Origin of the sequence: Undibacterium sp. GrIS 1.2, from assembly GCF_040544435.1 — a bacterium.
Lineage (GTDB): Bacteria > Pseudomonadota > Gammaproteobacteria > Burkholderiales > Burkholderiaceae_D > Undibacterium.
In genome coordinates this window covers 1-90950 of record NZ_JBEONP010000019.1, presented here as the reverse complement: position 1 = coordinate 90950, position 90950 = coordinate 1, and the positions used below count along the sequence as shown (strand labels likewise).

71 protein-coding genes are annotated in these 90950 nt (G+C 47.1%); 31 read left to right on the top strand and 40 right to left on the bottom strand.

Annotated features, from left to right (window positions below):
* The first annotated feature begins 462 nt into the window (after positions 1-462).
* Positions 463-813, top strand: a complete 351-nt coding sequence (locus AAKU61_RS10535) for a hypothetical protein (protein ID WP_354332000.1) — start codon at positions 463-465, stop codon at positions 811-813.
* Positions 814-1118: 305 nt separating this feature from the next.
* Positions 1119-3089: a protease pro-enzyme activation domain-containing protein gene (locus tag AAKU61_RS10530; RefSeq protein ID WP_354331998.1), complete on the top strand. Its 1971-nt coding sequence runs from the start codon at positions 1119-1121 to the stop codon at positions 3087-3089.
* Between the two features lie 422 nt (positions 3090-3511).
* On the opposite strand, the gene AAKU61_RS10525 is transcribed toward AAKU61_RS10530, so the two are convergent.
* Both AAKU61_RS10525 and AAKU61_RS10520 read right to left on the bottom strand, forming a co-directional pair.
* Positions 3512-4966 (bottom strand): FAD-binding oxidoreductase, encoded by a 1455-nt coding sequence (locus AAKU61_RS10525; protein WP_354331997.1) that lies wholly within the window; start codon positions 4964-4966, stop codon positions 3512-3514.
* A complete protein-coding gene (locus AAKU61_RS10520; protein ID WP_354331995.1) occupies positions 4959-5978 on the bottom strand; it encodes a DUF1338 domain-containing protein in 1020 nt (339 codons plus the stop codon). The genes AAKU61_RS10525 and AAKU61_RS10520 overlap by 8 nt, the downstream gene beginning before the upstream one ends.
* A 107-nt stretch (positions 5979-6085) precedes the next feature.
* On the opposite strand from AAKU61_RS10520, the gene AAKU61_RS10515 reads away from it, so the two are divergent.
* The 4 genes from AAKU61_RS10515 (at position 6086) to AAKU61_RS10500 (ending at position 8648) form a co-directional block, all read left to right on the top strand.
* Positions 6086-7015 (top strand): LysR substrate-binding domain-containing protein, encoded by a 930-nt coding sequence (locus AAKU61_RS10515; protein WP_354331993.1) that lies wholly within the window; start codon positions 6086-6088, stop codon positions 7013-7015.
* Positions 7016-7303: 288 nt separating this feature from the next.
* Positions 7304-7672 (top strand): glyoxalase superfamily protein, encoded by a 369-nt coding sequence (locus tag AAKU61_RS10510; RefSeq protein WP_354331991.1) that lies wholly within the window; start codon positions 7304-7306, stop codon positions 7670-7672.
* Positions 7673-7705: 33 nt separating this feature from the next.
* The gene (locus AAKU61_RS10505) at positions 7706-8032 is read left to right on the top strand and encodes a DUF6968 family protein (protein ID WP_354331989.1); all 327 of its coding nucleotides are present in this window, start codon (positions 7706-7708) and stop codon (positions 8030-8032) included.
* 421 nt (positions 8033-8453) lie between these two features.
* Positions 8454-8648, top strand: coding sequence for a hypothetical protein (locus tag AAKU61_RS10500; RefSeq protein WP_322117872.1), 195 nt, complete (start codon positions 8454-8456; stop codon positions 8646-8648).
* 47 nt (positions 8649-8695) lie between these two features.
* Here the strand turns inward: AAKU61_RS10500 and AAKU61_RS10495 are convergent, their stop codons facing one another.
* Complete coding sequence (locus AAKU61_RS10495; RefSeq protein ID WP_354331987.1) at positions 8696-9559, bottom strand: HDOD domain-containing protein; 864 nt, start codon at positions 9557-9559, stop codon at positions 8696-8698.
* A gap of 206 nt (positions 9560-9765) precedes the next feature.
* Here AAKU61_RS10495 and AAKU61_RS10490 point away from each other — a divergent pair, with 206 nt between their 5' ends.
* The gene (locus AAKU61_RS10490; RefSeq protein WP_354331985.1) at positions 9766-10557 is read left to right on the top strand and encodes a YdcF family protein; all 792 of its coding nucleotides are present in this window, start codon (positions 9766-9768) and stop codon (positions 10555-10557) included.
* Positions 10558-10661: 104 nt separating this feature from the next.
* On the top strand, positions 10662-12194 hold the full coding sequence (locus AAKU61_RS10485) for a right-handed parallel beta-helix repeat-containing protein (RefSeq protein WP_354331983.1): 1533 nt from the start codon (positions 10662-10664) through the stop codon (positions 12192-12194).
* 141 nt (positions 12195-12335) lie between these two features.
* On the opposite strand, the gene AAKU61_RS10480 is transcribed toward AAKU61_RS10485, so the two are convergent.
* From AAKU61_RS10480 to AAKU61_RS10470, 3 genes are all read right to left on the bottom strand, one after another.
* Positions 12336-12773, bottom strand: a complete 438-nt coding sequence (locus AAKU61_RS10480) for a CreA family protein (RefSeq protein WP_354332002.1) — start codon at positions 12771-12773, stop codon at positions 12336-12338.
* Between the two features lie 192 nt (positions 12774-12965).
* The gene (locus tag AAKU61_RS10475) at positions 12966-14450 is read right to left on the bottom strand and encodes an APC family permease (RefSeq protein ID WP_354331981.1); all 1485 of its coding nucleotides are present in this window, start codon (positions 14448-14450) and stop codon (positions 12966-12968) included.
* A gap of 375 nt (positions 14451-14825) precedes the next feature.
* A complete protein-coding gene (locus tag AAKU61_RS10470) occupies positions 14826-16226 on the bottom strand; it encodes a Xaa-Pro dipeptidase (protein ID WP_354331979.1) in 1401 nt (466 codons plus the stop codon).
* A 157-nt stretch (positions 16227-16383) separates the two neighbouring features.
* Here AAKU61_RS10470 and AAKU61_RS10465 point away from each other — a divergent pair, with 157 nt between their 5' ends.
* From AAKU61_RS10465 to AAKU61_RS10450, 4 genes are all read left to right on the top strand, one after another.
* Complete coding sequence (locus AAKU61_RS10465) at positions 16384-16578, top strand: hypothetical protein (protein WP_354331977.1); 195 nt, start codon at positions 16384-16386, stop codon at positions 16576-16578.
* Between the two features lie 15 nt (positions 16579-16593).
* Positions 16594-16986, top strand: coding sequence for a DUF2946 family protein (locus tag AAKU61_RS10460; RefSeq protein WP_354331975.1), 393 nt, complete (start codon positions 16594-16596; stop codon positions 16984-16986).
* Positions 16987-17101: 115 nt separating this feature from the next.
* Positions 17102-19483: a TonB-dependent receptor gene (locus AAKU61_RS10455; protein WP_354331973.1), complete on the top strand. Its 2382-nt coding sequence runs from the start codon at positions 17102-17104 to the stop codon at positions 19481-19483.
* Positions 19484-19668: 185 nt separating this feature from the next.
* Positions 19669-20352 carry a MarC family protein gene (locus tag AAKU61_RS10450; protein ID WP_354331971.1) on the top strand — a complete coding sequence of 228 codons (684 nt, stop codon included), beginning with the start codon at positions 19669-19671 and terminating at the stop codon, positions 20350-20352.
* A 99-nt stretch (positions 20353-20451) separates the two neighbouring features.
* Here the strand turns inward: AAKU61_RS10450 and AAKU61_RS10445 are convergent, their stop codons facing one another.
* From AAKU61_RS10445 to AAKU61_RS10430, 4 genes are all read right to left on the bottom strand, one after another.
* Positions 20452-20763 (bottom strand): hypothetical protein, encoded by a 312-nt coding sequence (locus tag AAKU61_RS10445; RefSeq protein WP_322117863.1) that lies wholly within the window; start codon positions 20761-20763, stop codon positions 20452-20454.
* Between the two features lie 224 nt (positions 20764-20987).
* Positions 20988-22643 (bottom strand): SpoVR family protein, encoded by a 1656-nt coding sequence (locus tag AAKU61_RS10440; protein WP_354331969.1) that lies wholly within the window; start codon positions 22641-22643, stop codon positions 20988-20990.
* Between the two features lie 8 nt (positions 22644-22651).
* On the bottom strand, positions 22652-23920 hold the full coding sequence (locus tag AAKU61_RS10435; protein ID WP_354331967.1) for a YeaH/YhbH family protein: 1269 nt from the start codon (positions 23918-23920) through the stop codon (positions 22652-22654).
* A 73-nt stretch (positions 23921-23993) separates the two neighbouring features.
* A complete protein-coding gene (locus tag AAKU61_RS10430; RefSeq protein WP_322117860.1) occupies positions 23994-25916 on the bottom strand; it encodes a PrkA family serine protein kinase in 1923 nt (640 codons plus the stop codon).
* A gap of 383 nt (positions 25917-26299) precedes the next feature.
* Between AAKU61_RS10430 and AAKU61_RS10425 the strand changes: the two genes are divergently transcribed.
* Complete coding sequence (locus AAKU61_RS10425; protein WP_354331965.1) at positions 26300-27052, top strand: DUF2846 domain-containing protein; 753 nt, start codon at positions 26300-26302, stop codon at positions 27050-27052.
* 374 nt (positions 27053-27426) lie between these two features.
* Here the strand turns inward: AAKU61_RS10425 and AAKU61_RS10420 are convergent, their stop codons facing one another.
* Complete coding sequence (locus AAKU61_RS10420; protein WP_354331963.1) at positions 27427-27690, bottom strand: hypothetical protein; 264 nt, start codon at positions 27688-27690, stop codon at positions 27427-27429.
* 73 nt (positions 27691-27763) lie between these two features.
* Between AAKU61_RS10420 and AAKU61_RS10415 the strand changes: the two genes are divergently transcribed.
* From AAKU61_RS10415 to AAKU61_RS10400, 4 genes are all read left to right on the top strand, one after another.
* The gene (locus tag AAKU61_RS10415) at positions 27764-29149 is read left to right on the top strand and encodes a TolC family protein (protein ID WP_354331961.1); all 1386 of its coding nucleotides are present in this window, start codon (positions 27764-27766) and stop codon (positions 29147-29149) included.
* The gene (locus tag AAKU61_RS10410; protein WP_322117857.1) at positions 29146-30330 is read left to right on the top strand and encodes an efflux RND transporter periplasmic adaptor subunit; all 1185 of its coding nucleotides are present in this window, start codon (positions 29146-29148) and stop codon (positions 30328-30330) included. The genes AAKU61_RS10415 and AAKU61_RS10410 overlap by 4 nt, the downstream gene beginning before the upstream one ends.
* The gene (locus AAKU61_RS10405; RefSeq protein ID WP_354331959.1) at positions 30320-33415 is read left to right on the top strand and encodes an efflux RND transporter permease subunit; all 3096 of its coding nucleotides are present in this window, start codon (positions 30320-30322) and stop codon (positions 33413-33415) included. Before AAKU61_RS10410 ends, AAKU61_RS10405 begins: the two co-directional genes overlap by 11 nt.
* 181 nt (positions 33416-33596) lie before the next feature.
* Positions 33597-33992 (top strand): hypothetical protein, encoded by a 396-nt coding sequence (locus AAKU61_RS10400; protein WP_354331957.1) that lies wholly within the window; start codon positions 33597-33599, stop codon positions 33990-33992.
* A gap of 68 nt (positions 33993-34060) precedes the next feature.
* Here AAKU61_RS10400 and AAKU61_RS10395 read toward each other — a convergent pair whose 3' ends face one another.
* The 7 genes from AAKU61_RS10395 to AAKU61_RS10365 form a co-directional block, all read right to left on the bottom strand.
* Complete coding sequence (locus AAKU61_RS10395; RefSeq protein WP_354331955.1) at positions 34061-34444, bottom strand: RidA family protein; 384 nt, start codon at positions 34442-34444, stop codon at positions 34061-34063.
* A gap of 87 nt (positions 34445-34531) precedes the next feature.
* Entirely contained in the window at positions 34532-36223 is a 1692-nt protein-coding gene (locus AAKU61_RS10390) for an efflux transporter outer membrane subunit (protein ID WP_354331953.1), read from the bottom strand.
* Positions 36223-39318, bottom strand: coding sequence for an efflux RND transporter permease subunit (locus AAKU61_RS10385; protein WP_354331951.1), 3096 nt, complete (start codon positions 39316-39318; stop codon positions 36223-36225). Before AAKU61_RS10385 ends, AAKU61_RS10390 begins: the two co-directional genes overlap by 1 nt.
* The gene (locus AAKU61_RS10380; RefSeq protein WP_354331949.1) at positions 39311-40648 is read right to left on the bottom strand and encodes an efflux RND transporter periplasmic adaptor subunit; all 1338 of its coding nucleotides are present in this window, start codon (positions 40646-40648) and stop codon (positions 39311-39313) included. The genes AAKU61_RS10385 and AAKU61_RS10380 overlap by 8 nt, the downstream gene beginning before the upstream one ends.
* A 655-nt stretch (positions 40649-41303) precedes the next feature.
* On the bottom strand, positions 41304-41879 hold the full coding sequence (locus AAKU61_RS10375) for a hypothetical protein (RefSeq protein WP_354331947.1): 576 nt from the start codon (positions 41877-41879) through the stop codon (positions 41304-41306).
* Complete coding sequence (locus AAKU61_RS10370) at positions 41879-42229, bottom strand: autorepressor SdpR family transcription factor (RefSeq protein WP_354331945.1); 351 nt, start codon at positions 42227-42229, stop codon at positions 41879-41881. Before AAKU61_RS10370 ends, AAKU61_RS10375 begins: the two co-directional genes overlap by 1 nt.
* A 185-nt stretch (positions 42230-42414) precedes the next feature.
* Positions 42415-44793 carry a putative bifunctional diguanylate cyclase/phosphodiesterase gene (locus tag AAKU61_RS10365; RefSeq protein WP_354331943.1) on the bottom strand — a complete coding sequence of 793 codons (2379 nt, stop codon included), beginning with the start codon at positions 44791-44793 and terminating at the stop codon, positions 42415-42417.
* Between the two features lie 213 nt (positions 44794-45006).
* Here AAKU61_RS10365 and AAKU61_RS10360 point away from each other — a divergent pair, with 213 nt between their 5' ends.
* Entirely contained in the window at positions 45007-45621 is a 615-nt protein-coding gene (locus AAKU61_RS10360) for a TetR/AcrR family transcriptional regulator (protein WP_354331941.1), read from the top strand.
* A gap of 131 nt (positions 45622-45752) precedes the next feature.
* Entirely contained in the window at positions 45753-46868 is a 1116-nt protein-coding gene (locus tag AAKU61_RS10355) for an alkene reductase (RefSeq protein WP_354331939.1), read from the top strand.
* A 345-nt stretch (positions 46869-47213) separates the two neighbouring features.
* On the opposite strand, the gene AAKU61_RS10350 is transcribed toward AAKU61_RS10355, so the two are convergent.
* From AAKU61_RS10350 to AAKU61_RS10315, 8 genes are all read right to left on the bottom strand, one after another.
* On the bottom strand, positions 47214-48497 hold the full coding sequence (locus tag AAKU61_RS10350; RefSeq protein ID WP_354331937.1) for a sensor histidine kinase: 1284 nt from the start codon (positions 48495-48497) through the stop codon (positions 47214-47216).
* Between the two features lie 86 nt (positions 48498-48583).
* Complete coding sequence (locus AAKU61_RS10345) at positions 48584-49954, bottom strand: sigma-54-dependent transcriptional regulator (protein ID WP_354331935.1); 1371 nt, start codon at positions 49952-49954, stop codon at positions 48584-48586.
* A gap of 109 nt (positions 49955-50063) precedes the next feature.
* Positions 50064-51299, bottom strand: a complete 1236-nt coding sequence (locus AAKU61_RS10340; RefSeq protein ID WP_354331933.1) for an ABC transporter permease — start codon at positions 51297-51299, stop codon at positions 50064-50066.
* Positions 51300-51316: 17 nt separating this feature from the next.
* Positions 51317-52633: an ABC transporter permease gene (locus AAKU61_RS10335; protein WP_354331931.1), complete on the bottom strand. Its 1317-nt coding sequence runs from the start codon at positions 52631-52633 to the stop codon at positions 51317-51319.
* Positions 52634-52641: 8 nt separating this feature from the next.
* A complete protein-coding gene (locus tag AAKU61_RS10330; RefSeq protein ID WP_354331929.1) occupies positions 52642-53370 on the bottom strand; it encodes an ABC transporter ATP-binding protein in 729 nt (242 codons plus the stop codon).
* Between the two features lie 122 nt (positions 53371-53492).
* Positions 53493-54761 (bottom strand): efflux RND transporter periplasmic adaptor subunit, encoded by a 1269-nt coding sequence (locus AAKU61_RS10325; protein WP_354331927.1) that lies wholly within the window; start codon positions 54759-54761, stop codon positions 53493-53495.
* An 85-nt stretch (positions 54762-54846) separates the two neighbouring features.
* The gene (locus AAKU61_RS10320) at positions 54847-55296 is read right to left on the bottom strand and encodes a hypothetical protein (RefSeq protein WP_354331925.1); all 450 of its coding nucleotides are present in this window, start codon (positions 55294-55296) and stop codon (positions 54847-54849) included.
* A gap of 174 nt (positions 55297-55470) precedes the next feature.
* A complete protein-coding gene (locus AAKU61_RS10315) occupies positions 55471-55896 on the bottom strand; it encodes a MerR family transcriptional regulator (protein WP_354331923.1) in 426 nt (141 codons plus the stop codon).
* Between the two features lie 131 nt (positions 55897-56027).
* Here AAKU61_RS10315 and AAKU61_RS10310 point away from each other — a divergent pair, with 131 nt between their 5' ends.
* From AAKU61_RS10310 to AAKU61_RS10300, 3 genes are all read left to right on the top strand, one after another.
* Complete coding sequence (locus tag AAKU61_RS10310; protein WP_354331921.1) at positions 56028-58766, top strand: heavy metal translocating P-type ATPase; 2739 nt, start codon at positions 56028-56030, stop codon at positions 58764-58766.
* Positions 58767-58917: 151 nt separating this feature from the next.
* A complete protein-coding gene (locus AAKU61_RS10305) occupies positions 58918-59931 on the top strand; it encodes a metallophosphoesterase family protein (protein ID WP_354331919.1) in 1014 nt (337 codons plus the stop codon).
* 233 nt (positions 59932-60164) lie between these two features.
* On the top strand, positions 60165-61205 hold the full coding sequence (locus AAKU61_RS10300; protein ID WP_354331917.1) for a GMP reductase: 1041 nt from the start codon (positions 60165-60167) through the stop codon (positions 61203-61205).
* 372 nt (positions 61206-61577) lie between these two features.
* On the opposite strand, the gene AAKU61_RS10295 is transcribed toward AAKU61_RS10300, so the two are convergent.
* Entirely contained in the window at positions 61578-62414 is an 837-nt protein-coding gene (locus AAKU61_RS10295) for a tRNA threonylcarbamoyladenosine dehydratase (RefSeq protein WP_354331915.1), read from the bottom strand.
* A 154-nt stretch (positions 62415-62568) separates the two neighbouring features.
* Between AAKU61_RS10295 and pdxH the strand changes: the two genes are divergently transcribed.
* The gene (gene pdxH, locus AAKU61_RS10290; RefSeq protein ID WP_354331913.1) at positions 62569-63204 is read left to right on the top strand and encodes a pyridoxamine 5'-phosphate oxidase; all 636 of its coding nucleotides are present in this window, start codon (positions 62569-62571) and stop codon (positions 63202-63204) included.
* Between the two features lie 84 nt (positions 63205-63288).
* On the opposite strand, the gene msrA (AAKU61_RS10285) is transcribed toward pdxH, so the two are convergent.
* The gene (gene msrA / locus AAKU61_RS10285; protein ID WP_354331911.1) at positions 63289-63828 is read right to left on the bottom strand and encodes a peptide-methionine (S)-S-oxide reductase MsrA; all 540 of its coding nucleotides are present in this window, start codon (positions 63826-63828) and stop codon (positions 63289-63291) included.
* A gap of 194 nt (positions 63829-64022) precedes the next feature.
* Here msrA (AAKU61_RS10285) and AAKU61_RS10280 point away from each other — a divergent pair, with 194 nt between their 5' ends.
* Positions 64023-64799 (top strand): helix-turn-helix domain-containing protein, encoded by a 777-nt coding sequence (locus AAKU61_RS10280; protein ID WP_354331909.1) that lies wholly within the window; start codon positions 64023-64025, stop codon positions 64797-64799.
* A gap of 119 nt (positions 64800-64918) precedes the next feature.
* On the opposite strand, the gene msrA (AAKU61_RS10275) is transcribed toward AAKU61_RS10280, so the two are convergent.
* On the bottom strand, positions 64919-65467 hold the full coding sequence (gene msrA, locus AAKU61_RS10275; protein WP_354331907.1) for a peptide-methionine (S)-S-oxide reductase MsrA: 549 nt from the start codon (positions 65465-65467) through the stop codon (positions 64919-64921).
* Positions 65468-65943: 476 nt separating this feature from the next.
* On the opposite strand from msrA (AAKU61_RS10275), the gene AAKU61_RS10270 reads away from it, so the two are divergent.
* The 3 genes from AAKU61_RS10270 to AAKU61_RS10260 are packed head-to-tail and all read left to right on the top strand — an operon-like array spanning position 65944 to position 70954.
* Positions 65944-67386, top strand: a complete 1443-nt coding sequence (locus AAKU61_RS10270; RefSeq protein ID WP_354331906.1) for a hypothetical protein — start codon at positions 65944-65946, stop codon at positions 67384-67386.
* A complete protein-coding gene (locus AAKU61_RS10265) occupies positions 67383-68108 on the top strand; it encodes a hypothetical protein (RefSeq protein WP_354331904.1) in 726 nt (241 codons plus the stop codon). Before AAKU61_RS10270 ends, AAKU61_RS10265 begins: the two co-directional genes overlap by 4 nt.
* A 5-nt stretch (positions 68109-68113) precedes the next feature.
* Positions 68114-70954 carry an ATP-binding protein gene (locus AAKU61_RS10260; protein WP_354331902.1) on the top strand — a complete coding sequence of 947 codons (2841 nt, stop codon included), beginning with the start codon at positions 68114-68116 and terminating at the stop codon, positions 70952-70954.
* Positions 70955-70994: 40 nt separating this feature from the next.
* Here the strand turns inward: AAKU61_RS10260 and AAKU61_RS10255 are convergent, their stop codons facing one another.
* Positions 70995-71858: an arylamine N-acetyltransferase family protein gene (locus tag AAKU61_RS10255; protein WP_354331900.1), complete on the bottom strand. Its 864-nt coding sequence runs from the start codon at positions 71856-71858 to the stop codon at positions 70995-70997.
* Between the two features lie 10 nt (positions 71859-71868).
* Positions 71869-73407 (bottom strand): M48 family metallopeptidase, encoded by a 1539-nt coding sequence (locus tag AAKU61_RS10250; RefSeq protein ID WP_354331898.1) that lies wholly within the window; start codon positions 73405-73407, stop codon positions 71869-71871.
* A 105-nt stretch (positions 73408-73512) separates the two neighbouring features.
* Here AAKU61_RS10250 and moaC point away from each other — a divergent pair, with 105 nt between their 5' ends.
* The 4 genes from moaC to AAKU61_RS10230 all read left to right on the top strand — a co-directional run bounded on the left by moaC (position 73513) and on the right by AAKU61_RS10230 (position 78362).
* Positions 73513-74055 carry a cyclic pyranopterin monophosphate synthase MoaC gene (gene moaC / locus AAKU61_RS10245; RefSeq protein ID WP_354331896.1) on the top strand — a complete coding sequence of 181 codons (543 nt, stop codon included), beginning with the start codon at positions 73513-73515 and terminating at the stop codon, positions 74053-74055.
* A 582-nt stretch (positions 74056-74637) separates the two neighbouring features.
* A complete protein-coding gene (locus tag AAKU61_RS10240) occupies positions 74638-76791 on the top strand; it encodes a TonB-dependent siderophore receptor (protein ID WP_354331895.1) in 2154 nt (717 codons plus the stop codon).
* A 9-nt stretch (positions 76792-76800) separates the two neighbouring features.
* Positions 76801-77175 carry a hypothetical protein gene (locus AAKU61_RS10235; RefSeq protein WP_354331893.1) on the top strand — a complete coding sequence of 125 codons (375 nt, stop codon included), beginning with the start codon at positions 76801-76803 and terminating at the stop codon, positions 77173-77175.
* 20 nt (positions 77176-77195) lie between these two features.
* Complete coding sequence (locus AAKU61_RS10230) at positions 77196-78362, top strand: histidine-type phosphatase (protein ID WP_354331891.1); 1167 nt, start codon at positions 77196-77198, stop codon at positions 78360-78362.
* Positions 78363-78848: 486 nt separating this feature from the next.
* On the opposite strand, the gene AAKU61_RS10225 is transcribed toward AAKU61_RS10230, so the two are convergent.
* The 9 genes from AAKU61_RS10225 to AAKU61_RS10185 all read right to left on the bottom strand — a co-directional run bounded on the left by AAKU61_RS10225 (position 78849) and on the right by AAKU61_RS10185 (position 90473).
* Positions 78849-80570 (bottom strand): PglL family O-oligosaccharyltransferase, encoded by a 1722-nt coding sequence (locus AAKU61_RS10225; protein WP_354331889.1) that lies wholly within the window; start codon positions 80568-80570, stop codon positions 78849-78851.
* A gap of 282 nt (positions 80571-80852) precedes the next feature.
* Entirely contained in the window at positions 80853-84503 is a 3651-nt protein-coding gene (locus AAKU61_RS10220; protein ID WP_354331887.1) for a fused MFS/spermidine synthase, read from the bottom strand.
* A gap of 107 nt (positions 84504-84610) precedes the next feature.
* Positions 84611-85339: a TfpX/TfpZ family type IV pilin accessory protein gene (tfpZ, locus tag AAKU61_RS10215; protein ID WP_354331885.1), complete on the bottom strand. Its 729-nt coding sequence runs from the start codon at positions 85337-85339 to the stop codon at positions 84611-84613.
* A 95-nt stretch (positions 85340-85434) separates the two neighbouring features.
* Positions 85435-85908 carry a pilin gene (locus tag AAKU61_RS10210; protein ID WP_354331883.1) on the bottom strand — a complete coding sequence of 158 codons (474 nt, stop codon included), beginning with the start codon at positions 85906-85908 and terminating at the stop codon, positions 85435-85437.
* A gap of 158 nt (positions 85909-86066) precedes the next feature.
* Positions 86067-86672, bottom strand: coding sequence for an FHA domain-containing protein (locus AAKU61_RS10205; RefSeq protein ID WP_354331881.1), 606 nt, complete (start codon positions 86670-86672; stop codon positions 86067-86069).
* A 35-nt stretch (positions 86673-86707) separates the two neighbouring features.
* Positions 86708-87514: a Stp1/IreP family PP2C-type Ser/Thr phosphatase gene (locus AAKU61_RS10200; RefSeq protein WP_354331879.1), complete on the bottom strand. Its 807-nt coding sequence runs from the start codon at positions 87512-87514 to the stop codon at positions 86708-86710.
* Positions 87515-87731: 217 nt separating this feature from the next.
* Entirely contained in the window at positions 87732-88613 is an 882-nt protein-coding gene (gene sucD, locus AAKU61_RS10195) for a succinate--CoA ligase subunit alpha (protein ID WP_322119753.1), read from the bottom strand.
* Positions 88614-88631: 18 nt separating this feature from the next.
* Complete coding sequence (sucC, locus tag AAKU61_RS10190; protein ID WP_322121623.1) at positions 88632-89816, bottom strand: ADP-forming succinate--CoA ligase subunit beta; 1185 nt, start codon at positions 89814-89816, stop codon at positions 88632-88634.
* A gap of 66 nt (positions 89817-89882) precedes the next feature.
* Entirely contained in the window at positions 89883-90473 is a 591-nt protein-coding gene (locus tag AAKU61_RS10185) for a DUF2889 domain-containing protein (protein WP_354331877.1), read from the bottom strand.
* Positions 90474-90950 lie beyond the last annotated feature (477 nt).

The window sequence follows — 90950 nt, the reverse complement described above, 5'->3', positions numbered from 1 at the left end:
ATGTCACATGTGCCGCTTCAAACAAGAAAACCAATCGCAACAGTGGCCACACCCATGCTCGACTTTACTGGTTTGGGTATTTTGCAAGAAGCTCGCATGTAAAAAAAATATAAAAATGACGAGCTCCTCATCCCCCAATCCTACACATTGTTACTGATGGTTACACATTAATCAATTTAGCTTAACTTTTTGGAATATTTCTTCTGCTAGGATAAGTTTTCTTTCAGTCAATTCTTTAGCTCAGGTTCGACAGATTTAAACGCTAACGTAACCGTAAAAACGAACGTAAAAGCGAACGCAAAATTAAGCGTAAGACAGCGAGTCGATAGCTAAATAAATTAACCGGGAAGATTAAAAAAAGGCGCTGATTGCCGCTGTTAAAAGCCTGCGATGCATCAGTATAAAACTGCTTAAAATTGGTTGTAATTGTTTGTGTCACCCATCCATTGGAGTGCATTAAAGATGATCCAGCATTATCAACAGATTGCCCAAAGCCTTAATTGGGATGCAGATTATATAGACAAAAATAGTCCCTTTAATGATGGCGAACTGATCGCCGCACAGCAGCCAACATTTACCGATTCTACTGATCTGAGATTGTCGATAACAGAAGAAAAAATGTCCCGCTTTGCGGTGATTGCTTCTAGCCTTGTTGATCCTCAGCTCCGTCACTTCAATTCTCTCGTTCCTGCATTAGTTCCAACTTTGGCTCCAACATTAGTTCCAAAATCTAATAGCAGCGCCAACACTCAAATTGGCCAGCATGATTTTGAAACCAAGCGCTTCAAACCCAACCATTTTTTCCTCAGTTAAAAATTCCACGCTGTAAAAATATTGCTTCAAAAGTCTAGTTTTAAAAATCTAGTTTTCAAAAGTCGTTTTTAGATTTACGTATCACTGCTTTACCAAGAATATTTCAAGACCGACCAACTTACTATGTAACGTAGAGTCGATCTTGCAATAGGCATTTTTTCTGGACCGCGTTTAAAAAGACGGTAAATTGAATTTGCCAAGCCTGTAGAAAACAAGATTTTCTTCCAGGTTGCTGTGACTGAACCGATCTATTCAAAATCCTTTGAACTGGTCACTTTCTTCGTATTACCATTTGGAGATAAGTAATGAAACTCAGTTGTAAATTTAAAATGCTGCCTGTAGCAGCAATGGTGTTAGCAACAATTGGTGGCGCAGCACAAGCAGCCGAACAATGGGTCTCTACCGCGACCAAAGCGCCGCGTTTGTTGAGCACTGCATCGCCACTGGCATTAATGCAAGCTGGGACACAAACTCATGTTGTGGTCTCATTGAAAGTACGCAACAAAGCGGACCTCGATGCGCTGACAACTAACCTCATCACTGGTGGTGGCGCCAAGCCAATCACTAGCGCTGAGTTCATGAGCCACTACGCACCAACAGCAGCCCAAGTAAAATCGGTAGTCGATCATTTGACCAAAAGTGGTTTCGTCAATATCGTCGTCTCTGACAACCACCTGCTAGTCAGCGCAGATGGTGCAGCATCCTCCGTTAAAACTGCATTCAATACTGATCTGCATACATACAACATCAATGGCCGTACAGCACATGCCAACTTGAGTGATGTCACTGTACCGCAATCGCTGGGCGATATCGTATTGGCGGTTCATGGTTTGCAAACTGTCCATCTGCATCACACAATGGCAATGCGTCCAGACGCTAAAACACTGTCGACTGTTGGCCACAATCCAACCGACTTCCCTTTGATCTATAACGCATCTAGCTTGCCAAGTGCAACCAACGCAACCATCGGTATTATTACCCAAGGTAGCATGACGCAAACGATCAAAGATCTGAACACATTTACTACCAATGCTGGCTATCCAAAAACCAATGTCAGCACAGTGACAGTTGGTTCTGCCAGCACAGATACGTCTGGTGTGGATGAATGGAATATGGATACTCAAGATGCCTTGGCAGCAGCAGGCGGTACGATCAAACAAATGATTTTGTACACGGCTAATACTTTGAGCGATGCTGACCTGACTAATACGTACAATAAAGCTGTCAGCGACAACGTAGCCAAAACGATCAACGTGTCTTTAGGTGAATGCGAAACTGATGCGCAAAGCTCCGGCATCATGGCAAGTAACGATCAGATCTTCCAGACTGCGGTAGCACAAGGGCAGACTTTCTCGGTTTCTTCCGGCGATTCAGGTGCGTATGAATGCGGTGGTTCCAGCACATCACAAAGTTACCCTTCTGTATCCCCTTATGTCATCTCAGTTGGCGGTACTTTGCTGAACACATCAGGCACCACATGGACGTCTGAAACAGTATGGGCTTGCACCAGCTCTGCTAATTGCCAGCAAAGTTCCAGCGGTGGCGCAGGCGGCGGACCAAGCCTGACAGAAGCAGCGCCAAGCTGGCAAACTGCCGCAGGCGTATTGGGAAGCTCCACCAAACGTGGCGCACCTGACGTCGCATTTGATGCATCACCTAACAGCGGCGCATTGGTAATCGTCAACGGTACTAGCTCGCAAATCGGTGGTACTAGTCTGGCAGCACCGTTGTTCACTGGTTTCTGGGCTCGCGTTCAGTCTATGAACAACAATACACTGGCCTTCCCAGCTTCTGCCATTTATCAAAAAGCAGCGGCTAATCCAACAATGTTCCATGACGTAACTTCTGGCAGCAACGGTGGTTACACTGCAAAAACTGGTTGGGATTATGCAAGTGGTTACGGCAGTTTGAACGTTGCTAATTTTGCGACTGTCATGGGATCGGGCGGCGGTACAACACCTCCACCATCCAATGTATTGAGCAATGGCGTAGCAAAAACTGGCCTCGCTCTGACGACTGGCAACTCCACGGTGTACACTTTTGTGGTTCCATCAGGCCGTACTACATTGACCTTTAAAACATCGGGCGGTACTGGCGATGCAGATATCTACGTCAAACTAGGTTCTGCACCGACAACATCATCTTATTTGAAAAAATCTGATGGTTCTACCACGACTGAAACGATCACTATTAGCTCACCAGCCGCAGGTACTTACTACCTGTTGCTCAACTCTTACGCTAGCTTCAGCGGTGTGAGCTTGGTTGCTTCTGACTAATAGGTATTGTTAGCGATTAGTCGCTAATGAGTTTGGCTGGCTGCAACAAGTTTGCGGTCAGTCAAATAAACTATAAAGAATTTCGCCCTCATTCTGACGAGAATGAGGGCGAAATCGTTTCAGCGCTGATGTTGATCTGGTGCGACTAAGCATTGGTAAAAGACACTGCTGGATTAGCTTAACAAGGTAGCGTGGAGGCAATTAGATTCCATAATAATCAATATACTCCCCTTTATTTTTATTCAAATCGGCTTATTGACCATTAAATATATGGACAACTAAAATATACCTACTACGAGTATATATTTAATGACAAATCGATTCAGACATTCTCAATGAGGTTTCGCCCACTTATTTTCCTTGCCTCGTCATTCAGCGGTCGCTCAAAAGTTACTCTCAAACGTATCAACGAGCGTATTACTTTATTCAGCCAGTTCACCAAACCAGGTCAGTCCAAACAAGCGATCAGGGTCGAGCAGCCTTTGCATTTTTCCCGCCAGTTGCTGCGCTGCTTGTGACGTAAATCGATGGTAGTAGGTCTGATTATATGGGCCGACTCCGTGTTCGGCACTAAAGCTGCCTTGATACTCACGCACCACCATATCGTAGATCGCATCGCGCACTGCGCTGACCGTTGTCGCATCGTAAGCGATAGCCGCTACATGCGGCCACACCAGATTAAAGTGGCAACCGCCATCCGCCCAATGACCAAAATCCATGATCTGCAAAAACGGATAATGGGTTTCGATCAAGCCAATCGCCTGCTGCCGAAAATCAACCAAAGAGGAACGCGGCATAGAAATATCAAACGCAATAATCTTACCTTCGCTACGCAAAGACTCACTGATCGCATGCCGTATACGCCACAAATCTTTACCGCGACCAATCACTGCATTGGTGATAATGTCGTCATCGCTTCCAGTCAATAAGGTGGCCAGCGAATTGCTTAATAAATCCTCCAAACACAAGCCTGAATGCTGCTGGGCGATGCTGGTATCCAGCTCAATCAGGACGCAATAATCGGGGATATCAGCCAGACTGCCAAAGGGATTACTGATCGCCGGAACATGTCGCAATACCGAAGCCAATGCTTGTCCAGAAATCCCCTCAAAGGCGCTCAGCAATTCTCCGCAATCGCGCTCCAGCCTTTGCAACAATTCTAAAACTGCAGCCTGATCACGCGGCACAACTAATGCAGTAGCCGTTTGTTTTGGCAAGCGATGCACTTGTAAAACGGCTTTGCTGATAATCCCGTAGGCGCCACTGGTGCCGACAAACAATTGCTTTAGATCAGGGCCGGTATTATTTTTGCGAAGCGCCGATTGCAGATCCAGCACCCTGCCTGGCGGATTCAGCAATACGACTTCCAGCCCCAACAAATTTTGCCGCACGTCGCCATACTTAATCAGTCTTGCACCTCCAGTATTGGCGGCGATCATGCCGCCAATAGTCGGGTTGGCACCGAGGTCAATCGGGAAGCATAAATCGTGTTCTTTCAACGCCTCATTCAAATCGTGCAAGGTCACACCAGCATCGACGGTGACTGAGCGATTGACCGTATCAATCTCTATGCAACGACTAAGGCGTTCCGTGCTCAAGACCAGATACTGTCCGCTCTGATCTGGCGTGCTGGCGGCGACCAAACCCGTATTGGCACCCTGCACCACCAGCTTCAACTGATGCGCTGCACACAGACTGACCAGTTGCGACAATTGCACGGCGCTATTGGGACGCGCGACCGCCATTGCTTGCCCGACGCCATAGCGCGCTCCGGTTACGTAACGGGCGCAGTCCTCTAGCGTGGTCAGCAAGCCGGCATCACCCAATAAATCTTGCAGCGACTCCAGCACAGCTAAGCGATTGACAGGCTCAAGCATTGGCGGTCATCTTAAAAATACCTTGCGCATTGCCTGTGTCAAACTGCAGATCAAGTTTCGACAATCCGGTGACGGGATCAAGCATCGTGTCTCGCGAGATAAATTCATAAAATGATCCCGGCACTTCGCGTGTCACTAGCACTGCCTCTGCATCATAAAATTCCCGCACAACATTGTCGGCCTTAAACGCGGTCTGTCTTACGCGACCAGAGCCAGAGACTTCGACCTGCGCTTTGATGGAGCGCCCCAAGGCTTTTTGCTCCTCCGCAGTCTGGAACACATCGGCTACGCGGTCCGTTGCGTGGTTAAACACATTCCCCTCAGTAGCGATCCATGCCATTTCGGCAGATTCTTTGATCAGTAGCTCATAGTCGCTTAATTGCGGAGTGCCATGCTGACGATCAAAACAGGCGACCAGCACGGGCAATAATTCCAGCGCCTGCTGCACGCTCAGACTGCCGTCGCGCTCCAGTTCATTGAGCAGACTAAACGCCGCTGGCGTCAAAGGATCTTTGGAGTCGCCCAAAACCCGGCTGACCGCTTGCTGAAAAGCCGGACTAAAACGTTCTGTATGTAGTTCGCTGACAAAAAACTGCGAGATATTTTCAGGATCATCAACCTGTGCATAAGAACGCCCGGTCATGTTTAAGCGATCCAGCGGATATTTGCCATTCAGGCGATACCCTAATGGTTTGAGAATTCGCGTCACAGCGGCTTCGCCCGGAGGCAAAGCACCGATGCCAAACCAGCGCACCGTGCGCAAAGCACCATGATCCAGCGTGACTTTGCCGCCATGGGCAACGAGTTCATCGGTGTAAGTCTTCCCGCTGGGAACCCGCTGCAAAATTCCGTAAAACAGCAACATATTCAAGGCCTGCGCGATCTCGGCACGTGTTACCTGCCCCGGTTGTACGTGGTCAAATTTGGCAGATATATGCAATAAATTCACTAAGTTGCTTGTTTGCTGCTCGCCTATACTGGCAACAAGCAGGGTTTGAATATGTGGATTCATGGAAGGTATTTTAATTGTTAGCTAGTGCAGCATTTTCACTTAACTGGACAATCGGGACAAACGATATAAAATCACAAGTTAGTGAATAAAAAGAACAATCTATATCAATGAGAAAAAAAATCCCCAGCTTAAATGCGCTCATGATCTTTGAGGCTGCAGCACGCCTGCAAAGTTTTACCCGTACCGCGGATGAACTGGCGCTGACCCAAGGCGCGGTCTGCAAACAAATTGCGGGGTTAGAGAGCTGGTTAGGTGTACCACTATTTGCCCGCATCAAACAACGCGTCGTATTAACGCCTGCCGGGCAAGAGTATGCCGGACGTATACGTCTGCATCTGAGGCGAATAGAGCGCGACACCCTGGAGTTGATGGCGAGCCAGGAGGGTTCCGGCGTGCTGGAATTGGCAGTCGTACCGACTTTTGCGACCCAATGGCTGATCCCGCGTCTGGCACAATTCCACGCACTGCGACCCGACATTACGATTAATCTCAGTACCAGAACCGATGCGTTTATTTTTTCCGAATCGCATTTCCATGCGGCGATTCATTCAGGACAAGCGCCTTGGCCCGGCACCATTGGGGATTTTTTAATCGGTGAAGATGACACGACACCAGTTTGCAGCCCTGCCTTATTGGCAAAATATCAAACTACGGATGCGACCAAAGCCAACGAGAACATCATAGGCATCACAGATATCAGCAAAATGCCTTTGCTGCACCTGACCAGCCGTTTAGACGATTGGCGACGCTGGTTTGATTTACATGATTGCCGCAATGACATATCCGCTGTCAAAGGTGCTCGCTATGAATTGTTCACCATGCTGATCAGTGCCGCCGCCGCCGGTTTAGGTGTGGCGCTGATCCCGCGTTTTATGGTGCAGGCAGAATTGGATGCTGGCACGCTAACCATTCCACTGCAATTAAGCCTACCCCGCTCGGCTGCGTATTATCTAGTGTATCCGGAACAAAACGCGAGTCTGGGACCTTTGCTAGCGTTTAAGAACTGGTTGTTAGATAGTGCCAAACAGGCGGGTTAAACCTAGAAATTTTTATATACTCCCCATTATTTTTATAAAATACCGCCTATCCTCCAAATATTACATGGACAACTTAAATATACTAATAGGCAGTATATTTAAATTGAGAATATTAGGACTGTCGCAAAACTGTCCCAGCAAGGCGTAGCGACGACGACAGTACTTTAGTACGGCTAGGCGCTACAACGCAGCTGGGGCATTTTTACGTCAGTCCTAAATATAAATTATTATTCTGATTGACATTAACTCAACACACTGTCGCAACTGGCATAGGAATAAGGAGCAATGATGGACTTCCAGAGCATTCCCGTTTTACGCATCTTTGATGAAGAAAAAGCGAAACAGTTTTATGTTGAGTTTCTCGGCATGAGTGTCGATTGGGAACATCGGTTTAAGGACGATTTTCCTATCTATATGCAAGTATCGAAAGACAATCTAGTTTTTCACCTGAGCGAACATTCCGGTGACTGCACACCGGGAAGCAAGGTGTTTGTAAACACGCCAGACATCGATGAGCTGTACCAAGAGTTATCTCAGAAGACCTACAAATACAATAAACCTGGCATTGAAATCGCCGTATGGGGCGATAGAATCTTGAGCCTGACAGACCCTTTTTCCAACAAGATTCTGTTCAATGAAGTAAAAACCACAAGCTAAACAGAAATCCGTGTCAAAGAAAGAGGCTCGGTCATGAACAATTTTTTGATAGAACGACGCTGGTATGCCGTGTCACCAGACGGTGTCGGCGCAGACCTGAGCTTAAGTATTGCTGCCCCGATCAAGGATCATATTGACTGGGGTTGCGCCGTATCGCTGGGAATACTCGACTCGCACCCATCAAGGATTTATGGGATCGATAGCTGGCATGCTGTACAAATGGCAATGTCATTCATTGCACTGAGAGTCAGGCATTTTTCTGAAACTGGCTGGTTATTTTATTGGGACAAAGACGGCAATCCGGCAACGCCAGACGATCTGATTACTTCAGGATTAAGCAAATCCATCTGCTCAGATTGAACAATAACCATAACGCTATATGCTCAAATGTGGAGTTTTTTAAAATCTCCCATACACCATTGATCCTCCAATTCAGATCGATAAAGCCTGCCAAATTACAGTTCGTCAGACCGCCCTAGCGGGATTGACCGACACTGACTATATTGGAGTTAGCTTCTAAAAAAACTAAGACTGTGATGCGTATTTGGATCAATACTTAAGCGCATATTCTGCTTGATCCAGTTTGCCAGTCAGGCAAGCTAGCCGCACCAGGGATACGGATTTTTATAAGCTAACAAAAACCAACCCAAGAATTTGAAAGGATATTGTATGAACCTCAAAGCAGACATGGATGGCGTTGTTATCCTGAGCATCGCCATCCTGATTATCAGCAGTGTGATACACCAACTTTTTGTCTAAAACCTCAAGTCTAGGAAACCCAATGCTGACGTTTATTTTGTGGATTGTGCTGTTAGTAATGTGCTGGCCGCTGGCCTTGTTCGCACTGGTACTTTATCCGCTGGTATGGCTGATCTGCTTGCCATTCCGGTTGATGGGGATTGCGGTGGAAGGCGTGTTTGAATTATTGCGTGCAATCGTTTTGTTGCCAGCACGTTTACTGCGGGGGAAAGCTTAAAGTTTGGTGATGCTCACGGTAATAGTCGTTGCAAGAAAATACCGTGATCACTCCAAACTATTAAACATTTCATGTAATTCATCAAATTTATCGGCAGCTTCGTCTTGGGATAAACCTAGAAAATGGCAAGCCTGCGCTCCGCCTTTTTCCCATTCGGCAGAGACATCTTGCCCATGATATTTTTGTATGGCGTATTCCGACATCAAGGCCATTGCTACCAGTGCACGAACCATTTCTGGCGTAGCGCTATCTTCTAAAACCGCGTAGTCATGGTGCAATAAAATCGCGGTAAAAACATCTTCAGGCAAACCCCAGGTACGCGCCATCAAAGACCCGACTGCGGCGTGATTGCACTGATGCGCCTCATCTTCGATCTCGGTAAATTTTTTAGTAAATTCTTGATTAGCTTTAGTCAGCGTTGCTGCATAGTGAGGAAAACGCTCCAGCATAATTGGAATGCCGATATCGCAAAACAAGCCAAACGTATGCGCAATATCTGAGGGATAAATATGCATATTACGCGCCAGATAAATCATCGCCTGCGCCCGCTTGGTAGAAAAATCCCAAAACTTCACCAATGATTGCCCTTGCACCACGACTGACTGACGGGCAATGATGCCCGTCATTAATGTGCCGCACTGCGCCATGCCTAACAGATCAACCGCATGATCGACAGAACTCGCCTTTAAGCGTAATCCAAAAAAAGAGGAGTTGGTCAACTTCATCAAAGAACCTGCCAGGCCGACATCATTAGCGATAATTTTTGCGAGGCGACGCGGATCGGGCTCTTTAGACGACAGTTCTTGCTGAACCTCTGCTAACAAACTAGGGCGCGGCGGGATTCTGATCGTTTTAAGCAGAGCATCAACTGATTGCTCAGTGGTTCTGGCTGGGGCAGTAGAGGTTTTCATTGATTTGATTTAGGACAAATATTGCCAGCACATTTTTTCGTGTAATCCCAGATTTTAAAGCGCAATCGTTGCCGTGCTGCATTTATTTTCTATGATTCATCAAGATAAACAAAGAGTTTATCCCCAGAGTGTATTTTCTGTTGTCATTAAAATCAAATTGCGGTGACAATTTGATTTCATTACATCAATTCATCTGTCTAAAAAATATGACTCTTGCTGGAACAATCGCGCTCGTTGTAAAAATTTTTTTATTGCCGCCACTGGGCTTGTTTATTCTATATCTAGTGGGATGGCTTATTTCAAAACGACATGTCAGAGCCGGTAATACGATACGCTTTAGCGCGATTTTCATTTTGTTTTTTTTATGCACTGGTGTGGGATCGTCGTTATTAGGACGACCATTAGAAGCATTAGAGACACCACTTAGCTCACCCGCCATGGCAAGAGCAGCAAAAGCAAATGCGATCGTGATTTTGACTGCTGGCAGAATAGCCCGCAGTCCAGAATATCAACATCATGATATCCCCGACTATATCGCCTTAGCCCGACTCCAATATGGTGCCTATTTATATAGGGCGACAGGCTTGCCGATTTTAGTCACTGGCGGATTTGGCCAACCTAACGGTTATGAGACTTCGCTTGCAGGCAATATGAAACGCACCCTGGAGCAAGATTATTTAATCCCGGTTAAGTGGGTCGAAGATAAAGCGACCAATACCGATGAGAACGCCCAATACTCTGCAAAAATTCTGAAACAAGCAGGAGTTCAACGGGTTTTATTGGTCACCGATGCGATGCACATGCACAGAGCAAGGATCGCATTTGAGCATGCTGGTCTACAAGTAGTCGCGGCGCCGACCATGTTCCTCTCGGAATCAGAATTTGATATTTTCAATCTATTTACTTCAGCCGAAAATATGCGGCGGTCTCATTACGCTTTATATGAATGGTTAGGACTATTGTGGTATCGCATGGAATTGTCGACCAATAAAACCTGATCGTCATTAGAGAGCAAGACAGACAAATTAGAAAATACAAATTCGATTTTTTTCTACCTGTTTAAGCATTTACTTATTCTTGATAGTCACTAATAGGCGTCAATATGCCCCACAAAATTCGATCATCCCGACCTTTCAGGCGCTATGTAATCTGCTTATTGTTTTTTATCGCAGTGCTGTTGGCGATTGGTGCTTCGGTCGCTTTTTTTCTACAAAATATGGGAGTAACGCCTCGGGCGCTCTCCCCTTATATTGAACGCCGGACATCAGATCACAATCCGACCATCGTCAGTATCGGTGAATGGATGAGCAAGACTTTGATGGTATTGGATCGTGGCACTCCACAATTACATACGAAAGAACGGACCAAGATTGGAGCGCAAACCAATCTCAATGTGAATGACGTAGCGCCAAAAAATACCCATGCTTCAATCATCGTAGCATCAAATAACCAGATAATAGCCGCACTTAGCAACGCCAACCCAGGGGATGTAATCACGCTTCTGCCGGGTACATATCGCTTTGTAGGAACGCCGCTACTGGTCAATAAAGCGGGTTCAAAAAACGACCGGATTACCCTAAGGGCAGCGTACCCGGGAACAGTATTTTTAGAATTTAATCTTGGTGAGGGATTTCAGGTTTCTGCTCCTTACTGGACGTTTGAAAATTTGTCTATACGCGGTGTTTGTCAGTACCACGAGAATTGTGAACATGCATTCCATGTGACCGGAGATGCCCGATATTTTATGGCTCGCAATAATACGATTATCGATTTCAACGCGCATTTTAAAATCAATGGCAGCGATGGACACTTCCCAGATCATGGTCTGATTGAGGGCAACACACTGACAAATACCAGTGCCAGAAAAACTAGCAATCCCGTGACACTGATCGATCTGGTCGCTGCCAGTGACTGGGTTATCCGTAAAAATTGGATAGGTGATTTTATTAAAGATCAGGGAGACAGAATCAGCTACGGCGCATTCGCCAAAGGTGCCGGATCACGCAATGTATTTGAACAAAATATGGTGATTTGCGAACATCTTTTACAAGGCACAACAGGCCAGCGTGTTGGACTATCTTTAGGTGGTGGCGGTACCGGCAAAGAGTATTGTCGAGATACTCGCTGCATTACCGAACAAGACAACGGAGTAATTCAATCCAACCTGATTGCCTCCTGTTCTGATGACGGGATTTATATCAATCACGCAGCAGGCAGCAAAATTATTCACAATACGATTGTAGATACTGCCGGAGTGACTGTGCGTTTTCCAGATAGCAGCGCCAATCTGGAAGGCAATTTGGTAGATGGCGCAATCCGCAGCCGCGACCAAGGAATATTACACAGCAAAGATAATCTCGAAACACCAATTGCGTATTTATATTTTGGCTATCATCCGGTGCGCCGTTTATTTTCAGATTCAAATGCAATGGATTTTGTCTGGAAAAACAGTCCGCCGCATCGGTCTGCTTCAAGTATCACAAATGCGGTCACAAGTGAAATACCGGCTGACTTATGTGACCCCTTGTCTAACGCGACAACACCCTCGGCAGCATCATTGACAGCACCCCAGGTGGCGCGGCGAACGACACCTAGTTATGGTGCGTTTGAAGATTTTTCAGCTTGCCTTTATTAAGCTTGAATTTAGTCTGGATCTAAGTGTGAATCTAAGCCTAAATCTAAGCCTGCATATCAGCATCAAACCAATTTAAATACTATCAGTTTGATGCTCAGCGCCGGTAAGCCGCCTGATTATTAAGTGCATCACTCATCGAGTTCACTTCACAGGAATCGGCGTGCCCTTATCTACAGCGACAGCCGTGACACTATTCTGTGGCGAACCGTTGATCAGGCGATCAGAATAAGTCAGATAAACCAGAGCATTGCGTTTGACATCCACGACACGAACTACTCTGAGTTTTTTAAATAAAACGGATAGCCGTTCATTGAACACTTCTTCCTGTTGCGGCATCGGCTTTTTAAAGCCAATCACACCAACCTGACGGCAAGCGATGGATGCCTCTGCCTTATCTTCTGCCAAACCAACGGCGCCTTTAATACCGCCAGTTTTAGCGCGGGAGATATAGCAAGTGACACCATCTACTTTTGGATCGTCATAGGCCTCGACCAAAATTTTATGATCAGGACCGATCAAGATAAAAGCGGTATCAACGCTACCAATGACCTCAGCTTTTGCGCTGCATAACGGCGTCATCAAAGCGAAGACAGCCAGACTACTTGCAGCGACTACTCCATTGCAGATTTTTTTCAATTTCGATTTCATATATCACCGTCTTGAGAAATAATAAGTACGATCAATCGCTAACCGTATGCCTGTCTGATACGCCATAAAGCCATCATGGAAAATTTGGTCTATGGCGCAATGCTATTGCGTCTACACCAATATTTATTTTTCGTCGTTTTGGCTCAGACGTGAATGTCCCCTGCCATATAAAAAATACATACTGATAGCGACTGCCATCCAAATGAAAAATACATAATATGTAGTCGCAGATAGCCCGAACAACAGATATAGGCACGCCAGAATACTAAGCCCAGGCAAAAAATACGGGCCAAACGGAACACGGAACCCCCCACTACCGGCGCCAATCCGTTTTGCGCGCATAACAGGTACAGATGTGGATACGACGATAAACGCGACCAGTGTCCCCATACTAACCATATCCCACAAGAAGGTAGCATCTACCAGACCCGCGACTAAGCCGACGACCAAGCACACAATAATCGTGTTACTCGTTGGTGTTTGAGTACGAGAATGCAAACGCTGGAATGAGGGCGAAATCAGTCCATCTTTACTGATCGCAAACAAGATCCGAGTCTGGCCATAAATCGTCACCAATGTCACACTGAATACCGAAATTACAGCACCTGCGGATAAGATCAATGCAGGCCATGCTTTACCAGTGACGTTTTGTAAGATCACGGCAAGACCTGCCTCTTGTCCGGCAAACATACTTGCAGGCTGAGCACCGACCGCAGCGACCGCTACCAACAAATAAAATACGGTGACAATCACTAATGCCGACAAGATCGCCAGTGGCACATTCCGTTTAGGATTTTTAACTTCCTCACCCGCTGTTGCCACTGTGTCTAAGCCAATAAAAGAAAAGAATACAGTTGCCGCCGCAGCAGCAACTCCAGCCATACCGCCGGGGCCATGCGCATCTGCTGCTTTAAAAAATGGCGTAAAGTGTTCAGCATTAAAACCTGAGAATGCGATCACCGCAAAAAAAGTGAGTATCACTAATTTGATCATCACCATAATCGCGTTGACTGTCGCAGATTCTTTGGTGCCGCGTAATAATAAAAAACCGCAAACAACTACCAGAATAATCGGTGGCAAATTAAATTGTCCCGGGTGAATCTCGACCCCGTTAACACCTGACACGATCATCGCTGAACGCAGCATTTGGGGAATATGCCAGCCGAATGAATTTGGATTACTTAAAAAATTATTTAAATAATCCGACCAACCCACCGCCGTAGCGCTGGCAGCCAACCCATATTCCAATAATAAACAAGCAGCGACGATATACGCAGGAAACTCGCCGACGGTAGCGTAAGCATATGAATATGAAGAGCCTGATGCGGGGATGCGGGATGACAATTCGGCATAGCATAGTGCAGTCAGACCTGCCGTCACTGCCGCCAGAATAAAGGACAAAATCACCGAAGGGCCTGCCTTCGGGACTGCCTCTACCATGGTAAAAAAGATACCGGTCCCAATCGTGGCACCGACGCCAATCATGGTTAAAGAAAACAAGCCTAGCGAGCGATGTAAACCATTGCTGCTACCTGCCTCAACCTCACTGCCGCTGGCATCAACTGGCTTGGTACGTATCAGTTGCTGCCCAAATGTTTGCTGTCCCAAAAGAATTCCTTTTTTTAAATTTTTGAATCAGGATTTAATTGTAATGCTGTATTAAATATTTATTGTCTACGTTGGCTTTGGCTGTAACAGCGACTTTAGCATCTGCTGTAACTCCTTCTCCCGCTAGCGGGAGAAGACAGGGATGAGGGGGAAGTTCAAGTTTCCGAAAGCTCGCCATACCAAAAGACTAGAATCCCGAGGTTGAAGCACTCCGGCTTATTCGTACTTTAAGCACGCGACGCCTCTTATCCAGAAAATATACTCCACCCATGTATATTTTAATGTCCATACAATACTTGGACGTTAAGACATATTTACCAATATACTCCCCTTTTTTATAAAATTTACTAAGGAGAAATATGTAGCAAACAATCCTTATTGCGTTAAAGATGATTTCACAACTTCGCCATCTTTCATCACAAAATCAACCTTGGTCAGTACCGTCACATCACTCATAGGGTCACCTGTTACGGCGATAATGTCCGCGAATTTTCCCGCCTTGATGCTACCGACTTTATTTTTCCAGCCGAGTAAATCAGCAGCGCTAATTGTCGCTGCCTGGATTGCCTGCATCGGCGTCATGCCATATTTGACCATGTAGAAAAACTGCTTAGCGTTGTCGCCATGCGGATACACGCCGGCATCAGTACCGAACGCCATTTTGTCGCCGAACTCAAATGCTTTGCGGAAGTTGTCGCGTTGCAGCTGACCGATCTCTTTTTCCTTGGCGAGGGACTCTGGTAAAAATCCTGCCTTCTCGCCTTCACTCAAAATATAGTCATCGTCATAAATATCCATGACCAGATAAGTACCTTTTTCTTTCGCCATGCGCATGCCTTCTGCATCAATCAAACTGGCATGCTCTACCGAATCGACACCGGCGCGGATAGCATCATTGATACCGCTGGTGCCGTGCGCATGCGCTGCGACTTTGCGTCCGAGTTTGTGGGCTTCAGACACAATAGCTTGCATTTCCTCCAGCGTATATTGTTGCGCACCGGCAGCATCGCCTTTGGATAACACCCCGCCGGTCGCACAAATTTTAATCAAGTCGGCACCATACTTCGCCATCTCGCGCACCTTGGCGCGGGCGGCCCAAGGTCCGTCGGCCACACCTTTACCGACATCGTTATATTCAGGCGGCAATAAATTATTATCGCAATGACCGCCGGTAATCCCCAGCGCATAGCCAGAAACCAGCATGCGCGGGCCAGGTACATCTCCGTCATTGATCGCATCGCGCAAGGCCACATCGCCAAAACCATCTGCACCGACATTACGCACTGTCGTAAAACCGGCCTGCAAAGTGTCGCGTGCAGCACGTACACCATACAAAGCAGCACGGATATTAGAAGTGCCAATACTGGCATAGCCATGCTGATGTGCATTGCCAGTCAGATGCGTGTGCGAATCGATCAAGCCTGGCAACACCGTAGATTTAGATAAATCGAGGATTTGCGCACCTGCCGGGATCGCCATAGTTTTGCTAGAACCGACAGAGAGAATATGCTGGTTTTGTACCAAAATAATTTGATCGAGCAATACCTTACCGGCCTCTACATCAATCAATTTACCTGCCTTGATTGCAAGCACAGGCGCTGGTTTATTTGTAGACTGGGTCGCTGGAGTCGCAACCGAAGTAGCGGCATCCGCAGCATGCGCAAGATTAGCAACCGCAATGCAATTAAGCATTAATAAACTGGCTGCCAGCGGGGACAAAATACGAGGTAAAACGCGGGACATAGCGAGTGACAAAACAGGGCGACGCTTTTGCATGTAATCCTCTGAGAGCAAGATCAATAAAAGAACCAAAAAAATAACGGAAAAGCGAATAGCAGGGCAAGACAATCAAGTTTTGATGGCTCGCCTACAGTGTCGAACATTCTATCTGTGTTGCAAAAAGAAGTCCGTTGTATTTTGTAGAACAATTTAGATGATTTTTACTCCTACCCGGCGCGTCACGCCGCTTTTTCACCTATTGCCAGATGCAGCTTTACGGCGATCGCGGCTGATATCATTGGACATGTCGCTGGGGATGTCGCTGGATATCACTACGCCAAACAAACCTGATCAGAAATTCGCCACGACAGAAGCCAATTTGTATCCAGTTGTTACAGCGCTGTTATAATCCGCCTCCATGAACATGCCCCGCCTCTCCCGCCAACTGGTTGCCCTCGTACTTTTTTTGTACGTTACGGCATTGGGCGTGGCAATTGCGGCTCCGGTGTTCAATCCGCAGGCAATGAATGTGATTTGTACCAGCACGGGCATCAAGATAATCAGCCAGACTAGCGGCGATTTCTCTGGCACTGACTTATCCGCTGATGGCAAATCCAGCAAAACTGGCCAATCTATGTCGCATTTGCTGGATTGCTCGTTCTGCCTGGCAACCGGCATCACTAATGCGTTTCCTCAACAAGACATCGTAGAACCACCACATACTTTGTCTTATGCCCTGCGCGCTATTCCAGCGGCACGGCTTGCCTCTATGGTTTCTGCGCCTTTACCGGCGCGTGGGCCACCTGCTTTAGATTAAAACAATCTGTTTGCTCAACGTCTGATCATCTAATCATTTGATCAGGTTTTGTCCTGCGCTCACCAGCGAATGCGGTGCTGCGTGCGTTTCTTTTTTTCTAAAGTTTGCCCACATCATGAATCCTTTTATAACCCTCACGCTTTATAAGAATCCCTCCCAAAATCCGTCGCCTCAGCGTAGCGATCGTTTTATCCGACACACACTCAGCATCGCCATTGCCGCCGCATTGCCTTTGCTGTCTGCCAGCGTACTGGCGGCTAATAGTAATAATGACGCCGCTAGCGGTATCGTCGTTGGCAGCAATGATATTGCCGATCGCGTTCTGATTACTGCCGGACGTCCCTCCTCATTGCCGACCGAAATCCCGACTACGATCGAAGGTATCAATGCTAAAACGCTAGCACAAACCATCAATGCGACGGATGCAGAAGACGCACTCAAATATCTGCCTAGCTTGCTAGTGCGCAAGCGCTACATTGGTGACTACAACCATGCCGTGCTCGCAACGCGCGCATCTGGCACAGGCAATAGCGCCCGCTCGCTGGTGTATGCCGACGGCATATTACTGTCGAACTTAATGGGTAATGGCGCAAGTTATACGCCGCGCTGGGGACTGGTGACGCCAGAGGAGATCGAGCGTGTCGACGTCCTCTACGGTCCGTTTTCAGCAGCATATTCTGGTAACTCGGTCGGTGCGGTGGTGGACTACATCACAAGGATGCCCAGCCAATTTGAAGCCCATGCGAAAGTCATGGCCTTTAGTGAGAGTTTTCAGCAATATGGCACCGATAAAAGTTATAGCGGTCATCAGCTCAGCGCCTCGCTAGGCGACAAACAAGGTGACTGGTCATGGTGGGCGAATGTCAACCGGCTCGATAGCGATGGTCACCCTATTGTCTTCGTGAATAAATTATTATCCGCAGGCGTGACCAGCAATTTGGGTACGCCAGTGAGCGGTGCGATATTGGATAAAAATCCGAAAAATCAAGATTGGCTCATCCTTGGTGCAACGGGTCAATACAATACGGTGCAAGACCACGCCAAATTCAAAGTCGCTTACGACATTACACCCACGCTACGAGCCAGCTATACCTTGGGCTACTGGCGCAATAATATGACCAGCACAGTAGAAAGCTATCTGCGCGATGCTGCTGGCAATCCGGTGTTTAACGGCGACATCAATGTCAACGGCAAAAAATATACCCTGGCTCCGACCGATTTTTCCAACAGTACCAATAGCCTGGAGCATGTCACCCACGGGCTTAACCTGAAGAGCAATACCAAAGGCGTGTGGGACTGGGAAATCGCTGCCAGCCTTTACGATTACAGCAAAGATATCGCACGCGCACCTATCGTTGCAATCCCGCAAGCCAACAGCGGCGGCGCAGGTCGCATCACCGATATGAACGGTACTGGCTGGAACACGCTGGCACTCAAAGGCATCTGGCGTCCAGAAGCGGCCAAAGATCATACGGTTGAATTCGGCTATCAGCGCGAAGCTTACAAACTACGCACCTTGGTTTCCAATACCAGCGATTGGATTAACGGTGCAGCCAGCACGGTATTCTCCGGCTTCCGGGGTAATACCGAATTACAAAGCGTATATGCGCAAGATGCGTGGCGTATCAATCCGCAATGGAAAACCATACTCGGCGGCCGTATAGAGCAGTGGACTGCCAATAATGGTGTCATCTCTACCGCCACCAGCAGCTTGCCATTTATTCCACGGAAAGAAACCGCCTTCTCGCCCAAAGCCGCCCTGGCATACAAAGCCGATAGCGACTGGACGATCAAAGCATCCGTCGGTCGCGCTGTACGTATGCCGACTGTGTCCGAGTTATATCAGGGATCGGTCAGCGTCAACACCATCGTCAATAACGATCCGAACTTAAAGCCAGAAAAATCCTGGACCTCAGAATGGAGCGTAGAGAGAAGCTTAGAAACTGGCATGGTGCGCGCCACGCTATTCCATGAGCGTACGCAGGATGCGCTGTATTCGCAAACCAATGTCAGCGTCACACCTAACATCACCAATATCCAAAATATTGATGACATCCACACCACCGGATTGGAATTGGCGTACATGGCAAATGACGTCATTACACGCGGCTTAGACCTGACTGCCAGCCTGACATACACCGATTCAAAAATCGTAAAAAACGATAAATTCCCCTCCAGCGTCGGCATGTGGCAACCACGTGTACCTAACTGGCGCGCCAACTTTGTCAGCAGCTACAAAGTCAACGACAAACTCGCCACCACCTTCGGCGCACGTTATAGCGGCAAGCAATACGGCACCTTAGACAACAGCGATCCTAACGGCAAAACCTACACCGGATTCTCCAGTTTTTTTGTAATGGACTTGCGCCTGCAATACCAAGTCGCCAAGCAATGGACTGCATCGTTCGGCATCGACAATCTTAACAATGCCAAATACTGGGCTTTTCATCCTTACACACAGCGCACTATGGTGGGTGAGTTGAAGTTTGATTTTTAAAATTTAGAATCTGACTCTTAAAAAATTAAAAAACATCGTCCAATCATTCTGCGGCTTGCGTGCCATTTTCGTGCCAGAAGACGCAGAATGATTGGGCTACCATTTGGAAGTCTATAAATAAAGCAAATTCGCTCTAAACCCCAATACAACTTTATAATCAAGTATCAGATTTTTCAGGAGTTTTTATGAGCATTTCGGTGATTGTTTTTTTTAAGGCCTTGATCGTAGTTCCGATCACGCTGCTGCCCATCTTAAATCCGATAGCGATTGCGCCGATTTTTCTCTCTATGACGGGGCCGATTGAGACGATGGTTGCTCGTCGTCTGGCAAAGCGTATTGCGCTGAATTGTTTTTTCTTGTTGATGGGGGCGATTTTTATCGGCTCTTATGTTCTGGATTTTTTCGGTATATCACTCCCTATCGTGCGAGTAGCGGGTGGGATTGTTGTAGCAATGGCAGGCTGGAAGCTATTGAATGACCAAGAGCAAGATAAGTTGCGGACTTCGGTTGCCGAGTCACAAATAGGTATATGGAGCAAAGAAGAATTGCGCCGTCGTAGTTTTTATCCTTTTAGTTTTCCGTTAACGGTCGGTCCCGGAACAATTGCAGCATCGGTCACACTGGGTACACAAATGCCAAACAAGCCGGTGGATTTTCTGATCACCAGTATTGCTTCTGCTATTGGGGTTTTGTTGACGACTTTGGTAATCTATCTGTGCTACCGTTTTGCACGCAATATGGAGCGGTTTTTAGGTGATATCGGAGCGATCGTTTTGCTACGTTTATCTGCTTTTATTTTGCTTTGTATTGGTATTGAAATTGGCTGGACGGGAATTTCTGATTTGCTAGTGGATTTGAAATTGCATTAAAAATTTGGACTTACGAAAAAGCGCCATGCAATTAAGATTGCATGGCGTTTTTTTTAAAATCTATAAAGAAATAAGCTCAGCTATTCGGCCTAAAACCAATCAAGCTGCGACCGCTGTTATCGGCGTCTCAGCCAACATCAATGCGTGTTCTACTTGTGAGGATTCATCACCTACTTTACTTTGCCAGGCGCGGACAAAATACTGCTTTTCTTTTTCGGTCGGTGCAACATGCCAGATCACCATCAGCGTACCTTTGTGATCATGGACTTTGGCTAACTTGGTAATGCAAGTGGTGTTGCCATCGACATCCGCTAGACCAATTGCGTAGCCATATACTCGGTATAAACGCTCCAGCCTGTCCGGCTCTGTCTCGCTGTGGGTTGCAGAAATTTTTGGATGGTCGAGGTACATCTTGCACACTCCGTCGAATGGTTTAGCTGAGAGAATTCTGATGTTTTTCTTAACGATGCTTGCTGCATCGCACAGTGGATACGCATCAGTGCTGCGCTTATTCTATCCGATAGACCGACATTAATTGAGGGCTGTTGCAAATTTAATCTAAGTTAATCTAAGGTATTTGCATTTTATGGCGCTTATTAAGAACGCCGTAATTGCTTAAGGCGATTCAACCGGACTTAACGCATGCGACTGCGTTTCTCCCATTTACATTCTTGTGTATTCAATATCTTATTTTGCGTATCGACGGTCTCCAGATACACATCAAATCCCCACAAGCGCGCTACGTGTTTGAGCATTTCATCGGTTTGCTTGTTTAATGGACGCCGTTGATATTCGGTATGCCTCAGCGTCAGCGCCCTGTCGCCTTGCAAATCAACGGACCAGACCTGGATATTAGGTTCGCGATTACCCAGATTATATTGTCCTGCCAATTGCTGGCGTAGGTATTGGTAACCGTTTTCATCATGGATGGCAGAGATATTTAATTTATCCTGGCTATCATCATCCAATACCGCAAAGAAGTGAAAGTCACGTATCAATTTAGGTGATAAAAATTGGGCGATGAAACTTTCATCCTTAAAATTACGCATCGCAAAATCTAACGTCTTTTGCCAATCGCTGCCAGCAATATCTGGGAACCAATGTTTATCTTCCTCAGTTGGATTTTCACAAATACGCCGGATATCACGCATCATCGCAAAACCGAGCGCGTAGGGATTAATTCCACTGAAGTGACGACTGGTCACAGGCGGCTGATAAACGACGTTTGTATGACTTTGTAAAAACTCAATCATAAAGCCATCACCAACGATACCCTCGTCATATAGCTGATGCAAAATCGTGTAGTGCCAAAAGGTTGCCCATCCCTCGTTCATTACCTGGGTTTGGCGTTGGGGGTAAAAATACTGAGAAATCTTACGCGTAATACGCACTAATTCACGCTGCCACGGCTCTAGCAACGGTGAATATTTTTCAATAAAGTAAAGTAGATTTTCTTGCGGTTCGTGAGGAAAGCGTAGCACTTCCTCACTCGCTACTGTCTCATCGCGGCGTGGCAAAGTGCGCCATAAGTCGTTAACTTGCGATTGCAAATATCGCTCGCGTTCTTCTTGTTTTTCTCGCTCTTCTGCCAGAGATAATTTAGCGGGACGTTTATAGCGATCAACCCCGTAATTTTGTAAAGCATGGCAAGAATCTAGCAATAACTCCACCGCTTCTACACCATAACGCTGCTCACAATCACTAACATAATTTCGGGCGAATACCATGTAGTCAATGATCGCATCGGCATCCGTCCAGGTCCGGAATAAATAATTCCCTTTAAAAAAAGAATTATGTCCATACGCAGCATGGGCAATTACCAAAGCCTGCATGGTCAAACTATTTTCTTCCATTAAGTAGGAGATGCAAGGATCAGAATTAATCACGATCTCATACGCTAAGCCCATCTGGCCACGTTTGTAATTTCTCTCAGTCGATACAAAATGCTTACCGAAAGACCAGTGATGGTAAGAGACCGGCATACCAACGGATGCATAAGCATCCATCATTTGCTCTGCGGTGATGATTTCTAGTTGATTAGGATAAGTATCGAGATGAAAATATTGCGCAACGCGACGGATCTCATCATGTACTTGTTCGATTAACTCAAACGTCCATTCGGACTGTTCCGGCAAACGTTGAGGATTTTTAGGACGCGCTCCGTCAGTCGGTATAGCGGCGCCGTTTAGATTGGCAAGCTTGGTACTGTTGGCATTGATATTACTGGTTTCATCCACTTCACCAGTGCTTTCTGTCTTACTAATTGCAGTATGGTTTTTGTCGCTGTCCATGGACGACCTCATTTGCTTTGTTTCTTGAACAACTCTCTGAACACTGGGTAAATATCTGCAGGTGTCCGAATTTTTTGCATCGCAAAGTGCGCATGATGATCTGTTACCTGGGCATATTCTTCCCATAAATTTTGGGGATCGCCTTCGGTGATTTCTACGTATGCATAGTATTGCACCAGCGGCATAATTGTATTGATCAATAACTGGCGGCATGCGATAGAATCGTTATCCCAATTATCGCCATCAGAGGCTTGCGCTACATAGGCGTTCCAATCACCACTGGGATAACGTTCTTTGATGATCTTGGTCAGCAAATGCAAAGCAGAAGATACGATGGTACCGCCTGATTCGCGAGAATGAAAAAACTCATTCTCATCCACTTCTAATGCCGCTGTGTGATGACGGATAAACACCACGTCAATCTTTTCATACGCTCTGGTCAAAAACAGATACAGCAAAATAAAGAAACGTTTAGCGATTTCTTTCTTTTGTTCGTCCATAGACCCCGATACATCTAACAAACAAAACATAACTGCTTGCGTAGAGGGTTTCGGTACTTTGATGCGATTGCTGTAGCGCAGATCAAACGGATCAATAAATGGGATTGCCAGCAAACGCGTACGCAGATGATGTATCTCTTGTTTTAGCAAGACGATACGCTCATCCGCCATGTCAGAGACAGTACGTAACAAATCCGCCATTTCGGCTTCTGCTTGTTTTAATCGTCGCGCAGATCTGCCGCCGACCGCAATACGCCTCCCTAAAGCGCCGCGTAAAGAACGGAGTACATGCAAGCTGGAAGTAGTGCCCGAGGTTTTGTAACCAGCGCGCTGGCTTTTGAAATCAGTAGTAGATGCCAGCTGAGTTTTAACCAGATTTGGCAGCTCCAGATCTTCAAAAAAGTAATTCATGAATTCTTCACGGCTAAGCTGAAAAACAAAATCATCCTCGCTTAACTCGTCGCTATTACCTGCTTGCCCTTTGCCTGATCCGGCACCGCCTTTGGGCCGGGCAACCTGATCACCTTTCAGATATTCTTGGTTACCAGGTTGCACTGTCTCCCACACACCACCTCGGTCATGACCAAAGGTAGGTTCACTTACATCCTTAACTGGAATGCGAATATTTTCGCCATTTTCAAAATCAGTAATTGAACGCCCTTTGATCGCGCGTGCGACCGCCTCTTTAATCTGCCCTTTATAACGCCGCAAAAACCGCTCACGATTTGGGGCAGATTTATTTTTTCCCTGAACTCGTCTATCGATCAGATGAACCAAAGCGGTCTCCTGTAAAGATACTGTTTTAAAACCTCACCTAGATTGAGTCAACCCAATCATCGCGGCTTTAAGCTTAAGAAGACTTTCTCACTCGCAAATACCATTCGCATAACAAGCGTACCTGTTTTGCCGTGTAGCCTTTGGCAACCATGCGCGACACAAACTCCTGATGCTTATTAGCGTCGTCGGCGCTCGCCTTGGCATTGAATGAAATGACTGGCAATAACTCTTCGGTATTAGAGAACATTTTTTTCTCTATGACCGTGCGTAATTTTTCGTAACTTGTCCAGGTAGGATTTTTACCGGCATTCTGTGCTCTGGCACGCAACACAAAATTGACGATCTCATTTCTAAAGTCTTTGGGATTGGAAATGCCAGCTGGCTTTTCAATTTTTTCCAATTCATTATTCAGTGCATCACGATCAAAACTTTCGCCGGTATCAGGGTCGCGGAACTCTTGATCTTGTATCCAAAAATCGGCAAAGGTCACATAACGATCAAAAATATTCTGTCCGTATTCGGAATAACTTTCTAAATAAGCAGTTTGAATTTCTTTACCAATAAACTCTGCATAACGTTGTGCTAAATATTCTTTAATGTAGGAAAAATATTTTTGCTCCGTTTCTGGGGCAAATTGTTCACGCTCAATTTGCTGCTCCAGTACGTACAAGAGATGAACGGGATTTGCAGCTACTTCTGTATTATCAAAATTAAATACTTTCGATAAAATCTTGAAAGCGAAACGGGTAGAAAGCCCATTCATTCCCTCATCAACGCCGGCATAATCCGCGTATTCTTGGCGCGATTTTGCTTTGGGGTCAGTGTCTTTTAAGTTCTCACCGTCATAGACTTGCATCTTGCTAAAGATGCTGGAATTTTCCGGCTCTTTTAGTCGTGATAACACCGCAAACTGCGCCATCATTTTTAGTGTGCCCGGAGCACAAGGTGCTTCGGACAATGAAGATGTACGTACCAGCTTGTCGTAAATTTTTACCTCATCGCTGACACGCAGGCAGTACGGTACTTTGACAATATAAATACGATCTAAAAAAGCCTCATTATTTTTATTGTTCTTAAAAGTTTTCCATTCAGATTCGTTTGAGTGCGCCAAAATAATGCCTTCAAACGGAATCGCGCCAAAGCCTTCTGTACCTTTAAAATTACCTTCTTGCGTTGCCGTCAGCAGCGGATGCAGCACCTTGATTGGCGCTTTAAACATCTCTACAAATTCCATCAAGCCTTGGTTGGCAAGACACAAGCCACCCGAGTAACTGTAGGCATCGGGATCATCTTGTGCATAATCTTCTAATTTGCGGATATCTACTTTGCCGACCAGAGAAGAAATATCCTGGTTATTTTCATCGCCAGGTTCGGTCTTAGAAATCGCTACTTGTTTCAATACAGATGGGTAACGCCTGACCACACGGAATTGATTAATATCACCATTAAATTCATGCAAACGCTTAACCGCCCAAGGACTAGGGATATTGCGTAAATAGCGTCTTGGAATACCAAAATCTTCCTCTAAAATCGTTCCGTCCTCCGCCTCATCAAACAAGCCTAAAGGCGATTCGTTGATGGGCGAATCCTTAATGCAATAAAATGGAATCTTCTCCATCAAATACTTCAGCTTTTCGGCTATCGAAGATTTACCGCCACCAACGGGACCTAACAAATATAGAATTTGTTTGCGCTCTTCTAAGCCTTGTGCAGCATGACGGAAATAGGATACGACCTGTTCTATCACCTCTTCCATTCCATAAAATTCACGGAAGGCGGGATAAATTTTGATGACTTTGTTGGAAAAGATGCGCGAACGTCGGGAATCATGACGCGTATCAACCATTTCTGGCTCACCGATCGCGGCTAGCATGCGTTCGGGGGCGGTGGCGTAGGCCAATGGATTTTTCTTACATAATTCTAAGAACTCTGGCAAAGAATATTCTTCTTCACGAGTCCTCTCATACCGTGCTGTGTAGTTGTCAAAGATTTTCATACTGATCTCCTTTGATAGCGATAGACCGATAAGCTGATAGACAAAGCAAGCTGACTAGAGTTCTGACACTTTGCTTTTATGCACCCTACAACTTTAGTGTAGGTGAATTTACAAAAAAAGTTGGCGAAATTCGTGAAATTTTGTGTCTCAAACGAAACATTAAATATTTATCCGTAAAAATCAAAAGCATATTCCCTGATAATTTTTTTTCTACGTATGCAAGCTAATTCAAATTTAAATGTAATTATGCAGAAACTAAACACCAACTTTGTGGCGGCGACACCAAAGCATCGTGCGAGCATTTCTCCATTTGTAACATTTAGCTTTTCATGTCAGCAAGAATTTGCTTAAATAGGAACGCTATTTTTATCAACAGGAAAAACATGAAACGTTTGCTCGGCTCTTTCAGATCACTCAGATTACTTACACTCAGCGTAATAGCGCTATCTAGCTTGGCTTCCGGTCTGTTAACTGGCTGTGCATCGGTACAAATGGCCAGCCAAGAGCAGGATGTACGAGCTAAAACCTTTAATACGAATCCAAGCCAAGCCAATATCTACATTTATCGCAATGAACTCTTTGGTGCCATCAGCAAAATGCCGGTAGAACTTGACGGAAAGGAAATCGGCCAGACTACGTCAAAAAGTTACATGTTAGTCAGCGTTAATCCTGGTCAACACAAGTTGGTATCAAAAGCAGAAAACGGATCCGTTTTAAGTATTATGACTGAAGCTGGAAAAAATTATTTTGTTTGGCAAGAAGTCAAATTAGGGTTTATATCGGCGGGCAGCAAATTGCAATTGGTCGATGCAACAACGGGTCAAGCTGGGGTCAATGGTTCTGAATTAATCACTACACCCGGTGCCTACAGCACAAAGTTCGCGTCATCCAGCAACGGGACCTCTAGTCAAATAATGGATGGTAATGGAACTGCGTCGCTGCAAAAAGTAGAATTCCGTCCTGGAAGTTCATCGGTAACGGTAGAAAAACTAGCGAAACAAAACAACTGCAACGGAGGACAAGGAGCGGGCTTGCTGACGCCACCTGGCCCAATAGAAATTTATCGTATGAGCTGTGAAGGCGGCGGCACGTTTATGGCACGTTGTGAATTGCGCCAATGTCAGATGATGAAATAAAACTCACATTAAAATGCATTAGCTGTGTGAAGTAAAAGTAAAAAAGCGCTTGTGATTGTTTAATACAAATAATCTCAAGCGCTTTTTTTTGCCCATTTTTTTAACGCCTGGCATATTCGATTGAATACAAATCGCTAAAAATCCATCATTTTTGTTAGAAGAAAATCGTCAGAGATATTTGCAAATGAAGTCTCCGGCAAAGTACAAAAGCAATTGACTATTTACCTCATTCCAAGCCTAAAAATCTTTCTCAAACTCTAAATCACTCCAAGCTGATTTAGTCATATCAATAGTTGATGACAACTCATTGCGCTATCGGCATCAAAGCATATCAATAACTACCAATGCTTGTTACGAAAATATTCTTTCGTAAATCACCCTAAACATTTTGAAACATTTGGAAACATTTTTGTTGAGCCATATCGGGCGAAAGTCACTGATTCAGGTCTTTCATCTTGGCGAAGTTGAGTATGATGTTTGCTTTCATAACGACTAAAAAAATACAAATAAACCGGAAGGAAATAGCTTAATATACGTAGTACAACTGACATTAAAACAGTGGCTAATAATGGCGTTAAAACAGTGGCTAATAATGGCGTTAAAACAGCGGCTAATAATGGCGTTAAAACATACGTCAAATTAGCTCCGAAAAAATTTTAAAAAGCAAAAAAATGCTTTTTTATCTCTGCCTTTTTGTATAGAGAAACCGTAATGATTTCGTCAAACTCATGGGAAGCCCGATCTGCTGTCATTTTAATAGGGCTTACGACGATCAGTCTGCTAGCACCAATCTCAGCACAAGCAAATTTAATCGATAGCACCACCTCTGCCTCCGTCCAGAATAGTAGCAACTCGTCAGTACATGATGCGCAAGATATCGTATCGTTGGTGCCCCAATTGACTTTACAGCAAGCGCTGGGATATGCATTGCAGCACAACCGCGATCTCAAGCTTGGCAACATTGCGATTGATACTGCCAGCGCGATGAAAACGATAGCGTCAGCACCGCCTAATCCCATGCTGACGCTGCAGACCGCTGGTATTAATCCCAAGCTGGGGATCGGTGCAGGCAAGCCTAAAGACAAAACGGTCGACAGTACGATCAGAGTAGATCAATTAATAGAGCGAGGCGGCAAACGTGATTTACGGATTGAGAATGCCGGCTATCTGGAAACCGCAGCACACCAAGACTGGCACGATGTCCGCAGACAAACCAAGCAAATCGTCAGCGCAGCCTATTTTGATCTGATAGCAGCACAACATAAACTACGCATTGCCAACGAGACCAGAGATTTGTTCTCTATCACACAAGCCGCCGCAGAAAAGAGAAAGAAAGCTGGTGATATCGCAGGAGCAGACGCTGCCAGAATCCGGGTAGATGCCTTGCGCGCCGAGAACGACGCACGACAAGCAGCATCCGATCTGCTGCATGCACAAACGAATCTGATTTCTTTATTAGGTCTAACAGTATCTGCTAACAGCGTGCATGCTGTCGATGATTGGCCCGCACAAATACTGCCTGAGGTGCAGGATAAGCTGGATCTGGTCATACAAAAACGTCCTGATGTATTGGCTGCAAAAGCGCGGCTAGATGCGGCACTGGCTGCACGTAAGCTGGCACTGGCAGCAAGAACCAGAGATATCTCTGTCGGCGTTCAGTTTGAACATTACCCGGTTAGCGCCAGCAATCCTCAAGGCTCAGGTAACAGTTTCGGCATTGGCGTACAGATTCCTTTGTTTACCCGCTATGAATTTCAGGGCGAAATACGCGTAGCAGAGAGCGCAGTAGATGCCGCCAATGAGAGCTTAGAAAAAACCAAAGAAGCAGCTCGCAATGAGCTAGTACTTTTAATCGAATCTGCCCAGGCATCGAAAGAAATGACCGCACGTTTTCAGGGTGAATTATTAAGCGCTGCCCGCAATTCTGCCGAGGCGGCGGAATTCGCCTTTAAAAATGGTGCACTTGGTGTAATGGATGTGCTTGATGCAAGGCGAACTTATCGCGCCATTGAGATGGATGCGATTAATGCCCAAGCTGACTTCGCCAAAGTACAAGCTGCCCTACGTATCAGCATAGAGGAAGAAGAAAAGAAATGAAGCGCAATAAAATAATTAATTTGGGTTTTGGTATTGTAGTAACCGTCATCGTAGTTTGTGCCACCAGCTATATCGTTACCTCCGTTAAAGCAACAGAGAAAAAAACTGATTCGCCAGCTACTTTATCAGCTGGATCGAAGTCAGATGTAAAGCCCGATACAGGGAAAATTAGTTACCCCCACAATGCACCTCAACTGTCTTCAATCAAAGTGGCCGCCGTCAGCGAAGTTAGTATTCCAATCGCGGAGGCGATGAATGGCAAAATAGCCTACGACGAAAACGTCACCGCACGAGTAAGCTCCCCCGTTCTTGGACGCGTATTGTCATCGCATGTTGAAGCAGGTGACAAAGTAGCAAAGAACCAATCACTGGCTGAACTGGACTCACCAGATTTAGCCACTGCAGATGCCGACTGGGCTAAAGCAAAAGCGGATGAGCAACGTAAGAAATTAGCCTTTGACCGGGCAAAAAATCTGTTCGAGCACGAAGTCATTGCGCGCAAAGATTTTGAATCCGCCGAAGCCGATTTTTTACAAGCCGTAGCAGAAACTAAGCGGTGCAGCCTGCATATGCGCAACCTGAACGCAGTCGGTAACGAAAACGGCAAGTTCTCATTAAAAGCGCCGATCGCTGGCCTGGTTGCAGACAAACAAATCAATCCCGGTATGGAGGTGCGTCCTGATGCACCAAATTCATTATTCGTGATTAGTGATTTAAGCAAACTGTGGGTCTTGATTGATGTACCTGAACGTTACATCGCCAGCATTCATCCAGGCCAAAAAATGGCAATGTCATTTGATGCCTATCCAGATCAATTGTTCGACGCCACAGTAGATCGGGTCGGCTTAGCATTGGACCCGAACACCAGACGCATACAAGTGCGCGGCGTATTATCTAATCACGATCAAAAACTACGTCCTGAGATGTTCGCCCGAATTTCTTTTCTCAGTGACAGCGACAAAAAAGCCATCAAGGTGCCGAATACAAGCCTGATCGCGGAGGGGCTTTATAGCTATGTCTTTGTTGAGAAAAAAGAAGGTGAATTCCAAAAACAGCGTGTCAACGTTGTTCGACGTGGCCAGAAAAATAGCTATGTCGATAGCGGCTTAAATGCGGGTCAACGGATAGTCACTGAAGGCAGCTTGTTACTCAATGCTGAGGTGGCTTCTCATGCTCAATAAGTTTGTTGATTTTGTTCTGACTCAGCGCGTATTTGTATTAGTACTGACAGTAGCGCTAGTTGTATTTGGCTATCGCGCACTAGGCAACTTACCGATTGAAGCCTTCCCCGATGTGCAGGATGTACAAGTACAAATTGTCACTCAATTCCCGGGACAAGCGGCGGAAGAAGTTGAGCGAGCCATCACCTTACCGATAGAGCGCGAGATGAGTGGTGTGCCAGGCCAGACTCAAGTACGCTCGGTATCGATTATCGGTCTGTCGGTTGTTACCATTACCTTTAATGACGGTACGGACGACTACTTTGCGCGCCAGCAAGTACTGGAAAAATTACAAGGCGTAACACTACCGAATGGCATTCAGTCCAGCATTGCACCGTTAACGACCTCGGTTGGTGAAATCTATCGTTATGTGATTGATGCACCGGCAGGCATGTCAGAAAACGACATCCGCACTTTACAAGATTGGGTCGTCAGGCCTGAATTAAGAATCGTCTCAGGTGTTGCAGATGTCGTCAGTTTTGGTGGCACTGTAAAAGAATACCAAGTCCAGGTAGATCCTAATGCCTTACGACGTTATGGCATCACTCTAGACCAAGTCAATCAAGCACTGGCAAATAATAATGTTAACGTTGGTGGCGGCGCTATTCGTCGTGGTGACGAAACGCTGATCGTCCGCGGAGTCGGCTTATTCAACAATAAAGAAGATATTGGTCGCGTCATTGTCAATGCAAAAAACGGCAAGACAGTATTACTCTCGGATGTAGCCGATGTAGAAATTGGTAGCCGCCCACGCTCTGGCAACATCTCTTATAACCAAGGTGACAGCTATGTTCTTGGCATCGTGCAAATGGTCAAAGGCGGTAACGCGGCCAAGATCATTACTGAGCTGAAGAAAAAAATTGAAGTCGTCAATACCAAGTTGCCAAAAGGTGTACGTCTGCATCAGATCTATGATCGTACCGAGTTACTCAACCATACGGTCAAAACAGTATTTGAAAACTTAGTCGTCGGTGCGGTATTAGTGATGACGATATTGATCCTGTTTTTACGCAATTGGCGCGCTGCGTTAATCGTGGTAACGGTGATACCGCTATCCCTACTATGCGCGTTTATCATGCTCGATCTAAAAGGCATTCCTGCCAACCTGATTTCTTTGGGGGCAGTAGACTTTGGGATCATCATCGATAGCGCGGTCGTGCTAGTCGAAGCATTAATGGTGCGGCTGGCCCTGAAACACCATGATTTAGAACATCAGAGTAATCTCTTCCTCTGGCGCAAACAGGTGCTGAAACAAACCGTGGTTGAAATGGGACACCCTATTCTGTTTGCCAAAGCCATCATCATTCTGGCATTTATTCCAATTTTTACTTTCCAGCGGGTTGAGGGAAAAATCTTCTCACCTGTCGCCTTAACGTTAAGCTTTGCAATGTTGGGTGCCTTGATTTTGACCATGACCCTGATCCCGACCTTACTGGCGCTGACGATGAAGCGTCATAGTCTGGCAGAAAAGCATAGCAACTGGATGCAAGCCATACAGGACTGGTACCGAAAGCTACTCTATAAAGCTGACGGACAAAAACGCACAGTCATGATCGTGTCTTGCATCGTACTTGCGATTACTTTGTTACTGGCGCCCCGGCTTGGTAGTGAATTTTTGCCTAAGCTGGATGAAGGAAATATCTGGTTGACCGTCAGCTTGCCGCCCTCCACTGCACTAGAGAAAACGCGTGAAGTAGAGCGTCAGGTCAGAGCTATTTTGCTGAGTTATCCCGAAGTCAGCACCGCGGTATCCCAAGTCGGCCGCCCAGATGATGGCACTGATCCGAAAGGTCCTAACAGTATGGAAATACTGGTTGATCTAAAACCACACGATCAATGGAAATTCGCCGATAAAGAAAGTCTGATCGAAAGCATGACCGCCAAGATCGGGACACTACCAGGCGTACCGACTAATTTTTCCCAAGTGATACAAGATAATGTGGAAGAAGCTCTATCGGGCGTCAAAGGTGAAATCGCGGTCAAAATTTTTGGTCCGGACTTGGATATCCTGACTCAAAAAAGTGAGCAGATTTCTGGAATACTCAAAGGCATTCGTGGCGCAAGTGATGTGGACGCAATCAAAAGCGGTGGTCAAACACAACTCAATATTGTGATTGACAGAGAAAAAATTGCACGTCTGGGTATCAACGTGTCGGATGTCAATAATACGATACAGACCGCCTTAGCCGACACACCCGTCAGCACGTTTTATGAAGACGACAAACGCTTTGACATCACCATCCGATTAAAAGCTGCCTACAGAGAATCGATAGATGGCATTGGCAGTCTGCAAATCAACTTACCTAACGGTGCAGGCACGATTGATCTGGCTGATCTGGCGCGCATAGAGGTGCGCCAGGGAGCGGCACGTATCAGCCGCGAAGCTGGTGGCCGCAATGCCTCGGTCAAAGCGAATTTATTAGGACGAGATCAAGGCAGTTTTGTGGCAGAAGCGCAGCAAAAAGTTGCTGAACAAGTGAATTTACCGTCCGGTTATTACATCGTCTGGGGTGGTCAGTTTGAGAATCAGCAACGTGCAGTCAAGCGTTTAGAAATCATTGTACCAATAACGATTTTCCTGATCTTTGCATTACTGTTCTGGGCCTTTCGCTCCATCCGTATGGCAATGCTTATCTTGATGATGGTACCTTTTACGATGATAGGCGGAATCGCTGGTTTAGCACTGGCGGGCTTGCACTTCTCTGTTTCTGCTGCAGTAGGATTCATCGCGGTAGCGGGCATCTCTGTGCAGAACGGAGTGATCATGCTGGAGCAAATATTAGAATTTGAGAAAATCAGCCGTGCTGATTTTTCTAGCGCAATTGAAGGCGCAGTCAGCAGGCTCAGACCGATATTGATGACTGCGTTGATGGCAGGTTTAGGTTTATTGCCAGCCGCGTTATCGCACGGAATCGGCTCAGAAACCCAACGTCCGTTTGCGGTCGTGATTGTGGGCGGCATTGTCTCAGCAACTTTTTTCACTCTGCTGTTACTGCCGTTGAGCTACCGCTTATTTAAGGATAAAGCGAAGGAAGAAGAGGAGTAAGGGAAAGTAATGACGATCGATGAATTAATTAATACTCCCCATAGGTATATTTTAATTGTCCATACATTATTTGGTCGATATAGGATTTTTATAGAAAATTATGGGGAGTATATTAAATTGATTAGCCAAAATTTGACCAAAAAGTGACTTAACCGTCAATTTATTGACTTAGGAGAATACGATGTCCAAGAAAGAAATCACCATACCAAGATTGATGATCTGCTTGCTGAGTATCTGTGCTGCGCTGGCAATCAGTACGCCAAATGTCTTTAGCCATGAAGCTGATCTGGAACCAGCGGCCAAAGACAATCTTAAGCATGGCTGGGTAACCAATCTCTACGACGCGAAGTCTGATCGCAAAAACTTGCCTGAGTGTCTGGAAAAACTCACGGACTCAGAGCGCGACAATAAGCATTTCGCCAAAATACATTACCAGCATGCACGTCGTGGCTTGAATACCATCGCTGAAGTGCCGGAATCCATGAGCTTAAAATTGGATGATGAAGTCGAGTTAGTGCCAGAGAATTGCGAGAAAGGGAAGTTTGCCCATATCGTTAAAGTCTTGCCTGCTCATTAAACAAGCATCAAAATGTATTGGCGAAATAGTTGGTGATCTCTGACAAAGTCACATCGGCTGTACGCTGTTTACATGATCTGAGCAGCAACGCTCTGAACAGCCGCCGTCATTTCGATCTCTACCTTGTAATCGGGATGAATCAATTTGGCGCCTGTGGTCGAGCGTGCCGGAGCGTGGCCCGGCGCTACCCATGTGTCCCAGGCATCATTCATCGCGGCATAGTCGCCCACTGATGCTAGATAAATTCTGGCGGAAACAATATTCGTTTTATCAGCGCCTACTTTGGCCAGCAGACGATCGATAAAATGCAAAATTTCACGGGTCTGTCCCATTACATCTAAGGAGGTATGCTCCGCGACTTGTCCTGCGATATAAATTAATTTAGCGGCACCAAGATCGACTACGGTCATCTCGCTAAAACGTGATCCCATTTCAAAACGCAGAATTTCCATATCGTCTCATTCTCTTTTTGTTTGCTTATTTTGTTACCGAGGGCAGCGCATTGGCAATGCTATGTTGGCCTTGCTATCCGCGCCTCGCTATTTTGATGCTGCCATGTCTTTAGTCACCGTTGCAGAATTTCTGTTCCACCAGCCGCCACCTAAGGCCTGGAACAATGCAACGGTATCTGTCAAACGCGCCGCCTGCGCCTGTACTAAATTTAACCGGGATTGCTGATACGCTTGCTCGCTGCTCAACACATTTGCGCTACTGATATCGCCTAATGCCAGCTGCCGCTGAACAATCGCCAGACTCTTGGCAGAAGCCCGCTCTGCCCTTTGTGCGGCTTTTAGCGCAATCGCATCTGATTGTATCGCGATCAAGGCATCCGCCACATTTTGGAAAGCAATGATCACAGTCGCGCGGTATTGCGCAGCCGCTTGATCATACGCTGCCTGCGCTGCACCCTGCCGATGTTTTAGCGTACCGCCTTCAAAAATAGGTTGCGTGATATTGCCTGCCAAAGTCCAAAAACCGGTACCCGCTTTAAACAGATCACTGATAGAACTGGCAGCAGAGCCATAGGTATTCACACCCAAACTAATATTCGGCAAACGGTTAGCAACAGCAACACCAATCGCGGCACTGGCGGCATGTAATTGCTCCTCCGCAGCGCGGACATCTGGTCTATGCTCGACCAATGATGCGGGTAGCGTTAGCGGTAACTCAGCTGGCAGTTGCAAGCTGTCTAGCGTGAAGATCGTAGTGGCAAGACCGGACGTATATTCGTTATTAGATTTGTCCTTGGGTCCGCTCTTGGGTTCGCTCTCAAACCCATCCGGCAAGCGCCCGGCAAGCGCACTTAATAAATCTCTTTGCAGGGCTAATTGTTTTTCTAAGGATGGCAACGCCACTTCTGTATTTGCCAGCGCAGCCTCTTGTGCCGCGACATCAATCTGTGCGATTTGTCCCAGCGCATACTGACGTTGAATCATCTTCATCAACTGAGTCTGACTGGCAATAATTTCTTTGGTCGCTGCGATCTGACCACGTAAAGCAGCCTCTTGAATTGCTGCCATCACGACATTAGACGTCAGCGTTAAATAGCTGGCCTCCAACTGAAATCGTTGTGCCTCTGCCTGCGCCTGCAAAGACTCGGTCTGGCGGCGATTACCGCCAAACACGTCTAAGGTATAAGACACGCTGACCTGTGCCGTATGCAAGTTGTAATAGCTGGCGCCGGAGGACGCCGGGCTGGCCAGGGTACCGGCAATTTTCTGTCGTGTTGGCAAATACGACGCTTCGACTGATGGGAACCACGCGCCTTGCTGCGCATAGACATTTTCCATCGCGCCACGCAAAGCGGCCTGCGCTGCTTCTACATTCGGATTTTTTTTAAGACTTGCCGAGACCAAGGTACTTAATGCAGGCGATTGAAATAGCTCCCACCACTGAGCGGGAATATCACTTTGGATAAATTTTTGTGCCTCCAGATTTTTATCTATGCCGCTATCCGGTGGATTTTTCACGCTACCGTTTGATGTAGGAACGGATGCAGTACCAGACATATTAGCCGACGGCAGCATAGTCGCCGGACGCACATAATCAGGCCCTACAGCACAACCAGTTAACAGCAGCAAGCCAGGGATGGGCGTCCAATATGCTCGTATTTTTTTCATTGCATTCTCATTCACAATTTTTGCCACGACGTGCTCTACAACATCAGCAGGTTTTTTAAATAAATTGTGAAACATAGGATGCTTCATCAAGAGCCGGTTCAGATTTTTCATTATCGATTCTGCCTTAATCGCAAACCCCAGGTTTTGCTCTCGAACAGACGTTCCATCGCAAAATAGTAAGTGGGTAGAATAAATAAAGTCAGTAAGGTTGATACGATCAAACCACCGACGACTACGGTTGCCAGTCCACGCTGGACATCCGTACCAACGCCGGTTGCCAGCGCCGCAGGCAGCATGCCAAAGGCAGCGACAGTCGCCGTCATCAAGACCGGGCGCAGGCGCTCGGTTGCACCTGCGATGACAGTATCGTTTAGCGGCAGACCTTGGCCGCGTACACGGCGGAAGTTAGCAACCATGATGATGCCGTTTTGTACCGACACTCCAAACAAGGCAATAAAGCCGACTGCGGTTGCGACGTTTAAAGTCTCACCAGTCACATGCAAGGCAACCAGTCCACCTAAGGTCGCCATTGGCACCACACCCAAGATTAAAATGACCTGACGGATTTTTCCAAACTGGAAGAACAGTAATACGGACATGAGCGCCAATACCACGCCTAAAATAACGATTAGCCTTGCGTGAGCCCGTCGTTCATTCTCAAACTGCCCTGCCCATTCGAGCCGAATTTTCTGTGGATTAATTTTGATCTCGGCATCAATCCTTTGTTGCGCTTCTGCCAGATACGAGGTTAGATCACGTCCACGATTATCGATACGAACGGTGATCTGACGTTCACTCGCCTCATGTGAAATCGTGCTTTCTCCGGTCTGGAGTTTGATGCTGGCAACTTGCGATAAGGCGATCTTTGCGCCGGTTGAGCTGTTTAACGTCAGGCTACCCAAGGACTCAGGATTGTTTTTGCTGGCTTTAGGAAAACGTGCCGTCACATTGTAAATACGATCGCCCACATACACAGATGAGATTGCCGCACCGCCAACTCCGGTCTGTATCAGGGCTGCGATATCTGCTGTGTTAATACCGTAACGTGCAGCCTGTTCTCTATCCACTTTAATCACGACTTGCGGTATCGGCGGCTCCTGGAATAAGGATGCCGAGGCAGTGCCGCGTATCGTCTGCAAAATATCGACAATCTGATTACCGATACGACGATTTTCTCTCAGATCATCACCATACACACGCAAGACTAAAGGGCTGTGCGCACCACCGATCGCGTCATTCACACCGTCAATAATCGGCTGACTGATGCTGATAGAAAATCCCGGCATAGTGGCAAAACGCTGATTCAGACGTTTGATCAGATCGGCCTTGCTACCGCCATTGGGCCACTGATCGTAAGGCTTTAATCCGACGGGTATTTCCATGTGCGATGGCGTCCACGGATCAGTACCATCATCATTGCGACCAAGCTGTGTGACAACGTAAGAAATTTCCGGAAACTCTTTTAAAGTTCTGCGCAAATCACTCGCCATCTCATTAGCTTTGTCGATAGAAATACCGCTTGGTACTTGCACCTGCAGCCATAGCGCTCCCTCATCAATATCAGGTAAAAATTCGCGTCCCGCTGTGGAGCCGAGAATGATGACGCACACCAGCGTCAATGCGCCTATGCCGTAGGCAATCCAGGTATTTTCTAACGAATGACGCAACAGACTGGTATACCTTTGCGTTAGCCAGACTAAGGGGCGGTTATGGAATATTTTGCGCGGTTTGCGCAGGGCGGTAAACGCAAGTCCCGGGATCAATACCAGTGCGCATACTAGAGCACCTAACAAGGCATAAGAAACCGTGTAGGCCATCGGTGTTAACAACTTACCCTCAGCACGCTGGAATGCGAATAAGGGGATGTAGGCAGCGATAATAATCAAGGTCGCAAAAAAAATCGGGCGAGCCACTTGCCCTGTCGTGCGCAAGACATCTTCCTCTGATAATTCAACATCAGGATTTTTCTCCCGACGCAGCAAGATCGCCTCCATAACGACAATCGCGCCATCGACAATAATGCCAAAATCAATCGCGCCGAGCGAGAATAAATTAGCGGGCATTTTGGTCGCCGCCATAATAATAAAAACCGTGACCAGCGCGATCGGAATTGCCACGGCAGCTACAACCGCGCTACGTGGACTACCCAAAAATAAGATCAGTACCAGGCAGACTAAACCTATCCCTTCCAACACGGTATGGCTGACTTTATGCACCGTTAGTTTGACCAGATCATCACGGTCAATGTAGGGCACAATCTTGACACCCATAGGCTCCAGCTTTTTGCGTAGCTGCTCTACTTTTGCATGCACGCCTTGCAAGACCATAGAAGGGTTCTCATATTTAAGCATGAGCACAATGCCTTCTATGGTGTCTGGATTATTGTCTTTACCCAGAATGCCTTCACGTTCCTGATGTCCGTATTGCAGCTTACCAAGATCACGTAGCAGTACCGGAACACCGTTATTTTGCGTGACCACAACCGTCGCCAGATCATCCAGCGAATGCACCTGCCCTATGCCGCGGATGACATAACTTTGTTCGCCACGCGCAATCCGGCCACCGCCTGCATTGGCGCTATTGGCGTTGATCGCCGTGACCACATCATTCAACACCACGTTGTAGCGTTGCAGCTGGGTGGGGTCAAGTTCTAACTGAAATTGTTTGGTAAATCCGCCAAAGTTATTCACATCTGCAATGCCGGGTACCTGCTTAAATCCGGGGATCACGATCCAGCGCTGAATCTCGGATAACTCCATCAGATTTTTGGTATCGGATTCCAGCGTATACCGAAAAATTTCTCCCGCCGGCCCAGAAACCGGCCCCAGACCCGGCTGCACACCAGCGGGTAACGTAACTGATGCAATACGCTCCAACACACGTTGGCGTACGAAATAATCATCTGCGCCATCCTGAAACACAAGAGTGATCAAAGACAATGCGAACGTGCTGCTGGAGCGCATCGTGACTAAGCCTGGCGTATTACTCAGCGCGCGCTCTAGTGGCGTGGTGATTTGTTGCTCTATTTCTTCAGCAGCCAGACCCGGCACTTGGGTAGAAACCTGTACCGTGACATCGCTTAAATCGGGATAGGCTTCGACTGCCATTTTTTGCCATGACACGTAACCATACATCGAAATAACAATCGCCAGCACCCATGCCAGATGACGTCGCCGGAAACATAAAGCGATGAGCTGGTTAATCATTGAGCAGCACTCCACCGCGCACGACCACACGGTCTGTTGCAGTCAAACCGGACAAGATGGTCACCTTGTCATTATCTTCATGACCCAGTTCTACGGTACGACGGACAAACGTCCACGGAGCAACTTCAACAAATACGGTGATGTCGTCATTGTTCATTAACAAAGCCGAGGTTGGGATCGTAATTGGTGTAATAGAGGTCGGCTCTGACGCCTGTACTCGAGGTGCTGACCCGGTTTTTGTAGTTTGCATAGTTTGCGCAGTTTGCGTAAGCAAAATACTAGCCGTTGCAAACATATTCGGCTTGAGCTTGCCATCCTGATTGGCAAAGCTGATGCGCACTTTATTGCGTCTGGTGTCTGGCTCCAGCACGGCACTGACAAAGGCGACCGTGCCATGAAACGTCTGGTTAGGGTAAGCGGGTAAATTAATATCCGCCGACTGTCCCTTAGCGACGGAAGAGACCAATTGTTCTGGCACATTGGCCGTGACCCAAATCTGGTTGAGATTAGCAACGGTCATCAAACTCGCTGTAGCGTCGTTCAGATAGGCGCCACTGCCTACAGTGAGCGTAGTGACCACTCCTGAGATAGGTGCAGTGATGCTGAGTAATCTGGAACTGGCTTTGGTGTGAGTGTTGATGGCAGTAGCATTACCAGTATTGCTGGTATTGCTGGTAATGCTGGTAATGCTGGTATTACCAGCGTTGCTTTGGGGCGTGTTTGTGGAGCCATTCAACACCTTCAGACGTGTTTCAGCACGTCGCGCTTCTGCTTGGGCTTGTACATAATTGCTAGTCGCTTGCTCAAAATCTTTGGCGGCATTACCACCCGCAGCATTCACACCACGCGCGCGCTCCAGCGCTTTGTGCGATAACTCAAGGCCGTCCTGCGCTTTATCAACATCGGCATAGGCTTGTGCCAAATCCGGCGAGCTGATGAGCGCCAGCACCTGCCCTTGTTTAACAACATCGCCCAGCTTTACTTTTAACTCCACCAAACGCCCGGTCAACGGCGGCAAAATATTGACTGTCAACGAAGGGTCCGCCTCCACCGTCGCAGGTACGGTGATGATGTGCGATGGCGCCGACGTCGCCACTGGCAAAACAGCTAGCCGGGATCGCAAAGGTGATTTTGCGGGGACGCTAATTTTATCGCCCTGCCTGACCATCATTTGTTCCTCATCTGATGTTTTGGCAGTTGTTGCACCAGCAGAGGCGGACAATTTGTCAGCGATCAAAACCACCAGCGCAAAGCTACCAAGCATCGCAACAAGCACCGTAAGACGTTGACGATTTTTTGTGATCGTGGAAATAGGATTTATCATTTTCATTGAGGTTTGCCTCATTGTTTATTTACACGACAATGTCAGTGCTGCAGATTTTTGGTCTTAACGACCAGGGGGGCTAGTCTGGGTATATTTTTACCGGGAAGAAATCCAGACGGTGATCTGTCTTGGGACTACTTCTCAGATGAGCAAGCAGAGTACGCATAGTTAACAACCAGCCACAATCAATTCAGAACCATTAAGTTTTGAATTGAGCCTTGAATTTGGCCTAGAGTTTATTTGCGGTATTTGACCTGAGAATGACGTCAGAACTCAGGTGTTGCATTTTAACGATGTGTGTCTGAAGAAATACTTAAGAAGTCCTGAATTTTTCTTCAGAATTGATGAAGAGAGAGTGAATGCTATCGCGGAGTCAGGAGGATTTAATCTTAAGAATCCGGGCGGAGATTTGGGTGGAGATTGGAGCAGTGACTAATAATTTAGCGACTCCGTGATTCGGGCGGCGATTCAGACAATCATTACTATGGTGATTCATCAAAATGCCGGGCTAACAAGGTGAATAATAAGATTGATATACAAGCAGAACACTATTGGAAATCAATATACTCTCACTCTGTATATATAAGTCGTCTAATTAAATACTGGACAATAAGGCATATTTTAAAAAAATAGAGGGGAGTATATTAATTTAGCGAGAAAATCAACATCCGCCAGCATTACGTAATGCACGATCTCCGAGGATGCGTACTAGCGCATACATCAGCCCTAAAAATAGTATGAGTGGTGCTGCGATATTTGCGTAGGCTAGCGGCAAAAATAACCAGGACAGCGCATATCCCAAGCCACCAACTACCAAAGCCCAGCCTGCAATCCGGCGCATTGCGAGACCACGTGCTGTGCTTACTTGTTTGGGAATGCTGTTGGCGAAGACGACAACGATGACTCCCATCATTACGCCATTACTCCGCTCGGCAAACTGACTGACTAATCCATCCGCCCATCCCAACGGTATAAGCAAAGCAAGTCCCAGCAGTGAGCCGGCCAGCGCTATAGCCTGAGTAGTTTTGCGACGATTAACTTGGCCTGCCGAACCAACTGCTGCGCCTGTTGGTAACAACTGACGAGCGATCCACGCGATACCGATGATAGCGAGCGCGAGGACATACGGCCAAGGGCGGGCAAGATGGAGGTAGCACAGATAGCCGCTGGCAAAAACTACCCATGTGCTGATGAGGATGGCGAATGCGCGGAGCGGTTGATCGGAGATAGTTTTCATCATTTTCCTTCAGTTTGTGAGGATGGCGATTGAGCATCTGGCACTGCTGCTGATGTTAATGGTGGTGACATTGGTGATGAGTCCGCCTTAAGCTGACTGCCCAGCAGTTGGGCAAACCCAAGCAAGGCTTCCTCCAGTACCGAGAGTTGCAGGCAATACACGATGGTCTTGCCTTGTTTTGAGGAAGCGATCAAATCAGCTTCACGCAAGATAGAAAAATGGGCTGACATGGTGGGTTTGGACACGTCAAAATAGTCCGCTAACTCGCCTGCCGTTTGTGGACCATTGCGTAGTAGCGCCAGTACCTGACGGCGAGTCGGATCGGAGAGGGCTTTAAATATCTGATTCATGTTTTGAAGATTAGCTAATCATCTAAATGAAGTCAAGGACTTATTTAGCCATTGATCTAAATGATGTGTTTAATAAGTTGCGCAGAGGGAACGTGGCAATCAGGAGGAGAAAGTAACCGCTGTGACGAACTAAAAAAGTAATGAGGAAGCCAACTAAGTTAATAGCGAACAGCGTAAATCAACGATCAACAAGCAGCTAAAATTTGACGAGGCATATCGAATTGCTGTGCGAGCAAGGAGTGCATATCGGCGACTTCCAAAGGACGATAATACAAATATCCCTGGAAATAATCACAGCCGATATCTTTCAGGAATTGCTCCTGTTCGAGGTTTTCTACGCCCTCTGCTACTGTCGTACAAGATAAGATGCTGGCTAGCGAGACAATCGCTTTGATGATCATTTCACTTTTTTGATTATTGCCAATCTGCGCAACAAACGAACGATCAATTTTGACGCTGCGGGCGGGGAAATGGCTGAGTTTTGATAAGGAAGAATAGCCAGTACCAAAATCGTCTATCGCAATACCAAAGCCTTTTTCTTTTAGCGCATTTAAATGTTCTACTGCCAGAGATTCGTTCGCGATTAAACCGGTTTCTGTGATTTCAAATTCCAGATATTGGGCTGTCACCGCATACTGGGCACAAGTACGCTCTATCAGTTCCAGTAAGTCGCTACGCGCCACATCAGAGGCGGACAGATTTACCGCCACTACCGGGCTGTCGCCAAATTCATCTAGCCATTGCCGGATTTGTGAGCAGGCGCTATCGAGTACGAAATTGCTGATCTCGCGGATTAAACCAGCGCGCTCTGCAATCGGAATAAATTCAACCGGGGATACATTTCCCAAGCTGGAGGACTGCCAGCGTATCAGCGCCTCTACTCCAGCCAGACTGCCGTCTTGTGTGATCTTGGGTTGATATACCAGTCTGAATTCACGCTGCTTAAGGCCATTAATAATATCGACTTCAATTTCGATACTGCGCCGGATTTCTGATTCGTCCTCATCATCAAATAAGGTCGCACCCGATTCGCTGGAACGGCGCGCGGTGTCTAGCGCCAATTCACTACGGCGTATCAGATCATCGGCTTCGGTCTCGTCTGTTCTGACCAGCGCGATACCTGCTGAAAACTGAACCAGCAAAGTTTCACCATCGATCAAAATCTCTTTAGGCAAGGCATGTCGCACACGCTCGACCAGTTTAATAATATCGCCCGGTGTACTGTATTGCTCGACAACGAAGGAGAAAACAATACTGCGTAAGCGCGCACAAAAACAATCTTGCGGCAGAACAGTGGATAATTCTTCTGCGAAGCGACGCAGTAATTGATCGCCAAAATGTACACCTAATTTTTGATTCGCATGACGGATACTATTCAGGCGAAACGAGACTAATGCAGTCACTTTATCTGGCGTAGGATTTGCCAGAATACGCCGCAAATGCTGGCGCAACATATCGCGGTTAGGTAAATTGGTTAGGGTATCGTGATTGGTCAAAAAGCTCTCACGCTCCTGACTCAGTTGCAAGGCATTGTGCATCGAGTACAAGTGCGAAACATCACGCAGCGCGACGATATAGTTTTCGTTTTTGGTCTGAGAAATATTTTCCATCGAGACCAATTTACCGTCACGCGTCCGGTATGCGGACATACGTAGATTGGCAACCTCTTCATTAGCGATATTATTAATAGCTGAGCTAGACGCAGATGTGTTTACTTTGAGGCGAACACTATTATCTAAAGACAACCAGTCAAATAATTGGCTGCCTCTGGTGTCATTGGTGTCTTTGCTGTCAGTAGCCCCAAGAATAGTAGAGCCATTCGCGGATACCTCCGTCACACATCCCAGTAAAGCATTCGCCAGATTATTCGCTTGCAAAATTGTGCCGTTGGTATCAGTCAATACCAGCGCACTTCCCGCATTTTGAAAAATCTCGTGATACTGTGCATGGCTAACCTCAAGCTCGACACTGGTCTTGCGATGACGGGCAGCAGATGCATCCAGAGCATGTAGGACGCGAAATACTGCCAGCGGCACACAAACATTAAAAAATAGGAATAGCAAAGATTGAACATAGCCATGACTATCTGGCAGCGTGATGTTAATACCAGGAAAATGGAAGATCGGTTGATTATTCAGTAACAGCAAAAACGGCAAGCTATTCACCAACATCAACCCAACTGCCAATCGGGTATTAAAAAATAATCTGGCGATGATGGGTGTGGTGTAGATAAAAATCACACCGAGTTTGGCGATTTCAAATTGATCAATAAAACTGAGCATAGCAAACGCAGCGCCATATACCGTGCCGATTAATACACCCGCACTTAAGGCAACATGGCGCGCTGAATAAAACAGGCCGATACTCAAGGCAAGGTAAAACAAGCCCACAATCCATAAGACGTGATAAGCCCCGACAGCAATCGCTTTGAGCGAACTATCAACGGCTACTATTGCTTCCAACAAAAAACCTGACACCAAAATAATACGCAAAGCGCTTATTTTCCATACGGTGTGCTCTGTTGGATCTAACCCGCTTTCGTTAAGCGAAAGCCAGCGGAACATGGTTGAACATGGGAGACATTAGAGTAATTTTATTTCCACATGGAAATTTAGATTATCGCATAAAATGCTGCGAGGACTCAATTAGCATGCGTCCTTCGGGTTAAACCAACAATAAGTAATACACCTCATTGCGACCACCATATAGTGACTAGGCATGAACTAAAACATCAAATATCTTGACACTAGACGACTGGTCTAATAATATCTTACGTTATGGACAGATCAGATCAATATCAAGATACCCGAGAACGCATACTCGCCATTGGCCAAGAGCTGATCGTGAGGCGTGGCTTTAGTGCGATCGGCTTGAATGAGATTTTGACTCGCGCAGAAGTGCCTAAAGGTTCTTTTTACCACTACTTCCAGTCTAAAGAAGGCTTTGGCGTTGCGTTGCTAGAACGCTACTTTGATGATTATCACGCCTGCTCTGCTTTGTTGTTTTGTAACGAATCGATCAGTTTGCGCGAACGTTTGTTAACTTACTTTGGCAACTGGCGCAAAGTTGCTGACAATAGTCAGTGTCAGGTCATGTGCCTCGCGATAAAACTAGCCGCTGAAGTCGCGGATTTGTCAGAGCCGATGCGTATCGCTTTGAGCAAGGGCATGACGCGCATCATCGAACAAATCGCACAAGTGCTGGAGCAGGCGCAGGCCGAAGGTAGTTTGTCCAAGCAGTTAGATGCCGCACAACTGGCAGAATCTTTATATGGTATGTGGGTTGGCGCGTCATTATTGACCAAGGTTAACCACGATATCAAGGCAATGGACTTAGCCTATAAACAAACGCAACAAATGCTGCAACCGCTAAAAACGCTACAAATGCCTTAACAATCAGACTAATGCAATATTAAAGACCAGGTTTTTTAATCCTGATCAAACCGAGACAGGCAAGTAATTGCCTTTTATTTTTACTCTAGACTAGACGACTGGTCTATTTTATTTACTCTTAAAGGATACACATGCTTAAGCATTTACTCTCCCCTGTAGCAACCGGCAGCATCCATTTAAATAACCGCGTAGTGATGGCGCCATTGACACGCTCACGTGCAGGACAACCTGGTGACGTACCACGCGCACTGAATGTTGAGTACTACGCACAGCGCGCCACCGCAGGTTTGATCGTCACCGAGGCTAGCCAAATCTCCCGTCAAGGCCAAGGTTACGCCTGGACGCCTGGCATTTATACCGACGCACAACAAGCCGGCTGGAAGCAAGTCGTTGATGCCGTGCATAACAAAGGTGGCCGGATCGCACTGCAACTCTGGCATGTCGGTCGTATTTCACACTCGCTGTTGCAAGAAAACGGCGCAGCGCCGGTGGCACCTTCCGCCATCATCGCGGCCAATAGTCAGTGCTTCGTCGTGCAACCAGATGGCACGCCCGCCAACGTCCCGACCGAAACACCACGCGCTTTGTTGCTGGAAGAAATGCCAGGCATCGTTGCGCAATATAGTGCTGCGACAGTACGCGCCAAACAAGCCGGTTTTGATCTGGTGGAAGTTCACGCTGCCAACGGTTATTTGTTACAGCAATTCATGTCGACCAACAGCAATGTCCGTACCGACATCTATGGCGGCTCACTGGAAAATCGCGCACGCCTGACACTGGAAGCAGTCGATGCAGCGATTGCAGAAATCGGCGCTGACCGCGTAGGTGTTCGCATCTCGCCACACTTCGTCGCACACGGCATTGCTGATACTGAAGCCGAAGAAATGGCATTGTATTTGGCTGCAGCCTTCACCCAGCGTGGCATCGCTTATTTGCATATTGCAGAGCCAGACTGGGCAGGCGGTCCGGTGTTGACGGAAGCGTTCCGTAAGCAATTACGTGCTGCATTCAAAGGCACATTGATTTGCTGCGGTGGCTACACCGCCGATGAAGCAGAAGCTTTGATCGCCAGCGGTTTGTCTGACGCCGTTGCATTTGGTCGCCCTTACATCGCCAATCCAGATCTGGTCGCACGATTTGCAGCAGGCGCAGAACTCAATCAGGGTGATCGCACGACCTACTACGGTGGTGAAGAAAAAGGATATACCGATTATCCGACGATGCAAGAAGCGAAAGTGGCGGCATAGATTTGATCGTTGCGCTTCGTTACTAAGTTCGTCATTGAGTTTGGTCACTAAGCTTGATGACTAACTTGATCACTGAGCCTGAAATTTCAATCAGGCTCATTGGTTGAACATCCGTCAATTTATCGTTCTAGTGCGGGTGAACATCTAGCATCGGTCAGCAAAAATATCAGTAAAGACGCTGGCTCTCTGCCTGCGCAGGGATGATGAACTGGCGTTTTTTGCCATATCCCTCATAAAATTACTACCCCGGTGTATTTTTTAACGTCCAATGATTCTCTGGACAATACCCTATATTATTGCTTATACCCCCCTATTTCTCTATTTTTATCGCTTACTATAACCATATTATGCAGGCAATACCAAAGTCACGATCACACCACCAGCTGGACGCGGACGGTTACGCAGCAAGATGCGACCGCCATGCGCTTCGATAATTTCTCTCGCCAGCGCCAAGCCCAATCCCGTTCCGCTACGCTTGGTCGAATAAAACGGTACCAGCGCGTTTGACATAACGGTATCGATCATTCCATTGCCCTGATCCATGACTTCGATGCGTATCATGCCGTGCAATCGACGCACACCTAAACTGACATGTTCAGGCGCTGATCCTGATTCATGCGCGTTTTTTAACAGGTTGAGTAACGCCTGCTCCATTTGCGCGATATCAAAACTGACCTTCTCATCAGGTAATTCACCGGTCAGGTGGAAATCCATCTGCGACTGCAAGCGAGAAATAAATGGCTGCCACGAGGTCGTTTCTATGCGCGGGGTCGGCAATTTGGCAAAACTCGCATAACCTTGAATAAAGCTTTCCAGGTGGCGGGAACGCTCTTCTATGGTGGATAAAATTTCTGGCAAGCGTTCTGTTTGTCCTCGTCGCAATAACTCTGTGCCAGAGTTGGCGAGTGAGGCAACCGGTGCCAGCGAATTATTCAGTTCATGACTGATGACGCGGATAACTTTTTTCCAGGTCTGGACTTCTTGCCGGCGCAACTCTGCCGTCAGGTGGCGCAACAATAGTAGTTCATGATGCCGTCCGTTCAAACTGAAGTTACGGCGTGCCAGGTGATACACCTCCTCCTCGTCATCACCGTTTTGTCTGTTTGGGCCCTCTTTAGTATTGACGGTGAACAAACCGTCGCCACCTTTATCGATGGCCTCGCGCAACGAAGCTGAGAGATGCTTTAACAACGCATCAAGAGTATGGCCTTCTAACTTACGACCCTCGTTGAGCAACTGTCTGGCGGCGATATTCGCAAAAACAATCGGGCCTTTTTCGGCAACCAGCAGCATTGCCACCGGCGTATTTTGTACCATTGTATCCAGCAACAACTCACGCTGAACCAGACTCAGCCGCTGCTCGCGTAATACATCACCCAACGCATTATGGGCATCCACCAAATCCGCCAGCTCATCATGCCGCGGCCAATGCAGTCCAAACGAATAATCTCCGTCCTGATAGCTAATGACGGTACCACTCAGCGCGCGGAATAATGCCAACATCGCTTGCATCTGGCTACGTACCAGCATGACCGTAACCGGCAACATCACCAGTGCGACTAGTAATACTGTCAGACCAAACTCTTTAGGAAAAAAATGCTGCGACGCATAGACCAGAGCAATGCTCATCGCGATTAAAAAAACGGACAGCAAAGTAAATCTGGCTGTCAGCGATAAACCTATCTTAGTTTTAGAGTCGTCAGGCCTCACTCAGATCACCCGGCCTTGCTAATACCAAGTCTATCCATGCGCCGGTAGAGCGACTGGCGACTCAAGCCTAACTCCATGGCCGCCTGAGCAATCACGCCGTTTGCCTTACTTAAGGCTTTTTCTATCGTGGCACGATCCAATTCCACCTCTACGCTGACACGCACTTGTGCCGAGTTTGAAAAGTCTGATAAGCATGGCAGACCTAAATCACTAGCTTTAAGCTCTGAATCACTGGCAAGCAAACTCGCTCTTTGCATGACATTTTTTAGCTCACGCACGTTGCCTGGCCAGGTATATTGCAGTAACAGCGTACGCGCTGACGGATGTAGAGTTTTAGCAGCGCTTTCACCACGACTTAAGAAATGCATCGCTAAGGGAATGATATCGTCCGGTCTATCTGCCAAGGGCGGTAAATTGAGCTGAATCACGTTCAGGCGGTAATACAAGTCCTCTCTGAAGTTTCCCGCTTTAATCATCACGGTTAAATCAGCATTGGTCGCACTGATCACTCTGACCTTAACCTGACGCTCTTTGTTAGAACCAAGGCGTTCAAAACGTCCAGTCTCCAACACACGCAATAACTTCATCTGCCCTGCAAGCGGTAAGTTACCAATTTCATCTAAGAATAAGGTACCGCCATCAGCTGCCTCAAACTTACCCTCCCGCGCTTTGATGGCGCCAGTATAAGCACCGGCGTCCGCACCGAATAATTCTGCCTCAATCAATTCAGAAGGAAGTGCACCACAATTCAACACAACAAAAGCACCGTCCTTAACACTAGAATTAGTTTGAATAATTTCGGCAATTCTCTCTTTGCCAGCACCATTCGGCCCTGTGATCAGTACAGATACATCTGAGCGTGCAACCTGACACGCCATGGTCAAGACTCTCTCAGTTGCCGCGTCTTGCCAAACTAAACTGCGCAGATCATATTTTTGCTCCAGCTCGCGTTTATTTTTACGCTCACGCAATACTCGCTGCTGCAAAGCACGATTAGCTTGCCCCAGTTCGATCAGATTTTTTACCGTTGCCATCAGGCGCTGATCGTTCCATGGCTTAGCCAAATAATCCGCCGCACCTGCTTTAATCAAACCGACGGCTGCATCCAGATGCGTCCAGGCGGTGAGCAAAATCACAGGCAAATCAGGATGATGCTGGCGAATCTGATGGAACAAGGCTACGCCCTCTTCACCAGAGGTGGTGTCCGCACTAAAGTTCATATCCTGTATCACTAAATCGACGTTGTTTTTTTCCAGCATCGATAAACCTTGTTCCGGCGATTGCGCGCTGATCGCGGCAATATCGTGCAAAGACAACAGCACCTCCAGTGCGATGGCAATCGAGGGGTTGTCGTCAATGATGAGTACATTAGGCATAGAGAAATTGATTATGGAATATCGGATTAAACCGCATCGTACAACACAAAAAAACAGAACATCACATAAAGTTTTTCCGATACGCCTATAAGATAGGACCGATCACGTTCTAAGCGCCACGTGTCGCCGTAGCAGGTGAAATACTCGCCCCACGCAAAGCAGGCACATACACAGCAGCGACACCCAATATCCAAAACACGCAGGGTGCAAAGAATAAATACTGGAGCGGCAATTTGCTTAACTCAAACTGATTGACCAGTAATTGATTGAGCCCTACTGCGAGCATAGTGCCGAGAACAATTCCGCCGGTCGTAATCAAGATATTTTCGGTAATAAAGTAGCGCAAAATATCGACCTTACGCGCACCCAAAGCCCGGCGCACACCGATTTGCTTGCGACGTTGTGCGACCCACAAAGTACTCATACCGACGATCCCGCTGGCAGTCACCAGCATCAGCAGTACACTTACTGCGATCAGCATCCAGGCCAAAGCCTTATCACTGCGGTAACGCTTAAATCGCTCATTATCTATCGTATCCATTCGAACAATAATTGGCTCTCCGGCTGCTTTAGTCAGTACTGATTCTGCCTCTTTCATTACACGGTCTCTTTGGCCTGCTTCACTGCGAATAAAGTAGGTATTCGATGATCTGACCGTAGTTAAAGGGGCAATAACAGAATCCTCAAACCGTCCTGTACTTTCCGCTTCAGTAGTCTGTAAACTCTCGACGACGCCAATGATTTTCGATTCATCGGAATCATTGCCTGTGCCCCAAAACATGGATTTTCCAATCACATTTGCCTCATTGGGATAGAGTTCTTTGGCTACAGCTTTTGTCACGATCACGACACGCGGTCTTAAATCACTTTGTTCGCGCGGATCATATTCAAGGACGTCATCCGGATTAAAATCACGACCGGCAATCAGTTTTAATCCTAAGGTTTTTACCAAAGAATCAGAGGTATTGTAATTATCAACCGTAGTAGAGGGCAAGGTTTGTAGACGGTCGACAGAAATACTTGAACGACTACCTGAACGCGACATTGGCACCTGCGATGTTTGTGCCACAGAGACTACACCGGGTATCGCACGCAGCAATTGTTTTTCGCGCTGTAATACCGCTTTAAAGTCATCCATTGATTTCCTTTGAAGGCGGCTACTCGTAATATGAAACACACTAGCTTCGTCATTAATACCGCTGGAGCGCACGGATGCTTCTTGCCTCAGCTGGACGATATACATGGCGTTGGTCAAAATCGCCAAGCTGATAGCAACCTGTATCGCAACTAACAGCGGTGCTGTTTTATTTCTCAACAACGCAGATAAAATCGGACGGATTTCCATATTGATCCTCTTTACTATTATTGGGATTTAAGTTGTAGCGCTGGCGTCACCTGACATGCGCGCCAGGTCGGGAGTAAGCCGGCCAACACACTGGCACTTACAGCGAGGATGAAGGTCAAAACCAGCATGTTCCAGTCCATCTTCGCCAGCACTGCCATCTCACCCGATTGTCTTGAGATCAGCCAAAGTCCGCCGAAACTTAAAACTAATCCAAAAAGACCACCAACTAAACCAATCACACCGGTCTCAATAAAAAACTGCATAAAAATATCTGCCCGGCTGGCACCAAGCGCCCTGCGCACACCAACCTCCGACGCCCGCACAGAAAATTTTGCCAGCAACAATCCGGCGGTATTCACCAGGCAGAGTAACAAAAATCCAAATGCCAGCCATGCAGATAATTTGCTGTCGTCCCTTACAATTTTCAGGAAGCTCATCCACTCTTTTACGTTCAACAAAAGATTAGGTGCGCCACGAGGATAGCGACCTACTTTCTTTTGATCTGCTGTGTAAGCATTCAGGTAATTAAGTAGCTTGGTATGATCTGAGGCTGTTGCTGTTTCAAACCAAAATTGTAGCCAAGTGCAATCAGAGGCAAGGATTCCCTTAAAGCCAGCACCCATAGGACCATGACACCACATAGACCCACTTGGTCCTATCTCGACTACGGCTGCAGTGTTGAAAGGAATATAAAACTCATCTTCCCCTTTAAAACTGCCGCCGCTGCCGTTAATCAAATGGGTAAAGCGGGGTAAGGGATTCCATTTACCCAATACGCCGATCACCTGATATTCATTATTTTGCATACGTAAGCGCTTGCCAAGTGCGCTCTCTTTTCCGAACAGTTTTTCGCTTAAGGTCTGGCTCAATACAACGACTTTGGCTGCATTTTTTTCTTCTGCGGCAGTCCAACCCTGACCTTGCGAAAAAGGAACTTCAAACATAGCAAAATAGTCGGCGCTGACGGCAAGTCCCTGAATATCGGCAACACGTAAATCTGGTCTGGATGGCTCTAATGTCATTTGAACGCCATACACCGCCGCACGTCGCACGCCCTGATCCGCTTTTAAAAAATTGGTCACATCAGGATAAGATAATTGTGTTTCTTCAATCGGTGCGCCAGGGACATAGCCTTCCAGCGGAGAGCCGTCCATGACAGGCACAAACAGGCGATCGCTTTTTGAGGGGATAGGATCACTTGACATCATGTGTAAAATCGTCAGCGTAGACACGCTCGCTGCAACCCCGATTGCCAGCGTTAGCACCATCAAACTTGTTAATACCGGATTACGTCGCAGACTGCGGATACCTAGAAAAAAATAATATTGAATCATGGCATTTCCTAGGCAGCGATTGAGTTACTGGCGAACTCTGATTCAGTCTGATACAGCGATGGCGATTGACGTACCAGGTCAGATACCTGGCCATCAATAATATGCACATTGCGCTGCGCTCTGACAGCCAGTTCCGGATCATGAGTCACCATCAGTATGGTTGTACCGCGTGCGTTAATTTCTTCCAGCAACTCCATCACACTGCGTGCCATATGGGTATCCAGATTACCGGTCGGTTCATCGGCTAACAGTAATTTGGGGTAGCCAGCCAGAGCACGGGCAATTGCAACCCGTTGTTGCTGACCACCAGAAAGCTCAGCTGGATAATGTTTCATACGGGAGGCCAGACCAACTTGTGTGAGCGCCTCTTCAATCCGGCGCTTACGTTCAGCCGCATTAAAACCACGGTAACGCAGTGGGACATCGACGTTATCAAACAAACTTAGATCAGGGATCAAATTAAAGCCTTGAAAGATAAATCCTAACTTCTCATTCCGTAAGCGCGAACGGTCATTGTCATTCATGCCCTTAACATTGACTCCATCCAGAAAATAATCGCCGTCGGAGAATTCTTCCAGCAAGCCTGCGATGTTCAAAAACGTCGTTTTACCGGAGCCAGACGGACCAGTGACGGTCACAAATTCGCCCTCTTTGACATGGATTTCAAAACCACGCAACGCATGTGTTTCTATCATGTGGGTGCGATACACTTTGCTGAGATTATTCATGCGTAACATAGTTGTACTCTCGATGTAATTAACTAATGGTTGATATCTGATGACGACAGGCTAGGCTTAAAAATTGATGCTGATTTAATACTGAACTGATATTGATATTGAGCTGGTCATGAGTAGACAATCTAATTGTTGATCGTCACTCGTTGCGCATTTTGGAAAGTGTCGGTTCCGGCGATAACGACCTTATCACCTGTTTTTAACCCTTCTAAAATCTCCACTGAGGTAACACTGGTTGCGCCTATTTTGATCGGCTTCCGCGTAGCGACACCGGCTTCGACAACGTAGGCAAAGCGACCGCCCTCACTCTCGACAAAAGGGCCACGGGGGACGATTAAGACATCCGGTTTTTCCTCAATTAATAAGCGGGCAGAGACGCGCTGGCTTTGTCGCAATCCTGCGGGCTGCTGACCGTTAAAACGTACCCGGGCAAGCACCTGGTTTTTGACGACCTCAGGGGATAATGCAGATAACTTACCAATCGCATTGATGCCGTTGATCGTGATCTCTACATTCATACCAAGACCTAAATCGGCGACATAGGTTTCTGGAATTTCCAATTCAACTTCCAGCTGTGATAGGTCGACTAAAGTCATCAGCGGCGTATTCGCAGCGACTACACTACGATTCGCCACAGACAAAGTACCAACGATGCCATCAACCGGCGCACGCAGTCTAAGATCGTCAACACGACGTTGTGCGTTATCACGCACTAAGCGCTGTTGCAGTAATTGGCTGTTCTTGGTTTTCAGCACCAGATCAACATCCTCATTTTCTAGACCTGTCGCCTGCTCTGCATGTTTGGCGCGGATTTGTGCGGATTTCATCGCATCTTGGGCTTTTAAAAAATCGATCTTTGCTACGACACCCAATTGCCCCGCATTCTCAATCCGTTGATAAGTGCGCTCAGCCGAGACCCGATCAATCTCGGCCTGATCGGCATCCCGTCTGGCTAATAATTTTTGCTTACGCGCGAGGATGTGCTGACGAGCGACTTCAGCCTCTAACTGTTCATAATTGGCCTGTTCACGTTTAAGCTCATTGCTGAGGTCTGGTGAGTCTAGCTCTGCAACGATGTCACCCTTACTGACTTTGTCGCCAGCTTTGACTTTCAAAGTCACGGTACTAGGCGCGGTGGCATATAAAGTGGGGCTGTTCGCAGCAACCATACGGCCATTGACAGCAGCATCTCGGACCAGTTTGCCGCGTGTTACGGTCGCAATACTCAAGCGTGACGCACTGACCGATAGTGCGCTACCAGTCCATGCACTGAGTAAGACGATAGTCGCAATCACGATCACGGCTACGATTACCAGAATCAGGTAAATTTTTTTACTACGCCAGACTGGTGTAGCGGCAATGACAGAATCTTGAGCAGAAGTATCGCGGATCATTTTTAATTTTTTTTGATGTGTATGTGTGAACACTGATGTGCAAAAGCTGATGTGTAGTCGCTGTGTTGCAGTATTCGTGCCAGAGCTAAGTCGTTGATTTATTGAGCATTAGCGTTTTCCGATTGGCTGAATGTAGTGTCCGCAGACTGTCCGCGAACAAATGAGCGGACACTTTTTGAAAACCGCCGGACACGGCAAATCGGGTGTCATCACCCAAACTAAAAAACGGCCCTATGTGCTCAGATTCAGCACAAATATAGGTCGCTGACATCAGTCTTGAGAAAACATAGCAGGCTGCGCCTTCTACTTCAGCACAGACTTGCGACGTCAATTCACCGCCGTCACACCACTGGAGAGATGCGCTGACATGCAGTAAACGACAAGGGTATAAAGAAGAGAGCCGGTCGATTTTGCCATTGCCGAGTAAGAAAAAGCTCATCAATAAAGACAAGACAAACCCCAGCAAAATGGTTGCTGTTAATTCTAAAATTCGCTGTAAACCCATTACCGGGCGCGAGGTCGAATCGGGATTCATGGTGTACTCCTTGGAAAGAATAATGTTCTTTCAGCACGAAATATGCCAAGTACCAAAATTTCGATAAGCCTATGATTTATATGCTATTTTTTTGAATCACTGCCGTATTAACAAAGTGTACGGACAGCGCGTGGTCAGTGACCGCTTAGGGCAAAGCAAGTTATATAGAGTTTTTTAGCAATGAGATTTGGAATGTCCCAAAGCCTGAATGATCGGACAGCTTGCAGCACCTGCACTCACCTCACACTGATGAATTAAGTCCGACAGCATATGTTCCATTTTTTGCAAATCCGCTAGTTTGGCGCGTACTTGCAATAATCTCTCGTTAGCAACTTCACGTATCGCTACCCTGTCATCACCATCTTCTAGTAATAATAAATGGCTGATTTCATCCAGAGTAAAACCTAATTCCTGCGCTCGTTTGATAAAACGGATGCGGTCCACCAAGGCCACGGGGTAGGCACGAAAACCACCTGTACCGTCACTATGTGGGACAGGCAACAGTTGGCGACGCTGGTAATAGCGTATGGTCTCTACTCCCACACCCGCGGCGCGTGCCAAACGTCCGATAGTGTAAAAGCTAGCTGAAGTATTTTCCATAAAGTGCTTGACTACGTAGTTGGGTACGGTGTCTATGATAGATTGAAACAGATATGGCTTACGAAAAATCGCCCCAATTAAGTTGCAAAAGATAAGTTGCGAAAGATGAGTTGATATAGCGCGGAGTATTTATGATGAATCAAACCCAAAATGAATCAGATGATCTGCATGGCGGATCATGTTGCGGTGGAACAGGAAGTTCCATCACTCCGGCTCCTGTGCCGCCCTTGGATAGTCACGAAGAGAAAAAATATCTCGATCCGGTTTGCGGCATGCAAGTTACTAAAAATCCAGAGAAAATGGCGCGCTACCAAGGTGTCAGTCACTATTTTTGTAGCGCATCTTGCGTCGATAAATTTAATGCAAACCCGGGTGCTTTTGTCAAAACTAAAAAGTTGATTGGCGAATCTGTGTTGTCTGCAACTTCTGCTAACGCTACTGCATCCCCGGCCTCACCCCCTCCGCAGTCTTTGACTGAGCCAAACTTAAACGATACTTGCTGCGACAATAGCAAGAATGGTGACAATGCAAGCAACTCTCAGTTGATTCAACACACCGATCCCGTATGCAATATGCGCGTGTCTGACAACAGCGCTCATCAATTTACATATCAACAAAAAATCTATTATTTTTGCTGTGCCGGGTGCCTGAATAAATTTAGCAAAGATCCGCAAGCTTATCTCAATCCGCCCCCAAAAGTGGCAACTAAACCCATTGCTAAAGACGCGATTTATACCTGTCCTATGCACTTAGAAATCCAGCAAATAGGCCCTGGTACTTGCCCAAAATGTGGCATGGCATTAGAGCCGATGGAAGCCAGTGCGGAAGAAGATACGACAGAGCTGGATGATATGACACGTCGGTTTAGATTTAGTGTTTTGCTTAGCGTGCCTTTATTATTAATCAGCATGGGCGACATGCTGCCAGCGCTACAACTGCACCAAAGACTAGCAATGAGCTTATGGTCGACTTCGTTTAGCTGGCTGCAATTTGCGCTCGCCACGCCAGTTGTTTTGTGGGCGGGATGGCCATTTTTTGAACGATCAATCGCCTCGTTTAAATCGCATCATTTAAATATGTTTAGCCTGATTGGCGTGGGTACTGCAACGGCATATTTATTTAGTCTGGTCGCTTTATTGGTACCGCAATGGTTGCCAGAAGCGTTCTTAATGAATGGAATGGCGCCTTTATATTTTGAGGCGGCGGCAGTAATTATTACCTTAGTATTATTGGGCCAAGTATTGGAATTACGTGCGCGTTCACGCACCAATGCCGCACTCAAATCCTTATTGGCACTAACACCAAGCAGTGTTTTTCGACTAGATGCGCAGGGCAAAGAAACCGAGATCGCACTAGACCAGGTACAACTGAAAGATGTCTTAAGGGTCAAACCTGGCGCGCATATTCCGGTCGACGGCGTGGTACTGGAAGGTCGTTCAAATGTAGATGAATCAATGATCACAGGCGAGCCTTTGCATATCACTAAGCAAGCCAAAGATTATGTCAGCGCTGGCACCATCAATCAGCAAGGCAGCTTTAGCATGCGCGCCGAGCGCATTGGTAGCGACACCTTACTAGCAAAAATTATTCAATTGGTGAATGACGCCGGACGATCACGTGCGCCTATCCAAAGTCTGGCGGATAAAGTCTCTGGCTGGTTTGTACCAGCGGTGATGGGAATTGCCATCTTGGCGTTTGCCGTCTGGGCGATAATCGGCCCTACACCAGGCTTAGCTAATGGGTTAATGGCGGCGGTGTCGGTATTGATTATTGCCTGCCCTTGTGCGCTAGGTCTAGCAACGCCCATTTCTATTACGGTGGGTATTGGCCGTGGCGCAACTGAAGGTATCCTGATCAAAAATGCAGAAGCCTTAGAGCTAATGGAAAAAATTGATACGCTTGTCATCGATAAGACCGGCACTCTGACCGAAGGCAAACCTGCCTTGCAACAGATTATTTGCGGTAGCGGATTTACAGAAAAAACCATACTCCAAATTAGCAGCGCATTAGAACAACAAAGTGAACATCCGCTGGCACATGCCATCCTAACTTACAGCGAACAGCATCACATCACGCCGGAAAAAATCGACAACTTTACAGCGATCAGCGGTAAAGGCGTTAGCGCCGAATGGAATGGCAAAATAATCCTGTTCGGGAACCGGCAGTTAATGCAAGATCATCAAATCCAGCTCCAGGAGTTGGACAAACGCGTCACAGAATTACAAAGCCTTGGACATACCGTCATGCTGCTAGCGGTTGATGGCAATCTGGCCGGTATTATTAGCGTGGCAGACAGCATCAAAGCGACAAGCCTGCAAGCAATACAACAATTACAGGCGAGCGGTTTGCGTATCATTGTCTTGAGTGGTGACAATGCCTTAACCACTAAAGCAGTCGCAACTCAGCTCGGACTAAATGAGGTCCATGCAGATGTACTGCCAGAAGATAAATATCGTTTTGTACAACAACTGCAAGCCCAAGGACGCATCGTTGCCATGGCGGGTGATGGCATCAACGACGCGCCTGCACTGGCTCAAGCGAATGTTGGTATTGCGATGGGTGGTGGCACAAACAACAGCAACAGTGGCGGCACCGACATCGCCATGAACAGCGCCCACGTGGTATTGGTTAAAGGTGATTTGCGCGGCATTCTTAAAGCACGTACGCTCAGCCAGCATACGATGAAAAATATCCGCCAAAATTTATTCTTCGCATTTGCCTATAACTTTATTGGCGTACCACTGGCAGCGGGCGCGCTCTACCCTTGGTTTGGCATTCTGCTCAGCCCGATGATTGCGAGTGCAGCGATGAGTCTGAGTTCTGTTTCTGTGATCGCGAACGCTTTACGATTGCGCCACAGCAAGCTGTAATTTACGCTATGTGACTATTAGTGGGTGCAAGTCCTAATAATATTAAAGATGTAAAATACCGCTCCCAACTAATCCCCATTGCCGGAGTAATTCCAACATCAACCGGAATACTTAGTTCGTCACTAAGTTCATTTTAATAAGATTGCTGTTCATGCCACGATTTGTTTTTTCCACCAAAAATTATTTCTCAGATAATTTTGTTTCACGCTCTATTTCACTCGTCCTGATTGCCAGTGCAGCAACTAGTCTCAATGCGAGTAATGCAATTGCTAACGAAACTAGCACTGCAGAGACTTCTGTAAAAACAAAAACTGCAACATCAAAATCGCTCAAAACATCAAACGTCACATCGGTCACCGTATTTGCGGCTGGCGACATCGCCGATTGCAGAAAAAAAGCAGTAGCTGACACCATGGCGGCCAAAACTGCCAACATCATCGAAGCGGGCTTAGCCGCAGATAGCAAAGCCATTGCAATTACGTTGGGTGACAATACTTATCCAGTCGGCAATCCAGAAGAATTTACTAAGTGCTACGAGCCTACTTGGGGCAGATTTAAAGCACGCACCCTCCCCTCTCCAGGCAATCATGATTACGACATGCCAGCAGCACAAGGCTACTACAACTATTTTGGTGAACTTGCCGGCCCTGAAAAACGCGGCTATTACAGCAGCAAAGTTGGTCAGTGGCAGATCATTTCGCTCAATAGCAATATTGAAGGCCCACAAATGCAAGCACAATTGCATTGGCTAAAAGATGAACTCAGTAATAAACATCAAACTCGTTGCACGCTCGCCTTTTGGCATCACCCTGCATTCAGCTCTGGTGGACATGGCAATAATGCAGTCATGCAGGCCGTATGGAAATTATTGGCAGAAGCAAAAGCAGACATCGTCCTTGCAGGCCATGACCATGACTACGAGCGCTTTGCACCGTTGAATGCAGATGGATTAATCGATCAAAAAAACGGCATACGTAGTTTTGTAGTCGGCACCGGCGGAGCAAAATTGACGCCGATGTTCTTCCCAAAAGTGATCACAGAAGCGCGTGACAATTCGACCGCAGGCGTACTCAAACTAACGCTCCACGACAAAAATTATGAGTGGGAATTTATCCCTGTAGATGGCAGCGGCTTTACCGACAAAGGTGCTGGAGTCTGTCACTAAATAGCTATTAATATACTCTTAATACTTACGCAAAACTGACCTACATTGTGGATTAACGCATTTTCCCAATCCGGTTCTTGGTATATGTCATCGCTGATACCGCCTATATCGAAATTAAATCGGTAATCGGCCAAATACTTACTATACTCAAGCACGGCTCGAAACTTTCTACGGTTATTTCAATGTTGAAATGACCGTTTTCGTGCGCCTGCCAACCGGACACAGGAGTCGTAATGCATATTGAAGAAACCCTCAAGCTCGATTTTAAAGACGTATTGATCCGTCCTAAACGCTCTACCCTCACCTCCCGCTCGCAAGTCGAATTACAGCGCGAATTTATCTTTCATCATTCGCAAAAAAAATACCAAGGCATCCCCATCATCGCCGCCAACATGGATTCCACCGGCACCTTAGAAATGGCGAACGCGCTCGGTCAGCATCAGCTTTCTGTCGCTTTGCACAAGCATTACGATGAAGATATCTTGGTCAACTATTTCACGGGTTTGGAGAAAAAATCAACCGCGTTTTATTCGATGGGAATTACGCAATCTGATTTTGAAAAATTCACGGCGGTCATGACGCGTGCCAAGAATGCGATCGAATATGTTTGTATCGACGTTGCCAATGGCTACACGGAAGGCTTTATCCACTTCGTTAAAAAAGTACGGGATGCCTATCCTCATATCACCATCATGGCGGGTAACGTCGTGACTGGCGACATTACTGAAGAATTGATACTTGCTGGCGCGGATATCGTTAAAGTCGGCATAGGCCCAGGCTCGGTTTGCACCACGCGCAAGATGACGGGCGTAGGTTACCCGCAACTGTCTGCTGTGATTGAATGCGCAGATGCAGCACATGGTTTGGGCGGACAAATTTGTGCTGACGGAGGTTGCGTTGTACCAGGCGATCTGGCGAAAGCATTTGGTGCCGGGGCAGATTTTATTATGCTGGGCGGCATGCTGGCAGGGCATGATGAATGTGCCGGCGATCTGGTGGAGCGCGATGGTCAGCAATACAAACGTTTCTACGGTATGAGCAGCAAAGCTGCCATGGATAAATATGCCGGCGGCGTTGCCAAATACCGCGCGTCGGAAGGTAAAGAAGTGCTGATCCCGTATCGTGGTCCGGTTGATGCCAGCTTGTTGGATATTCTTGGCGGTGTGCGTTCAGCCTGTACTTATGTCGGCGCGCATAAGCTTAAGGAGCTGACCAAACGCACGACCTTTATCCGTGTGACGCAGCAATTGAATGAGGTGTTTGGTAAGTCGTAACGCAATTTCTGCCAAATGGCAGATTGAGCAGATGGCGCAGACGGATAGTCGCTTTCGTTTGCAAAGGGCACAAACACTGGTTTGTGCCTTCCTCCGATCTCAAATTTGTGATCGAAATCCCTACATGGTCAGGCGACTAGCGGGAGAGACAAAGTGGAAAATCATGCGGAGAATTACGTAGAATTCGATGCCAGAAATCTCCTCACGCAGCGCGGGAAGAAATAAATACTCCCACCATGTATATTTTTAGTGTCCATATATTCCTTGGACACTTGGTCAATTTTTAATAAAAATAAGGGGAGTATATTAAATATACCTACAAAATTCACGCTGGAGAAATTCTAAAAAATCCACATCCAATGTGATGATTTCTTAAGCTACTCCAGCCAATTTGCGCAGTACATGCGCCACTGCCATCAAACCAAACGACGCAGTCACGACGATAGATGACCCAAAGCCAGCGCAGTTTAATCCGGTCACTCTAGCAACTCCAGTAACAGCAGCGACACTGTTCGTGCCCGGATTGCCAACTAACGTATTCCCGACCTCGCACACTTCCGCCGTCTCGGGCATGGTCAATGCCTCCATCGAGAACACCGCATCAATCCCAAATTTACTTTTTGCTCCGAGTGGAAAACCGTGATTTTGGCGCAGCCGTTTTCGCACCAATGCCAGCAAAGGTTCTTGCTCGGTGCGGGACAAATCCCGTATTTCAATTTTGCCCGGATCAGTCTGCCCGCCCGCTGCACCAATCGTGATCAGCGGTACAGCATGCTCGCGGCAATAAGCGATCAGTGCAGTTTTTGCTTTGACGTTATCAATCGCATCGATCACATAGTCAAACTGATGGGCGCCTATCATCTGCGTCAAATTATCGGGCGCGATAAAATCTTCGATCTCATGGACAGTACAAAATGGATTGATTTGTGCAATCCGCTCCGCCAGCGCGGTGACTTTGGCTTTACCAATGGTCTCGCTGGTGGCTTGTATTTGCCGATTAATATTGGACTCGGCCACATTGTCCAGATCGATCATCGTGATCTGACCGATCGCACTGCGCGCCAGAGCTTCTACCGCCCAGGAACCCACACCACCGACACCGATTACACAAATATGCGCTTGTTTAAAGCGCTCTAGTCCCGCGCTGCCATATAGGCGGGCGATACCGCCAAAACGACGTTCAAAATCAACTTCTAACTGTTCTTGCATGGGGATTTACTCAAAATAGATATCTCGCCATTTTACAAGATGCTTTAGAACAATCCGGTTTGTTTGATACAGCGCAAGCGACTTGGCGCTAAATAGAGGATAATTTTTTACCGATGATGTTCTGCTTAGCATCCATATTATTCAAGGAATCAACATGTCTATCGCTCATTTACGTAAAGATTATCAGCACGCCAGTTTGTCCAAATCAGAAGTCGCCAGCGACCCGGTTCAGCAATTTTCAGTCTGGTTTGATCAGGCATTAAAAGCCGATGTGATAGAACCGAACGCGATGAGTCTGGCAACCGTCAATGCGCAGGGTCGACCTTCCTCCCGTATTGTTTTGATTAAAGAGTTTGATCAACGTGGCTTTTGCTGGTTTACCAATTATGCGAGCAAGAAAGGACATGATCTGGATGTGAATCCTTATGCAGCTTTACTCTTCCATTGGGTCGTCCTAGAACGACAGGTCAGAATAGAGGGTAGAGTAGAAAAGATGTCAGCGGAAGAAAGTGATCGCTATTTTCATAGCCGCCCTTTGGGAAGTCGCCACGGCGCGATTGCGTCACAACAAAGCGCAGAAGTAGACAGCCGTAAGCTGTTAGAAACCCGCATGGCAGAAGTAGTAGAGCAAGCTGGCGAACATCCGGCGCGCCCCGAGCATTGGGGCGGTTATCGCTTGCAGCCGGAGCGGCTAGAATTCTGGCAAGGTCGCAGCTCACGTCTGCATGATCGGATTGTGTACACCAAACATGCCGATGGAACATGGGCGATCAGCCGTCTGCAACCTTGAGTGTTCGCTGAGTCCAATTTGACACCAGCCTAAAAGCCAACGATGAAACCGCTCGTCAGCTAGCTGAAGTTAGCTTAAGTTAAATTAAGCAACGCAGGCAGCTAATTTACCTGTGAAAAACTTACGTGCTGTATCAACTTTGGGCGCGACGACCATGGTGCAATAGCGCTGGTGTTTATTTAATTTAAAATAATTCTGGTGATACTCTTCAGCGGGATAAAAAGCGGGGGCGATGGCGACTTCGGTAAGAATGGGTGCATCCCAGTTAGCCTCTGCTTTTTTTACTGCGGCAAGCGCCGTCTTCATTTGTTGTGCTGACTCACAATAAATGACCGAGCGGTATTGCGAACCAACATCGCTGCCTTGGCGGTTCAGGGTGGTAGGGTCATGGGTAGCAAAAAATATTTCTAGCAGTGCATCGTAGCTAACGATCTTAGTATCAAAAGTCAGTCGTACTACTTCGGCATGTCCGGTATCGCCTTCACAAATATCTTCATATGTCGGGAAGTCAACATGCCCGCCAGCATAACCAGGCTCAACATTCTTAATCCCACGAATTTGCTGAAATACGGCTTCGGTACACCAAAAGCAGCCGCCGCCCAAAATGATCGTTTCTAATCCCATGTTGTTTCCCCTTGAGTTCTCTACACTCGTTACAGATACTGACTGACTCTGTTTCTTACGAAATGATCGCTATCTAAGCGACGGAATGGATTATCAAGTCAACAAAGTAAGTGATCAATACATAAACAAAGAGTTGCGGCTGGGGTCGCTTGGTGTATCATTTTTTAATACTCTTTTACATTTCACAAAATACCATGCTCAAAGCCAGCCTTTTAATTGACTCCTTAAAACGCGAACTTAAGGCCAGAAGTATCACTTATGCCGATCTGGCATCCCGGATAGATATGTCGGAAGCCAGCGTCAAGCGAATGTTTGCCCAAAAGAACTTTACGCTGCAACGGTTGGATGAAATCCTGCAAGCGACCGAGATCAGCCTGCGCGATCTGGCCCTGGCATCAAATGAAGAACCCTTAATCTCAGAACTGACCTTCGATCAGGAAAAAGAAATCATCAGCGATCCAAAAAAATTTATCGTCGCGGTATCGGCGCTGAATTTGCTGACGGTAGAGCAAATGACACGCATCTATGACATGTCAGAAATTGAAGTTGTAAAACATTTGTTGCGTCTAGATAAAATTGGATTTCTAGAATTGCTGCCAAATAACCGAGTCAAGTTACTGGTTGCACGTACTTTCCGCTGGATACCGAATGGCCCTATCCAAAGTAATTTCCGCGATCAAGCTTATGCGGAATATCTGGAATCAAATTTTGATGGCGAGCATGAAATCATGCGCCTTGTAAACGTGATGCTCTCCAAACAATCGGTCGCTGCGCTGCTCAATCGCTTGAAACAAGTCGCCCGTGAATTCTCAGAGCAGCATCAGGAAGATGCCAAATTACCCTTTGAAGAAAAGCATCGCATCAGTTTTATGCTGGCTGCACGACCTTGGCTGCCAAAACAATTTAAGTCTCTGGTCAGAAAAGACTATATCGAGCAGCATGAGCAAAAGAAAAATAAAAAATCCCGCTAGCATCTGAACGCACAGCTACTCTGTGGCGAAAAAAAACCTCATGCAGAACATGAGGCTAAGGACACTACCGGTAATAGTGAAGTGTGAATACTAGGGTTTGTCGAGCTTATTCAATAAACTTAACCTACAAGCTTGCTAGAAAAAAGCTTGCGCGCCTTCGCCACTTTAGGCGCTACCACAAACGAGCAATAGCCTTGCTCGGGGTGCTGCTTAAAGTAATTCTGGTGATAAGCCTCCGCCAGGTAAAACGTCGGCGCGGCAGTCAACTCAGTGACGATAGGATCGTCCCAAACGGCTTTCATCCCTTTAATAACGTCCTGTGCAATGACTTTTTGCTCATCGTCATGGAAGTAAATCACTGAGCGATATTGGGTACCTGCATCATTACCCTGACGGTTTAACGTCGTCGGATCATGAATCGTGAAAAAAATCTCCAGCAACTCACGATAACTGATGACCGCAGGATCAAAACTCAACCTCACAACTTCTGCATGGCCGGTGTGTCCGGTACAAATTTGCTCGTAAGTCGGATTGGGATTGGCGCCGCCGCTATAGCCAGATTCCACCTTTAACACGCCGCGGATTTGCTGGAATACGGCCTCGGTACACCAAAAACAGCCGCCACCCAAAGTAGCGACGCTGGTTGCCGGCGATGAATATAAAGTCATAATTTTTCCTTTTTGATGTCGAGTTTGCAGTCGGTTTGCGATGAATTTGCAATGAGCTTGCGATATTGATGATTGGTCGGACGACGGACTATTTTCTTACATTTCATTGCAAGCTGCATTCAAGCCGGATTTTCCGGTGGAACAATGCGTTTTTTACGGCACTAAGCTGCAATTTATATTGCCCGATTGGTCTGATAAGCAAGTGGCTGATGGTGAGAAAATTTGATCTGCGATGATTAAGAGGTTTTTTAAAATTCAAGTAAAAACTACTTTTTTTGGGAGTATGTAGTCAAATACCACTTATTCTCCAATTAATACCTTGACAATAAAATATACTACCAACCAGTATATATCCATGATATTTCCATAAAATTCTCGAATCCCGGCAAAGAGCTAGGCTCTTTCGGATAACGATACTATTCAATACATAACTTCTTAACAATACTAAATTGTCACGCGAGAAGGTAAAATGCGGCATGCAAAATTTTACCCCCGATACAAATAAAGCAACTGAACAGATTAGCGAAGATGACGACGCGCTTCAGTCGTTTTTTCGGCCGGGCATCAGCCCCGATGACGTATCCCCTATTTTCCCTTTGCGACGTGCACAGCCGCTGCTACAGGCTTTTACCGCCTTATTCCATGGCGGCTTTAACAATGTCATGTTGCGTTTGCTGGTCTTGCGCGAACTCGCTGCCGATGTCGACACCCCGTCGCTGTCGCGTGCCGATATCAATGCCAAGCTGGGCTATATTGACCCTGACCGCTTAGAAACCATCCTCACGCGTTTGCGCTCACATGGCCTGTTGGCCTGGGATGCAGCTCAGTCGGTGTATAGAATCACACCAACCGCTCGTAATGTACTGGCGGCCTTGTCGTCCTTATTGCAGGCGGAACATCAGGCTGAGCAACAAGGTGACGAGGCCGAGATGAGCTACGTGCTCACCCAAGTTGCGGGCGCACAAGCGGTCGGTGGCGTGTCGGTTGAACAGTTGCATCATCTGCTGGGTCGCCTGATCGAACTGACGGAAGAATTTTCTGATGCGATTGCATCAGGCTCAGAATTCCAGCTACGTACCGCGCAGCAGAAATGGCATACCGCATGCGATTGGGTAGAAAAAGGATCGCAGATCATTCATGCGATCACCAATGACAGCCGGGCCGACTCGGCAACGCACAGAGCGGCGCAAGCGATCGGGCGTGCCCAGAGTGCGCTGCTAAATATGCAAGGTATGTTTTCACGTGCGCTCAACCAGATCGAACGTCAGCGCGTGCACCTCGGACAATCTGGTTTGTCCACTACCGATATTAAAACCTGGTTGTTGCAATACCCTGATCTGGCCTCGCTGGCGGATGATGCCCTGGCATACCCGATGACGCCGCTGTTTATTACGCCATCAGAAATGATCGACGTCGCAGAGAGCGAATTACTGACCAATCGCCTGTCCGCAGTTGCTAACATTTTGCCCACTGGCGAAAATGCGCCAGAGATCGCCAATGAAGCCAGCGATGCGCTGCTGGAACTTGATCATTGGCTGGATCGTTTAGACCGTTTAAGCCAAATAAGCCAACTAAGCAATACCGAACACCAGCAAACTGTTAAACCTGTGCCGCTACAGGATTTATTACTGCCGTCGAGTTTTGCCATCGCCTCGTATCGTGCATCGCTATTACCGCTGCTGGGTGATGTGAACGAATCTGCATTGCAAGGCGCAACCGCAGCTCTGGCGCGCCTACCACTGGAATTTAATTCCAAAGACAAAATGCAGCAGGTATCTGATCCGTATATTTCTGCAATGTCAGTCGCCAGCCTGACGGTATTAAGTCCGGTAAATCAATCCGCCAAAGTAGTCGTGTCGACTCCAGCATCGACTCCAGTTTCAATCCCAGTTCCAACCCAATCGAGTACGCAAGAATGACCGAAGATGCACAATTCCTGATCGCCCGCCTGCTCGCGCATCAAACCCTGCGCCGTGAAGACAAGCTCGTCAAGCGCGCCCTCTCAGACGAATTATTTCGCGCCGATGTTGATGCTCGACTGAAAGCCTGCGGTATGAAGTTTATCGACAACGTCTACGCCGATCACGTTACGCTGGCACTCACCCGTGATAGCGAATCCAAAGTATTCGGCACCAGAGAAACCTGGCAGAACAATAATTTTAGCCTGGCACGTGATGGTGTTGCGCTGCTAGTTGTCTTATGGTCGCTGATTATTTTGCCTAAGCGTGAACGGCAAGAAGCACACCAACTCGCCGAAGAAAATCAAAACGATATGTTCGGTAAAGATAAGCCCATGCCACGCGCAGAAGATACCTCCATCGGTATTTCTTACCGTGCACTACTGGCTGATTTTGGCGAGAAGCTCGGTAAAAAAACCCGCATGGATATGAATCTCGGCCAGCTTGTACGTTATGGTTTTGTGGAGCGTAAAGCCGACCTGATTGTCGAAGGACCTTTGCTTGATCTGATGATGGATACCGACACTTTAAAAGACCGCATCATCAATGGCGCGCTGTCGGACATCTTCAAAATTCCAGTACGCACACCTGCGCTGATTGAACCCATCGCGCCAATCAGTGCAGCTAATGGCATAGACCTTGACGAACCGGTCATCGATAACAATACCTCCGTAGAAGAATAAGCCACATGTTCCATATCAAATCACTAGAACTGGTCCATTGGGACTACTGGCAACGTATCAAGAATATTCCGCTCGACGCCAAAATCATCACGATTGCAGGACAAAATGGCTCTGGCAAAACCACACTGCTGGATGCATTGCGCACCCTGTTCGGGCTCGAATGTTCAATGGGGCGCTCGTACAAACATTACGCCCGTCACTCTGGCCAGCAAACTGCCTGGATACGCGCGGTAGTGGATAACAGCGCGGTAGGACCGCAGATTTCTAATCGTCCTTTCCGCATGTCTGGCCTGTACGAGGATGAGGTCACGCTGTTTTGCCAGATCCAAAAAAATGGCGGCGACTGGAAGCGTCAATACCTGATGCGCAGCGGCAAAGTCGAGATCGAAGATATTCAGGAGGCCAATGATTGGCTGGGCGTAGAAAGCTACAGGAAACGCCTGTCCCATGCGGGCTTATCGACCGCCATGGGCAAAGTTCTCGCGCTGGAACAAGGCGAGACAGATAAGCTCTGTGAGTACGCACCACGTCAATTGCTCGATCTGGTGTTTCAGGTATTTGGTGACAAAGAAGTACTGGACGCCTACGACGACGCCAAGCGCCATCAGCGAGATACTGAAACAGAATTACAGCGCTTTGAGACCGAACTCGAAGGCGCAAAAACCAATCTGGAAGGTCTGCGTCTGCGCGTCGCCAATTATCATCAGTGGGAGAGTCTGAATAAAGAAAAGCGTGATTTGCAGGAAGAGATTTTGCCAACGCTGCAATATCACGAGGCCTTGCAACAGGCGTCTGCTACCAGTCAAAGTCTGCGTAACGGAAAACGTCTGTTAAAAACGCAAGAAGACGGTTTGTCCGAGCGCCGTGGCAACCTGGCAATGCAAGCACAAAGCCGCAGCGAAGCGCAGCAACACGAGGCGGCATTAGAAGCAGAAGAGTCACAGCTACGCGAAAAACTACAACACATCAACGCTAAGCTGAAGCCGCAAGAAAGTCTGCTTGAACAAAAAGCGCGCTTGCAAAAACTTGCGGCAGAGGCAGATGCCGACGTCGCTAACGTTGCGGACGATTTGGAGAAAAAAGAAGCCGAACTATCACGCAATAAACAAGAGCGCGACACGCTGTCCAACCGCATCGCAGCCGAACTGGAAACCATCGCGGCCTTGCAAGGCAAAGCTACCCTGCCCGATCCTGAGAACGTACGCAATATGCGCCGTGCTTTGAACGATGCAGGCATTTCACACAGTATGCTGCCGGAGATCGTCGAAGTGACTGATCCCAAATGGCAAGGCGCGGTCGAAGGTGTCTTGCGCGGTTACACCTCGGTCATTTTGCTGGACAAAGCCAGTGATGCCAGCGCAGCCTATCGCGTCGGTGAGAAGCAACGCTATGGTCACTTCATCGTGCCAGAGCGTATCCACGCACCGGTGGTCAAAGATAAAAGTCTGCTATCGGTAGTCAACTTCACCGCCGCTGCCCCTGCCTGGTTGATCGAGCAATTGCAACGTATTGAAATGGTCGACTCTGTTGAGGTCGGCCTCAGTTTTTATAAATCACAATCTAAACTGCAAGAATGGATCACACCCGATGCCTATCATGGCGAACGTCGCGGTGGTCGCTCGCTCTTTGTTGAAGCCTCACGCTACCGTTTTGGTAGCGCCGGTCGCACACAAAGGCTGGAGGCATTGCAACGCTCTTTACCACGTCTGCAATCGCAAGAAGATCAGCTCACGATTACTATCAGCAAACTTGCTGGTGAAATCAGCGCCTTCAAAGCGCGCCTGGCCGGTGTCGACGCAGCAAAAGAACTGAGCGCCCGTCACGCTGAATTTGAAGAGGCTAGCCATCACATACAACCTCTCAGACAGCAAAGAATAGAAGTCGGTAGCCGCCTTGGTGAGATTTCGCCTTTGCTTAAATCAGCGACCGAACAACGTACCGTCGCTCATCTCAAATGGGAACAAGCTAAAGCCGCGATTGCCGACGCAGAATCCCAATTACGTAGTGCAGAAAAACGCTTGGCAGATGAACGTAAAGGACATTTTGAAACGCTCACCAGCATGCGCCAGACCTGGCATCAATTGCCCCTCAACTGGAAGCGCGCTAAGCACAGACAACAGCTAGTCGCAGAGCATGAAAATGTCCACCAGATTGAATTACGCTTGCGTAGTCTGGGTAATAATCTGGCGCGTGCAGACTGGGAGATCGACTCCACAGTAGTGGATCAGTTTGTCCGGCTCAACGCATTGCTGCAAGGTCGCCAGGCAGAAACTGATGAGCGTCGCTACCAGAATAACCGCGCCTCAGAAGCCACCGTTAATGCCCGTGCCGCCTACATGGATAGGTTGCGGTTTACGATTAAGACTTATAGCAAGAACATCAAACAGTTAGGAGAGCTCGCAGGGATCGAAGTCCATACCGATCCGGTTAAATTGGAGAATGACGACATACAGTTATCTCAAGCTGGCCTGCATGTAAGATTTAAGTTCGACGGCAAAGGCCCGATCGGTATGAATGACGGCGAAGCGTCTGGTGGTCAGCAAGTGATGAAATCGCTGATCCTGCTAATCGGTTTGCTGAAATCAGAAGATGGTTCCGGCGGCTTTGTCTTCATTGATGAACCATTTGCCCATCTGGACATCCGCAATATTCAGTTAGTCGGTGAGTTTCTGAAAAACACCGATGCACAGTATCTGATGACTACCCCGCTGACACACAACACCGACGTCTACGACCCATCAGAATTGACGCTGATCACCAGCAAAAAGAAAAAAGACACTGAGTGGGCACAACCGATTTTTGTATTGCAACGCCGCGTAGAAAAATTGAAGGATGTCAGAGCTTAATAAAATTTGTGTCGACTCAAAAAAGTTTGCACCTGAGGATTTAGCTCTGTCGATTTGATGTGTTGAATAGTGTTGCTATGCTCTCATCCGATGGCAACACTATTTGAAAAATAGATGTTAACAAAACTTTATATTCATCTTTATCTGCAACCGAAAACGTCTGTTTCTGATTCATCTCAGTAACAATCAACTTGTCACCTGAGAGAGATTTTCGTCCTGTAGCGGTCGCAATTGAACAGACTGATTTTTGGGTAAAGTGAGAAAACTCAGAAGTTTGCTGATACTCACACATTGCCAAAAAATCTGTAATCGTACGTTCTATTATTTCAAATTGATATTCAGGTACCCAATCCTGATCTGGTACTTTTTTCTTTAGTGTAAATTTGCCATCAGTATCTGAAAAAATCTTGTAGCCCTCATAGCTCCCGTCTCTATTTTTTAGCTGCGGATTCTGGCTACAGGCATCAACACTATGAAGTAAGAGCGGCCTCCTGAAACAATCGCCAAAACCGACATCAGCCACCCAATGCTGACTATCGTACTCAACCATTAACAATAAATGATCAAACTCTGGTCCGTATTGCTTACCGTTGAATACTCTCGCTGACAATAAAGTACACTTAAAACCCAGCGCGCTTAATAAGAGAGAAAAAGCGTAGTTCAGCTCATAACAAAAACCACCTCGGCTATCCAATACTAGCTTTTGAAAAACATCCTCTGCGTCTAATGAAATTGTTTTACCTAGCGCTATATCAAGATTTTCAAATGGAATGGTCTGTAAATGTGCCAGATGTAGGGTGTCGAATAACTCTTTGGTCGCCTCAGGTAATTTGCCGTCTATGGGGCAAGGACACGCTAAGCGTTTTAGATAAGCACGTACTTTGGTTTCACTCAGTGCAGTCACGATGTTTACTCTACCTTTTCTTCTCATCTTTTAATTCTTGCTTATGCTTCTCTTGCCACTCACGTTCGCGGGCATCGATTACCGACTGTTCGTAATATTGCGCATCGGGTGAGCGACGGGCGATGTCTAGCTGCTGTAAGGCTGGCGCTAAGCTTCCCTCTAAAGCATAGCCTTCTGCCAGCGCAATATGTTGCAGCGCCTGTTTGCCTTGCTCTGCATAGACTTTGCCCAACAAATTTTGCACCTTAATATCTTGTCGATATAGCTGCGCCTGATCGCGTAAAAAACGTGCGGCATCTTCTTCTTTGTCCGCAGCCAGCAATGCATCAACATACTGATAGGCCAAACCACGCGATAAAGGGAATTGCTGCATCGCTGCCTCAGCCGCCTTGACTGCGGCGTCGGCTTGCTTGTTGGCGATTTTAATATCGATATCCAGGCTGACAAACATACTGGTTTTATTGAGCGCCGTTTTTTGCGTCAGCGATTGCTCTATCTGTTTGATCAAGCTAGCCAATAAGCTGGCGGCTTTAGAAAACTCTTTTTGTTTATAGGCGATAAAAGCGAGTCCATATTGTGCGGCTAGTTTTTCATCTTTTTGATCGGCTTTTAATTGCGTATCAAAAAAAGTAGCCGCATCAATATAACCTTGAGTCGTATCGTTTTGCAGCACTCTGACTCTGGCTTTGGTGAGCAAAAATTCTAAGCTGTCTAAATGCTGTTTATAACGCTGATCGACCATGCGTGACTGGATATCCGCCATGCGCTCGCTGGTGAGTGGATGGCTACGTAAAAAAGGGGGAGCATTGTCGTTGTAGTTGCGCGTTGCGACTTGCAAACGTCCAAAGAAAGAGACCATGCCACCGGTGTCAAAGCCAGCATCACGTAAGATCTGAAATCCAATACGGTCGGCCTCACGCTCGGCCTCACGGCTAAAGGTCAATTGACGCTGGAGTGCAACCCCCTGTCCGCCAACCACTAGCGCCATTGCCGCATCGGGACTGGACTTAGCGGCCAATGCCGCCAAAATAACCGATGCCAGAGGGATTAAGTAATCCAACCGCTGGCTGCCTATCATCCTGGCAATATGTCGCTGTGCTACGTGGCCAATTTCATGTCCCATAACAGAAGCTAATTCTGATTCTGTTTGCGAGGCTAAAATTAAGCCGGAATGGAATCCGATAAAACCACCCGGTAAAGCAAACGCGTTCAGAACCGGATCGCGTACGACAAAAAACTGAAAATCAAACATCGTCTCGCCACGGGCATCAGGGCGAGTTTCTAACATCAGATTACCTAGCTTATTGAGGTACTCTGCTACCGGTCCATCATCCATATAATCCGGATCACGGCGCACACTTTGCATAATTTGCTCGCCCAATTTACGCTCTAGCGAAGGAGATAAATCTTCCCTTTCGGTATCTCCTAAAGTGGGCAAATTTTGCGCAAAACTGGTATTTGATGAGCTGGATACCGAAAACAAACAGACGGCGGCCAAGATGGCGGCGTATAAGGTTTTAGGTCGGAATGATGGGCGTTTTAGTTTCACGATGCTATGATACTTTGCTAATCAATTAGTTCTTAAACTGTTTCAAAGAATGTCTATTTTCGACAGCGAGATTAATCTCTAATACTCATTGCTAATACTAAATTCATGACTTCAAACAACAACGACGGCCTGATGCCGTCCTTAGCTCCCGCATTAACTCCTTCATTAACTCATTTTGATGCGACTGGCCAAGCACATATGGTCGATGTCGCAGAAAAAAAGGACACCCACCGCATCGCCATTGCCAGCGGCACTATCCGCATGAAACCAGGGACACTTGCCATCATTGCTGAAGGCACAGCAAAAAAGGGAGATGTTCTCGGCATCGCACGCATCGCCGCCATCATGGCAGCTAAACGCACCGCTGATCTGATTCCGCTATGTCACCCGTTGGCGCTCACCAGAATCGCCGTGGATTTTAGCATTGACACTGATCAGTCCAGCATCCATTGCAATGCGCAAGTAGAAACTCTGGGTAAAACTGGGGTAGAGATGGAAGCGCTTACCGCAGTGCAAATCGGCTTGCTGACGATTTACGATATGTGCAAAGCAGTGGACCGCGGCATGGTGATGAGCGACATCCGCGTATTAGAAAAACACGGTGGCAAATCTGGTGACTGGGTAAGTCTGGTAGATGGCGCTGCCTGATCAAAAGATCAAGCTGGCAACCGGGTAGTTTGAGGTGAAATTGAATTGAAATTGGACAGCGATAACAAACAAACTAAGTGCGGAGATCAAGTACCAATTTTTCCTTTAAAACCAGTAAATAGTCGCTGAAATGTAAGCCAATTTCAATATACTCCCCATCATTTTTCATAAAATTGGCCTATTGCCCAGGTTATATATGGACAATTATAAATACTACCTACGAGTATTCAAATATCCTTATTGATTAAAAAGTAAGGAAGTCTAATCAACCAGTTAAAACGGACAGGCTAAATCGCCTGCCCCGGCCAAGAGTCTGCACTCAGCCACAAGCGATCTACAGACCATTCGCAAGTGACGGCAGCAATATCACTTGCCGAAAACGCTTCCTCAGTCCTGATATCCAAGCATCCTCCAAACTCATGTCCTGACCTAAGCATAACTTTGCAGTCACGGCATCAATTCGTACCCCTGTCATGTGTGTTGACTATATTGCACGTTCCAAAACAAGCGCTTGCCAGACTGGATTCATCATCGGTATTAGCCAACGGCGTGATAACCACTTTATTGACTTTACTGACACCTATGACTTCTCATCCTGTTTCTATCAAAAATCTGCGCAATACGCGTATTTATCTGGCATTGGCACATATTGGTTTCTGCGCCGCCTCGCTACAAACGACTATGGCTATCGCAGCTGAGAATACTGACAATAGCAACAATAGCGACAACGGCACAGCAGCTCAAGTGGCAATCAAGGCGACTGTTGCAAAGAAAAAATTGAGCGACAGCGTCAGCAGCGGTGCATTGGGACGCCGTTCGGAGCTGGACACCCCCTTCTCGACCAAAGCCGTGAGTAGTGATGAAATCGAAGATCGCCTGGCGACCAGTATCTCTGAAGTGTTTAAATATGATGCGTCAGTCACCGCGATCAGCCCGCCTATCAGCACACATCCGGCAACCATACAAATGCGCGGCTTACGGCTGGATGACCTGAACGGCTACAAAATCGACGGCTTGGCCAACATCAACCGCGGTACCGAAATGCCGCTGGAGATGTTTGAAAGCGTCGAGGCGCTGAAGGGTTTATCCGGCTTTATGTATGGCTTCGGTTCGCCAGGCGGGATTATTAATTATGTCAGCAAGCGTCCGACTACCGAGCACAGCTTTAGTGCAACCCTGGGTTACCAGCAAGGTGGTGCAATCAAGGAACAGTTTGATATCGGCGGTCGCGCTGGTGTGAACAACGAATTCGGCTATCGCTTCAACTTATTACACGAGGATGGCGGCGTGGCTGCAGAAAGCGGCTCTATCAATCGCACTGCAGGCAGCGCGAATGTGGACTGGCGCCTGACCAATGATCTGACCTTGTCATATGACACGATTTACCAGCGTCGCCGGACTGTTGGCGGCACTGATGTGGTCATTTCACCATTATTTGCTGTACCCTCACCGATAGATGGCGGAAGTCGCTTAAATAGTATCGGCGCGGCGAGCGATGTCGATTATTTAATATCGACAACTGCTCTGGATTATCGTCTGGCGCCAAACTGGACTGCCAACGCCTCTTACCGTCTGTCGGACTCCACCCGCGTCTACAAAAAAGATCAGTACTACATCACTAGCAACAGCGGCAATTACAGAGACCGAGTCACCTCAGAACTACATGGCTATCATTTTGATCAGGTGCAAGCCAGCATCAACGGCAAGTTTGATACGGGCTTCCTGCAACACGATATAGTCGCCGGAATCATGTCGCAAAACCTGGTATCGACATCATCGGCAGTCACTCCAAAAACCTATCTGGGCGTCGGCAATTTGTATTCCCCAACCATCCTTAACGTGGCCAGCGTCAACTACAGTGGCGGCAAGTACGAAGATGAGCATACCCGGCAAGAAGCAAGCTTCGCCAGCGATACCATCAAGTTCAGCGACGACTGGTCAGTACTGGCGGGTCTGCGCTATACACGATTTACTGACACCTCGTATAACACTAAGGGTATCTTTACTGCCTACTATCCAGTAAGTAAAAGTACGCCAACAATCGCGATCATGTATAAGCCAATGGCCAATACCACCATCTACGCTAGCTATGTTGAAGCGCTAGAGCAAGCAGCTAGCGCACCAACATCAGCAATCAACGCCAATCAAATCTTTTCGCCATTGCAAAGTAAGCAGACCGAAATCGGCATCAAAACCGAGCAAAAGGCATGGAATGCCAGCGCGTCTCTGTTTCGCATTGATCGCAACGCGCAGTACTCAAATGCCGGAAATATTTTTGTGACGGACGGGCAGAACCGCTATCAAGGTCTGGAATTTAATTCTGTGGTGCAAGCGGCCAAAAATCTATCGATAGAGGGCGGCATCATGCTACTGGACGCGACTCTGCAAAATGCGGCACCTGGCTATAGTGGTAAGCTCGCTGTAGGAGCCCCACGCCGCCAGGCCTCGCTTCAGATGACATGGCGTCCAGAGGCACTGCCCGGTCTGGCGCTGCATGCAGGAACCCAGTACTTGGGCGAACTGCCGATGGACGCGGCTAATGTTAATACCTTGCCAGCCTATGAGCTGTTCGATGCAGGTTTAAATTACCGCACACGGATTGGCAAACAATTTCTTAGCTTACGTGCGAATGTATCCAATATTGCCAATCGCAAATACTGGACTTACTATCAGGAGAACTATCTGAATGTCGGCGCACCACGGACAGTCAGCCTGAGTGCCCGCGTAGACTTTTAAGCCAATAATATGATCAGTAACTGTACTAAAGTAATCCTGTTATCCGCGCTTGCTCTCAACACGGCGAGCGCGCAGCAAGCGTATTACGGCACCAAAACGCCCTACCAACCGCAGCAAGCCATCTCTAGTTACGAGGCCGCACCGCAAGGCTATCAGCCAGTTTATACACAAATGCTGGCAAGGCATGGCTCACGGGGTTTGACTGGGATGAAGGTCGACCTCGCCTTATATAACCTATGGAAGTTAGCTGAAAAGGAGCACGCGCTGACATCACTGGGAGCAGAACTGGGGCCAGATATTCAGCGCATGATGCAAGCCAACGCCTTGCTGGGATACGGCGTTGCCGGCATCAGCAAGCCAGGCTACGGTAATGAAACCAGTTAGGTATCGCAGAACACACGCAATTGGCGCAACGTTTGCGCCAGCGCCTGCCAACGCTGTTCCAGAGCCTAGATTGTGCGACACAAGGCAAAGCGCCACGCCAAATTGTCGTGGTCACGTCCGGCAAAGACCGCACGGTGGATAGCGGTTATTTCTTTACGCAGTCTTTAATCGCGCAACAAGCGTGCCTCGCCTCCAGCCTGACCTATCCGGCTTCTCTTGCACCGCGTGCAGAACTGGATCATCGCAGCCGGCCAGCAGGTACAGACCGCTACTTACTTTACTTTCATAAACTGAGTCAAAAACAGGATCAGATCAGCGATCCAGCCGATCCGCTATTTCCGACCTTTCAAGCAAGTCAGTCTTATCAGACCTATCCGGATAGTAATGAGTTAAGTAAAGCAGAAGCCAGCATATTGGCGCAACCGCGTCTGGCCATCGCCGCACAGACGGTGCTGCAACGCTTATTCACACCCGCCTTTATTACGGGGCTGAACCAGAACCGCTATCGCGCGAGCAACGATGGCACGGTCACATATACCAGTGCTGATGGCAAATTTGTCAGCACGCTCAAAGGCGATGGCAATGAAGTAATCGCCTCGGCACTGGATGCCGCGCTGGCTTTGTATGACCTGTATGCCGCATCGGCCGATATGCCGGATGAAGCGCACACCAACTTCTCGCAATACATGCCCGCCGGGCAAGCCGCAATCTTTGCCTCTGTACAAGATGCACTTACCTTCTACAGTAAAGGTCCAGGCTTTGCCGAAGCGAACGGTGTTACCTGGCGCATGGCGCAAACACTACTCGATGACTTCTTCGATGAAGCCAAGCTCATCGCGGCAGGGAACTACGCACATGCAGCCAAACTAAGGTTTGCCCATGCCGAAACCATTATCCCGCTGGCATCCTTACTCGGTGTGCCGAGCATGGCGACACCACAGCCAAAAAATCTTGCTTACGATTATTCCAATAACTTATGGCGTGGTGAACAGGTCGCGCCGATGGCCGCGAATATTCAATGGGATCTGTACAAAAATGATGTTGGAAGAGTATTAGTCCGGATGCTGTACAACGAGAAGGAGACTGGTTTCAAACCATCTTGCGACAAAGCCCGGGTCGCCAAAGGCAGCTATTTTTATGATTACCAGCGACTGGCAGACTGCTATCAGCAATCAATAGCGAAGTGAAAAATTCTTAGTCACGGATAGGGACAGATGGGATTTGGGGCGGAGATTTGGGGCGAGGTTTTGGGACGTTTTTTTGAAACTCTTATTCGATAACAAGCAGTTGATTTCTTGGGTCATTCCGGCATGGTCTTAGCCGGAATCCAGCGTCGTCATTTTGACGCCGCATTGACAACCCGCTGACACCGCACCCACTACCTTTATGTTTAATATGTAAAGCGATCAACGTCACTAGATTCTGACTTAAAACCTGCCGGAATGACACCGTCTGATTTGAGAATGCATGAGTCGCGTATGAGATGCGTATGAGCCTCGCCTCAACACTCACTGAAGCAAAAAACTAGCCTCATATTTAACATACTCCCCACCATTTTTTGTAAAACCGCCCTATTATCCAGACAATCTCTGGACAATACTAAATACTACCAGTGAGTATTTAATATTACGTTTACTGAAAACAAAACTTCAAGTCAGTAAATTAGCATCTAACTATTGCGCATCCCGAGCCGGCATCGTCTTAAAAACCACCTCATAACGAGCATCTAAAGCTGCTTGGGCTTTCCAATAATCGTAGTATTCAGGATAAGAAATGGGATGTAGTCGCTGCAAGGTTTGCATCGTACGTGCCGCCTGCTCTGGTTTACCGTTTAAGGTATAAATTTCTGCCATTTTGCTCAATACATGCACGTATCCAAAACGATGGCTCATGCGCTCCGCGAATGCGATGTCGGTATCCGACATGCCCTCGCGCGCGACCATTTTAGTCAATTTGAAATAATCAAAAAACTGCGGGAATAAAGTAAACGCGGGCCGCTCACTAGGACTGATATCCACTACATACCCAGATTGCTGCCAACGCAAAACCCGAAAACCTGTCGTAACCCGCTGATAATCCCAGGTAATCAATGCCATAAATAAAAAAGCACCGCCAAGAATGACCGCAATCACATTTTTAGCAGGACGCCCTAGCAATACGCCCTCAGAGGGCCAGCGCAGCTGATGCACCATACCCATCAATATGCCAATCGGTATCAGCACAAAGGCATACCAGAGCGGAAATTCCACCATGCTATGCACAAACACGGCGACAAAAAATAAACCCGCAAAACGGATCGGCACCGTCACCGCTTTGATAAAAAAGCATTGAATAGCCCACCAGGCCAAGCCTAAACATATCAATATCGTTGCAGGGAAACCTAATTCGGCGGCCAAATTTAAAATCAAATTATGTGAGTGCTCTGCATAAGTAGTCGATCCAAAATCTGCCGCAATCCTGACTTGCTCAGGACCAAAACCAAACCAGCCAACACCCAACCAGGGATGCTGAGTCGCCATATGCCAAGCCTGCTGCATCAACACCATGCGCTCAGAACGGCCACCAATATGCTCCGCAACCGAGCCGCTGGCAAATCCAAGTAAATGCCCTAATAAGGGCAAACTCAATACAAAAGTAATATACGCAAGCAACATGACGGCGAACAATAGCCTATTGATAGGTCGCTCACCTCCAGAGGTGTACCCACAAATCACAATAAAAGCAGGAATTATCATCCAGCCTATTCGCGATTGGGTTAACGCCAATCCCGCTAGCAACAGCAGCACCAGTAATACAGATGCCCATTGATTGAGTAAGCGCTTTTGATAAAGATACCAAATCGAGGCCAGGGAAAAACAGAATAACAGAGCTAATTGATTGGGCTGCGCCACATTGGCATATGGCCGCATAAAAGGCTGAGACTGGCGGGCAATGAACATCACCAGAGGTTCCGCATCAATACCGAAAATTTGAATAATTTGCATGATCAAGCACAGCATGCCCGCTAACAAATGTGTAATCGATAAAGCCAGACAAATTGACTCGGACTGTTTTTGACTCAGCGTCAGACTTGCCCCGACGCAAATGGCAAGACCAAACAGCACAAAGTACATGGGTGGGAAAATCAGATCAGACGAAAACTGCATCGCTTCGAATATTGATCGGGTTAACACCAACGCAAATAGTGACACGGGCAGTAATAGCACTTTAGGAAAAACCAGGCAAGGCTTGCCAGCCAGAGCTAAAAAACTAACCGCAATCAACAACCCGAACACCGCCAAAATATCGTGGTAAAAAGTGCGGTATGGATGGATGTGGTAAGGGTGAAGATAAGAAGCAAAAAGGAAAACTGCAAACAAAAGAAGCGCAAATTTGTTTTTTGGGGAAGTAAGCATAGACAAATCAGAATGATCGAAATCAGGGCCTGTTAAAAATAAAATATTGGAACACGTTCAAGCTGGAAAGTAGGGTAACGAGGTAAAGTTTACCGTACCTTTCAGCTTCAACCCTTAGCAAAAAGGCGAATTTAAACTCCAGATCACATGACACTGATCCACATTCGCGCTCCTTATTTTGATTGTCATTGAACCCTAGAGCATGATCAAATTATTCGAGATCAGTAAGCTCCTTCACAATAATTAGCCAGGACAGTAGCGATTGATATCCAAAAACAGCGTCTAATGGAATTTTCTTAATAACTGCATATTGCGCTGAAATGAACTAGGCCCATCATTAACGTTTGCTTTTGGTGTGCTGTATTCAAGGCGTAGATTGTTATCAGTAGATACCCAGAAACTTGGATCAATACCGCTCGACACAATAAAACGATCTATTCCTGCGTTATCAAGGATACGATCACCTGCAATGGCAGCAACTGGGCGATCCAGAATATCGCGTACTGCTCTGAGATCCGGCGAACTTTCCAGCTTGTTCATTGCTTCGCTCGTCGGCGACTTTTTTTCCGGACTATTGGTCGCAATCAGAATTCCCTGCCCACCCGACACATACAAAGACACATAGCGGAATTCTGCGCGTAAGGAAGTAATCACACTGAGTAAATCACTTGGAGCCAGCCTGTGTAATTGCAGCCATTGTTGCAACACACCATCTGGCTTCATACGCGAACGGGCAAGACTATAAAACTCTTGGTTGTACAAAGATGCTGCCCCAGCAAACCAGATGGAGGTAATCTCTATACTGACTACGTCATACTTGGCTTGTTTTGATGAGAGTAACAACAGATTACGCCCGTCAGTCACATGCAGTTGAACGCCAGGTGCAGAAGAAACCCGATTGTTAACTTTATCAAAATGCGTATCCGCCAGTCGCACCACATCACGGCTAAGCTCTGCGATATCTAGGTGTTTAAAGCCGCTTTGATGGAAAACGCGACTAGTCACGCCTGTGCCATAGCCAACGACAAGAGCCCGTTCACGACTACTTTGGTGTAACAATGACGTTAGCGCAAATCCCATTTGTGCTTGCATCTCGCCAGTTGTTGCGTCATTACCCTGAAATTTACCGTTAGTCAGCAATGTCTTGACTGTCCCCTCAGCTGTGGTTTGTGTGGTCACCGTGGTGAGTCCGCCATCAATACTTTCAGCATGCTCAATAACATGCCCCCATTGTTGGGGAGTAAAGTAGACATTAGATCCAGAACTGATAATATCGTAGTTCAAACGGGCACCCAGCGATAACACAACCACCAATGTTGTTACCGCAAACGAAACGACATCGTTTCGTTTGAACTTGGTTGCAGTGATGATTAACACCAATATAGCAAGTGCCAAGGCACCAAAGGCGATTACGTTCGTTGCAACAAGCCCTCCAAATACCGGCAACAAGAAAAAACCAAAGACTAAAACGCCCGTGATATTACCTAAGGTATTTAAAGCGGCGCCATAACCTAACATTGCGATTGGTTTTGCACGGCCGGCAGCCGTGGCAATATCCATACCAAACGAATATGCAGCACCAATAAATAGTGTAGGTGGAATCATCAATAAAGCGCATACGGCCCCACGTATCGCTTCGCGGTCGACGAATGATTGAGCTATAGGATAGTGAGCAAAAGTGGCAAAATACTCAGGAATATCATTCCACCACCAGACACCTCCGGCGGCACTTGCCGCCAAGCCAAGCAAGGCCCAGGCAAGCAGTCTTATGCGATCGCTATCAGGCTTTAACAATAAACGTCTGGCGACCTCCCCACCAACTGCCAACCCTAGTAAAAAAGTTGCCAGCATTAAACCAAACGCATACACGCTATTGCCCGCAACAATCGATAGCATATGAACATAGACCACCTCAAGACCAAGCGATAAAACACCTCCGACGCATAATGTAAGCAAAGCGGCTACCGCAGCCTCCTGAGGCAATTTCACCTGCATCTCTATCGGATTGCTATCTGTCGAGGCCGGTATCGCCGATGCTGTCAAGATCCATCGCTTTGACAATTCCATACCAGCAAGTGCTACCAACAAATTCAGTAAAGCAGCCACCAAGGTAGTCTGCGATGCTCCAAGTGAGGGAATAATTACATAGCTTGTCAGCAGTGCACCTGCTGCCGCACCACCTGTATTGGCAAAATACAACCAGGCCACGTTAACCCCCACCCTTTGAGATTGCGTCCCCAAGGCTTGCGCCAGTACGGGTAAAGTAGCGCCCATTAATATGGTAGGAATCAACAATACAGTTGCTCCAAGTACTACTCTCAATCCAAGCAACATGGAGGAATCGGGCGCTTGGCCTGATGCTAGTGCCACATATACCTGTTGGATCAGATCGAATAAAAATGGTGTCACAACACAATATGCAGCAATCGACAATTCAATCATTGCGTACACCACTAGCGGTCGACTTGTTCTCAGCGCCAATCGACTACCTATCAGGGAGCCAATAGCCATCCCCCCCAAGAAGGTTGCCAGCACAGTCAAGGTTGCCGTAGAGGTGCTACCAAACACTAATGCAAGTTGCTTTGCGAATAAGACCTGGTATGCAAGCGCTGCCAGCCCTGAAGCAAAAAACATGGCAAAAAGACGGCGTTCAAGTGATTTTTGATTATCACTTTTAATTGTTTTTACCATTTCAACCGGGCATATGCTCACATATGCGGTAAATCCTCGCATCCAATACGCTTGCAAAGCAACAGCCCCCATTGTTGCGAAAATCATGACCCAGCAGATCCATGGATGCGCCACAATCCAATGAATAGACGTGCGTAAGCTAACAACCCATGCAGCCCACACACCAAATCCGATCAATGTTGTCCAACGGCGCTGCTTCACAGTCCAGGGAATCGATGTCGTGCATAGAGCAATCGCTGCCAACACAAAAGGTACGGCTACGATGAGATCGACAACATAGTGTTCCCCCAAGCAAAGTGTTGATAGCAAAGTTAAACTAGTCAACGCCAATAACATGACTCTCGACCACCATGCCGTACCGTTGCGCCACCACAAAATACACACTGCAAGCATCCAGCCAAAGTGCATAGATGGCATACCATTACGCGGCGCATAATCAATACCGATCATTTCCAGAGGAAGTTTAGCTTGACTTAATCCGAGGTCGAAACGCGCACCAAACACATACTTTGGACCCGCTATTGGAAAAAAGTGGTATGCGAGCATCGCACAGCTGGTCAGCACTACCCATGTTAAGAGCGCGGATGCCACTCCAATTGGTCGCGAACGTAGTTGACGTAACGCGAGAGCCATAAAGCTTAAGGGTGGTGCCAAGCCATAAGCAAGACTCAACAAATGTGCGAACACTGACGACGATCGCGCAAAATCTAATAAAGGTAGAGTGATGTTTAGGCCAGCCGCCCGATCCCATTGCAACGAATACATATCGTAAGTGAATGGATGTAGTGCCGAGGTAAGCCCCAAGGCGGACATTGGCACCATCATAAATAACAAGGTAGCGACTGCCAGATAACGTAACTGACTTTCAAATACAAGATCAGCGCCATGAGCGGGCGATCGCATAAATCTGATCAAAAGTGCCAGCGTAGCGGGAATTGCCATGGAAAAAACCAACCACATCATTGCAGAAAATCCTGCTGGATCAGCCTCCCACGTGATATGCAAGCGTAAATCAGTCGTGTACGTCTGCCATAAAATCGCACAAACGATAGGCCAGCACAAAAAAACTATCCACTGAGCCAGTCGACTGGGTCGACTCGCCCAAAATATCATGACTAGCGCAGAGCTATATCCACTGAAAGTAATGAAAATCTCTTTACCTGACAAATGCCAAACCGCAAGTGCGATATCCTGCATTGGCCACGGATTCAAGCCTAGTGCAGCAGTCAGTAAAAGGAACATGACTCCGACAATGAATATCCAAACTGCTCGTCTTGAATCTGCAACCGTGTTACTAACCATTAATTTATTCATTGTCTGCTTTAGTGTTTCTTAGTTTGGAGTGGCAATCAGGGCCTAAACGGCGCAATACCTACTACTGCGGCAGTTCTGGCATCAATAATCACTACAAACGTGGATGTGCTGATTGTGATGGGTTGAAATTTGGCATTTTTCTCGTTATAGCCATATTTGTTCAACCATGCATCAATTGTGAGTGCAGAAGCAGGGTTATCTTTTTTAAGCTGCTCAATAGATATGGCTTTACTCAAAATTTCTGGTGCCATCAAAGCATAAGAAATATGCAACTGCGGCAAATGACCGCGCCCACCACCAACGGGAGCCATCGCAGCCAACGCGGAAATATCATGCTTATCGGTAGGTGGCTTGGTACCCACCCAACGTGGCCCCCACCATGGCAATATGGCCTTACCCTTCGCAAGATTGGCATCCGTCAACTCACTCGCTTGTACCACTTGGAATCTATTACCAAGTGCCGCAACATAGGCAGGGCGTCCTTCTAATAACGTACTGACACCATAGCTCATCGCACTTATCTGCAATGCAGCAATGATGACCAAATCGAGCGCCATCCCTTTCTTGCCCACCTTGAATACAACTAAAGTCAGTAGTGGGCCAAGTACCACATCAATCCCGACGACTAAAAGAAATATTTCATGCCCACCGATCGCCATTAACATCGGTGACGGGTACCAGACAAACCAACATAAAGCTAATAATATGAGCCCTACAATAGTACTAATCAAAAAATGAAAACCGCTCGCACGAAATCTAGACATGTTTTTGATCCATGAATATCATAAAAAATATCGAAATCATCTACTACAATAAAAACAACCCGCCGTAGCGGGTTATTTTTATTGTTAAAAAAAAATTATAAGCAGCCGCCTTGGCCTGGCTTCAAACCACGGGTCGGATTACAAAGCGAACCCAAAGTGGTCCAGATCATGTTGGCTTGACCAGAAACTGCTGATGGAGTGATGGAAGTAACAAGCAAATTTGCACCGGCTGCGTCAGTTGCTGCAGTTGTTGCACTCGTAATAGCGCCAGTAGCGCTGATCGCCGGCAAAGGAGCTAGAATGAACTTAGTTGTTGCCATCTGAGGGATACTACCACTACCCATCTGCGTGCAGTTTGTCCAGGCACCATCTGCCTGATAGCATTCGGCGATTGACAATTTTAAAGAATCCAACTCAGCCATCGCACCAGCTGCTTTAGTACGTGAGGTGTAGTTAGAATATTGTGGCAATGCAACTGCCGCCAAAATACCAATAATCGCAACAACGATCATCAATTCAATTAATGTAAAACCTTTTTGTAATTTTTTCATCATTTGCGTGGATTTCATTTCTTTCTCCCTGAATACTTCAATAAAATGTTTAGTACTACAATTTGTTATGAGCAATACCTGTGCCAACTCCAAAAAAGCGGATTAGGACATTAAACTGACAATTATCGACACAAAAAAACAAAATTTGTCATAAATTGTTTTATTTAAACAAACAACTAAACAACAACAAATGTCAGTCTTGTCCCAGATAAATTGATTTCGTCACCATCGACCAATTGTGTCGGGTTGGCGTCGTCGATGACTCTTGTATTAATTGTTACTTTTGATGCACCTTCAACTATTGAAATGTAAAACAGTTTTCCTTGCTCTGAAATAGCTACCACTTGTACGCCGGGGCTACCAATAGTCGTCACTGGCTTATTAAGAACCATTTCTTTGCCAGCATTCACACCATTGAGTATTTTTATTTTTGCACGCGGTGCTAAGCTAGGAAACTGTTGATTTTGGATTGCAGGCTGAGGAAGACCACTAATTGGCTCAGATTCAAACCGCACTTTATATTTACCAATGTCGATCACATCGTCATTTTGTAAAAGATGCTTCTTAACAGGTTGCCCATTTACCATGGTGCCATTGGTGCTACCTAAATCTAATACAAAAGAACCATTACTTGTGGTGTCAATAGCAACGTGCTGGCCACTCACCGTCAGATGATCAATCACGACGTCATTGCTTGGCCGTCGGCCTATTGTCAGACGCGACTTTAGGATGGAAATTTCTTGTTGGACTAAGCCGTTAAAAGTGACGACGATTTTCGCCATGATGCTCTCTATAAAAAACGAAGCTGTAAATCGAGCTATTTAAAAAAAAGTTGCCGTGTGACCGACCGACGATCCAACTTGCTGACCTTGAGGAGAACCACTGAAATATTGTCGCGCCCACCTTTGTCGTTGGCACTATCCACCAATAATTGGCTACAGAGCTTCAGATTATCAACATGCAGTCTCAATATGTCTTGGATTTCATCATGGTTGAGCATGTCGGTCAAGCCATCTGAGCACAAGAGGTAAATATCCCCTTGTAGTATGTCGTGCTCATAAATTTCAACTTCTACCTCACCTTGCGCTCCTACCGCTCTGGTAATCAGGTTCTTAATCGGTGAATACTGTGCTTGCTCTTCGCTGATCAAACCGGCGTCAATTTGCGCCTGTAATACTGAGTGATCATGAGTAATTTGCAGTAAATGGTTCGCCCTGTATTGATATGCACGTGAATCCCCCACATGCGCCACGAGAAGTTTATCGTGATGACAAAACGCAACAACAACTGTGGTACCCATACCGACAAATTCAGAATTATTCTGTGCCGCATCCCAGACACGAAAATTACTCATTTCTATTGCTTCTTTAATCCAACGAACAGCAACCGATGTCTGGCGCGCAAATAAAGAAGAAAAAGTAGATGTTTTTTTGAGTAGTAACTGCTGCGTAATAATGTCTACCGTCATTTTGCTGGCGATTTCACCAGCATTATATCCGCCCATCCCGTCGGCTAATACTGCAAAATCCGCATCGGCACATATTTCTATGGCGTCTTCGTTATGTGCCCGCACTAGTCCCGTATCTGAGAGACCCGCAAACTCTAATACGCGTTGAAATGACATGAATAGTGATTAAATGTGAGAAATAAATCAGGTTCTATAGATATAAAAAGATATAAATCATAATAATCCAAAACAATGCTAAAGATCTTTTTTCAAGCTTAACACCAAGCTGCGGAACTGTTGCATAAAGATAAGTAAAATGGGGAGCAAAGCTCCCCATTTCATGATGTAACTCAGTATAAGTTACTCAAAATTGCAACTTAGTCCGACATTGAGACTACAACATTGCCTTCAACAAACGCGCCATTTCCGAGGGGTTTTTAGTTGCTTTGATGCCGCACTCTTCCATGATGTCTAATTTAGCTTGTGCCGTATCAGCACCACCAGAAATCAAAGCACCAGCATGACCCATACGTTTGCCTGGAGGCGCTGTAACACCAGCGATGAAACCGACGACTGGTTTCTTCATGTTGTCACGTATCCAATAGGATGCATTGGCTTCGTCGGGGCCGCCGATTTCGCCAATCATGATGACAGCGTCAGTGTCTGGATCATCATTGAACATTTTCATGATGTCTATATGCTTCAAACCATTGATAGGATCACCACCAATACCAACAGCAGAAGATTGACCCAGACCTAATGCAGTCAATTGACCAACTGCTTCGTAAGTCAATGTACCGGAGCGGGAAACCACGCCAATACGACCTTTACGATGGATATGACCTGGCATGATGCCGATCTTGATTTCGTCTGGTGTGATCAGACCTGGGCAATTTGGCCCGAGCAATTTCGTTTTGCTGCCAGATTTTGCCATGCGGTCTTTCAGCATCATCATGTCACGGACAGGAATGCCCTCGGTAATGCAAATTGCCAGATCGAGGTCGGCTTCAACCGCTTCCCAAATCGCGGCGGCAGCACCTGCAGGTGGTACGTAGATAACAGAAACTGTTGCGCCAGTAGCCGCTTTTGCTTCAGATACGTTAGCAAAAATAGGAATACCTTCGAAATCTTCGCCGGCCTTTTTAGGATTGACGCCAGCGACGAAACAGTTTTTACCGTTTGCGTAATCGCGGCACATACGAGTATGGAACTGGCCAGTTTTGCCAGTGATACCTTGGGTGATAACTTTTGTATCTTTATTGATCAGGATGGACATATCTGTTCCTTGCGATTATTAAGCGTGGGCTGCAGCAGCGGCAACAACCTTCTGCGCTGCTTCTTCCATCGTATCAGCGGCGATGATGGGCAGACCGGAATCAGCCAGCATCTTCTTGCCGATGTCTTCGTTGGTACCCTTCATGCGTACCACCAGCGGTACTTGCAGGGACACTGCTTTAGATGCCGTGATGACACCTTCAGCAATCACGTCACAACGCATAATGCCGCCGAAGATATTGACCAAGATCGCTTTCAGACCTGGATTTTTCAACATAATCTTAAACGCTTCAGTCACTTTTTCTGCTGTCGCGCCGCCGCCTACGTCAAGGAAGTTAGCTGGCTCACCGCCGAACAACTTAATCGTATCCATCGTTGCCATTGCTAGACCAGCTCCGTTGACTAAGCAACCGATATTGCCGTCGAGCGAGATGTAAGCGAGGTCAAATTTAGATGCTTCAATTTCAGCTGGATCTTCTTCATCCAGATCGCGGTAAGCCACGATTTCTGGTTGACGGAACAAAGCATTCGCGTCGAAGTTGAACTTAGCATCGAGAGCAATAACTTTACCCGAACCGGTCAAAATCAAAGGATTGATTTCTGCCAGTGAACAATCGGTTGCCATGAAGGCTTCGTACAGACCTTTTAACTGAACTCGTGCGTCAGCGATAGACTCTTCTGGCACACCAATTTTGCGGGAGATATCATCTGCCTCTGCATCTTGCAGACCATTAGTCGGGTCGATAGCGATGGAATGCAATAGTTCTGGATGTGACTCAGCCACTTCTTCAATATCCATACCGCCTTCGCTGGACGCCATCAAGACGACGCGCTGGCTGATACGGTCAGTCACCATACTGACGTACAGTTCTTTTTTAATATCAGCGCCTTCTTCAATCAGCAAGCGACGGACTTTTTGGCCTTCTGGCCCGGTCTGATGCGTTACCAATTGCATACCCAAAATCGCAGTCGCGTATTCGCGCACTTGCTCAAGGGATTTAGCTACTTTGACGCCACCACCTTTACCGCGACCACCGGCATGAATTTGCGCTTTGACAACCCAAACTGGGCCGCCTAAAGTTTCGGCCGCTTTAACGGCTTCATCTACGGACAGGCATGGAATACCGCGTGGTACTGTCACTCCGAATTTGCGGAGGATTTCTTTACCCTGATACTCATGAATTTTCATACGACTTCCCTTCAGACACTGAGGTATTAGTTGATAGGCAAAACAAAATAAAACAACAAAAATAAAAACAGTAAAAACGAACTAAGCAGATGATTTTGCGTCAGGCGGCGAACTACTTGCCACCGCCCATCGCGGGTAATATTGCACAACCGCCGGACCATCTAGCCTTAACGCATGGCAGCGATTAAGTTGAAAAGGTTGTTGCGGGTTATCAGAACTGCTGGCGCCATCGCGGGTATCGATCACATCACCGGCAAAAGCTTGCACCGCAGCGGTCGGGAGAATTTGGGCTAGCTCTGTAATATGGGTGCAGCCATTAATGCCGGACATTCTTTCTTTCACACCTTGCCGGAACTGCATCATCAGGTTGAGGCCAATTAACTTTTTATAATCTGGGCCTATCGTGTTGCAAAAACCCGGGTACGGTACGGCATCCGAGACAGCCATTGCATCAACGATATTCAAGTTGGTATCGATCGTAATCCGCAAACTAAGATCATGCAGCGGTGAGCCAACCGGCCGGATGCCAGAAGCAAGTTGAATGTCGCGGGTTTTGGTGTCGGTAATGTGGGCGTCAAGATCCCACAATCCATCATCTCGAGCGAATGCGTCGATTTGGATTGAGCGCGTGTGCTTAAGTGCACGGCGAGAAGTGGATATTGGTAAGGGCATATGCCTGATGGCGGCTATTTCAGTGTAAAGAGCCACAATTGCGCGTCGTCACCGCAGTTTCTACGATAACAGCCGCTCTTGCGGCCCTGCAAAAATCCCGAGAAGTGTAGCACAAGTCGATGCGTAAGCTTCTGCGTTTTGCGTCAAAGATCGTAGGGGCAATTTAAATCGGTTCTTTTTTTGTGGCTTGCGCTACAGATTAATTGCCTCATGCCAAAGATAAATTCACACGAGCTCAACATACAGATGAAGCGATAACTAAGTAATTCGTCTTGGCAAGATGAGAACGCCATCATTAGGTATTTTCTCCTTGTCACTGCGGGTTAACATTTTTGATATGTGTCTTAACGGCAATATACACCCCATTTTTTTGTATAAAATAGGGCGGATTCAAATACGAAGAGCAACATTGAATAAAAAGTCAAAGGGTCAGATGCGATAGCATTCTGCCTTTTGACCAGCCAGTCGAAAGTTGCC

Coding starts and splice junctions, on each gene's coding strand:
- AAKU61_RS10320 (WP_354331925.1), bottom strand. CDS start 55,296: ATGAATCCCGATTCGACCTCGCGCCCGGTAATGGGTTTACAGCGAATT.
- AAKU61_RS10265 (WP_354331904.1), top strand. CDS start 67,383: ATGACCGAAGATGCACAATTCCTGATCGCCCGCCTGCTCGCGCATCAA.
- AAKU61_RS10210 (WP_354331883.1), bottom strand. CDS start 85,908: ATGAAATCCACGCAAATGATGAAAAAATTACAAAAAGGTTTTACATTA.
- AAKU61_RS10485 (WP_354331983.1), top strand. CDS start 10,662: ATGCCCCACAAAATTCGATCATCCCGACCTTTCAGGCGCTATGTAATC.
- AAKU61_RS10240 (WP_354331895.1), top strand. CDS start 74,638: ATGACTTCTCATCCTGTTTCTATCAAAAATCTGCGCAATACGCGTATT.
- AAKU61_RS10430 (WP_322117860.1), bottom strand. CDS start 25,916: ATGAAAATCTTTGACAACTACACAGCACGGTATGAGAGGACTCGTGAA.
- sucD (WP_322119753.1), bottom strand. CDS start 88,613: ATGTCCATCCTGATCAATAAAGATACAAAAGTTATCACCCAAGGTATC.
- AAKU61_RS10455 (WP_354331973.1), top strand. CDS start 17,102: ATGAATCCTTTTATAACCCTCACGCTTTATAAGAATCCCTCCCAAAAT.
- AAKU61_RS10445 (WP_322117863.1), bottom strand. CDS start 20,763: ATGTACCTCGACCATCCAAAAATTTCTGCAACCCACAGCGAGACAGAG.
- AAKU61_RS10415 (WP_354331961.1), top strand. CDS start 27,764: ATGATTTCGTCAAACTCATGGGAAGCCCGATCTGCTGTCATTTTAATA.
- tfpZ (WP_354331885.1), bottom strand. CDS start 85,339: ATGTCTAGATTTCGTGCGAGCGGTTTTCATTTTTTGATTAGTACTATT.
- AAKU61_RS10345 (WP_354331935.1), bottom strand. CDS start 49,954: ATGCCTAATGTACTCATCATTGACGACAACCCCTCGATTGCCATCGCA.
- AAKU61_RS10530 (WP_354331998.1), top strand. CDS start 1,119: ATGAAACTCAGTTGTAAATTTAAAATGCTGCCTGTAGCAGCAATGGTG.
- AAKU61_RS10400 (WP_354331957.1), top strand. CDS start 33,597: ATGTCCAAGAAAGAAATCACCATACCAAGATTGATGATCTGCTTGCTG.
- AAKU61_RS10425 (WP_354331965.1), top strand. CDS start 26,300: ATGAAACGTTTGCTCGGCTCTTTCAGATCACTCAGATTACTTACACTC.
- AAKU61_RS10410 (WP_322117857.1), top strand. CDS start 29,146: ATGAAGCGCAATAAAATAATTAATTTGGGTTTTGGTATTGTAGTAACC.
- AAKU61_RS10470 (WP_354331979.1), bottom strand. CDS start 16,226: ATGCAAAAGCGTCGCCCTGTTTTGTCACTCGCTATGTCCCGCGTTTTA.
- AAKU61_RS10315 (WP_354331923.1), bottom strand. CDS start 55,896: ATGGAAAATACTTCAGCTAGCTTTTACACTATCGGACGTTTGGCACGC.
- AAKU61_RS10365 (WP_354331943.1), bottom strand. CDS start 44,793: ATGTTCCGCTGGCTTTCGCTTAACGAAAGCGGGTTAGATCCAACAGAG.
- AAKU61_RS10440 (WP_354331969.1), bottom strand. CDS start 22,643: ATGGACAGCGACAAAAACCATACTGCAATTAGTAAGACAGAAAGCACT.
- AAKU61_RS10495 (WP_354331987.1), bottom strand. CDS start 9,559: ATGAAAACCTCTACTGCCCCAGCCAGAACCACTGAGCAATCAGTTGAT.
- AAKU61_RS10390 (WP_354331953.1), bottom strand. CDS start 36,223: ATGAAAAATCTGAACCGGCTCTTGATGAAGCATCCTATGTTTCACAAT.
- AAKU61_RS10335 (WP_354331931.1), bottom strand. CDS start 52,633: ATGATTCAATATTATTTTTTTCTAGGTATCCGCAGTCTGCGACGTAAT.
- msrA (WP_354331911.1), bottom strand. CDS start 63,828: ATGGGATTAGAAACGATCATTTTGGGCGGCGGCTGCTTTTGGTGTACC.
- AAKU61_RS10340 (WP_354331933.1), bottom strand. CDS start 51,299: ATGGAAATCCGTCCGATTTTATCTGCGTTGTTGAGAAATAAAACAGCA.
- AAKU61_RS10375 (WP_354331947.1), bottom strand. CDS start 41,879: ATGAAAACTATCTCCGATCAACCGCTCCGCGCATTCGCCATCCTCATC.
- AAKU61_RS10450 (WP_354331971.1), top strand. CDS start 19,669: ATGAGCATTTCGGTGATTGTTTTTTTTAAGGCCTTGATCGTAGTTCCG.
- AAKU61_RS10370 (WP_354331945.1), bottom strand. CDS start 42,229: ATGAATCAGATATTTAAAGCCCTCTCCGATCCGACTCGCCGTCAGGTA.
- AAKU61_RS10395 (WP_354331955.1), bottom strand. CDS start 34,444: ATGGAAATTCTGCGTTTTGAAATGGGATCACGTTTTAGCGAGATGACC.
- AAKU61_RS10525 (WP_354331997.1), bottom strand. CDS start 4,966: ATGCTTGAGCCTGTCAATCGCTTAGCTGTGCTGGAGTCGCTGCAAGAT.
- AAKU61_RS10235 (WP_354331893.1), top strand. CDS start 76,801: ATGATCAGTAACTGTACTAAAGTAATCCTGTTATCCGCGCTTGCTCTC.
- AAKU61_RS10505 (WP_354331989.1), top strand. CDS start 7,706: ATGAACAATTTTTTGATAGAACGACGCTGGTATGCCGTGTCACCAGAC.
- AAKU61_RS10220 (WP_354331887.1), bottom strand. CDS start 84,503: ATGTTCCTTTTACTGACTGCTGCACTAGGCTTGAATCCGTGGCCAATG.
- AAKU61_RS10300 (WP_354331917.1), top strand. CDS start 60,165: ATGCATATTGAAGAAACCCTCAAGCTCGATTTTAAAGACGTATTGATC.
- AAKU61_RS10325 (WP_354331927.1), bottom strand. CDS start 54,761: ATGATCCGCGATACTTCTGCTCAAGATTCTGTCATTGCCGCTACACCA.
- AAKU61_RS10535 (WP_354332000.1), top strand. CDS start 463: ATGATCCAGCATTATCAACAGATTGCCCAAAGCCTTAATTGGGATGCA.
- AAKU61_RS10185 (WP_354331877.1), bottom strand. CDS start 90,473: ATGCCCTTACCAATATCCACTTCTCGCCGTGCACTTAAGCACACGCGC.
- AAKU61_RS10330 (WP_354331929.1), bottom strand. CDS start 53,370: ATGTTACGCATGAATAATCTCAGCAAAGTGTATCGCACCCACATGATA.
- moaC (WP_354331896.1), top strand. CDS start 73,513: ATGACTTCAAACAACAACGACGGCCTGATGCCGTCCTTAGCTCCCGCA.
- AAKU61_RS10225 (WP_354331889.1), bottom strand. CDS start 80,570: ATGCTTACTTCCCCAAAAAACAAATTTGCGCTTCTTTTGTTTGCAGTT.
- AAKU61_RS10260 (WP_354331902.1), top strand. CDS start 68,114: ATGTTCCATATCAAATCACTAGAACTGGTCCATTGGGACTACTGGCAA.
- AAKU61_RS10515 (WP_354331993.1), top strand. CDS start 6,086: ATGAGAAAAAAAATCCCCAGCTTAAATGCGCTCATGATCTTTGAGGCT.
- AAKU61_RS10405 (WP_354331959.1), top strand. CDS start 30,320: ATGCTCAATAAGTTTGTTGATTTTGTTCTGACTCAGCGCGTATTTGTA.
- AAKU61_RS10510 (WP_354331991.1), top strand. CDS start 7,304: ATGGACTTCCAGAGCATTCCCGTTTTACGCATCTTTGATGAAGAAAAA.
- AAKU61_RS10350 (WP_354331937.1), bottom strand. CDS start 48,497: ATGAGCATTGCTCTGGTCTATGCGTCGCAGCATTTTTTTCCTAAAGAG.
- AAKU61_RS10355 (WP_354331939.1), top strand. CDS start 45,753: ATGCTTAAGCATTTACTCTCCCCTGTAGCAACCGGCAGCATCCATTTA.
- AAKU61_RS10360 (WP_354331941.1), top strand. CDS start 45,007: ATGGACAGATCAGATCAATATCAAGATACCCGAGAACGCATACTCGCC.
- AAKU61_RS10385 (WP_354331951.1), bottom strand. CDS start 39,318: ATGATTAACCAGCTCATCGCTTTATGTTTCCGGCGACGTCATCTGGCA.
- msrA (WP_354331907.1), bottom strand. CDS start 65,467: ATGACTTTATATTCATCGCCGGCAACCAGCGTCGCTACTTTGGGTGGC.
- AAKU61_RS10305 (WP_354331919.1), top strand. CDS start 58,918: ATGCCACGATTTGTTTTTTCCACCAAAAATTATTTCTCAGATAATTTT.
- pdxH (WP_354331913.1), top strand. CDS start 62,569: ATGTCTATCGCTCATTTACGTAAAGATTATCAGCACGCCAGTTTGTCC.
- AAKU61_RS10520 (WP_354331995.1), bottom strand. CDS start 5,978: ATGAATCCACATATTCAAACCCTGCTTGTTGCCAGTATAGGCGAGCAG.
- AAKU61_RS10480 (WP_354332002.1), bottom strand. CDS start 12,773: ATGACGCCGTTATGCAGCGCAAAAGCTGAGGTCATTGGTAGCGTTGAT.
- AAKU61_RS10490 (WP_354331985.1), top strand. CDS start 9,766: ATGACTCTTGCTGGAACAATCGCGCTCGTTGTAAAAATTTTTTTATTG.
- AAKU61_RS10280 (WP_354331909.1), top strand. CDS start 64,023: ATGCTCAAAGCCAGCCTTTTAATTGACTCCTTAAAACGCGAACTTAAG.
- AAKU61_RS10380 (WP_354331949.1), bottom strand. CDS start 40,648: ATGAAAATGATAAATCCTATTTCCACGATCACAAAAAATCGTCAACGT.
- AAKU61_RS10500 (WP_322117872.1), top strand. CDS start 8,454: ATGCTGACGTTTATTTTGTGGATTGTGCTGTTAGTAATGTGCTGGCCG.
- AAKU61_RS10465 (WP_354331977.1), top strand. CDS start 16,384: ATGATTTTTACTCCTACCCGGCGCGTCACGCCGCTTTTTCACCTATTG.
- AAKU61_RS10270 (WP_354331906.1), top strand. CDS start 65,944: ATGCAAAATTTTACCCCCGATACAAATAAAGCAACTGAACAGATTAGC.
- AAKU61_RS10310 (WP_354331921.1), top strand. CDS start 56,028: ATGATGAATCAAACCCAAAATGAATCAGATGATCTGCATGGCGGATCA.
- AAKU61_RS10295 (WP_354331915.1), bottom strand. CDS start 62,414: ATGCAAGAACAGTTAGAAGTTGATTTTGAACGTCGTTTTGGCGGTATC.
- AAKU61_RS10205 (WP_354331881.1), bottom strand. CDS start 86,672: ATGGCGAAAATCGTCGTCACTTTTAACGGCTTAGTCCAACAAGAAATT.
- AAKU61_RS10200 (WP_354331879.1), bottom strand. CDS start 87,514: ATGTCATTTCAACGCGTATTAGAGTTTGCGGGTCTCTCAGATACGGGA.
- AAKU61_RS10460 (WP_354331975.1), top strand. CDS start 16,594: ATGCCCCGCCTCTCCCGCCAACTGGTTGCCCTCGTACTTTTTTTGTAC.